This window comes from Shewanella sp. YLB-07, from assembly GCF_009377275.1.
In genome coordinates, this window is sequence record NZ_VOQB01000001.1 from 851,907 (window position 1) to 967,249 (window position 115,343).

Consider the following 115,343-nt stretch of genomic DNA (forward strand, 5'->3'; position numbering starts at 1 on the left):
CTAGTATCTAGTATCTAGTATCGATTACCATTTCTTCTTCGGCTGGAACAGTACATCGATATCTTCTTCTTCTTTCACTGGTGTAACCTCTGGAGATGCAATTTTCTGTGCGCCTATGATTTCATCTAACATGGCTTTTGCTTCATCGACTTTTTTAACGATGAATGGGTCATTGGGGGTCTGAGCCTTGATGGCATGTAAGGTCGAAAGGGCCTTAGTCACCATCTGCTTTGAGGAGCCGTATTGCTTCATAAAACAGGCTGCTCTTGCTCGGGATAACATAGAATCAACATTAATCCTCAATTGGAGGCTATCTATTCTGCCTTCCTCTTCACTAAATATTGTGGGGTCGACCTTGCCCTTGTTATGCTCTGCGCGAAGAATGGCTTTTAGCTTCTTAAGTACTTGTACCAGGGTCAATATTTGCTGATCGTTATCGGGCAAACGGAAGCTTTCTATTGAAGGAGCCTGTTTAGGACTCGCAGCTAAGGTCTTGACCTGAGCACCTATGTCGGCCTGTCTTCTTTTGTAATCGCCGGCTTGACTTGCGGCATAGTTAGCGGCTAAGCCAAGAGCATCTTCGACACGCTTATATAGCACCAGCACTATCTGCGAGGAGCAGGGAAACATACCTGTGTGAGAAAGAACCTCTTCGGTTTCATCAATAATGGCTCTCTGTCTGGCCAGTTCAGTTCTGCGCTCAGCCTCGGCACGTTCTTTCTGTTGCTGTATGACATTAATTCCGATTACGAGTAATAAGAGTGCGCCAATACTGATCAGAACCAAAGTAAATATCATAGGTCTACCGTTAATTATGCAATTCTATTAATGCTACTATAAATCAACACTCTAGCATAGTTATCTTAGTCCAGCTTTTCACTTATGTCGTGTGAATGGTGTGAACTCTATGTTATATTCCATATTGATTTAATTTTCACGTTGTACTATAACTATTTCTTATACTTAATCTCCCATTCCAGACCCATTAAAAGCATTAAACTGAGGTCGAATTGAAGGATAAAAGATGAAGCTGCAGCAACTCAGATACATTGCAGAGGTGGTGAATCATAACCTCAACGTTTCGGCTACTGCTGAAAACCTCTATACATCCCAGCCAGGGATCAGTAAACAAGTTCGCATGCTCGAAGATGAACTTGGTATACAAATCTTCGGCCGTAGCGGCAAACATTTAACTCATGTGACTCCAGCTGGTGAGCAAGTCATAAGTATAGCAAATAATATTTTAGGTAAAGTCGAGAGCATCAAGAAAGTTGCCGAAGAATACACTAAGCCTGATCAGGGTGAGTTGAATATTGCAACCACAGATACCCAGGCGAGATATGCGCTGCCTAAAATCATTCGTGGCTTTATCGACCGTTATCCTAAGGTTAATTTACACATGCACCAGGGGACGCCTTCTCAAATCAGTGAGCTGGCGGCGAGAGGCGCTGCCGATTTCGCTATTGCGACTGAAGGTATGCATCTTTATTCCGATCTGATTATGTTGCCTTGTTACCATTGGAATCGCTCGATTGTAGTGAATCGAGATCATCCTTTGGCGACTCGCAGTAATATTACGATTGAAGATCTCGGCCGTTTTCCTTTAGTGACTTATGTCTTTGGTTTCGACCGCGAATCTGAGATTGAAAAATCATTTAATCGTGCGGGATTAGAGCCCAGAGTGGTGTTTAGTGCAACCAGTGCCGACGTGTTGAAGACCTATGTGAGACTCGGTTTGGGGGTTGGAGTGATCGCGTCTATGGCTATCGATCCTACTATGGACAGAGACTTAGTGGCTATCGATGCCAGCCACCTGTTTGGACATAGCACCACTAAAATAGGGTTCAGAAAGGGGAATTTCTTAAGAACTTATATGTATGAGTTTATCGAACATTTTGCTCCGCATCTGACTAAAGAGGTGGTCGAAAAAGCTGTCGCGCTTAGGGACCCTCAATTGATAGAAAATATGTTTGCCGATATTGACTTGCCGGTAAGGTAACACTTATCTGAGTATTTCTTACTGGGTAAAAGACATAAAAAAACTCGCCTAAGCGAGTTTTTTTATGTTTGATGATAAATTATTCAGAATTGTTTAGCATTCAACGATATTAACAGCCAGACCACCCTTTGCGGTTTCCTTATACTTGCTGCGCATATCTTTACCAGTATCCATCATGGTCTTGATCACTTTATCCAGTGATACCTTATGATTACCGTCACCACGTAGCGCCATACGAGAAGCGTTAATGGCTTTTACCGCGCCCATGGCATTACGTTCGATGCAAGGAACCTGGACTAGGCCGCCCACAGGATCACACGTCAATCCTAGGTTATGCTCCATGCCTATCTCGGCCGCATTTTCCACATGTTCGACTGTGCCGCCCATGATCTCGGTTAAGGCCGCGGCCGCCATCGAGCAGGCTACCCCGACTTCACCCTGACAGCCGACTTCGGCACCTGAGATAGAGGCATTTTTCTTATAGAGAATACCTATGGCTGCTGCGGTTAACAGGTAGCGGCAACAGATATCGCTATCGACTTCTTGAACAAACTTGTCGTAGTAGCATAAAACAGCCGGAATGATCCCTGCGGCACCATTGGTTGGGGCGGTGACGACTCTATCGCCGGCCGCATTTTGTTCATTAACTGAGAGGGCAAATAGATCGACCCAATCTAATGCGGTGAGAGGATCGACACTGTTTTTTCCTTCCGCTTTTAGTCTGCGATACATGGCCGGCGCTCGGCGTCTGAGTTTTAGTCCACCAGGCAGTAAGCCCTCTTTGTGATAGCCTCGTTCGACACAATCCTTCATTGTCTGCCAGATATGCCACAACTGCTCCCTGATATCTGCATCTTCGGCGATACTCAACTCATTTTCCATCATCAAGGCAGAAATACTCAAGCCATTGCTATTACAAAATTCGAGCAGCTGAGCCGCGCTGTTAAAATCAAAAGGTGCAGACTCAATCGGCAGGGCTGGGGATGCATCCTGAGCTTTAATTTCATCCTGATCTAAGATGAAACCGCCACCCACAGAGTAGTAGGTTCTGTCATAGATACATTCACCGGCAGAATAGGCGTATAAGGTCATGGCGTTCGCGTGGGCAGGTAAGCTTTTACGTCTGTGGTAGATAACGCCGGAATCACGACTGAAAATAACGTGTTTGCCATTTGCCATCAGCAATTGCTGATTTTGACTCACGTCCTTTAATATTCCATCTATGCTGTCTGTATTGACAGTATCCGGAGCCTCGCCCATTAAACCTAAGATAACGGCTTTACCTGTGCCGTGGCCTTTGCCCGTTTGTCCCAGGGAGCCGAATAACTCTGAGCGTAATTCATCTGTACGTTCAAGCAGGCCTGCTTTATCGAGATCGTCGATAAAGATGTTACCCGCTTTCATTGGACCCACTGTATGTGAGCTTGACGGTCCAATGCCGATTTTGAACATATCAAATACACTTATCATGCTTAACACCCTGTTTGTTATTGTTGTTTTACAATACTATCTACTATTAATATTAGTCTAAAATCCATTGGACTTATCAAGTTTCAATGGATCAAAGCCCTGATATGTTATTCTTCTCTTGCTTGTTTAAATCTATTCTACTGAATTTAAATCCATGATCTGAAAGTATCCCATACTTTCTTAAATGACTTATCATGAGTTTTTTTAATAGAAAATTTCAGATTAGCTTAGCTAAGGCAATGATTTCATGTTGGTAGCTGTCGGCTGAGCATCTTGTACTGTGTTTATTTGGATTATTTCTTATGGATAAAGATAAGAAATTCTTGTTATTAGGTCTCTTGAGGAGTAAGCGTGAGCTATTTAATGTTAGATCTTTTATCGACCCAAGCTAGTGAAGCCGAGCTTGAACAACTTAAGCATCCCATGGTGGGTGGCCTGATCCTATTTACGCGCAACTTTGTCGATAGAGAGCAATTGATCGCGTTAATAAAATCGATAAGAGAGGTGAGATCCGATCTTATCATAGCCGTAGATCATGAAGGTGGGCGAGTGCAGCGGTTTCGAGATAGTTTCACTCTAATACCTGCCATGGGCGATATATTGTCTCATGCAGGTGGCGATGTATCTAAGGCCCAGACTTGGGCTGTTGAATTAGGTTTTCTCATGGCGATTGAGCTATTGGCGTGCGATATCGATCTTAGTTTCGCGCCTGTGCTGGATCTGGACAGAGTCAGTAGAGTCATAGGCAAGCGGGCATTTGGCTCTGAGCCGGAAATCGTGATCAGTTTAGCCGAGAGTTTTATCTCAGGTATGAATCAAGCTGGCATGGCTGCTGTGGGCAAACATTTTCCAGGTCATGGCAGTGTAGAAACTGATTCACACTTGGCCCAAGCGGTAGATGAGCGCTGTGAGGCCGAAATCCGTAATCTGGATATGCTCCCTTTTAAGACGCTTATCGAGCAGCAGAAGCTTCAGGGCGTGATGCCTGCCCATGTTATTTATCCTAAAGTCGATCCTAATCCTGCAGGTTTCTCACCATACTGGCTCAAGCAAGTGTTGAGAGGCGAACTGGATTTCCAAGGCGTTATCTTCTCGGATGATCTCGGCATGAAAGGTGCTGGCGTCGTGGGAGGTTATAAGCAGAGAGCGAAAGCGGCATTAGATGCCGGTTGTAACATGATCTTGGTGTGTAACGACGCTGCTGGCGCAGCAGAGGTACTCAATGAACTCGATTGGCCTAGCGAGAAGCCAGATAGAGCGGCTAACTTGTTAAAACCCGATGCCAATTTAGTCGCCCAAGCATTACAGCAAGAAGAGCGTTGGAAAAAGGCTAAGGCTTTGGCTGAAACATTCAATCAGTAAAACTTACTTTCTTTTACCTGAGTATTTGATATAGCTCAACTCATTGACGAGTTAAGTTAGCTAAAGTGAATATTCTACATTATTACAGGTAGCACAATGATCCTCTATTTACATGGCTTTGATGCGACGAGCCCAGGTAATCATGAAAAGATGCGTCAATTGCAATTTATCGATAAGGATGTGCGTCTGGTGAGTTATAGCACTCAGCATCCCAAACACGACATGCAGCAGTTGCTAAACGAAGTGAGTCGTCAACTCCAACAATCAGATGATACTGCACCCTTAATTTTAGGGGTGGGCTTAGGCGCATTTTGGGCCGAGCGTATTGGATTTTTAAATGGGCTAAGAGCAGTGTTAATTAACCCTAACCTGTCACCTGAGATTAACATGGGTGCCCAGATAGACAGGCCCGAAGAATATGCCGATATTACCAGTAAATGTGTTGACAAATTCAGGTCTAAAAATGAAGGTAAAGCCTTAGTTATTCTCTCTCGTTCAGATGATGTGAATAATAATGCTCAGGTTTATGACGAACTGAGTGAGTATTACCAAGTGATTTGGGATGAAGACCAGCCCCACAAATTCCCGGTGTTGGCGAGCCAGCTATCAACAATTGCTTCATTTAAGCTGGGCTAGTTTGTTATACCGTTAGATAATTATCTTATCAGCCGCTTTCGAGCGGCTTTTTTACGCCTGCCATCGAGTCATCTAAGACAATATTGGGTTTACATTCAAAATAGCTAACTGGTACATCAGTATAAGATACTGATTTCTTCCACATTACAGGTGATCTTGATCACATGTAATGTGAAAGTTAGATGAAAAAGCTGGTTTTTGTTTGAATGTTATCTTTGTCAGTGTAAAGTGTCGAGCACAGCAACAAGTGATACAAATTGATACGACTAAATAATTAGTCTTTTTTAGACTCACCAATTTGCGTATGTCGCCCGATGCAGCTAGCCAACTTTAGTTAGCTGTTTTTTTTGCCTATATTTTGCCTAGTCGACGGGTTTACGTTATCTTCAAAAGAGGGAATTTGAGGATTTTAGCATGAAAAGAGTCAAGATAAGCGTTCAAGGAAAGGTTCAAGGTGTTTGTTATAGGCGTTACGCTTTATCGAAAGCCAAGGCCTTAGGCTTAACTGGTTATGTCTCAAATGACGATGATGGTAATGTCACTATTTTAGCTCAGGGAGCCTTTCCCGCGGTGGATAATCTGATCGATTGGTGCCAAATCGGCTCACCTCAATCCAATGTTTCTCAAGTCTTTGTTGAAGAAGATGAAGCCGATGAGATCTATTTAGATTTCTCGATTGTTCAATCTTAATTAGAAAAGTTATCTAATATTGAAAAGACCCGAAGCCAAAGGGCTTAGGGTCTTCTTGTGTATGAATTTAGCTGGACTTTATACCAATAGGTATTATTCCAAGATCTGGGTATTAAGCCTGTCTATGGGTTGCTGCATCTTTCTTATCTGAAGAATCATTCCCATTCTGGGATGATCGAAGTAATGAATTTCATCGCTTCTGACCCGTCTGTTTTGCTTCATAGGGAAGGAATACAGGAAGGGCGTAGACAGATTGACTTCACTCGAATTGTATCGAGTGTTATCCCGCATCACGTCTAAGGTTTTAGTGCCTTCTTCTCTTAAATTTAATGCCGTTTCAACATAAAGGTAGTGATCCAGATAGATGTTGATTGTGCCATCGAGCTTCCAGACCGCTTTATGTTCAACGACGCCAAAACTTCCTCCAAGAAAGTCAAACTCAGGCACATCCGACTGAGTTGTTTGGCTGAGAGTCGATTGCCCATTTAGCTCAAAACGTGAAGAGTAATCTTTTCCCGAGAAGATTCTAACGGGTTTGGCTCTGCGTCTGGGTTGCATGGCTTGCTGCCAAGTCATGTGCAGCAGACTCTTAGTGCCTCTTTCTCTGGAGAGTTTACTTATGATGTCTTTGAACTGATTTTGACTATTGGCTAGCAGTACGGGAGCACCACCCGGTACACCATATTGCGTCGATGGGGCAGCTATACTCCATGGGATCTGAGAAGGGTGATTCATTTGGGCGGATGAACTGAGTTGTTGGTTACATTCATCGGCTTTAGTGGCCCAATCATGTGCTGAACAGGCATCTAAACCTAGGCTGGCACCGGTAATATTGGTGCTGAACAGTGGCGAGATCAGATCCACCATCCTCTTGGGGTTTTGAAAAGAAACCTGGGCCGGTGCTTGCTCTTGAGATTGTCCATTGCTTCTTTCGAACAGATAGACCTCAACTTCAAACCAGCGCTCATTCTGGGCGTAGGCCTGCTGAGAGATAGAGAGTAGGCCTGCAATGATTAAAAAAGTTTGTCTTAACACATTATTCTCCAAGACGATGTTGAGATAATTGCCCTAATAGCAATTTTACCAGTGCCAGTCTATCCTTGTGTGACTCGGCTGGGATGAGGAATTTTAACTTACTCGGGCCATCCATTCGATAGTTTTGTGGCTGACTTTGCAGTAAACCAATAATAAAGCCCGGATCGACGCAGTGATCGTCGTTAAATTCCAGGCTACCACCCTTGGCATGCATCTCAAGTTTCTTAATGCCGAGACGGGTGGCCATATGTTTGTACAGGGTTAGCTCCATCAGGTTTTTAGTGGCGTCAGGTAGCATGCCAAAGCGATCGATAAGTTCGACTTTAAGTTCATCGATGGCATTCTCAGAGTCACAGTTGGCAATGCGTTTATACAGAGACAAGCGAATATTGACGTCATGGACGAAATCATCGGGCAGCAAGGCCGGAATTCGCAGTTCTATCTCACACTGACGTCTAAGCATCTGACTGAGAGAGGGCTCTTTTCCCTCTTTAAGCGACTTAACCGCATCTTCCAGCATCTCCATATAGAGGGTGAACCCTATCTTGGATATGTGGCCAGATTGTTCATCGCCTAACAGCTCGCCGGCACCGCGGATCTCGAGATCTTGGGTGGCCAGCATAAATCCAGCACCTAAATCTTCCAAGGCTCCGATGGCTTCAAGACGTTTTCGTGCATCGGATGAGATGCTTTTGGGGGGCGGCGTCATCATGTAGGCATAAGCCTGATGATGGGAGCGACCGACTCGTCCTCTCAGTTGGTGCAGCTGGGCTAAACCAAAGTTATCGGCTCTCTCTATGACTATGGTGTTAGCCGAGGGCACATCGATGCCGGTCTCGATAATGGTGGTACAGACGAGTACGTTGAACTTTTGATGATAAAAGTCAGACATGACTCTTTCTAAGTCGCGTTCCCGCATCTGGCCATGAGCCGTCACGACTCTAGCTTCCGGCAGGAGCTCACGTATTTCGTTGGCGCGTTTCTCTATGGTTTCGACCTTGTTGTGGAGAAAATAAGCTTGTCCGCCACGGAGAATTTCACGCAGTAAGGCTTCTCGAATGGTGGTGGGGTCGTACTCCCTGATGAAGGTCTTTACCGCGAGCCGCTTGGCCGGTGGTGTGGCAATAATTGACAGATCCCGCATGCCAGACATCGCCATATTGAGTGTTCTGGGAATAGGCGTCGCCGTTAAGGTTAAGATATCTACATTAGCCCGCAGCGCCTTAATCTTTTCTTTCTGCCTAACACCGAATCTGTGCTCCTCATCGATGACCAACAAGCCTAGATTTTCAAAATCACCCTCTGAATGCAGTAATTTATGGGTGCCTATGATGATATCGACTTTACCATTACTTAGCTCATCCATGATCAGCTTCTGTTCTTTAGCCGTCTTGAAGCGAGATATCACCTCAATCTTAACCGGCCAATCGGCAAATCTGTCTTTGAAGTTCTCGAAGTGTTGTTGGGCCAGTAAGGTGGTTGGCACTAAGATGGCTACTTGCTTGCCATCGTTGACCGCGACGAAGGCGGCTCTCATTGCCACCTCTGTCTTACCAAAGCCGACATCGCCACAGACAAGTCTATCCATGGAGATGGGAGAGCACATATCTGTTAACACAGCATTGATAGAGGTCTCTTGATCGACGGTCTCTTCGAAGGGAAAACTATTGGCGAACTGTGCATACTCTTGTTCATCGACTTTACACGCCGTGCCTGGCCTCGCCTGTCTCCGTGCGTAGACATCGAGCAGTTCGACGGCGACATCGCAGATCTTCTCTACCGCTTTCTTCTTAGCCTTGGCCCATGTTTCATTGCCAAGTTTGTTTAAGTTGGCTTCTTCGTCCGGCCCGACACTGTAACGGCTAATGAGGTGAAGTGATGACACAGGTACATAAAGTTTATCACCGCCGGCATATTCTAACTTGAGGTATTCGGCGACAAGGCCGCCGGTATCTAAGGTTTCCAGTCCCTGATATTTTGCGACTCCATGATCTAAGTGGACTATGGGTTGGCCGACTTTCAGCTCGGCTAAGTTTTTGACGAGGGCGTCACTGCTTATCTGTTTCTGTCTGTCCCGGCGACGTTTTTGAGATATACGATGACCGAATAGTTCGGTTTCACAGACCAGGCTAAATTTTCCACCTCGGCTTTTCTCTATGATGCAGCCGTTAGAGAGAGGGGAGACTATGAGTCCAAGCTTAGTCTTCGAGGCGGTAAATTCCTCTAAGCTGCCGAATCGTTTTGGTTTGATATCTATCTTACCGAGTAGTTCGAGTAAGGCTTCCCGGCGACCCTCTGATTCCGCACTGAAGAGTATGCTGGTCTCTTTAGTCGCATATTCTTGAAGCTGGAGCAGTGGTTGTTTTAACTTGTGATTGGCTGTCAACTCAGGCAGTTTTTCTAGTTTAGCCTGATGACCCTTGTCCGAGACCTTATCCGAGTCTTCGCCAATCTTGAGCTGGCTCCTTGGCAAGGTCTTAAAATGAGCGAAAATCTGCTCCGTGAGTAGATAGAGCTCTTTAGGTTCCAGTAACGGGCGTAAAGGATCCACGCGTCTATCTTCATATCTCAGCTCAACTTCGGCTAAATGGGCCTTAGAGGCGGCCTCAAGGTCGCCGATATTGACCAGTTGAGCATGTTCAGGCAGATAATCGAACAGGCTGGCAGTCTCGTCGAAAAATAGTGGCAGATAGCTCTCGATCCCAGCAGGAAAAATTTTTCGACTGACCATCTGATAGACAGATTCAGGTTCTTTAACCAAGCGTTCGAAACGTCGACGGTATCTCTGTCTAAAGCCTTCAATTGCCTTATCATCGGTTGGGAACTCTTTTGCCGGCAGCAAACGTATCGAATCAATTTGCCCACTGGATCTCTGGCTCTCTGGCTCGAAGTGTCTGATGGACTCGACTTCATCATCAAATAACTCGATACGGAAGGGTTGCTCCGAGCCCATGGGGAATAGATCGATTATCGAGCCTCTGACGGCAAACTCTCCATGTTCATACACCTGCTCGACCAGATGATAACCTGTGTTCACCAGTTGCTGTTTGACATCCTGAAGACAATAATTATCGCCTTTTTTCAACATGAGCACATTGCCGGCTAAGAAGGATTTAGGCGGTAAGCGTACCATCAAGGTGCTTAAGGGAACGATAACCAGTCCCTGTTTGGCATTGGGCAGCCGAGATAAGGTCTCTAATCTTTGGGATACCAGATCTTGGTGGGGAGAGAAACTGTCATAGGGCAAGGTTTCTCTGTCCGGGAAAAGCCACACCGGAAAATCGGTACCTTTGAGCAGATAATCCAGTTCAGATTCAAGCAACAGGGCTGTGGGTGTGTCGTGAGTCACAGCAACTGTTATGCCGACATGGTGTTGAACCAGGTTCGCTAAGGTGATGGCTTGAGAGGCACCACCTAATGTATATAGTGTTTGCGCTTTTGATGCACTTTTGACTGCGGGGGGAGTCAATATTGAGAAAGATTTCATTCAGATGTGGCAAAAGAGTAGCGTCAAAGATGCCTGATATTGTAGAGGCTTACAGCCTCTTGTGCTAGAGAAAACTTATGAGTTGGTTTTCGCCTGTTTACGCAATTTAAGCTGCTTTTGTTGCACGCTTAGACTGGCTTTGACCAATTGTTCCACATCAGTCTCCAATATTTGAGTAAACTCAAGACTGCTGATGTATTGGCAGCTAGCTTGATTGTCATCTGTATCTAACGGCTCAGAGACTGTGACTGTTACGAAGCATAACAGGGCGACTAACTCATCTCGAATGTGCAGAGTGATCTTAAATTGGTCATTTTCAACAAGCTGAGTATCGCTGATTATCCGTATGCCACTGCCGCCAAAGTGGGCGCCCCGATATTGTTTTCCTTCATGCTGCTCACGCTCTAACACATACTGCAGAACCAGATCTATCTTACGGGACTGGAGTTTGAGGTAATCCACCACAGTCTTAGCATCGTCGTCTAGGTGTCTCAGTTGCAATAAACAGTCAGATTCAAGGGTTTTGACTTCGTTGATGAGCAGCAAACCCGTAGGTAACATGGCTCTTAATTCGTATTCAGTGGGCAGAGCCTGTTCTTTCGGCCAAGGAGAAAGATAGGCGGTAAAGTCATGCTTCACACTAAAATAGGGAGTTGAGTCTGTGAACAAGGGATTTCCTCTTGTTTTTATATAGCTATTACCCCTATTATCGTGCGCATCTTAATGATTTAGCAAGGCTGATTATTTATTGGGCCTGTAGGACACTATGAATCTTGCGTTATCTTCACATATAGGCTTTCGTTATTGGCGTGCGAGAAAGGCTAATGGCTTCGCCTCTTTCATCACTTTTTTTGCGGTTTCCGGTATCTTACTCGGCGTGGCAGCGTTGATCATCGTCAGCTCTGTGATGAATGGACTCGAAGGTCAGTTGAAACAGCGCATATTAGGCGCTGTTCCTCAGTTGACGGTGCATTCGACAACACCTATCGAGCAGTGGCAGAGTAAGATTACCGAACTGAGCAAACTTCCGGGTGTTATCGGTGTCACTCCCAGCATATCCAATCAGGCCATGATCCAATCTAGCAGCAACATAAGTGCAATTCAGGTCTACGGCATTTACCCCAATTTTGAACATGATCTTTTAGCCAGTATGCTGCGCAGTTTTAACGGCAGTTTCGAACAGCTTGAAGCGGGCAAGTATCGCATCGTTTTAGGCTCATTGCTTGCGAGACGCCTGGATGTATCATCCGGTGATAAGGTGAGACTATTGAGCGGCGAAGGCGTCATCTATTCTCCCTTAGGTCCGGTGCCGAGTCAGAGAAGTTTTGTGGTTGCCGGTGTGTTTGAGATGGGATCTCAAGTCGATGCGAATCTGGCTTATGTCCATTATGAAGATGCCCAGAGACTGATGCGGCAAAAGCCCGGTGAGGTAAAGCATCTGAGGTTCTACCTCGATGATCCCTTCGATGCCGCCAATCTGAGTGCTGACGTGGTAGCCGAATTTAGCAAAGATGATCTTAAGGTCACGACCTCGGATTGGCGTGAAACCTATGGTCATCTTTTCGGTGCGGTGAAGATGGAGAAGAATATGATGTCTCTTATGCTAAGCCTCATCATCGCCGTCGCTGCATTTAACATTGTATCCGCCCTGGTGATGATGGTGGTCGACAAGACTAGCGACGTCGCCGTGCTCAAGACTCAGGGATTGATGACATCCGATGTGATGGGGATATTTATGATCCAAGGCTCGCTCAATGCCATCATAGGACTCGTTTTCGGTTTGGTCGTTGGGATCGCAATCACATTGAATCTCAATACCATCTTAAATACATTTGGCATCTCGGTGCTTGGGGCGGGTCAGTCTCTGCCTGTGCAACTGGAATGGAGCCAGATGAGTCTGATAGTCTTAGGCACCTTACTTATCTCATTTTTTGCCACCGTCTATCCGGCGATGAGAGCCGCCGGGGTACAGCCAGCCAATGCGCTAAGGCATGAATAAACACATTTTATGGATGCTAAGTTTAAGACATCTTAGATGCTACGTGGTCAATGACGTGGCTTGAATGAATTGAAAAATTAATGAATTGAAGAGCTAAAAAGATGCAAGAGTTATTACTGGAAGTAAAAGGTGTGACTAAGCGCTACCAAGAGGGCAGCGTCGATACTCAAGTGCTTAACAATATGGATCTACAGGTATTTAAAGGCGAGCAGCTGGCTATCGTAGGTACATCGGGTTCGGGTAAGAGCACGTTACTGCACATTATGGGAACCTTAGACAAGCCTTCGAGTGGCAGCGTGACTATGTTAGGAGAAGACCTCTATGCATTATCGAGTCGGCGACAATCGGAGATACGCAATCAAGATCTAGGTTTCATCTATCAGTTCCATCACCTGCTTCCGGAATTTACCGCATTGGAGAATGTTGCCATGCCGGCGCTAATTCATGGCGTGAAACGAGAATTGGCGCACCAAGATGCTAAGGCGCTACTCGAGCGAGTGGGGCTAGGCCATAGGCTAGATCACACTCCGTCGGAGATGTCTGGCGGTGAACGACAACGCACAGCCATTGCCAGAGCCTTGATCAATAAGCCCAAACTCGTGTTAGCCGATGAGCCTACGGGCAATCTGGATGCCGCAAGCGGCGAGGCGGTTTATGAGCTTATCCAGGAATTGGCGACTCAGTTAGGCACGGCATTTGTCGTGGTGACCCATGATAGTAAGCTCGCGTCCAGAATGGACAGACAGTTACACATGAAAGATGGCAACTTGTGTGTTTTAGACATAGCTCACCTCGCAAGTGAGGCTTCATGAGTCGTTTATTGTTATTTTGTGTGGGATGGCGCTTCTATCATCTCGCTCGCCAATCTGATCTTGTCTTAGGTGAAGCTTCATGAGTCGTTTATTGTTATTTTGTGTGGGATGGCGCTGCTATCTCGCTGGTAAACCTGATCACGTCTTAGGTGAGGCTGCATGAGTCGTTTATTGTTATTTTGTTTGGGATGGCGCTGCTATCTCGCTGGTCAATCTGATCACGTCATAGGTGAGGCTGCATGAGTCGTTTATTGTTATTTTGTGTGGGATGGCGCTTCTATCTCGCTGGTCAACCTGATCACGCCATAGGTGAAGCTTCATGAGCCGTTTATTGTTATTTTGTGTGGGACGGTGCTGCTATCTCGCTGGTCAATCTGATCACGCCATAGGTGAGGCTTCATGAGTCGTTTATTGTCAATTTGGGTGGGGTGGCGCTTCTATCTCGCTCGTCAATCCAATAGCTTCATCAGCTTTATCTCCTTTGCATCTACCGCTGGGATAGCCTTAGGTGTTGCCGTATTAATCGTAGTGTTATCGGCGATGAATGGTTTCGAGCGAGAGTTAGAGAACCGATTACTCGGCGTGGTGGCCCATGGCGAGCTTACTGGCGTGAATGAGCCCATCGCTCATTGGCAGAAAATTGCCAATGATGCCGAGAAGATACCGGGTATATTGGCCTCGGCTCCTTTCATTCGACTCCAGGGCCTGGTGCAGAAGCCCGGTGGATTTCAAGGTCTGAGCGTCTTAGGCATAGACACAGAGAAAGAACAGAAGGTCTCTGTTATCTCGGACTTTATGTCTAAGGAAACCTGGTTGAAATTAGCCAAGGGTGATGAAAATAATATCGTGCTCGGTAAGGGGCTGGCCGACAGTCTGGGCTTGAGTGTCGGGGACTCCTTGAGTCTCTATATGCCAGATGTCTCACATCAGAGCCGAGAAAGCAAAAGGATTGCCTCGGCTAAGAGTCATCGCTTCGTGGTGGCTGGGGTGTTTGAACTCGGAGGTGAGCTGGATCTTACCACTGCCTATATTCCCATGAAGTATGCAGCTTCGATTTTAGGCATGGGGCAGGGGGTATCTGGGGTCAGAATTAAGGTTGAGCAGGTATTTGAAGCGCCTAGATTGATCAGGGAGCTTGGCTACAGCCAAGAGCAATATCTCTACCTCAGCGATTGGACTCGAACCCAAGGTAACCTTTATCAGGATATTCAGTTAGTCAGAGTCGTCATGTATTTGGTGCTTGCCCTGGTTATCGCTGTGGCCTGTTTCAACATAGTATCGACTCTGGTGATGGCGGTTCGCGACAAGCAGTCTGAGATAGCAATATTATTGACTATGGGCATGAAGCGGGCCTCTATCATGATGATATTTATCGTACAGGGTGCCCTTAACGGTGTTCTGGGTTGTGTTTTAGGCGGTGTGTTTGGAGCCATAATCGCAGATAATCTGAGCAGCATAGCCAAAGGTATCGAACACATCTTAGGAATAAAACTACTGTCCGCCGATGTCTATTTTATCGATTTTCTGCCTTCAGAGCTGCTCTTGTCAGATGTGTTTACTGTGTTGCTGCTCGCCTTCATCATGAGCCTGCTGGCAACTATTTACCCTGCCTGGAAGGCGAGTAAGACTCAGCCTGCAATAGCGCTAGCGGGACGATAAATAAATATCTTCCCAGGAAGGCGAGTGAAATTCATGCACAATGGCACTCAAGGGGCGATAACAAGCCGTGATAGTGATAATTTCATGGTGATCATCGTATTGGGGGCGCCCAATGACGATGAGGGTAATCTCTCTCATGTCTCCCTTGCCCGGTTCAATGATGACAGGTCATTGAACTTTATCTGCACTTCAATTTTCACTTCAAACTGTTTCTGCTCTTCCATTTGAGCAAGATGGAATATCTCCACAGCGTCTTGATCAGGAAATAGCCAATTAAGGCAAACACACTTCCTAATACCAGGCAGCCCAACATGAAGGGCGGACCTATGGTAAATACGGATGCTTCCACCCATCTCCATGTTGCCTCGAATGCAAATTCTTGGGGCGGGTGGCTGAGTATCTTGGCTCCCAACAGGTAGGCTGCATAAAACATGAAGGGCATGGTAACCGGATTGGTTATCCATACCAGTGCGACAGCTATAGGTAAATTACAATTGAAAACAATGGCGAGCGCCGCCGCGAGTACCATCTGAAACGGCATTGGGAGCCAAGCGACAAAGAGGCCTACGGCGAAGGCCGTTGGGGCAGAGCGACGATTGAGTGCCCATAGATTCTCTTTATGTAACAGCTTGCCGAACATCTGCAAGTGTTTGTGATTCCGCAGAGTCTCAGGTTTAGGCATAAACTTTTCGATGAATTTTTTTGGCATAGATTGCAATTACTGTCTTAACTTATTCAGTATGAATCGATTTATGTTTGGCTTCAGCATTACCATTTTATCCAGTCTCTTGTGGCCGGTGTTACCATCAACTTCAGTATATATAGCCTCAGTCGTGGTTGGTATCATTGCGCTGAAACGAACTCCTGTTATTGCTGGAGTACTACTCGCGGTCGGGTGGATTTCACTTTTTGTTCAACTCTTATTGGTTGATGAACCACCTAACTCAGTACAAAACATCATCGTGAGGGGCGAAATCATAGCACTAGTTGGTTCAAACGGCGACTGGCTTAGTATGGATATTCGCCAATCAAATTTAAAAAGTGCATTTTTGCTATCTAAAGTACTCAGGTTGAGTTGGAAACAGCCCCCTAAATTGGCAATTGGTGAGCAATGGGAGTTGGTGGTAAAGCCCAAGCCCATCACCAGTGTATTAAACCAGGGGGGCTACAACCAGCAACGAAGTTTTTTTAGTCGACACATAGTGATGAAAGGCAATGTAAAATCAGGCATTAAGCTCGGAGAGGCCTTGTCCTTTCGCAGTAAAATAATCAAGAGCTTGAAACCTGAGTTGGCACATTTTGCTCACGGGGATCTGATGTTAGCGCTCTTGCTCGGGGATAAGAGCTTGATCGATAGCGAAAGATGGCGCTCATTAAGAGTTTCAGGCTCTGGACATCTGATAGCCATCTCTGGCTTGCATCTTTCTGTAGTCACCACCTGGGTATTTTTTCTCTCTCTGTTTTTATTGACACGTTTTAAGCCTAGCCTGAGTAGGAAAAACATATTGATAGCGGGCTTGTTATCGGCCGTCGCCGCCATCTTTTATGCTTACCTTGCGGGTTTTTCCCTGCCGACACAACGTGCCCTCATCATGTTACTCCTCTTGCTTACCATGGGTCTGATGAAGCGTTTCTCATCTTCTTGGGAACGTCTGCTTTATGCCCTGTTCCTTATTTTGCTCTTCGACCCTTTGGCTTGCATGAGTGCCGGTTTTTGGTTGTCATTTTCAGCCCTTGGGATCATTTTTCTTACGCTATCTTACTGGACAAGGCGCACACCGAATCATGAAGCTGACACTGGAACCCGGCTGAATGTGAAAAATAAACTCGCTATATTCTGGTCTGTGCAGTGGCGTTTAAGTTTAGGCTTAGGCCTTATCCAGGCTTTACTTTTCGGGGGGATTTCTGTTTATGGCTTGCTGTTCAATCTTGTCTTAGTACCTTGGTTTAGCCTGGTGGTTATCCCTCTTTCATTCCTATGCTTTTTAATATGGGCAGGTGGACACGTTTTTTTCGTGGAATTTCCGCAAATTTTTACTTTAGTCGATCTGAGCTTAGTGCCCATGAGCATGGGGTTTAGCATGATTGAATCTTTGCCCGGTGCATGGATAAGTGTTTCGGGCCAGACCATAGCTTGCCTCATTTTTTTTATGTTGGGGCTACTCCTGTTTCGGGTTTCACAGCAGAGATGGCGATTGGTCTCAATAATCTTATGTATGCCCCTACTGCTCAGTGTGCTGTTTGGGTTGCTTACTCCGGCCCGGAGTGAGTGGCGACTTCATCTATTGGATGTGGGGCAGGGGCTTAGCGCTGTTATTGAAAAATCAGGTAAGGCGCTGATATATGACACAGGCGCTGCCTATGGCACTAATTTCAGTTATGCCGAGAGGGTTATTCTCCCATTTCTGAGATATCGAGGCCTGGACTCTGTCGATTATCTGGTGCTCAGTCATAGCGATAACGATCATGCGGGCGGCGCTAAGCTATTGGTGGACAACTTTCCCCACGCCCGAGTCATTACTGATATGCCTGAGTATTCGCAGCTCGATTGCAGACCTAAGTCTTTGCTATGGCAAGGGCTCAAGCTAGAGATATTGGCACCAGAGATCCCTGAAGATGGCAATAATGGGTCTTGCGTGTTAAGAGTAAGCGATGGTAAACATCAATTGATGTTATCCGGTGATATCGAGAAAGAGGGAGAAGTTTTGCTCTTAGATAGCCAGCAAACCTTGCTGAGTGAAGTTTTAGTGGTTCCTCACCACGGTAGCCGTACCTCTTCCACTACAGCTTTTATCAATCGAATTTCCCCACAATTAGTTCTGTTTCCTGCAGGGTTCAATAATCGTTATGGTTTCCCAAAGAAAGACGTGGTCGAGCGCTACTTGTCGAAGGGGGCACAGGTGTTGGTGACCGGGAGTGAGGGGCAGATTAGTGTGCTTTTTCGCCATGATGAACGGCGTGTCAGCACTTACCGCGGCGATCTGGCGCCTTTTTGGTACAACAGCTTGTTTAGGTTTGGTGAGAATAACAATACAGAGTAGAATGCCTCTTTTGAATTATGAATAGACTCGTTAATGACAAACTCTTCAAATCAAGAAGTCTGGACCGTATTTAAGCGCTTAATGGGCTATATTAAGCCATTGAAAGTCGTGTTTGGCTTCGCTGTTCTTGGCTTGTTCATGTACGCCGCAGTAGATGCCACCTTTATCGCCGTGATTAAACCCTTTATCGATGGCGGCTTCGGTGGTCAGGTAAGTCAGGTCACTTCATCATCGGGTGTTGCCAATATTGATCTGGGTACAAGTGATGGTTTTGGCGCATCGAGTGATGTGCTGATGATGGCACCCATCGTCGTCATCGTACTGTTTAGCCTACGTGGCTTGGCAAATTTCCTGTCTACTTATTGCATCTCTTTCATGAGTGCACGCCTCATCATGGATCTGCGTCAAGAGGTGTTCGAGCATTACCTCACCCTTCCTGTGAGTTACATTGATAGGGAAAACTCAGGTAATCTCATCTCCCGAGTTACCTATGATACCGAGCAGATAGCTCGTGCTACAGGTAGCGCGCTGATCACCATAGTCAGAGACAGCATCACTGTGGTCGGCATGCTTGCTATCATGTTCTTCTATTCCTGGAAGCTATCTCTTTGTATCTTTGTCATCGGCCCTATCATAGGTTTGATCATCTCCATCGTCAGTAAACGTTTTCGTAAGGTGTCTAAACGAATACAAGCCGCGATGGGCGGTGTGACCGCGGCAACTGAGCAGATGATCAAAGGTCATAAAAATGTATTGGCATTTGGCGGACAGGAAGCCGAATCTGAGCGTTTCGCTCTGGTTAATGAGCAAAACCGATACCAGAATATGAAACTGGCTCTGGCGCAATCTATCAGCCAGCCACTGGTTATGGTGATTGGCTCTTTTGCTCTGGCCTTTGTTCTGTATGCTGCAAGTTTCGAGGGGATGCAAGAGGAGCTAACGGCGGGAACATTCGCCACGATTCTCGGTGCCATGCTGGCCATGTTACAGCCGATCAAGAGTCTGACGCGCGTCAATGCCGAGTTTCAGCGAGGTATTGCCGCCTGTACCACAGTGTTTGAACTCTTAGATACTAAATCCGAAGTCGACAATGGCACCTATCAAGTCGAGCGCGTCAAAGGTGAGCTTAGATTTAATCAGGTGAGCTTTCGCTACCCCACTCAAGAGAAGCTTGCGCTGAATAAAATCGACTTTTCTGTCAAGCAGGGCCAGACCATAGCCTTAGTCGGGCGCTCCGGTTCGGGTAAGTCGACGATAGCGAGTCTGATCACCCGTTTCTATACTGGCCTCGAAGAGGGAAGTATAGAGCTTGATGGTGTTAACATCGATGACTTCGGGCTCAAGAGTCTTCGCAGTCAAGTTGCCTTGGTTTCGCAGCAGGTGACCCTGTTTAACGATACCATAGGGAATAACATCGCCTATGCCTACCCAGGGGAAGTGACACAAGAGCAGATAATTGAGGCGGCAACCTTGGCACACGCCATGGAGTTTATCGAGTTGCTGCCAGAAGGGCTCGATACTCAAGTGGGCGAGAATGGTGTCTTGCTCTCTGGTGGTCAGAGACAAAGAATTGCCATCGCTCGGGCTATCTTGCGTAACTCACCGGTACTCATACTCGATGAGGCAACGTCGGCCCTGGATACCGAGTCAGAGAAAGCCATTCAATTGGGACTGGATAACTTGCGTCATAACCGAACCTCGATAGTGATTGCTCACAGACTGTCGACTATCGAATCTGCGGATCAAATTTTAGTGATAGATCAAGGTGTGGTAGTAGAGCGGGGCGATCATCTGTCTCTGCTAGCTCAAGATGGCGTATACGCGAACTTGTATAAAATGCAGTTTAGCAGTTAAGTCATGCAAGCATTTGCCAATAAACTTTGGTATCCGGACAAGGATGCTCATCCGGTGTTTAGACTGCTTAAGTATCTTTTATTGCCATTGACCTTACTGTTTTGGGTGGTGAGCCTTATCAGGCGCTCACTGTTCAAGTCGGGCCTGAAACAGAGCCATAGCCTCCCAGTGCCAGTTATCATTGTCGGTAATATCACAGTAGGAGGCAGTGGTAAGACGCCCACAGTCCTTTATCTTATCGAGGTGCTACGGAAACATGGCCTAAAGCCAGGCGTGATCAGTCGCGGCTACGGGGTTAAGTTTGAAGGCGTAAAGAGAGTCGAGCCACAGATGCAAGCAGCGGAAGTGGGGGATGAGCCTGCCATGATAGTCGCCAGAACTGGCGTGCCTATGGTGATCGGGGCCGATAGAGTGAAGGCGGCGGAAAAGTTGCTTGCCGATACCCATGTTGATGTGATCATCAGTGATGACGGTCTGCAGCACTATCGACTCGGGCGGGACATAGAATTACTCATTCTCGATGGTGAGCGCAGATTTGGTAATGGCATGCTGTTACCTTCGGGACCTCTACGAGAGGGACGCTGGCGAGCTCAGTCTGTTGACTTTATCTTAGTCAACGGCCAAGCAGGGGATAATGAGCTTCAGATGGAGCTCCTGCCTCAAGGTATCTTTCCTGTATCGCCATCTTCCAAGCATACTTATGAGCCTACACCTGTGGTTGCCGTCGCTGGAATAGGTAACCCGCAACGCTTCTTCAATACTCTAGATGAGCAAGGGCATACCGTCATTAAGACACATGGTTTTGAAGACCATCAGAAGTTCACTCTCGATGCCCTGATTCAGGTGGCGGGTGAACAGCCCATATTGATGACAGAGAAAGATGCAGTTAAGTGTCGCGGTTTTGCAAAAGATAACTGGTGGTATCTTGCGGTTGATGCCAAGCTACCCACAAGATTTGAAGCGGATCTCATGGACAAGGTTCATGGAGCCATGAAAAAGAAACAAGGAAAATCAGATGGCGTTTGATAGAAAATTATTAGAAATTGTTGCTTGTCCGGTCTGTAAAGGAAAGCTGGATTACGATAAAGCCAAGCAACAGTTGATCTGTAAGGCTGACCGTCTGGCCTATGCCATTAACGATGGCATACCTGTACTGCTGGAAAACAAGGCTGAGCCTTGGCAAGACGAGGCATAAACTTAATAAGCCATTGTCTATGCAATATTAACGCTCCTATAATGGAGCGTTTTTTATGGTGCTTCCTTCACTCTAAGCCCGTTTAGATGTTGCTTGCTTGAGCTGTTACACCTCATTTCACTAATTCAGATTGCTTTAATTAACCCATATCTCCATAATCATCTGTCACTTTTTTGGAGCTATCGCGTGCCTGAACAAACTTTCGAAGCTGTCGTTGGAAAAATATTGAACGATAACCAAGGGACCCGAGTTCTCAAGTTTGAACATCAAGGTCAATTCTATTGGCTTAAACAAGCGGAAAAACTGACGGGTGCGATGCGATTTCTCAAGCAGAGTCCTGCTAAGGCATTGAAAATTGAAGTTGAAACATTAGCCATGCTCGCCAGTAAAGGTGCACAGGTGCCTCGGCTTATGTGTTCATCAGCAGATTATTTTGTTATTGCCGATGTCGGGCCGACGATCAGTTCCTGGCTCAGTGATAAGACCTTGACTCAGGAAGAAAAACAGCAGATCTTGAATGATAGTGCCACTGCTTTGGCTAACCTACATACGCTAGGACTCGCTCACGGTCGACCGGCCTTGAGAGACATCAGTTGGAGTGAAGGCCTGGTACATTTCATTGATTTTGAAGCCAGTCAGAACAGTAAAGATATCGCCTATCAGCAGAGACGCGATCTACTCGTGTATATTCATAGCCTGTATCGATATATGGGACCGGAACACGAGATGATAACCCCGGCTATCCAAGCCTATCGAGATGCGGGTGGCGAAGCTATCTGGCTGAATGCAAAACAATGGCTCACTCCCTGGCAGTGGATTTATCCAGGCTTGAGACTGTTTAAAGATATCGGCGGCAAAGATCTGCGGCCCATGTACTGGTTGTTATGGCACTTTAGGCAGGTAGCATAATTTCCCTGTTCCATTTCACGGCTTAAGTTTCTAGCCCAATTTCCCGACTCAGCTTCCCTGCTTAGTATTAGGGGGATGTCATGATTCCCCCAACTCACTCCACCAATCGTATCGAATTTACCGAGCTCGACATCAACAATCTTCCTTGAATTAATCATTTGTGCCCTAAGCTATTGTCCTGATGGGGGCGATATCCTAAACTTGCTTTTTCTGATAAATAAAAAATATAAAAGGACTATTGGTGAAAAAATACATTTTAGGGGCCGCGATTTGTTCGTCTTTGTTAGCGTTTCCCGCCATATCACAGCAAGATGAGTTCTCGTTTGACCCAATACAGTATCGAGAAGATGTTCGGGTGCTTGCTAGCGATAAGTTTGGCGGCAGAGCGCCCTTGTCTGAAGGAGAGGCCTTAACCTTAGATTATCTGGTTAATTCATTTAAGAAGATAGGATTGGAGCCGGGTTATAAGGGCAGTTATTTGCAAGCTGTTCCCTTGGCCGAGATCAGCGCCGATGCGGATATGACTCTCAGTATAGAGGGGATGACGTTTAGCCAAGGCGATCAGTTTACTGCCAGAACCCAGAGAATAGTCGATCAAGTTGAACTCAAGAGTAGTGAACTGGTGTTTGTTGGTTATGGCATCAATGCTCCCGAGTATGCTTGGGATGATTATCAAGGTATAGATGTGAAGGGTAAAACTGTCATCGTCTTAGTCAATGACCCAGGTTTTGCGACTCAAGATGACGACTTGTTTAAAGGCAATGCCATGACCTATTACGGCCGTTGGACCTACAAGTATGAAGAGGCTGCCAGACAAGGCGCCGCTGGCGTATTTATCGTTCATGAAACCGCTCCGGCAGCCTATGGCTGGGGGGTGGTGCAAAATTCGAATACCGGCAGTAAATTTACCTTAATTGATGATAATAATAATCAGGGTCAAGTCGGGGTCATGGGCTGGGTACAGCATGACGTTGCCAGGCAAATTTTTGCTAAGGCAGATCTCAATTATGAAACCTTGAAGCTAGCTGCCAGCAAGCCAGGTTTCAAAGCCGTCGATCTCAAGATGAAGGCAAATCTGCTGCTGAAAAATACCTTAGTGATGGCCGAGTCTTTTAATGTTATGGCCAAACTGCCCGGCAGCAATAAGAGTGATGAGACGCTTGTCATGCATGCCCATTGGGATCATCTGGGCACTAAGCTAGATGCAGAAGGAAATAAGCAGATATTTAATGGCGCTGTTGACAATGCTTCTGGCGTCGCCGGGGTACTCGCTTTAGCCAAGGCCTTTAAGGCAAAGGCTGATAAAACACCTTTTAAACGAGATATTTTATTTACCAGCTTCACGGCAGAGGAAACCGGACTCATCGGCGCTCAGCATTTTGCCCAAAATCCACCGGTACCCACTAAAGATATCGTTGCTTTTCTCAATATCGATGGCATGAATGTCAACGATGGCGTGGATTATATCTTAGGTTATGGCCAAGGTGTATCTGAACTAGAAAACTACTTAAAAGATGCCAGCATGGCGCTGAAACGCCATGTTAAAGCCGATCCTCGTCCGCAAAATGGCTTGATGTACCGTTCTGATCATTTTGCATTGGCTCAGCAAGGCGTTCCTGGCCTGCTGTTTATGAGTTTAGGCGATACTGATCCCGATTATATCGTTCACAAATACCATAAAGGCGAAGATGATTATGATAATACTTGGTCTCTTGGGGGCGTAAGACAAGATTTACAGCTAATCGGTGATATTTTGGCGCGTCTCGCTAATGATCAAGATTGGCCTGGTTGGCTCGAAGACTCTGATTTTAAAGCCAGGCGCGCAGAAGATGGTCGATAAGCTGCCTAGCTCAAGTTTATAATCCATCAAGAAACACAGAAGCTTGTGTTTCTTGATTACTGTTTCAGCCCTTCGTATAGAGTGTTGATCCATTTATCCTCGGTGATGAAAGACCAGCTCCAGTCAATTTTACCTTTTGGGATGCCTTCAAGCTGTATCTGTTCCAGACTCATCCCCGATGAAAGCTTGCTCTCCATCCAATTAATCGACTTGTCTAGCATATGCTTGAAGCGAACCAGATCGTTTTTAGTGGCCAGTTCGCCGTGACCCGGGATGACCTTAGTGTCCTTGTTTATCTTGCGGATCATGCTGGCTACATTGTCACGATAGCCTTTCACCGAGCCTCCGGCTGTCAGATCTATGTAAGGAAACCTGTTTTTGAAGAAAAGATCCCCCATATGGATCACGCTCTTATCTTCCCATAAGACTACGCTGTCTCCATCTGTGTGACCGGGCCCCATATGGATCAAATGCAGTGTGTCACCATTAAAATGTATGCTGGTTCCCTCATGATAGGTGACCGAAGGTAATCCTGCCGTCTTATAGCTGGTGTCTCCTGTGAGGCGTTTCAACACGTTGTGATGGGCGAAGATAACGCTATTCATGCCGAACAGGTTATTGCCGCCAGTGTGATCGCCGTGATAGTGGGTATTCACCACATACTTAGGCAGGCCAGGTTGAATGCCTGATAGGGCGGCAATAATTTTACCGGACAGGGGGGCAAATTGATTATCTATGATCAAGAGTCCGTCTCTGCCTGCAGAGACTCCTATGTTGCCCCCCGAACCCGTCAACATATAGCTGGTTTCAGAGAGCTTTATTTTGTTGATTTCCACATCACTGAACCTATCAGCGAAGGAGAATTGAGATAGTAAGAGGCCCAATATCAGAGCGTTGGCCTTGAGTAGGTTTGTTGATAGTGCCATCTGTTACCTCTGTTATTATTTTTATAAGTTAACTGTTTGTTGTTATTGTTAATAAGATACCTGTAAAAGTAAGGGGCTGCAATTGCAGCCCCTTATTCAATTTACTCGCAAATCTCATTTTATAAATGGTTTGCTCAATATGCCCAAGGCATGAGCCTTCTCGAAAGGCTATTTGCACGACCTAAGCGTACGGCTGCGTTGTAGCGCATTCTATATAGGGCTTGATAACACAGGGGCACCAGATAAAGACTGGTCACGGTAGAAAATGTTAAGCCGCTTATGATAGCAATGGCCATGGGTGAATATGATGGACCCCCTCCACCTAGCTGAGTATCACCCAGTGCCAGCGGCAGTAAACCCAGTACTGTGGTGCCGACAGTCATAAGCACAGGGCGAAGACGTGAAATACACACCTGACTGATTTCTCCCGATAGCTTGTCGAGTGCCGGCTCTTTCTGATTAATCTGATCCACCAGTACTATGCCGTTGTTCACCACGATACCCATTAAGATCAATATGCCTATCATGACCATGACGCCCATAGGTGTGCCGGTAAATAGCAAGCCCCAAAACACGCCTGTGATGGAAAACAGGATCGAGGTGATGATGGCTGTCGGTAGCAGTAAAGATTCGAACAGAGCCGCCATCACTATGTAGATCATGGCTAAGGCCAGCAGCATGTTGGTCGCCATTACCGCCTGATCTTCATCTTGTTTCTCGAAGCCTCCCCTGAGTGAATAGCCATATCCCGCAGGGAAATTCACCGTCTCCATCACTTGAGTTATCTTTTCCTGTGCCTCTTCTGTGGTGAGGTCATCTAAGTTTGCGCCGATAGACAAGGCCGTCTGTCTGTCATAGTGGCGAATGGTATCGAATCTTGGCGAGATGGTGATACTCGCTAAGCTATCTAAGGTATAGACCCGGTTATCGATTCTGATCACAGGAAGCTGTTTTAATCTCTCCAGCGACAGGCGCCATTCTTGCTCGAAGGACATCTCGATGCGTAACTCGCCATTGGGATCATGACGAAAAGATCTAAGTTGGCTGCCTCTTAAGGCCATAGAGATACTGGAAGCGATTTCGTTGAGCTTGAGATCGAGTCTGGCAGCCATCTGCCTGTCAATCTGGATCACCACCTCCTGCTGAGCCCCGCTGAGTTCTGACCTCACATCCGTTAAGCCTTCAATCTCAGACAGAAGCGGGATCACTCTTTGACTTATCTCGATAAGATCACTGGTGGAGCGTCCGGTCAGGGTCACTCTTAAGCCATTGTTACCGCCGCCCCAACCAAATTGGGGCTTGGCGATGGAGAACTTAGGGAAGCCTTCACGTATGACTTGCTTTAGATCCTTCATGTCGACTTGGGTATCTTGTTTCAGGATTAGGGTCGATTGGCCGCGGTCGGGTGCGTAGTAGCTATAGACAGAGTCGATATGGAATTTATCTTTATTGGCATAGAGATAGGTCTCCATTTTAGTGATCATCGCCTCGGTGACGTCGAGATTGTGTCGTCCCTCAACCTGATAGTTGATGTAGAGTTTATTGTTGCCCTCACCATCGGATTGATCTTGATTGACCATGCTTAAGGGCAGGGCAGTGGATGCCAAAATGATGAGAGATATTACACCTGAGGTACGTGGCCTGGTTAAGATCCAATCCAGACTCTTGTGATAGTAGGTCTGCAGTTTGCTCTCTTTATCTTTGGTTTCGACCTCTATGTTCATCTTACTGAGCATCAGTGGCAGTAAGGTTTTCGCGACCAAAAGTGACGCTGCCAGAGAGATACAGATAGCGATGGCCACATGCTCCAGGAAGATGGTCAATTCGACTTTTACGCCGAAGATGTTGGGCAGAAATACGATGCCAGTGGTGAGTGTACCGGCGAGGACCGCCAGTGACACCTTGTTCACCCCGGTCAGTACCGCAGAATCAGACTCTTTGCTGGAGCTTGAGCCCTTGGCTTGTTTCTCCTGTAATACGCTCTCGGTGACGACCACGGCATTATCTATAAGCATGCCGACGGCGAGTAACAAGCCCATCATGGAGAGAATGTTGAGGCTATACCCTAACAGGTACATGGCGGCCAATGTCATACAGATAGAGATGGGGACAGAGGTCACCACCACTAAAGTCATCTTCAGGTTTCTGAGAAACAGATACAGGACAGCAAAAGAGAGCAGGCCACCTATTAGGCCGGCGGTCAGGAGATCGTTCAATGACGATGTGACCCCATAAGCCTGATCTTCCATGACGAATAACTTGATGCCGTCAAACTGCTCGTCTTGCTTGGCAGCCTCGATGACCTTCATCACTCTTGCAGACACATCGACCAGGTTAGCGCCCGACTCCTTGAAAACGTCCAAGCCTACCGCGTAGTTCTTGTCTAAGTGCCTGCCATCTAAACGCTCGGGAAGCGAGAAGCTGATAGTGGCGATATCGCCAAGCGTGATACCAGGTTTAAGCACAACGGCGTTAATATCATCTAAGTTTCTAAATTCTCCCTTAGGAGAGACTTGATAGACTCGCGAGTTGGCTCTCAAGATCCCCGCGCTGACGATAAAATTTTCCTGTTGCAGGCGCTGCTGAAGATAGGGGATAGAGATCCCACTGGCCGACAACTTATCGGCATTTATCCTGATCTCAATCTGCTTCTGTTCGACGCCGTATAGCGTCACCTGAGAAACACCTTCGACTCGCTCCAGCGGACGTTTAAGCTGCTTATCGAGCAGGTCAAATGCTCCGGATAGCTCGCGGTCGCTGGATATTCTTAAATTTAGCACCGGCATATCTGCGGTTGAGAACTGCCTGATAAAGACACGCTCAACATCTTTTGGCAGCAGGTGTCTCACTGCATCGATTTTTTCTCTGGCCTCTAAGCTTTTAGTGGCGACGTTCTCTCCCCACTTCATTCTGAGCTCAATTTCGGCGCCATTTTGTGAAGAGCTGGATCTCAGCTCTTCTATTCCGCCCATGGTGGCTAACGATTCCTCCAAAATACTGGTGATATCACGCTCGACTTCGGCCGGAGTGGAGCCCTTGTAAGGCACCTCTATGTTCACCTGAGGCATATCTATGCCAGGAAACATCTCTAAAGGCAGCAAGCGACTCGAAGCCAAACCAAATAAGAGAATGGCGACGAAAAACATGCTGGTGGTTACTGGCCTTGAAATGGCTAATCGGGTGAGGTTCATGCCTGACCTCCTTCACTCGCGAGCTGTGCGTCTTGCGCCTCTTTGCTCTCTGCTGGGGCATATTGCTTACGATCGAACAGGGCGTACAGCACAGGTATCACCACTAAGGTGAGTAGAGTCGATAAGATCAGACCGAATATTACTGTGATCGCCATAGGTGCGCGGACCTCAGATCCATCGCCCAATCCGAAGGCCATGGGGGACAGGCCTAAGGCTGTCGTCATGGTGGTCATGATAATGGGACGTAAACGAGACTTGGCCGCTTCAGATATGGCCGCCATCTTCTCTTTGCCCTCCTGGCGTAGCTGGTTAATGCGATCCACCAGTACGATGGCATTGTTGACCACTATGCCGGCCAGCATGATGAGTCCGATGAACACCACCACACTCAAATGGGTACCAGTTACATACAGGCCCAATATGCTGCCACCGACCGCCATAGGCACGGCAAACAGAATAAGCAGAGGGTGCAGCAGTGATTCAAACTGACTGGCCATGACCAGATAGACTAAGAATATGGCTAACACTAAGGCTATCTGCAGCGACTGGAATGAGTGTTCCATCTCCTCATTCTGGCCACCAAATCTGGCCTGAATCGAGGTTGGCAGTGTCTGCTTGGCTAAGATGTTTCTGGCTTCCAATACGGCTTCATTGAGATCCCCATAGGCTAAATTCGCTGAGACAATGGCGACCCTTTGCTGGCTGATTCGATTGATGGCCGAAGGACCTAGCTTGAGTGTCACATCGGCAACGGCACTGAGTGCTATTGGGTAGCTGCTATCTGGGTTGATGATCATGGCGCCGATATCGCTTATCTGATCGCGCTCATCTATCTCGCTTCTTACCAGGATATCGACTTTACGATCTCTCACCGTGTATTGGCTGGCAACGGTACCACCAATTCTCTGAGCGATACGATTTGCCACGGTTGGTGCATTCATGCCCAGTGCCGCCAAGCGCTGATGGTCGAAGCGAATACTGATCTCAGGTTGGCCATCTCTTAAGCTGGACTTAAGATCTGCAAAGCGGTCTGAGTCTGATAATGCGTCGACTAAGTCATTAGCCGTTTGCTTTAATTGAGTCAGATCATAACCAATCAGCTCAATTTCCAGTGGCGTCTTGAAACTAAAGAGCTCAGGGTGTTGTATCTGAGCCTCCAGCTCAGGAATACGCATCGCTGTGGTACGTAGTACAGATGCGACGGCATCGAAGGCATCAGGATCTGCTAGCACGACTTGCAAGCGTCCCCAGTTTTCACCACCACGAGAGGTATCCGATGTCATCAAGCCGCCACTTCCCGCCTGACTATAAGCATGCTTAACATCTTCCCTGCCTTTTATCGAAAGGGCGAGTCGACGCAGTATCTTGTCAGTCTCTGATACTTCGGTTCCTGGTGGCAGAAGGATCTCGACATAGAATTCACCTTGGTTCATTGGGGGAATAAGCTCCATTCCCAATTTAGGCACTAATGAGGCCGCCCCTAAGGTGACTAGGATAGCGATTGACAGAGTCATGACTTTGAATCTAAGCGCCAAGGCGAGTAGGAGATGATAGAGGATTTCCAGTTTATGATAACACCAGTTAAATCCTTGGCTCAGGGGGCGCATAAACAGCCCGGTGAACCACGACAGTAGGCGACCAAACATAAGCGCTAAGGTTAACAGGGCACTGGGTAAGTAACTGAATAAGACGATAAAGGGAAAAGAGAAAACCGTGGCACTGTAGTGTGTTAACTTGCCCATTTTAGTCTCAGGTGTTGGCTTCTTCTCTTTAGCGAGTAGAGGAGGCAGAGACTTTATGCCTTCTCGAGATGCCAACATAGGAATGGTGGTAAGCGCGACCAGAAGCGAGGCTAACAGCGCGAAGGTGACTGTCAAAGCCTGATCCGAGAACAGGGCGCCAGCAACACCATCGACGAAGACCAGAGGGACAAAGACGGCGAGTGTGGTCAGTGTCGAAGCAAATATCGCCCCGGAGACCTCTTTAGTTCCAGTTACAGCCGCTTCGAGCTTACTCATGCCAAGCGAGCGACAGCGATCTATGTTTTCGAGTACCACAATAGCGTTGTCGACAAGTAACCCCACAGCCAGTGCGATTCCGCCCAGTGACATGATGTTTAAGCTGATATCGGCAAAATACATCATGTTAAATGTGGCGATGACCGAGAATGGAATCGAGATAGAGATGATCAAGGTAGGAATAATATCTTTCAGAAATAGATAGATGATCAACATAGAGAGCAAGCTACCTATCAGTGCGGACGATGTCACTTCACTCACTGCACTCTCAATAAATTCCGATTGATCGTAGATAACGGTTAATTCTGATTTTACCTGGTTAGCATTTAACTCTTTGAGCGCCGCGTTGACTTTTCTGGCCACGGCTACGGTATTCGCATCTCCTTCCTTGTAAATTGCTAGCTCGATAGATTCTTGATCACCAATGCGGGTGATATCGTTACGCTCCTTATGGGCATCGACAATGTCGGCAACCTCAAATAGCCTGACCAATGTCTGAGCGTCGCGATACACGATGATCTCACCCAGCTCTTCCAGAGAGTTGAACTGGTTAAGGGTGCGCACCAAATATTCTTTATCTCCCTGGACCACTTTACCCGCAGACAGATTAATATTTTCTTCGGCGATACGATTACGTATTTTATCGGCGTTTAGATTGAGCTGAGTCAGTTTTTCTTGATTGAGCAGAATGTGCACTTCTTGCTGTAGACCGCCCGAGAGTCTGACGGCGGCAACACCGGTTAAGGACTCGAGTTGGCGTTTTAATTCCTCTTCGGCGTAAGTGCGCATCTGCTTGAGCTCGTTATCGCTGGCGTCGGGAACCGATAAGGCGAGGCGAACGATAGGATCAAGGTTTGGATTAAATCTAAGCAGTAGCGGTTTCTTTACATCGAGAGGCAAGATAATCGTGTCCAGTTTTTCCCGAACATCCAGGCTGGCCATGTCCATGTCAGTGCCCCATTCGAACTCAAGCACCACATCAGACATACCTGAACGTGATATTGAACTGATTTTTCTTAAGCCCTTTACGATACCCGCCGCTTCTTCGATGGGTTTAGAGACTAGCTGCTCGATTTCGACTGGGGCCGCGCCCACATACAGAGTTCGTATGGTTATCGTGGGGTAACTCAAGTCAGGCAGGAGTTTGACTGCCAGACGTGAGAAACCCACCATGCCGAACAGGATCACTGCCAACATGAACATCCATACTGTGACCGGGCGTCTTACCGATGTTGTTATTATAGACATAGTTCGGTTTCCTTACTTCTCGACTGAGGCTAGATCTAATGAACTGATCACTTCTACAAGTGACTGATCTTTTAGATTTTGCTGACCGCGGATCACTATCTGCTCACCGGGTTCAATGCCGGCAATAATCTCAACGGTATCGGCTTCACGATACCCTAGGGAGACTTCACGGCGATTCACATTAGTACCGTCGATGACATAGAGGGCAAACTGATTATCTTGGTTGACCACAGCGTTATAAGGCACAGTGATCACATTATTGTGGGTGTCATACCTGAGTTCGACTCGGGTAAACATGCCGGCTTTTAGCTTGGCATTGTCGTTGGGTACAGATAGGGTGACCTTGAAGGTACCACTCTGGGCATCGACGATGGGGCTGATACGCAATACTTTTGCATGAACCGTATCTTGGGAATGCTTATTGGCGAACACTTGTGCGTCCTGACCCAGACGTAAGCTCTGAAGTTGTTGTTCGGGAAGATGGACGATACCGTGCAGTTCGTCTTGATTAACGATATAAAACAGCTCGTCGAACTCTTTTGCCATATTGCCTTTTTTAACGAAGCGAGTGGCGACAACGCCCTCGATGGGGGAGCGAACCATGCTCTCTTCGACCTGCAGGCTTGCCAAATCGCGTTTAGCGATAGCGGCCTGCATGTTGTATTCGAGTTTGGCCATGGAGTCTGCGCTGATGAACTCCCTATTGCCCATCTTCTTTAATCGGTTGAGTTCCTGTTCGATTATTTCCACTTCGGCCTGTGAGCGGGCGAGATCGTATCTCTGTCTCTTAGCATCGATAACCGCCAGTAATTGACCCTTGGTGACTCTGTCACCCTCTTCGACCTCGATGGCTTCAATCAAGCCTGCGATGCGAGTGACCACCTTGGCTTCTTCCGGGGCTTCGAGTGTGGCAGTTGTGCTGTAGAAAGAAGAGACATCTCCCTGAATGACAGTGGTCGTTTCGACTGGAACGGCATACTTCTCCTCTTCTTTAGGAGGCTCTTCACCGCTACAAGCTGAGAGCACAGATACCAGAAGGAGGGGGAGTGCAAACTTGAAACCATTGAGTGGGCGAGTCTGAATGCCGGATTTTTGTGAGTGAGTTACTTGAGTGTTAGCGAGTGTATTTAAAGAGTCCATGTAAAAATACCTAAGTTATTTGTTCCAATTATCACTAACTAAGCACAAGCCATGCCAACAAATAAAACATGTTAAATACAATGGCTTAATGTTTACAGTGTCCACCAAGTTAAACTTGTTAAACACAATGTAGCGAAAAGGTTTAAAAATTGATGCTTTTGACTAATAGGGATTTAACGATTAATTTTGTAACAATTCAAACACCTTTTGATACAAGATGTATCAAAGGTGGCAGTTCATTTGTTTTGTTAATAACCTTAATGCATCAAGTGGCGTTCATTTACTGGGATTGGAAGGAGATAATGAGTAGATAACTCTTATGGAAGACACTCTTATGAAATTCACTCTGATGAAAAATGTAGTCGTTATGGCCTTGATGTCAGTGTTCTTATTCTCACCAAATCTGCATGCACAGAACTTATTGAAAGATGCAGTTCGCATGAATCGTGACATTAAAGACAACAAATATAAGTACAAGCACGAATACAATAAGACTAAGAATAAGGTCAATAGAGCCACAGGCAATGCTCGGGATCTGGCCGATGGCAGCTATGTCGACAAGAAACTGGATAAAATGGAGCACAATGCCTCCAGGAAGATAAACAGGGCAAAAGATAGATTGGACTCCCGCGATGAGATTGCCGAAGAGATGCGCCGTGATATTAAGCAAGGTAAGCGTGAAGCAGTCGATAAATGGTTAGCGGACTAATACCAATCCTTCTAATCTGAGTCAGTCCGGTTATTATATCGCGCTCATCTGGCATAAAGCTGGATTTAAGTCATAACCGTAAAGGACTGGCATGATACAGATACGAAAGTTTAATCAAGCTGAACAATCAGATGATCCAATCGTCCTGTGGCAGATTAAATACGATACCATTCACAGAGTCAATATCAGAGACTATAGCCTGCTCTAGGTATCAGCCTGGGCACCGACACGATCTTTACCTGATACTTGGCCTAAGCGTATCCAAGCCATGGACCCTTTCATTGCCGAATCTGAAGGCAAGCAGCTAGGTTTTGCTGATCTTCAAAGTGATGGCTATATCGACCATTTTTCTGTCATGTGGATCACCAAGGGCAGGGGGGAGGTAAAGCTTTGATGAATACTCTGTTCAATGAGGCAGCATTTAAAGGTATATGTCGTTGCTATTCCCATGTCAGCATAACTGCAAGACCATTTTTCGAGCATTTTGGTTTTACTCTGGTTAACTCGCAGGAAGTAGAAGTTCGGGGACAAGTGCTAACAAACTTTGTGATGGAGAAGTGGGTCTAATACCAATTGGTATAAGTTCATAGTGTCTAGGCATTAGTTTTAGGAACTATTTCATCGTAACACTTGCAATAAAAAAGGCACTCGATGAGTGCCTTCCTGTGGTTCCTGCTTCCTAGATTTTAAGTTCTAGGTCCTAGAATCATTAAGATTCACGTTTGTCTTGTGAGACAAAACTACGCTCAGGTGCGCCGGTATATAATTGACGTGGACGGCTGATCTTATGACCAGGTTGATCCAACATCTCTTTCCAATGAGCAATCCAACCCACTGAACGCGCTAAGGCGAACCATAACAGGGTGAACATGCGGTGGCGGGCAATAAAAAAGGCACTCGATGAGTGCCTTCCTGTGGTTCCTGCTTCCTAAATTTTAAGTTCTAGGTCCTAGAATCATTAAGATTCACGTTTGTCTTGTGAGACAAAACTACGCTCAGGTGCGCCGGTATATAATTGACGTGGACGGCTGATCTTATGACCAGGTTGATCCAACATCTCTTTCCAATGAGCAATCCAACCCACTGTACGCGCAAGGGCGAACAGTACGGTGAACATGCTAGTCGGAATACCGATAGCCTTCATGATGATACCTGAGTAGAAATCGACGTTTGGATATAGCTTCTTGGAGACGAAATAATCATCTTCAAGGGCGATACGTTCGAGTTCCATGGCAACATCGAGCAGTGGGTCGTTAACATTAAGCTCTTTAAGGACTTCATGACAGGTTTCACGCATAACTTTAGCGCGAGGGTCGAAGTTCTTATAGACGCGATGTCCGAAGCCCATCAAACGGAAAGGATCTTCCTTGTCTTTAGCGCGAGCGATGAACTCAGGGATACGATCCACTGTGCCAATCTCTTCGAGCATGTTCAGACACGCTTCGTTAGCGCCGCCGTGAGCAGGTCCCCAAAGTGATGCAATACCCGCTGCAATACATGCAAATGGGTTAGCACCTGAAGAACCAGCCAGGCGTACTGTCGATGTCGACGCGTTTTGCTCATGATCCGCATGCAGAATAAAGATGCGATCCATGGCACGTTCAACAATCGGGTTAACCTCGTATTCTTCACATGGCACAGCAAACATCATGCTGAGGAAGTTACCCGCGTAGCTCAAGTCATTACGTGGATACACGAATGGCTGACCGATTGAGTACTTGTAGCACATGGCGGCAATTGTCGGCATCTTAGAGACTAGACGGAAAGCGGCGATTTCGCGGTGACGCTCATCGTTAACATCTAGTGAATCTTGGTAAAATGCAGAAAGTGCACCCGTAACACCACATAGCATTGCCATGGGGTGAGCATCACGTCTGAAGCCTTTAAAGAAGGCGACTAGCTGCTCGTTAACCATGGTGTGATTTTTAACTGTATGAACAAATTGTTCGTACTGAGTTGTGGTTGGAAGCTCTCCGTACAGCAATAAATAACACAGATCTAAATAATCTGAATTTACGGCTAATTCACCAATAGGGTATCCGCGATGAAGCAGTATCCCTTGTGCGCCGTCGATATAGGTAATCGCAGATTCGCAGGAGGCTGTCGCGAGAAATCCTGGATCGAAGGTAAAGTGACCTTTACTACCTAATTTGCTGATGTCGATGACATCGAAGCCTGCCGTGCCTTTTTTTATTGGCAGATCGATTGAGTCATTCCCTGGCAGTTCCAACTTGGCTATATTATCAGCCATACCCGTTCTCCTTACTTCATTCTTATGTGAGTGCGGCTTATCAAACGCCAATACTTTACAGTGAATCCAGATCACATTTCAATTTAAATAAGCGTTTAAATTTCTTAGACCATGGTCTTATTTTGCCCAAACCCCATAACAGAACAGGAACTTGGCAGATTTTTTTACCAAAAAAACAAAATTTGCATAATGTGATGTTTGTATTTGACATTTGCCGCGCGTATACTTGCTTCGGCTCAGAAGAGCCACAGACATTGCCATTTAGAGTGCACTTCATTAGTCACCTGATAAGTTGCTTCTAAAGCGTTAAATGTCTGTTTAAACTTTTCTTTTGTAACGATATCGAAGTGTGAACTCATTCTCGGTTCGATGTTTGAACAAAAGTGGTTCGTATAACAAAAATATAGCTCAATTGAGCAGAGTGAGCAGAACGTGAAAAAGCAAAGACCTGTCCATCTAGATCTGCAGACCATACGCTTTCCTGCAACAGCGATCGCGTCTATTCTCCACCGTGTCTCCGGTGTCATCATGCTATTTGCTGTTGGCATTCTCATCTGGTTACTGAATGAATCTTTAGTATCCCCAGAGAGTTTCGCAGGCGTACAATCTCTTTTTGATAACTTGCTGGTTAAGTTTGTCATCTGGGGAATTCTTACCGCACTGGGTTATCACCTTATCGTTGGCATACGTCATCTGATAATGGATGCCGGTTGCTGGGAAGAATTGCCAGCTGGTATCGCTTCGGCAAAAGCCGCATTTGCATTGTCAATTGCGTTTTCTATCATTGTAGGGGTTTGGGTATGGTAACTAATGCAGCGAGTCTTGGACGCAGTGGTGTTCATGACTTTATTCTAATACGCGCAAGCGCAATCATCTTAGCCCTATACACTATTTTTGTGGTTGGATTTATTGCCCTTAGCTCTCCACTAACCTACGACGCATGGCATGGCTTGTTCAGCGCTCTGCCGATGAAAGTATTCACCTTGCTAGCCCTGGTCGCGATTCTGGTTCACGCTTGGATCGGTATTTGGCAGGTGCTAACTGATTACGTTAAGCCATTAATGCTTCGTGGTTTACTTCAGTTCGTTGTAGTCGTAGCAGCCTTTTCATATTTGGCAGCAGGCATTTTGATTGTGTGGGGTGTTTAAGTGAGTATTCCAGTACGCGAATTTGATGTGGTCGTTATCGGTGCCGGTGGCGCAGGTATGCGAGCAGCATTACAGATTTCAAAAGAAGGTAAGAGCTGTGCGCTTTTATCTAAAGTGTTCCCGACTCGTTCTCATACGGTTTCGGCTCAAGGCGGCATCACAGTAGCCTTAGGCAATGCCCATGAAGATCACTGGGAACAGCATATGTACGATACGGTTAAAGGTTCCGATTTTATCGGTGACCAAGAAGCGATCGAATTCATGTGTAAAACCGGTCCCGAGGCGGTTATCGAGCTTGAGCACATGGGTCTGCCGTTTTCTCGTTTCGAGAATGGCAAGATATACCAGCGTCCGTTCGGTGGTCAGTCTAGAAACTTTGGTGGCGAGCAAGCGGCTCGTACCGCAGCAGCTGCCGATCGTACCGGTCATGCATTGCTACATTGTCTTTATCAGCAAAATGTTAAGCATAAGACACAAGTCTTCTCCGAGTGGTATGCACTTGATTTGGTGAAGAACGAAGACGGCGTGATTGTCGGTTGTACCGCTATCGATATCGAGAGCGGCGAAATCGTCTATTTCAAGGCCAAGGCTACCGTGCTCGCTACTGGCGGCGCGGGTCGTATCTATGCTTCTACTACCAATGCACATATTAATACTGGCGATGGTGTCGGCATGGCAATGCGCGCTGGCATACAGATGCAAGATATGGAGATGTGGCAGTTCCATCCTACGGGAATCGCGGGAGCCGGTGTTCTGGTGACCGAAGGTTGTCGCGGGGAAGGCGGATATCTGCTGAACAAAGACGGCGAACGTTTCATGGAACGTTATGCGCCTAACGCGAAAGATTTGGCCTCTCGAGACGTGGTTGCACGTTCTATGATGACCGAAATTCGTGAAGGTCGTGGTCTAGATGGTCCTTTAGGTCCGCACTTGCTACTCAAGCTGGATCATTTAGGCAAAGAGACACTGGAAGCGCGTCTTCCAGGTGTGTGTGAACTGTCTCGTACATTCGCCCATATCGATCCGGCCGATGGCCCAATCCCTGTATTACCCACGTGTCATTACATGATGGGTGGTCTGCCTGCTAAAGTGAGCGGCCAGGTCATTCGTAAGAGTGAAGATGGCTCCGAGACTGACGTAATAGGCCTGTTTGCCGTCGGTGAGATTGCCTGTGTATCGGTACACGGCGCTAATCGTTTAGGTGGTAACTCACTACTGGATTTAGTGGTATTTGGTCGTGCTGCGGGTCAGCATCTGGGTAAAGCCCTGGATGAGACTCCTAATCCGAAAGATGCTACTGATGCCGACATCGATGCGTCTCTAGCACGTCTGAACCGTTGGGAAAGCAACAAAGACGGTGAAGATCCGGTGCAGATCCGTAAAGATTTACAGCTTTGTATGCAGCTGAACTTCTCAGTATTTCGCCGTGGCGACTCTATGGCTGAAGGTTTGGCTGAGCTCAAGCAGATCCGTGAACGTCTGGCCAATGCTAAGCTTTCTGATAACTCGAAAGAGTTCAATACCCAGCGTATCGAATGTTTAGAGCTGGATAACTTGATGGCGACTGCGATTGCAACGGCTTATGCCGCCAATTTCCGTACCGAGAGCCGTGGTGCTCATTCACGTGAAGATTTCCTCGAGCGTGATGATGAGAACTGGTTGTGTCACAGCCTGTTCGACCCGGTTACTGAAACAATGGATCGTCGTGCGGTTAACATGGAGCCAAAGCTTCGTGCAGCCTTCCCACCGATCAAGCGTACTTACTAAGGAGATACAGAGATGAATTTGAATATCGCAGTTTATCGCTATAATCCCGATGTAGACGCTAAGCCGTATATGAAGGATTACACATTAGAAGTCGCAGAAGGCACCGATATGATGGTTCTGGATGCACTGATACTGCTGAAAGAGCAAGATCCTACCTTGGCATTTCGTCGTTCATGTCGTGAAGGTGTTTGTGGCTCAGATGGCCTAAACATGAATGGCAAGAACGGTCTGGCTTGTATCACGCCAGTGTCTACCTTCAAGAGTAAGAAAATTGAGATTAGACCTCTGCCGGGTATGCCAGTCGTGCGTGACATTATTGTAGACCTATCTCAGTTCTACACTCAGTATGAGAAGATCAAGCCTTATCTGATTAACGATGAGAAAACGCCTGCGCGTGAACATCTGCAATCACCTGAGGAGCGTGAACATTTAGATGGTTTATATGAATGTATCATGTGTGCTTGTTGTTCTACCGCTTGTCCATCTTTCTGGTGGAACCCTGATAAGTTCATCGGTCCAAGTGGCTTGTTACATGCCTATCGCTTCCTAATCGATAGCCGTGACACAGCAACCGAAGAGCGTTTATCGGAACTTGATGATGCATACAGCGTATTCCGCTGCCATGGCATCATGAACTGTGTGGATGTATGTCCTAAGGGACTCAATCCGACTAAGGCAATTGGACATATTAAGTCCATGTTGTTGAAGAGAGCAGTGTAAATGCAAGACAAAGAGCTGATAGTAATAATTAGATAGCTCGAATTGAGTCACTTCTCTGTGGAGAAGTGGCTCTTTTGTGTAATGGAACTACAATAAGCCGTGAATTCTGGAACATCAGAAATCTAGGGGCGGCAAAAACTGTGTACCTCTCGTCAGTCTATTTTTATCTACGACGAAGGGTGCATTTACAAAACTTCGGCTAAACACGTGTATAAAGTTTGAAAGGAATAGAAATGCACCAAGGCATCATGAAAGCCTGGCTCGAATCATCACACCTAAACGGTGCTAATTCGACCTATGTAGAAGAGATGTATGAAGCCTATCAAGAAGACCCTCAGTCTGTTTCCGAAGACTGGCAAGTGGTGTTTGATAACCTCCCTCATGCCAACGGCGCATCGGCTGATGTACCCGAAGCAGCCCACTCTAAAGTACGTGATTATTTTCGTAGTTTAGCGCTCGAAGGACGTCATAAGGGCTCAGCCCGTGTGACAGATCCTGAAGTCGACGCTAAGCAAGTTAAAGTCCTGCAGATGATCAACGCTCATCGATTCCGTGGCCACCAGAACGCTAATCTCGACCCTCTGGAATTGTGGAAACGTGATAAGGTTTCTGAACTGGACCCGGCCTTCCATGGCTTAACAAGCGAAGATATGCAGCGTGAATTCAATACAGGCTCATTTGCTCATGGTGGCGAAACCATGAAGCTAGTGGATCTTGTACACGCATTGAAGGCCACATATTGTGGCGCTATCGGTGCCGAATACATGCACATGATAGATACTGACGAGAAGCGCTGGATCCAGCAAAGGTTAGAACCTTCTTTAGGTAGAGCTAATTACGACAAAACCGCTAAAACCCGTATCCTACAAGGCTTGAACGCCGCTGAAGGTATGGAGAAATACTTAGGCGCGAAATTCCCAGGAGCAAAACGTTTCTCACTCGAAGGTGGCGATGCGCTGGTTCCTATGATGCGCGAGATCATCTATCGTGCGGGCGAAGCCGGCACCAAAGAGGTCGTCGTGGGCATGGCTCACCGTGGTCGTCTGAACTTACTGGTTAATATCTTAGGCAAGAAACCTGCTGAGTTGTTTGACGAATTCGCCGGTAAGCATAGCGACGCACTCAATGGTTCGGGTGATGTTAAGTATCATCAAGGTTTCTCCTCCGACTTTAAGACGCCCGGTGGCAATGTTCACTTAGCCCTCGCGTTTAATCCATCACACCTGGAGATCGTTAATCCGGTCGTCATGGGCTCGGTGCGTGCTCGTCTGGATCGTCGCGGTTGTAATGATGGCCTCGAAGTCTTGCCTATCACCATTCATGGTGACTCGGCTATCACAGGTCAGGGCATAGTCCAGGAGACATTCAACATGTCTCAGACTCGCGGCTTCAAGGTCGGTGGCAGCATACGTATCGTGATTAATAATCAGGTAGGTTTCACCACCTCGAATCAGGACGATGTTCGCTCAACAGAGTATTGTACTGATATCGCTAAGATGGTGCAGGCACCGATTTTCCACGTTAATGCCGATGACCCGGAGGCTGTTGCCTTCATCTCTCAGCTGGCCGTCGATTATCGTAACGAATTTAAGCGAGATGTGGTTATCGATCTGGTTTGTTATCGCCGTCATGGCCATAACGAAGCCGATGAGCCGAGCGCGACTCAACCGCTGATGTATGCCAAGATCAAGAAGCATCCTACGCCGCGTAAGATCTATGCCGATAAGTTGATTGCCGAGAATACCTTGGCCGCCGATGAAGTCACTGCGATGATCAACGCTTATCGTGATGCCTTAGATCACGGAGATTGTGTGGTCGATGAATGGCGCCCTATGACACTGCATTCGGTCGACTGGTCACCTTACATCAACAGAGAGTGGGATGAAGAGTATCCGGCTCAGATGTCGATGGATCGTATTCGCAATCTTGCGGATAAGATCAGTTACGTGCCTGAATCTCACAAGTTGCAATCTCGCGTGGCTAAGATCTACAAAGATCGCGCCCTGATGGCAAAAGGTGAGAAGCTGCTCGATTGGGGTTTCGCCGAGACTCTGGCTTACGCGTCTATTCTCGAAGACAAGAAACGTATCCGTATCACGGGTCAGGACTCGGGTCGTGGTACCTTCTTCCACCGCCATGCGGTTCTGCATAATCAAAATGATGCATCGGCTTATATGCCGCTACGCAACATTGCCGACGAGCAAGGCCCGATTGACCTGACTGATTCTGTCTTATCTGAAGCTTCTGTACTGGCTTTCGAATACGGCTACGCTACGGCTGAGCCGGGGGGATTGACCTTATGGGAAGCTCAGTTTGGTGATTTCGCCAACTGTGCCCAAGTTGTCATCGATCAGTTTCTCTCGTCTGGTGAGCAGAAGTGGGGCCGCTTGTGTGGTCTGACTATGTTGCTACCCCATGGCTATGAAGGTCAGGGCCCAGAGCATTCGAGTGCTCGTCTGGAGCGTTTCCTGCAATTATGTGCGAATCACAATATGCAGGTCTGCGTACCATCGACACCGGCTCAGGTTTATCACATGCTCAGACGTCAGGTTGTACGTCCTATGCGTCGTCCTCTGATCGTGATGTCTCCTAAATCTTTGCTGCGCCATCCATTAGCTGTTTCCAGCATGGAAGAGCTTGCAGAGGGAACATTCCAGAATGTTATCCCTGAGATGGACAGCCTGAATAGCAGCAAGGTGGATCGCGTGGTCTTCTGTAGCGGTAAGGTCTATTTCGAACTGCTAGAGAGACGTCGTAAAGAGAATATCACTAATGTCGCCCTTATCCGTGTGGAGCAGCTTTATCCGTTCCCGCGTGAAGAGATGCTAGAGACATTAGCCCAATACCAGCATGTCAAAGATTTTGTCTGGTGTCAGGAAGAGCCGCAAAACCAGGGCGCTTGGTATTGTAGTCAGCATCATTTCTGGGGTTCAATCCCAGCCGGTGCAGAGTTAACCTATGCCGGTCGTGAAGCATCAGCTGCCCCTGCGTGTGGTTATCCTGCGTTGCATGCTCAGCAGCAAGACTCTTTGATCAAAACAGCATTAAAACTGTAGTAACAGACAATTTATAAAAAGGATAGCTCATAATGAGTATCGAAATTAAGGTACCCGTACTGCCAGAATCTGTTGCCGATGCGACCATTGCCACTTGGCATGTGAAAGCTGGCGAACAAGTCACTCGCGATCAGAACCTCGTCGATATCGAGACTGATAAAGTTATACTCGAAGTGGTTGCTCCCGAAGATGGTTCAATCTCCGAGTTCTTGGCCGAAGAGGGTGACACAGTGCTTGGTGAAGTCGTTATCGCCAAGTTTATTGCGGGGGTGGTAGCGGGCCAGGAAGTGACTAAAGCCGAAGCCGAAGCCGCAACTCCTGAAGCGAGTGATGAGTCAAATGACGCCCTTAGCCCATCGGTTCGCCGTTTGATTGCAGAGCATAATATCGATGCCAGTAAGCTTAAAGGCACTGGTGTTGGCGGACGTATCACTAAGGAAGATGTCGAAGCCTTCGTTAAGAATGCCAAGGCTGCACCGGCTCCTGCTGCAAGTGCACCAGCTGCTATAGCGCCTCTGGCTGAGCGTAGCGAGAAGCGTGTGCCTATGTCACGCCTACGTAAGACGATTGCTAAACGTCTTCTGGAAGCTAAAAACTCTACAGCCATGCTGACGACGTTCAACGAAGTCAACATGCAGCCTATCAAGGATATCCGTAAGCAGTATCAGGAGATCTTCGAGAAGCGTCATGGTGTCCGTTTGGGCTTCATGTCTTTCTACATCAAGGCAGTGACAGAAGCGCTGAAGCGTTTCCCTGAAGTGAATGCCTCTATCGATGGCGATGACATCGTTTATCACAACTATTTCGATATCAGCATCGCGGTTTCTACACCACGTGGTCTGGTTACGCCTATACTGCGTGATACCGACACCATGAGCCTTGCCGATATCGAGCGTAATGTGCGTGAATTGGCAGTCAAGGGTCGTGATGGCAAGCTAACCGTTGCAGACATGACTGGCGGTAACTTCACCATCACTAACGGTGGTGTGTTCGGCTCATTAATGTCGACACCTATTTTGAACCTGCCACAGAGCGCGATCTTGGGTATGCATGCCATCAAGGATCGTCCTATGGCAGTCAATGGTCAGGTTGAAATCCTGCCCATGATGTACCTGGCACTTTCTTACGATCATCGTATTGTTGATGGTCGTGAGTCAGTTGGCTTCCTGGTTGCCATTAAGGACTTCCTCGAAGATCCAACTCGTCTACTGTTAGATTTATAAAAAAGTACAGTGACACCATACCAGTCACGTCTCAGGATGTGATTGGTATTACCCTCGTTACTGGCCCAGAAAGAGCCAGTTAAATTTGATAAGAAGTATATGGATAGATCATCATGAATTTGCATGAGTATCAGGCAAAAGCTCTATTTGCCGAATATGGTTTGCCAGTGTCAGAAGGTTTTGCTTGTGATACACCACAAGAAGCCGTTGAAGCTGCTGGAAGGATTGGCGGTGACACTTGGGTTGTTAAGTGTCAAGTACATGCAGGTGGCCGTGGTAAAGCTGGTGGCGTTAAAGTTACTAGCTCTAAAGACGAGATCCGCGCGTTTGCCGAACATTGGTTAGGTAAAAATCTGGTAACGTACCAGACAGATGAGAAGGGTCAGCCGGTTGCTAAGATTTTAGTAGAAACCTGCACCGACATCGCCAACGAATTGTACCTAGGTGCCGTTGTCGATCGCGCTTCACGTCGTGTGGTATTCATGGCTTCTACCGAAGGCGGTGTTGATATTGAGACTGTGGCTGAAAATACGCCAGAGTTGATCCACAAGGCTATCATAGATCCATTGACAGGTCCTCAGTCATTCCAGGCTCGTGATCTTGGCTTCAAGTTGGGCCTAAACCCGACTCAGATGAAGCAGTTCACTAAAGTCTTCATGGGCTTAGCTAAGATGTTTGAAGACCATGATTTCGCACTTCTAGAGATTAACCCGCTGGTTATCACCGACGAAGGCAACATTCACTGTCTTGATGGTAAGATTGGTATCGACGGTAATGCTTTGTACCGTCAGCCTAAAATCCGTGACATGCACGATCCATCACAAGATGATGCACGTGAAGCACATGCTGCTAAGTTCGAGCTTAACTATGTCGCACTAGACGGAAACGTCGGTTGTATGGTTAACGGCGCAGGTCTTGCCATGGGTACCATGGACATAGTTAACCTACACGGCGGCAACCCTGCTAACTTCCTCGATGTTGGCGGCGGAGCGACTAAAGAGCGTGTAGCTGAAGCGTTCAAGATCATTCTGTCTGACGATAACGTTAAAGCAGTATTGGTTAACATCTTCGGTGGTATCGTGCGTTGTGACATGATAGCTGAAGGTATTATCGGTGCAGTTAAAGAGGTCGGTGTAACCGTACCTGTTGTTGTCCGTCTTGAAGGTACTAACGCAGAACTTGGCCGTGAAGTATTGGCTGGTTCAGATCTCGATATCATCGCTGCCACGAGTCTTACTGACGCGGCTCAGCAAGTTGTTAAAGCTGCGGAGGGCAAATAATGTCTGTCTTAATCAATAAAGATACTAAAGTTATCTGTCAGGGCTTTACCGGCGGTCAAGGTACATTCCACTCTGAGCAAGCTATCGATTACGGTACTCAGATGGTTGGTGGTGTATCACCTGGAAAAGGCGGTAAAGTTCATCTTGGTCTGCCAGTATTTAACACAGTTAAAGAAGCTGTCGCTGAAACCGGTGCTACTGCATCTGTTATCTATGTACCTGCTCCTTTCTGTAAAGATGCCATTCTTGAGGCTATTGACGGTGGCATCGAGCTTATCGTTTGTATCACAGAAGGCATCCCGACTCTGGATATGCTTCAGGTTAAAGTTAAGCTTGAAGAGACTGGCGTGCGTATGATCGGTCCTAACTGTCCAGGTGTTATCACTCCTGGTGAGTGTAAGATTGGTATCATGCCTGGTCACATCCACAAGCCGGGTAAAGTCGGTATCGTTTCTCGCTCAGGTACGCTGACCTATGAAGCGGTTAAGCAGACTACCGATGAAGGTTTCGGTCAGTCTACTTGTGTTGGTATCGGTGGCGATCCAATTCCTGGTACTAACTTCATCGACGTTCTTGAGTTATTCCAGAACGATCCACAGACCGAAGCGATTGTCATGATCGGTGAGATCGGTGGTACTGCTGAAGAAGAAGCGGCCGAGTACATCAAGGCTCACGTGACTAAACCTGTTGTTTCATACATTGCCGGTGTAACAGCACCTGAAGGTAAGCGTATGGGTCATGCCGGTGCAATCATCGCCGGTGGTAAAGGTACAGCTGAAGATAAGTTTGCCGCGCTTGAAGCTGCAGGCGTAACGACAGTTCGTTCACTTGCCGATATCGGTAAAGCACTACGTACAAGAACTGGTTGGTAATTAGTCCTTCCGATTTTAAAAGGCGCCTCGGGCGCCTTTTTTGTTGCCATTTTTTACTGATGCTTTGAGTTAATTATGTTTATCGTATCCGTTATTTTTCCGTTGATTTTCATGGTGGGTTTGGGCTACCTGCTGACTCATATCAAATACTTCAGCCGTGAGCATCTAGCTGGTATAGGTAAATTTGCCTTTAATATCAGTATTCCGGCCTTTTTGTTCCTGAATATGTATAAAGCACCCCTAGAGCAGAGTCTGAACATCACCGAGCTGGTGGCATTTTATCTGCCTGTTCTTGCCGTGTATGGCATAGGTTTTGTGGCCAGTAAATTCTTTAGCCGGAGTAGTAAAAATCAGGCCCAAAGTGCCGTCTACGCTTTAGGCTGCAGTTATTCCAACACGATTCTAGTGGGTCTGCCCATCATCATCGCGGCGTTGGGTGAGTCTATGATGGGTAATGTGTTTGTCATCATCACCTTTCATAGTGCGCTCTTGTTTGCTATGACCTTCTTACTTTCCTCTAGAGCGTCAGGACAAGCTTTTTCATGGTCCAGCTTCACCCGCTCAATTTTATTTAATCCTGTTGTGATGAGTATCTCTCTGGGAATGATCATTAATGCTTTGGGGCTCAAGCTGCCCGATGAGCTGATGTCCGGACTCAGTCTGCTGGCTGAGCCAGCATTGGCCTGCGCCTTGTTCGTCTTGGGGGCGAACCTGAGTTTTTATAGCATCAGTCAGGAGTGGGTATTTTCGGCCTTGGCATGCGCAATTAAATTGCTAGTGTTGCCGGCTCTGGTATACGGTTTCGGACATTATGGCTTGGGCATGGTAGGGGATAGTTTGGCGCTAGTAGTGCTGCTCAGTGCCTCACCGCTGGGTGTGAATGCCTATCTGATTGCCACTCAGCTTAAGGTGCAGCAATCAGTATTGGCCAGCACAGTCGTCTTATCGACTGTGCTCTGTGTGTTTAGTTTCGGATTTTGGTTGTGGATCTTGTTATAGGCCTAGACGCTTAAATATTAGTTTTTAGATGCTTTAGGCCTGATGCCTGAATTCAGGAGGCTGGAGGAAGAACACATCTTCGGCGTAGAACTGTTCTGCTCGGCTGGTCTTCCACCAGATCTGCCAGGCATCATCCAGTTCACCGTTTTCAATCAGCGCATTCGGCGCTACGGGTTTGATTAGGCTACCCATAGACATCAGTAGGCCATAGGGGGAGCGGCGTTTTATCATCTGGGGGAGCAGCTTAGCGGGATCATCTAAGCCCATGCTGCCGACGAGTTCGTAGAAGCTCTTTAGGGTATTGTGATGGAAGTTTTTAATCCTTAAACTCTTCTCCTGCACATTGATTGCTTTGGCCCTGGCGGGATCTTGGGTGGCGACGCCAGTGGGGCACAGATTGGTGTTGCAGTGACGGGACTGAATACATCCCAGAGCCAACATCATGGTGCGCGCGGCGTTAACCGTATCGGCGCCTAGGGCAATTTTCGTGAGCAGATCGAAACTCGAGGCGGTTTTCCCCGAGGCTATGATGCGGATTTTGTCTCTTAATCCCACGCCGATTAAGGCGTTGTGAACAAAATACACGGCTTCGAGACACACCATGCCGAGTCGGTTCGTGAATTCAACTGGTGCGGCTCCGGTGCCACCCTCAGCGCCGTCGACTGTGATGAAGTCCGGGGTGATCCCTGTCTTCAGCATAGCCTTACAGATCCCGAGAAATTCGGCGGGGTTGCCGATGCAAAGTTTAAAACCGACGGGTTTACCGCCACTGAGTTCTCTTAATCGCGCAACAAAATTAAGCAGATCTATGGGAGTGGTACATTCTGGGTTTACTGCCGGAGATACGCAGTCTCTGTCCATGGGGATATGACGAATTTCGGCGATTTCCCGGGTGATTTTAGCCTTAGGTAGCACGCCTCCGTGGCCAGGTTTTGCACCTTGGCTGAGCTTTATTTCAATCATCTTTATTTGTGGTCGCTTAGCCATGGTTTCGAAGGAGTCTGGGTCAAAATTGCCTTCATCATCACGGCAACCAAATAGTCCTGAGCCTATCTGCCACACTATGTCGCCACCGTGTTTTAGGTGGTAGGGGCTTGCGCCGCCTTCTCCCGTATTATGAAAGCAGCCGGCCTGTTTGGCACCAAGGTTCAAGGCTTCGATGGCATTTGCGCTTAATGAGCCAAAACTCATGGCTGATATATTTAAATAAGATGCTTCATAGGGTTGAGTGCAGTCGGGTCCGCCGAATTTGATGCGTTTCACCTCATCGCTTATTTTTTTTGGGGACAGTGAATGCCAGAGGCTAAGATAGTTCTCTTCCAGCAGATCTCTCTGGGTACCGAAGGCGATGGTGTCACGGATATTCTTGGCTCTCTGATAAACCAAGGATCTCTGCTCTCGATTAAAGGGGCGCTCTTCTGTGTCATTTGCGATGAAATATTGTTGGATCTCGACCCGATAGGACTCGAGGAAATAGCGAAGGTAGGCGACTACAGGGTAGAGTCTGTTTAAGTTGTGGGAGCTAAATTTGAGATCATAAAAGCCGATTACTGTGTAGCAGGCTGTGAATACTAATAGCAATACGGATAGGGGGCTTGTACTTAAAAAAAAGAGGGCTAACAGGTTACCTACACTGGCAATTAGCCAGTAAATCAATTGCATTATTGTCATATTGCTTCCTTGTTAATCGTGCGGAACCGAGCAAAATATACGCTTTATTATGGGATTATATTGATAAAAAACTAACAGGTATATAAATTGGTTACTAATTTAGATTCGCTGCACTAAATTGTGTTTAGATGTACTGGGTTCAAACATTAGCCTCAAATTAAGGGATTATATGATCATTGCTGAAACGGATAGGTTGATTTTACGACAATTTGAAGCTAAGGATATTCACACCCTATTCTTGCTTAACAGCATACCAGAGATCTTGACTTACATTCCCGGCGAGCCGATGACCTCGGTCGATCAAGCTGAGCAGATTCTTTCAGATATCATCATTGCCAACTACGAAGAGTTTGGTTACGGCCGTTGGGCCGTAGAGCATAAAGCGGATAAGAAAGTCATTGGATTTTGTGGACCTAAGTATATTACTGAATTTAGGGAAGTCGAGCTGGGTTACCGTTATCTGCCAGAATATTGGGGCCAAGGTTATGGCTTTGAAGCGGGGAAGTCGGCATTAGAGTCGTTTCCAGACTTTGGAGTCCATGAAGCGATTGCTCTCATTTTATTGGGTAATAAAGGGTCTGAAAATCTGGCCAAAAAGCTTGGGATGGAGCATAGAAATAGAGACCGTTTTATGGGGCACAAGGTGAATGTGTTTCACAAGCATCTTTAATAGGCACAAAAAAACCAGCTCGAGGGCTGGTTCTTTTAGGATGAAACTTAGTGTGTCTTAAGCGTCGTTGTGTTCACACTCATCATTAGTACACACACCGTATAGGTATAGGCTGTGGTTGGTGAGTTTTATGTTGTGTTTCATGGCAATCTCATCTTGTCGAGTCTCGATCAGATCATCTGAAAACTCGATGACCTTGTTGCATGATAAGCAAACGAGGTGATCGTGGTGATGTTTAGTCGCCAATTCGAAAACTGCCTTGCCGCTCTCGAAGTGATGGCGGGTAACGATACCTGCATCATCGAATTGGTTGAGTACACGGTACACGGTGGCAAGACCGATCTCTTCACCTAACGCGAGTAATCTTTTATACAGATCCTCAGCACTGATGTGTTGATTTTCGGGTCCTTGCATCAGTTCTAGAATCTTGACTCGTGGTAAGGTAACTTTCAAACCCGCTTTTTTTAGCGCCTGATTTCCATCTGTCATTACTAATCTCTTGATTGCAGAACCATCAGTTTAACTATCGGTTCAATAGTGGATATTAAGATCTATTATAGAGGTAAAATTAAAAACTTAAACCTTTGAAGGTCTTTATCTCACCTTTATCAAAGCAAATACAATAAATCGCTATAAATCAGAGATAAAGCATGCGATTTAAGCTTACATTTTGTATTGTTATTATTGTATTTATACTAATGCATAATATCGTGTGTCAGATATTTGAGTCAGGCTTGTCGGGTTATATTTAATAAGAATAAAAAGAGTATGGAAGGAATGAAAATGTATCGGCAGATAGTGATTTTAACCGGCGCTGGAATTTCAGCAGAATCAGGCTTAAGAACGTTCAGAGATCAAGATGGTCTATGGGAAGAACATAAAATTGAAGATGTTGCGACGCCGGAAGGTTATGCGCGAGATCCCGAGCTTGTGGATCGATTCTACAATGCCCGTTGGAGTCAGCTGCATAGTGGAGATGTGGAACCGAATGCAGGGCATAATGCCTTAGCGCGCCTCGAGAGAGAATTTGATGGTGAGCTATTGATAGTCACTCAAAATATCGATGACCTACACGAACGAGCGGGATCACACCGTTTATTGCATATGCATGGGGAGTTGTCGAAAGGACGTTGTCCGCGTTCCCGTCAAACCTTTTTACTCAAAGACCCATTTGGCCCCGAGCATACGTGTACTTGCTGTATTCCGGCCCAGAGGCTAAGGCCCCATGTGGTTTGGTTCGGTGAAATGCCCATTGGCCTGGACCGCATTCAACATACTTTAGATAATTGTGATCTGTTTATCGCCATAGGGACTTCAGGCACCGTTTATCCAGCCGCAGGCTTTGTTGATACTGCTAATCACCATGGCGCTCAAACCGTTGAAGTCAACTTGGTCGAAGCAGACCGTCACAGTCAATTTCAATATCATCTGCAGGGTAAGGCCAGTGAAATAGTGCCAGACTTGGTCGATAATATCTTGTCGGGGACTGTGATCAGTAATCGCTAAGAAATTGGGTTGAAAATAGAATGTCGTAATAGCCGAGGTAGTTAAAGATGGAAGAAGCCCTGAGTCGAACTCTGCCAAAAGAGGAAGATAAACAAGGTCAGAATTTGAAAAAGTTAGTGATAATCATGCGCGGTCTTCCCGGCAGCGGTAAGTCTCGTTGGGTCGATGAGTTTATTGGCAGTCAAACACTCGAAGTCGCCATGAACATTCGGAGCAAGGGCTATTTCTCGACGGATAGTTTGTTCTATGTAGGGGATGAGTACAGGTTCGATGCTAAATGTTTGGCCGAGTTTCATCAGCGCAACTTAAGTGGATTTATTCATGCGCTATCGGTTTCTCAGCCTCTAGTTATTTGTGATAATACTAATATGGCTTACTGGGAGTTTATGGCCTACGAAGCCGCGGCGAAGGCCTTGGGCTATCAGGTTCGCATCGTGTTAATAGGTGAACCTCATGACCCTGCTCATCAAGCTGAATGCGCCAAGCGAAATAACCATGGCGTACCGTTAGCCCAGATACAGAGAATGGCCAGACAGTTCGAAGTCTTCTAATTCTAGTAAATATCAGTCGGATGTTGCGACCGTAAATGGGTTAGAATTTCCTGCTCCAAATAGAGCATTAATTGGCGGGAATTTTCATCTGCTAAGTTTAGTCCTACCCAGCCATCTGTGCCCATAAATTCGATAGCAGATATCTCCAGTGTCTGAGCCCAGTGGCCGCTCAGCCTGAAAATACCTCTTGATGTATGTATTCTGGTGATATGAAATGCTGTCATGACTTAACGCTAACAAATAGCGTCCTAGGTTACAATTGATGATTCGAGGTAAGGTTTTTAAGTTGTCAGTATCTTTGAATGACTAACTTAAAATGGGTTAATCGCTAGACAGTGAGTTAGCATCTCAGGCCGATATGATCAGGGTGACCTTGCCTATGACTCTGCCACTTCTTATGGGGCCCATCTCTTGGCTGGATATACTGGTATCGTTTTCTCCTTTGAACCAGAGGTTACCCGCACAGTCTATTTTGACAAGGGTCTTGATCAGCTCACCTAGTCTGGGGTGATCGAAAAGGTATACTGCACCTAGTGTTAAACGAGTTCGAGAAAAGGCGCTCATGCAGAGAACGAAACTGCCGGCAGGAATACGCGGCTGCATACTGACTCCGGCAATACGGTATAGATTGATCCCAAACATGAGTGCTCCTTAAGCTTAATCGCTATGTTAATTGTGGGTAAATCAAGGTCTCTGCGGGCGGATAAGGGCAGGTGGCCTGATAAGTCTTAACCCCTTTGGTCTCCCAGAATATCTCGGCGAAGCGATTGACCTTTTCCAGCAGTAGCAGAGTCGCATCACGATCGATATGCTGTTTGGCTTTAGATGCCGCCAACATGATGCTGTGACTCAGCTCATGGAGCTGCGGGAATTGATCCAGCTGAGGCTGCTTGATGTAGTCGCCCCAGATAATAGTGATCTCATCTTTTACCTTGTGGCCATGGACTTCTTTTTCGGCGACTAAACGGCCGAATTGAGCCTGTTCATTGGGCGTCAGAGATGACTTAGCATTGAGTTCTTCGAGTAAGTCGACCATGCGGATCATAGTCAATACCGCCAGCTGAGCCGTGATAGGATCGTAAATCTTGCACGGAATATCACAGTGGGCCGAGGCACGCTTAAAAGACGCTTTACTGTCGAGTTTATTCAATAAATTATAAAACATGTTAGCCCCCTTATTTGCTGTCTGATCGAGTCGCGGCTTTCTTTCGACGGTACATAGTGATGGCGAGTCCCAGGGCCGCCACGGCGGGCAAAATCCACAGCAGATGGACCATAGACGATGACCAATGAGCATGATCATGTCCCGGATGTGCCAAGGCCGTTGGGGCGATAAGCAGGGTGGATATGAATGTGAATACTGCTGAGAATCTTTGCTTCATGGGTACTTGACCTTAACTATTAAGTGGGTTTCAGATGTCTGGTTTGAGATAGGCTTGTTACTAGTGAATGACCGGAGCCAAAGCGTTCATATCGATACATTTAGATCCCTGTAATTGGCTCTTTTGGAATAGGTATAACTCTTTGCAGCTAAGCTTCAATCCATGCAGGATCGCGGCATAGATGGGCTTATTATCTGCTTGAGTGATGAGTCGATTTCTTAATTGGTGATAAGGGATCATGATATTGCTAAGTTGAGCGTCGGCTTTTCCCTGTCTGCCATAGAGCTCAGACAGGTTATGGTAACTGGCTAACCAGGCCATCATGACCTGTTCATTGTTGGTGTATTCGGCATAGAGGTGATTAATTCTCGACACGGCGACCAAATATTGATGTTCGGCATCCTGCCAATCACCAGCCTGAAAAGCTTGGTTGGCCTCAAAAATCAGCTGTTTCCATGTATCCATACCCTCACTCCTTCAATATCTATAAGTGATAAATGCAAATAAGAATCAATATCATTATGCTCGTGAGAAGGGATTTGTAAAGGGCGGTACAATAGATAAATCTAACATTTACATTTGTTGCACAGTAATATGAGGGCGAATGGGCAGAGGGGTTAGAGACTGAGGATATCTGGATGTTGAGCCTGAGGAAGCTTAGTCTCTGTTCAGATGCTTAACAGAGATGTTTAATTGCTTTCGTTTTCTTTAGTATGGCGCGAACCACGGCTCTCAAGGACATATTTTCCTACTATCAGAAATAAGATCCCGCCTAAGATCATCGCAGAGGCGAGTATCAAGCGCATCGATATTGATTCACCCGCAAATATGATACCGCCAATAGCCGCGATAACAGGCACCACTAGCTGTACCACTGCCGCTTGTATCGAGCTCAAACCTGTCAGTGCAATATACCAGATGGTGTAGCCGATCCCCGAGGCGAGCCCGCCGGACACTATGGCTAATGCCAGGCCGGTATTTGATAGTTGAGCATCTTGAAATGTGACCAGGATTAAGAGGATAACGAAAGGTAAGGTACGCAGAAAATTATAGCTGGTATCTCCTAGTGCGCTTGCGGAGCCTCGCCCCATCAGAGTGTAACCTGCCCATGCAATGCCAGATATTGTCATCAGGATAAAACCTGACAGTGAAGGTGTCGCGAGTGTCGGCATCACCAGGTAAATGAACCCGCAAAAAGCCATTATCAGTCCGATCCACTCAGTATAGTGGAGTTTTTTACCGCTGAGCAGACTGGCTATAACCATAGTGAGTTGCACCGAGGCAAACAAGATGAGGGCGCCCATGCCTGTGGCCAATGATATATAGGCGAAGGAAAAGGTTATCGCGTAGATAAATAACAATATAGCGGCTCGCCAACTGCCTTTTGCTTTCGACTTCGACAGACTCAAAGCGTCGGCCGCAGATGTCCCTTGCAGGTTATCTTGTTCATCTTGGCTCGGGCTCTTACTCTCAGTGCGGCTAAAGCTAGATCCTAAGCTTGAGCGAGTGAAAGCTAAGATAATGATTAACACTAACATTCCGGATAGTAGCCGAACCCAAGTAAAGCTCGCCGCATCTATGGTGTTATCGCCTAATGCCAGGCGGCACAGGACTGAGTTAGCCGCGAACGCTATTAGGGCCAAAATCGTGTAGAGGCTGATGTTAAGTCTACTCAAGAGTTAATCAGATCCTTGTTGATTCGAATGAGTGTTTACCTTGGTTATAAGGCTTATGTTCTAAGTGGTTTAGCTAGAATATACCATTCGATAGTAGATAATCGAGAATAAATGAGCCAATCATCAGACCAGGACTGTTAGAGATAAATTGCTGTTTGCCCGGAGAAAGGCTCTAAGGAGTAAGTGAAGGGTAAAATGCCAGCTTAGCTAGCTGGCATTTATGTATGGGGAATTGGTCACTAATGCGTGTAGTGAAATGTGTAACCAATATTGGGTGCTAATTATTCACTCATTAGCTTTGAGGTGCTGAATTGGCTCTCAACCGCCCAGACTCGATATCTTAGTTCGCTGCCTTCGGGCAGATAAAATACCTTATTCAGACGACTGTCATACCTGATTTTCAGCTCTGTACTGATTGGCACAAAAGCCTCTTTTTTGGCTTGCTTGAAACACGCCATCATAGTCGTTGGCCCCTGAGTGATCGAATCAACTTGGTAATAGTTATATCCCCACCCTTGAACCGAATGTTGTTGCAAGTCACCCGACAGGCTCCCGCCATTACAGTCCACCATCTGAGTTTGGCCTATCTGTATCTCGACCATGTAGTTCGACTCATCATCTAGTTTAGGCAGAGTGAGTATGTGTTGCACCATGCCTATTTCTGGTGCAGGAAACATCTTAGTCGCGTCCTGGACTTGGTAATTGGATGAAGAGAAGGCCTGAGATGTGATGATATTTTGGTTGTGACCACTAGAGTTAAGATCCGTTGGATGAGCTGGGCTGGTGGCCGCTGCATTAAAAGATAATAGCGACACGGCTAAGATACTTCCTGCTGAAAATGTGATGGTCAATGCTTTCTTAGCGGCGTTGAGTGTCGATGAATTCATAAAATCTCCAAGAAAAAAATGGCTGTTTCTGTTTTAGATACCCTTATAAACGACCGGAAAATGAAAAGGGGTTAACTATTTTAATTTATTTTAAAACCAGAAGTGCACCACTTTAAAGCGAAAGCACCGAAAATGTACATCAATCGAAACTGAATTATATCTATTTAATTGATTTTATTGGTTTAATATTTTGGCATGAGGGCTGCATTGTTATGATCATTGCTGAGATAAAGCAAAAATAAAATAGAATCTATTCAATGTGGGGCGAATTTTATGCTGTTTGGTCGTAAAAAAAGAAAGCCTATCGTGATACCCAGCAAGAAAGTTGCACAGTGGAAGTACACCACCTGTAATTATTGCTCTACGGGGTGCTCTATCGAGATAGGCTTAAACGAGCAGAACAAGATTGTCACCACCCGAGGCCATGCTGGCGCCGATGTGAATCGGGGTAAACTCTGTATCAAGGGGATCTTAGAGCACGAGTTGTTCGAGAGTCCGGGCAGGGGAACAGAGCCTCTTATAAGAGACAAGCATTTCGAAGACTTTGAGCCTACTTCCTGGGATCACGCTCTGGATACCACGGCCGATAAGATCAAAGATATTCAAGCCAAGTATGGCCGCGATTCTTTTGCCATCGTCTCTTCCGGCCAGTTGTTGACCGAAGAGTTCTATACGTTAGGCAAGCTTGCCCGCGGTGTGATCGGTACTAATAACTACGACGGCAATACCACCTTATGTATGGCGTCCGCGGTCAGCGGCTATAAGCGCTCCTTCGGCGCCGACGGTCCGCCGGGGTGTTACGATGATTTCGAGCATACCCACTGTCTGATGGCTTTTGGCTCCAACCTTCCCGAGCAACATCCTATCATCTATTGGCGCCTGAAAGAGGCGCTGGAGAAGCGACATTTTCCTTTGATCGTGGTGGATCCCAGAGTGACCATGTTGGCGCAATTTGCCGATATTCACCTGCCGATCACTCCAGGTACAGATTGTGTGCTGATCAACGCCATGTTGCATGTGATCATCAATGAAGGCTTGCAAGATCAGGCCTATATCGACGCCCATACCCAAGGCTTCGAGGCGGTTAAGGCACTGGTGCAGGACTATAATCCTAAGCAAGCGCAACACATTTGCGGCATAGACGAAGATACCATACGTAATGTGGCGAGAATTTATGCTAAGGCACCGACGGCCATGAGCATCTGGACCATGGGGATAAATCAATCTACCCATGGCTCAGATGGTGTGGCCAACATCAATAACCTGAATATGATAACCGGTAATATAGGTAAGCCAGGTGGCACCAGCTTATCGATAACCGGTCAGTGTAATGCAATGGGCACCCGAGAGTGGTCATCTTGCTCGGGCTTACCCGGATATCGTTATCTGGAAAATGAAGCCGACAGAAACGAGATAGCCGATTTTTGGGGCATAGATCCTGAGTTCTTTCCCAAGAAACGCGGCCTGGCCGAGACCGATATCTTTCCAGCCATCGAGACTGGAGAGATAAAAGGCCTGTGGATCGTGGCCACTAATCCCATGACCTCAATGCCCAACACGGCGCGTATCCGTAAGGCGCTTGAGAAGCTAGACTTTCTGGTTATCCAAGACGTCTATAGCGATGTTGAGACTAACCAGTATTCTCATGTGTATCTGCCTGCATCAGTCTGGGCCGAAAAAGAGGGCACCCACACTAACACTGAGCGCAGGGTTAACCTGATCTGTAATGTCTTGCCTCCCTTTAAGAATTCTAAGCCAGATTTTTGGATCTTTAATCAGCTGGCCAAGCGCTTCGATAACGGTCAGATGATCCATTTTCCCGCGACACCGGAAGGGGCGTTCGAAGAGATGAAATACCTGTCTAAGGGCAAGTTGTCCCATGGCGGTCCGCGTCACTTAGATATTTCTGGCATGACCTATGAGAAAATCGAGGCAGCCAGAGGCATTCAGTGGCCATTTAGAGAGCAAGATGAAGGTCTCAAAGGCACAGCCAGGCTCTACAGCGATGGCCTGTTTCCGACTCAGTCAGGTAAGGCAAATCTGCTGCCCATTAATTTTTATAACAACAACGAGCAGCCCTGTGACGAGTATCCCTTCTGGCTTAATAGCGGCAGGGTGGTGGAGCATTTTCATACCCGTACCCGTACGGGCAAGATAGGCAACTGCAACAAGTTCAGCCCAACGGCGTACATGGAGATGAACCCAGACGCGGCTAAAGAGCTTGGGGTCGAACACCAGAGCTATGTGCGCCTCACGAGTCGTCGCGGCGATGCCGTAGTGATGGTGCAGTTGACCCACAGGGTGCCGCGTAACATGGTGTTTATCCCGTTTCATTACCACGATTGTGTCAACCGTCTCACCTTAGGTTTACTCGATCCCTATTCACGTCAGCCAGCATTTAAGCAGTGCAGCACGCGAATAGAGCCGATCGATCAAGATGAAGCGGCGCGGATCAACGTCGAGCGTCGTGCATTTTAGGGTGACGGAATAATTTTGCGAATTTGAAGCCTGAGATTTAAGGCTGGGGACGAGATAATGACATCACAGATAACTGAAGGCAGCAAATTGCACAGTGGCAATGACAAGGCGGGGGTAGGGCTATTTACCCCGGAGACCGGCTCAAGCATAAAGGTGGCCAAAGCGAACGCTTTGCCTAAGAGAGGCGAAGAGCAGCTGGGTCGCTCAAATCATTGGGAAGTTCGCACCGAGGAACAAGCTTATGCCTATCTGCCTAAGACCGACAGCGAGATAGAGAACCGCTACGGCAAACGTATCGATTTGGTGGAGTTGACCGACAATCCGGTGGGCCGTTCCATGTTTATCAACGATAATCCGGCAGTCGGCACAAATCCGGATCGTAACAAGCAGCATGGTTTCTTCTTTACCGCAGACAACTGTATCGGTTGTCATGCCTGTGAGTCGGCCTGCGCCGAGAAGAATGACACGCCAGCTCATCTGGCATTTCGCTCGGTTGGCTATGTGGAGGGGGGCTCATATCCAGATTATAAGCGGATGAACATCTCCATGGCCTGTAACCACTGTGACGATCCCGTCTGTCTCAAGGGCTGTCCGACCCGGGCTTATACCAAGCATGCCGAGTATGGCGCCGTGTTGCAGGACCCTGAAACCTGTTTCGGCTGTGGCTACTGCACCTGGGTGTGTCCCTACAATGCGCCTCAGTTGGATCCGGTTAAGGGAAGAGTGTCTAAGTGCAACATGTGTGTCGATAGGTTGGAAGTGGGCCTCAAGCCTGCGTGCGTCTCAGCCTGTGTGGGTAATGCACTGGATTTCGGTGTGATTGAGAATACGCCGGAGAGTCGTGAGCAATGTAAGACCAGCATTCCTGGCTTCCCGTCACCGGAAATCACGCGGCCCAACATACGTTTCCAGCAGACCAAGTCTATGCCGGAAGAGATGACGCGTACCGACTCCATGCCAATAAAATATCATAAGGAAAGTGATGGCCAATATAAGCCTATTCTTGATAAGAAGGGGGATCAAAAAGTGGGCAGGCAGCAACACTGGAATCTGGCCAAACTCAACAGTCGGGAGAATCCTCTGGTGCTGTTTACCCTGTTTGCTCAGGCTGCCCTGGGTACCTTTATGGTCCCCTTCTTGGCGGCCTTGGCCGGGGTCGAGCCGTTTGAGCTGTTTATGGCCTCAGACATGATGTTAGTACTGGTGGTTACATCGCTCTTTATGACCTTTTTTGGCCTGTTTATGAGCGTGACTCATCTAGGTAAACCTTTTCGTTTCTATCGTGGGTTTAACAACCTGCGTTACTCACCCATGAGCCGTGAAGGATTAGGCCTGGCTTTGTTCAGCGCCGGACTCGGCTTGATGGCCGTGTGCCTGCTAGCCACGAATACCTGGTTTAATGAGCTGCTGGTATCGGGCTTCGACATCGAACTCCCCGGGCTTACTGGCGCCTTGCCCTTGGTTAACCTGGCCCTGGGGGCGGGAATTTTTGCCGCTATCGCCGGCGCCACGGGCCTGTATTACATGAATCAGTGTTATCAGATCAAGGCGCGTCCGTTCTGGAATCATTGGCAGACGGTGACTAGCTTTGTGGGTAACAGCGTGTCCTTGGGGGCCATGGTGAGCGGCGTGATGATATTGAGCACACTCGCCGCATTGTCTCTGCCACTCTTGCCCGCCTTACAGCTACTGGGAGGTGTGTGGTTATTTGGCGTAGTGCTCGAAGCCATAGGTCTGATAGGTCACAACCGTGATCTCAATGCCAGTGAGAATGAGGGCGGCGCGGCGCACTATATTCAGTGCACTACCTTCGGCAAGACTTACAAGCTACGTAACCTGATGTTGACCTTGATTATCTTTGCCGGGCTGACATTACTGGCCCTGGGTGAACTTGGCTTGTTCAATACCCAAGGGCTAGCCTCAGAGCCGGTAGGCGTTAACCTGTGGGCATTCCTTGCCTGGTCAGTTATCGCCCTGATTAACTGTATCAGTGCCGTCATAGGTCGCGCGCTGTTTTATAACCTAGTGATACCTACCACCATGCCCGGCGCCTTCTTCTGGAAGAACAAGGGATTCGAGCAACATGCCAGAGACATAGGTTTAGCGGATAATTCGGCTTGTGGTGTGGCGCCGCTGGCCCATTAACTTAGCTCATTAGCAAATGCTTCTTGCCCTAGAGCTAGGGCAAGATAATAACAGCTGATTTCAGAGTTAAAAGAAGAGCCAGAACAATAAATATAGCCATGATAAGAATAACGAGTAGACACGAGGTGAGTATGCTGACATTGGACATGACCATAGAGAAGACCTGCTTGATTGGACTGACCTACTTTACTGCCGAAGGGGAGATGCTCAAGCAATCTCTGTTGGCGGGAAAGGTAAGCTCTTGTGATGCAGAAAAAGGCATCGGCATAGCCCTGTTCGAAAAGGAGAGTTCGGGTCAGGGAAGTAAGCAGTTCCTAGTCCCCACAGATTTGTCATGTTGGTTTACAGCTCCCAAAGGACAATTCCACACCAGTGTCGAGGGCGTCACTGTGACCGACCCAAACTACCTGATCACCTGGGATATTTATCAGACCCGCTCCTATAAGCAAGAGTCTGATGAGAGAGAGGCTTCTAAACTGGTATCGGATAAGCAGCCAGGCAAACAAGGTGACGAGCAGATGCAGTGGTGGGAATGGAAACCTAGGACGGAGCAACCTAAGGTAGGTTAAGCGCAGGCTTGTCAGTGTTTAACGAACAAGACGACACAGATGAACTTTGGCTTTCAGTGTCATCTTGTTAGCCCTGTATCTAGATCAAATGCAGATGTTCCATCATCTGCTTATTATCGGCTCTTCCCCAAAGCGTAGCGGAAGCTGAAGACATGCAGCCCCTGTTAAAGCTAAATCCGTCAGCTCTGTCATTGGCCAGTAATAAAGGGCCATCGAGATCCACGAAGGATGAGTAAGCGCCGATAAGGTAGGCGGGAGCCATGGCGAGAGACGTACCCACCATGCAGCCTGTCATTATGATAAATCCTCGCTGCTTAGCTTGTTGCATCAAGTTAACGGCCTCTGTAAGTCCACCTGTCTTATCTAACTTGATATTGACCGCCTGAAACTTATTCTGCAGATGTTCGAGATCGGCTGCCACATGACAAGATTCATCGGCGCAAAGAGGGATTGCCGGCTTAAATCCTGTGAGTAATTCATCTTGCTCGCTGGGTAGGGGCTGCTCGATGAGGGCGACGTTGAGTGGCACTAATTTGGGCAGAATGTCGGTTAAAATATCGATATTCCAGGCTTCATTCGCATCTATGATAAATTGGCTATTTGGAGCCGAGTGATGGATTTGCTGCATTTTTCCCAGGATATCATCCGCGTCTAACTTGATTTTTATCAGAGGATTCGTTTTCAGTTCACCGGCGGCTTTGGCCATTTTATCCGGGGCATCGAGACTCAAGGTTTGCGCCGTATTGAGCTCAGTTTTCAATGCCAGTGAAAGCAGTGTGTGCACATTGGTTTGAGCCTGCTTAGCCTTTAAATCCCATAGGGCACAGTCGATGACATTCCTCGCCGCCCCAGCTGGCATTATGGTCAGTAATTCGCCACCAGTCAGCTCGCTATGGACTGAGGGCATGATGTGTTCAATTTGAGCCACAACAGAGGCAAGAGTCTCACCGTATCGGGCGTAGGGTACGGATTCAGCCCAGGCTGTGTGTTTTCCATCTGTTAGCATCAGCACGACCACATCGGCTTGTGTCTTTGCGCCTCGGGAGATCCTGAATTCTTTCGCCAGTGGCCAGGCTTGTGTATGGATCTTGTAATTGAGGCTCATAGTAAACACTCTATGATGTTATCGACGCTGTGACGTAAAGGGTCGACGCAAGGCTGGTGGAATTCTTTGGCTATTTTCTCGCAGACTCTTATGGCCTCATCTTCACTCACGCTTGAGGTATTAACTGCGATACCTATCACTTTCGCTGCCGGGTTGGTTAACTTTGCAGCGTTTAAGTTGAGCGTTAATGTGTCAGAAATTGATGGTGGTAAACACTTGCTCAATCCTCTCATGGACTCGCGGCCTAAAGCGTGGCAAATCACTAAAGTATCTGGCTGTGAGCCGTGTAATAACCCTAAGCTAACGCCGGCAAAAGCCGGATGAGACAATGAGCCCTGACCTTCAATGATATCCCAATGGTCATCATGGTTATCAGGAGAGAGAGATTCACTCGCTCCGGCGATAAAATCGGCCACAACACAATCGATAGCAACGCCATGACCTGCGATCAAAATTCCGCATTGGCCTGTCGCTCTGAAATCGACATCGAGACCTCGTTGTAACATCGCTTTTTCTAAACAGAGTGAGGTGTACATTTTACCCACAGAGCAGTCGGTGCCCACAGTCAGCAGACGCTTACCTGTGCGCTTGACACCGTTACCTGTGGTGAACTTTTGTTGGGGATGCCTGATATCGATAAGCTGCAGGTTTTTCTCATCCGCGACTCGTTTGATATCGGCAATGTTAGTCAATTTATCGTGCAAGCCACTGACGATATGGAGACCGGCGTTCAGTGCCTTAATTATATAGGGGACCCAACTGGTGTCTATCGTGCCGCCGCAGTTGGCAAAGCCGAGTACAAAGGTATTGGCCCCCTTATCTCTGGCTTCCTCTATGCCCATATCCTGCAGACCAGCGGAGACTTCACAGCCTACTAACCTTAGTTGGCCGACACACAGATCCGGACGCCAATCGGCAACGCCCTGAGCCATTTTGATGGAGAGTTTATCTGTGGCATCACCAAGGAAGAGTAAGTATGGTGCTGTTATTTTCATATTAGCCTTAAGGTTATTTAGCACATGACTTAACGCTAAGCGATCAACTCCGAGGTGGAAAATACTATCTATTAGTAACGATATAACTCAAGGTTATGGGTGCTGCTTTAATGACCACTTATTAGTCATTGTTTTCACCTCTTGCAGGAATTCGCTGGCAATTTTTGACAGGCTCTTATTCTCCAGATGCAGGGCCGATAACGTAAAGTTAAGCGGTGGAGAAAATGTCGCCATAGATACATTGTCATTATGGTTACCTGCCGCCGTATATTCATCGACGACACACAAACCTATCTTCTGAGCGACCAGACGAGCCGCAATAAAGTAGGTCTGCACCTGTATATTACTCTCGACCGATATTCCCTCTTGGTTGATGCGGTTCCACAGCATATCTCCTAATGGCCCGCTGTCCCAGATACCGATAAGTTCTTTATTTTCCAGAATATTGATGGCAACAGATTCTGGCTGATTGGCTAACATATCATTGGGGTACATGAGTATTAACTCAGACTCACATATGACTTGCTGCTCTACACCGGATAATGGCGGCGGAGAGAACATCAAGGCGAGATCAATTTTGTGTTCGAGTAAGGCCTGTAATACATTTTCGTTGTGAATGGTCTCTAAGTTTATATGGATTTCCGGATGGGAGCGCCTATAGGCCGCCACTGAGGCGGGTAATAGATCGAAACCTAAAGCTGGAGTCAGGCCAATACTGATGCTGCCACTGCGGCTTTTTCTTATGTTGTCGGCCGTATTGCGCACCGCATGGATCTGCTTATAGACCTTATCCACTTCACTGAACAGCATCTGGGCTTCGCTGGTTGGGCTTAAGCGGCCTTTTTGACGCTGAAACAGGGGAAAACCCAGCTGCATTTCGGCATGGGCCAGCACCTTACTGACCGAAGGTTGTGAAACATGCAGAAACTGAGCTGCATTGGTTATCGATCCCGTAGTATAGATGGCATGAAAAACCTCAATATGACGTAATCTCATCGGACCCTCGTTTTTATATTTATCGTATCAATGGGTTTGGTATTAACATTCTTATCCTGACTAAGCTCTATTTAACAGTAAAGTGCTTGCTGATAAAACTAGCTGTGAGTCATATGAGCTATCTATTCGGTAGTTTAGATTGTATGAAAAATCTCAAAGACCAAACAAAATTCAATGATGCGCTTATTTTAATTGATGATATTGCCCTGATCGAGTGACAGTCAGCAAGTATTGTTTGCTCTAAGAAGTATTCGCTTTAACTTGTGTGTACACACCTGTTTGTTTTTTTGATGTGTTTAGTATATTATCTCAGGTTATTATCAGAGGTGTAGTGAGTTTGTATGTATTTTTTACAAGTGTTGAGATGGATATAAATATGAAAGTACTACCCGAAGGCGTGAGTTATTCAGAAGGACTCTATGCCGTTGAAATCTCAAGTTGCAGTGGCCTGGAGACTAAGTATTATAAAGATCCGCTGATAGCATTTACTACCAAAAGAAGGGCCGATCGTAAGGAAGCCATTAGACAAGATAAACGCTTGGCTATGCAGATGGTTAATGACTAGTGCTATTCATAGTAATACAAAATCATTTTTATAAACCAGTTTAACTATTACCACAGCCTATTAAAATAATCATAATTGTGAATGGTGACTATAAATATTAAGTCATATGTAAGATTGGATAATATCTTAATTGTTAAAAGTTCGTTTGTGTTTGTTTTATTTATTCTGGTTCGCGTCTGTTTTTCATGGTTAATATAATGATAGCTCAACTTCTTGTTTTGGTTTTTTAACTATATGCTTTTGCAAAGTGTTGAAAGTTATTATTAATTTGTCTGTATTTTTTAACTTTTCTGATGGTTAATTGTTTTCATTGATTACTTCTGCGAGCATTAACAAATATAGATCTTATTGGTATCACCTGATTCAATTTGTATCTTTATGATGTTATTTATTTGACTCTTGAGTTGTTTTTGAACACTTTGAATAAGTGAAAGCTAAACAATATTTATTCAAGCTCTCAATATATTCCTAGTTAATTCTTAATTTATTGAATTTAGAAAAGGAGTTCGACATGAAAATATCAAGTTCAGTTAGTGCCTTATTTCTGTTTATGGCATGTTTACCATTCCTGGTTTCTGCTAATACACCAGAACCTATCTACCCAGATCAATTGAAATTATTTAACCTTGGATCAGAGAACTGTGGAGAATCTTATCGCACCGTCACCCGTGATGAGGCCCAATCGTCTAAGTCTTCTATCGTTGCCAAAATGGGAAAATGGCAAATATCCGGTCTCGCCGATAACTGGGTGATCATGGGGCCCGGATATTACGGTGAGATAAAGCCAGGCACAGCAAATAATACATGGTGCTACCCTAAAAACAGTGATATTGATGAGATCCCTGTTTTATCTACGCGTGCTATTCCCTCTGGTGATGAAGTGGATGTGCAATGGCGACTCGTTCATGATCAAAATTATTTTGTTCAGCCTGCTAGTTATTTAGCTCACTTTCTAGGTTATGCCTGGGTCGGTGGTAACCATAGCAACTATGTTGGTGAAGATATGGATATTGTCCGCGAGGGAGATAGTTGGCGTATTCAAGGTAATAACCAAGGTTCTTGTAGCGGCTACAGGTGTGGAGAAAAGACATCCATTAGGGTCAGTAACTTTGCGTACACCCTGGACCATACTGGTTTTTCTCATGGAGAAATTACTGAATCAGGTAAGCAACTGATTAAAACGATTACTGCCAATGCAGTGAATCATGAAGATACGCCTCAACAGGTGGTAGTGACATTAAGGTACGACACGGCCAGCAATTGGTCGAAAACAGATACTTATGGTTTAAGTGAGAAAGTCACTACAAAAAATAAGTTTAAGTGGCCCTTGGTGGGAGAAACTGAAATCTCAATCGAGATAGCTGCAAATCAGTCTTGGTCTTCTCAAACTGGCGGGTCTGAGAATAACGGTGTATCGGTTGAAGCTAGACCTATGGTACCGGCCAACTCGACAACTCCAATCAGGATAGCCATTTATAAATCAAGTATTTCATATCCTTATCAGTTCGATGCCGATATCAGTTATGATTTGACCTTAAATGGTTTCTTACGTTGGGGAGGCAATGCTTGGTATACCCATCCGGAAAATCGTCCGACCAAGTCTCATACTTTCACCATTGGGCGGTGGAAAGATAATGCCAGCAGCATCACTTACCAATGGGATAAACGTTATATCCCAGGTGAGATCAAGTGGTGGGATTGGTCATGGACAATCGATGAATATGGTTTATCTACCATGAGAAATACGTTGGGGCGAGTCCTAAGGCCAATAAAATCTTCAGTTACGGGTGATTTTTATGCTGAAAACCAATTCGCTGGTGATATCGAGATTGGTTACCCTAAAACTCGTCAGCTTGATAGCTCGAGAAATGGCGGACAAGGGGTAGAGCTTAAAGATATCAACTTCAGTGCAGATGAAATGGATTTACTCGGTTTCGAAAATGTTGAATTGACTGTGACACCTCTAGTGCAACCGTAACAGAGCTAAATCATTTAAGCTGGTAATTAAACAGTAATTACCCCATTCCTTATGGTTTGGGGTAAATTAAATAATTGGTCTATCTGAGTTATCCTCTCTTAAAATATGATTTATGTAAAAGTCTATAATAAATTAATTGATGAAGTTTTATTAGTTTTATAGCTTAAATAAATGGGTCATATTAACTAAGCTACTTAAATTTTTAACCATCCTCACTTATAGCGTCAATTTCTCTATCACTTGTCAATTTTTTGCGCCATAAATTTACTCAAAGATAGTTCTTTCTTCCGATTGTGCACGTATTTTTAGCTCTATAGCATGATGGTTAACGATTTGTTGGTTTTATGTGGTTTATGGTTTTTGATTATATAAAAAATTATGTTTTGCATAGGTTTTATATGAGTTTGTTAATCAAAACACTTACCGACATGAATATCATCGAGTTGAAAATGACTTGGGTATCTGTATTTTCAGAGATTCTATCTTTTTAATAAATCAATGGGTCAAAATAATGCTAAACAATAAAATGTCTTTGGTTTTTCTCGCTGTATCGGCGTCTATGGCGAGTTCAGCATATGCAGCCAATAAAGTTGACGTGTTTAACTTGATAAATACAACGGCCAGTAATAATATTCAGAATATTATCTCTGCCGAGAAAGGCAGTGAATTTAGAGTATCTAAGGAGATATCTCTGGGGAAATTAGGTACTAAACAACGTTTACAGCAATATTTTTATGGTATACCTGTATTTGGTTATTCTGTCAGTGCCTCAAAATCTAATATGGGTTTTTATTCTCAGATACAAGGTTCGATTCTTGCAAATATAGCTAAACCTGAAAGTTTTGTTAAAGCGAAAATAACGTCAGAGCAGGCACTTGATATTTCGATGAAGAAGACGTCGAAAAAAAACCTGAAGTCTGATGTAAACAATCCTAAATCTGACATGTGGATCTATCATGATAAATCGGGTGAGCCTAGACTGGTATATATCACCTCCTATGTGGTTTATGGCACGAGTCCCAGCCGTCCTTTTACTATTGTGGATGCCAAAACTGGTGCAGTCATCGAGCGTTGGGAGGGTCTTAATCATGCACAGGTAGGCACCGGACCTGGCGGTAACGATAAAGTTGGCCAATACGAATATGGTACTGATTTTGGCTTCTTAGATGTGATTGAATCTGGTGATAACTGCACCATGGACTCGGCTAATGTAGCAACTGTTAACCTCAATCATGGCAGCAGCGGCAACACGGCATTTAGTTACCTTTGTCCTCGCAATACAGTGAAGGAAATTAACGGTGCTTTCTCTCCGCTCAACGATGCACATTTTTTTGGCAACGTCATCTATAACATGTTTAGCGACTGGTATAACACTGCGCCATTGAGCTTTAAATTAACCATGCGTGTGCATTATGGCACCGAATACGAGAATGCGTTCTGGGATGGCTCAGCGATGACATTTGGCGATGGTAAAGACTTCTTTTATCCTTTAGTGAGCCTGGATGTGTCAGCCCATGAAGTCAGCCATGGATTCACCGAGCAGAACTCAAGCCTAGTGTATGCCAATCGTTCGGGAGGGATGAATGAAGCCTTCTCTGATATGGCCGGTGAAGCCGCAGAATTTTATATGCTAGGAAGTAATGATTGGTTAGTGGGCGCTGGGATTTTCAAAGGGGAAGGGGCGTTAAGATATATGGCCGATCCGACCCAAGATGGTAATTCAATCGGTAATGCGGCGGATTATTATGATGGCATCGATGTGCACCATAGCTCTGGAGTATTTAATAAAGCCTTCTATACCTTAGCCAACACATCAGGTTGGGACACTCGAAAGGCATTTGATGTGATGGTGAGGGCCAACCAAGTCTACTGGACCGCTAACAGTAAATTCTGGGATGGGGCATGTGGTGTGAAGAGTGCTGCTGCCGATCTTGGTTACAGTGAAGCCGATGTACTGGCTGCGTTTACAGCTGTGGGTGTGGAGGCGTGTGTCGAGCCGGATCCTGAGCCAGAACCTACTCCGGAAATATTGACTAACGGTACTTCGGTACAAGTCTTAGGAAATACAGGAAATAAAGCTTATTACACCTTAGAAGTTGGTGCACAGGTTACAGATTTGAGCTTTGTTATCACAGGTGGAACAGGTGATGCTGATCTCTATGTGAAATTTGGTGAAGTGCCATCATCTGATAACTATGATTGTCGCCCTTATGAGTCAGGAAATGAAGAGACATGTTCAATCGATTCAGCCCAAGAGGGGACATATTGGGTAATGTTACATGCTTGGGAAGCATTTGATGGCGTAAGCCTGACAGGCAGTTACCAAGGCGTTGATTTGCCAAATGAGGCGCCTGTGGCCGCATTCGAAGCAAGTTTTGATAGGGGCAATGGCACATTTACCAGTACCAGTACCGACAGTGATGGTGATATTTCGGATTGGAGTTGGAGCTTCGGCGATGGTGCATCGGCCAATGGAGAATATGCGACTCACAGTTATGCAGCGTCGGGGAGCTATGATGTTAGCCTAACCGTCATAGACGATGATGGAGCCTCTACAACTGTGACTCAGACCTATGAGGTTGAAGTGTCTGATGCCGCCATCGATTTGACCGTGACACGAGCCAAGATATCTAACCGAGGCACAATTCGTGTGACGCTGGATTGGAGTGGTGACTTTGCTCAGAGTTACACCGTCTATCGTGATGGAACAGCAGTAGGCACATCGACAAATACTCACTATACCGACAGGTTCCACGGTGAAGTGGGTAGTAGCTTTACCTATAAGGTCTGCTTATCTGATACAGAATGTTCAAATGATAGAGTCGTGAGTTTTTAAATTAACCATTAACGTCATTGATACCGATAGGTATTAACAAAAAAACCACTCTTATCCAGGGTGGTTTTTTAATGCTTAACGCTTACTGAATTATCATCGAGAAGAAGATAACCTTAACCATTACTGATAAAACCTTCATGCTTGTAGGGTAAAATTGTGCTGGCGACTTGTTTCATCGCCGAGGTTAGCTTGGTCAGCTGCTTTGGTGTGATCACATAGGGCGGCATAATATAAATCAGATTAGAAAACGGTCTAATCCAGACGCCTAAATCGACAAACTTTTGCTGAAGCTCTGCGGTATTGACGGTCGCGTTCATCTCTATAACCCCTATGCCGCCCAGCACTCGCACATCTTGTACTTCCGGGAAATCGATGGCTTCTGCCAGCTCAGTTTTTAATTGAGCTTCTATGCTGGCGATTTGTCCTTGCCATTCACCATTTGCAAGCAGGTCTAAGCTGGCACAAGCGGCGGAGCAGGCTAACGGGTTACCCATAAAGGTGGGGCCATGCATAAACACGCCGGCAGGGGAGTCGCTGATCCCTTGTGCGACTTCATCACTGCATAGGGTGACAGCGAGAGATATATAGCCGCCGGTGAGCGCTTTGCCTAAACAGAGGATATCGGCCTCGACGGTGTGTCCATTAATTGTGGCGTGCTCATAGGCAAACATCTTACCGGTGCGGCCAAAGCCCGTGGCTATCTCATCAAGTATCAGTAGCACCTTAAATTCATCACAAAGCTGACGCAAGCCGACCAGGTAATCCGGGTGGTAGAAACGCATGCCCCCAGCGCCTTGCAGAATTGGCTCGATTATCACTGCGGCAATGTCATCGTGCATCGCCTCAAGCTTGGCCCGCATCTCGCACAGTTCGCTGGGATTAAAACTGGCGCCAAAACTGGCCTGTGGCGCGCTAACAAATTCGTGCTGAGTGACTGAGTCGCCGAACATAGTGTGCATGCCACCTTCAGGATCACATATGCTCATGGCGGCGAAAGTATCGCCGTGGTAGCCGCACTTTACCGTGAGAATGCGCTGTTTGTTAGGCTGATTTCTGCCTTGCCAATATTGTAGGGCCATTTTAAGCGCCACTTCGACGGCAATAGAGCCCGAGTCCGCTAAAAATACCTTAGTTAGGTTATCACTGGTCATGGCGATCAGTTTTTTCGAGAGTTCGATGGCTGGTTGATGTGTTATGCCGCCAAACATCACATGGCTGAGTTTGCTTAGCTGTGTCTGCATTGCATCGACGATGACGGGATGACTGTAACCGTGAACACAGGCCCACCAGGAGCTGGTGCCATCGATAAGCTGGCGGCCATCATCTAAGGTGAGTTCGCACTCTTTTGCCGATACCACACCGAACGCGGGCAAGGCATTACTCATTGAGGTATAAGGGTGCCAGATGTGCTGCTTATCAAACTCAAGATCTATGCTGGATGTCGAAGATTTTGATGTAGAAAGAGTCGCTGCTGAGATACTAGGACTGATATCGGAATTGTTTTTGTTCATATATTGACCGTTAGTAAACCTATTTGACTGGTTGGCGTTGACAGATTACGACCTGCAGGTATCCTAGGCAAGATAAAAACAAATTATATTGAGCAAAAAGGGTAAGTTAAATGTCGGATATACAGCTGCGCTATAATTGGCAACGTGATGAAATAAAAGAACTTTTTGATTTACCTATGAATGACCTCCTGTTTAAGGCCCATTCATTACATCGTCAGGTATTCGATCCAAACGAAGTGCAGATCAGCCGATTATTGTCGATTAAAACTGGTGCTTGTCCCGAAGATTGCAAATATTGCCCCCAGAGTGCCCGCTACGACACGGGTCTGGAGAAAGAGCGACTCATCGAGATTGACAAGGTATTGACCGAGGCTCGTAGTGCCAAGGCTGCCGGTGCTTCACGTTTCTGTATGGGCGCCGCCTGGCGTAATCCCCACCCAAGAGACATGCCTTATTTAAAAGATATGGTCAGCGAAGTCAAAGGCATGGGAATGGAGACCTGCATGACCTTAGGCATGCTTTCTCCTGAGCAAGCCGGCGAGCTGGCTGAGGCGGGACTGGACTACTATAACCATAACTTAGACACCTCTCCCGAGTACTACGGCGACATCATCACCACGCGAACGTATCAGGACAGACTCGATACCCTGTCTAACGTGCGCGCCGCCGGCATGAAAGTCTGTTCCGGCGGCATCGTCGGCATGGGCGAACAGGCAAGTGATCGTGCCGGTTTATTGCAGCAGCTGGCGAACATGGAGCAGCATCCTGATTCTGTCCCCATTAATATGCTGGTTAAAGTCGCTGGCACGCCGTTCGAGAATATCGACGATCTCGACCCCTTAGTCTTTGTGCGTACGATTGCCGTGGCGCGGATCTTAATGCCTTATTCAAGAGTTCGCTTGTCGGCAGGGCGTGAGAAGATGTCTGATGAGATGCAGGCCATGTGTTTCTTCGCCGGGGCTAACTCTATCTTCTACGGTTGTAAGCTATTAACCACCAACAACCCGGAAGAGAATGAAGATATGACACTGTTTAAGCGTCTGGGTTTACATCCGGAGCAGGGCAAGTATGCCACGGTCGAAGATGATAAGGCCGTATTTGTTAAGGCGACGGCTAAGGCGAATGCCATCAGAGATAAAAAGAGTGCTGCCTTCTACGATGCGGCAGCCCTATAAATTAGATGAGAGTTCTGAATTGGCTCTCGAGTGAGTAAGGGCGATGAGTACTGCTATGCTTGATAAGATTGAAAAGGCTCAGGCCCAGCTTGCCAGTCGAGGCTTGCTGCGCCGCAGACATGCTATTTCAGCAAGCTTGCCTTGCGAGCCAAATCTTGAATTGTCCGGCGCGTTATCCTTCACGCTAGAGGGCAAGCATTACCTGAATTTTAGCAGTAACGACTATCTTGGCTTATCTCGCTCATCTAAGTTAATCGATGCCATGTGCAGCGCCGCCAAACGTTATGGTGTCGGCAGCGGTTCTTCACCTTTGGTGACAGGTTACAGTGAGGCGCATTTAGCATTGGAGCAGAGGCTGTGCAAAATCACCGGCCACCAGGCGGCCTTGTTATTTTGCTCGGGTTTCAGTGCTAATACGGCATTGATGAAGACCCTGTTCGACTCAAGTGACACTGTGATGGCAGATAAGCTAATGCATGCCTCTGTCATCGATGGCTTAAAAGATAGTCAGGCTCAGTTGAAGCGGTTTTTACATAATGATATCGCCAGCGCCGAGCGCATAGTGAACCAGCAAGTTCCCACCGCCTTAGTCACCGAAAGTATTTTTAGCATGGACGGTGATATAGCACCGCTTTCATCGCTGTCTCAACTCTGTAAGCAGAATAATGTCAGCCTGATTGTCGATGATGCCCATGGTTTTGGCGTGCAAATGCCGCCGTTAGTCGATGCCAAAATTGCCGATATCCAGGTGGTGACCTTTGGTAAGGCCTTAGGTTGCCAAGGCGCGGCTATCTTAGCCAGTCAGCAGGTGATCGATTTTCTGGTCTCTAATGCCAGAGAGTATATCTACTCGACCGCCATTTCACCTGTGAATGCTTGCGTTGCTCTAGCCGCGGTGGATTTGATTGATACAGACAGGTCTCTGGCTCAAAGACTCGGTGATAATATTCGCTACTTTAGACTGCAATGTGAACAGGCCAACATCAAATTGGCCGATTCAGGCACTGCAATTCAGCCCTTGGTATTGGGTGATGTTGATACCACCTTGCTCGTTGCCGACAAGCTTAAGCAGTTAGGACTCTGGGTCGGAGCTATCCGTCCTCCAACAGTGCCTAAAGGCTCTGCGCGACTGCGAATGACCATCACAGCTATGCATACTCGCGATGATATCGACAGGTTAGTGGACGGACTGAGCACTAGCTTAGCCTAATTTCGAATAGTGATTTTTAATGGTATTAAAGGCTCTGCACGACGACGAATGACTATCGTGCACGGCCATGCATACTCGCGATGATATCGACAGATTAGTGGATGGATTGAGCACTAGCTTAGCCTAATTTCAAATAGTGATAGGAAGGAGCCCGAAGTAGTGAATCAAAGGGTAGCACAAAGCGTTAATGGTCAAACAGTTGCTCAGCGATTTTCCGCTGCAGCAAAGCATTACCATGAACATGACAGAGTGCAGAAGCTCTCCAGCATGCAGCTTTTTTACACCATGACCCCAAGCGGGGTCATGCTGGACATAGGTGCGGGGCCGGGGACTGATTTCAGTCAGTTTTCATCGGTTAACCAAGTGATAGCATTAGATATCGCTCAAGGCATGCTTGAGCAGGTTAAGCTGGACTTTCCCGATTATCAGACGGTTTGCGCCAATGCCGAATCCATCCCACTGCCTGATAACTCAATTGACAGTGCCTATTCTAATCTCGCCCTGCAGTGGTGCGGCGACCTTTCCAGCAGTTTCAATGAGACGGCTCGGGTGTTAACAGCCGGGGGCGAGTATCATCTGGCGATTGTTGCCCAAGACAGCTTACCTGAGCTTGCAGAATTAGGCTTTAGGGTGAATGCATTTCGGTCGATGGAGGAGATCTTGAGTCATTTTGATAGGGACCAGTGGCAGATTATCTCGTTTGAAACGACGGCGATTAGTGTCTACTTTGCCGATCTGAAATCGTTACTCTATTCCATTAAAGGCGTCGGCGCCTCTATTCATGGGAATGGCGATGACAATGAAAGAACTAAGGACAAGCTAAGCCATGGGATCCGTGGCAGAGGCGATTGGCACAAATTATTGGCGGCCGCTGAGCTTAGTCGAACTGCGCAAGGCCTCCCGCTGACTTATCAGATTGCTAGTATTTCTGCAAAAATAATAGGTTAATCCATGAAATTTTTCGTCACCGGAACAGACACTGATAGCGGCAAGACCTTGGTCACTTCGGCGCTCTTGTATAAAATGAAATTAAGCCAGGCTTATGGCCGTACCTTAGGCCTTAAACCTGTCGCCTCTGGTTGTGAGACGACTGAGAAGGGCTTGAGAAACAGTGATGCACTGGCCCTCATCGAGCAATCCAGCATAGAGTTGGATTATGAGCTGGTAAATCCTATCTCTTTCTTGCCTGCGATTGCGCCGCATATTGCAGCGTCACAGACAGGAGTCGACATCAGTCCCGGCGCAATACTGGCGAAGATACAGCAAAGTATTGTTGCAGCAGAGCTGAATGATAATGATGTTTGCCTCATCGAAGGGGCGGGGGGCTGGCGTCTGCCTTTAGGGGAAGGTCAATTTCTCTCTGAGGTTGTGCAGAGCTTAGATATACCTGTAATTTTAGTCGTGGGTGTGAAACTAGGCTGTTTAAATCACGCAGTACTGACACATGAAGCGATCATAGCCGATGGGTTAACCCTTGTTGGTTGGGTCGCTAATATCGTGGAACCACAGACCCGCTGCCTGGATGATAATCTCGCCAGCTTACACCAACTCATGCCTTCTTCGTGTCTAGGAGTTGTGCCCTATCTCAGTGAGGCTACAGCGGAAGCCGCCGCTGAGCATCTGAATCTGGCTGCTTTGGTTTCATAAACAGCTAAGGTTTCTTGGACTGTTTAGCTCGTTTAGCTCGTTTAGCTCGTTTAGCTCGTTTAGCTCGTTTAGCTCGTTTAGCTCGTTTAGCTCGTTTAGCTCGTTTAGCTCGTTTAGGTTGCTTAGCCCTGAATGTTATCAGGGCTAAGCTTTAGCCATTCTTTCTGGGTTAGTCTTTCAACCCCCTGCGCTTGAGTAGGGCGTCTGTGGTCGGTTTATTCCCCCTGAAATGCATATAATCTCCCATCAAATCTTGGCTATTTCCCTTGGATAGGATGGCTTGGCGGTATTTGTTCCCATTTTTCAGGGTCAGACCGCCGGTCTTATCCATGTAAGAGAAGGCGTCGGCTGCCAGCACTTCAGTCCAGAGGTAAGCGTAATAACCCGCCGAGTATCCGCCGCCAAAACTGTGGCTGAAATAGCTGGTCTTATATCTGGGAGGCACTGGTGCGTAGTCTATACCGTGTTTGGCTAATACCTTATGTTCAAATTCCTCAACATTATCGATACGCGTACCGGGTGCTATTGAGTGCCATTCCATATCTAAGATGGCGGCGGCGAGGTATTCTGTGGTGTCATGGCCCTGATTAAACTTGTGGGACTTAAGGATCTTGTTTAACAGCTTGGCCGGGATAGGCTCCCCCGTCTGATAGTGCTTGGCATAGTGGGCGATCACCTCAGGGTTTATGTCCCAATCTTCGTTAAACTGAGAGGGAAATTCGACGAAGTCTCGAGCGGTAGCCGTGCCTGCGATACTGGGATACTTCACCTCGGAGAATAGGCCATGGACTGCATGGCCAAACTCATGAAACATGGTGGTGACCTCATCGAAGGTCATCAAGGTTGGCTTTCCTGCTGCGGGCTTAGGGATATTCAGTGCGTTGTACACCACAGGATGGGTGCCTAATAAACCGGATTGAGTGACAAATTCATCCATCCAGGCGCCGCCATTCTTACCTGGACGTGCATAAGGGTCGAGATAGAAGATGCCAATAGAGCTGCCGTCTTGGTTGAAAACTTCGAATGCCATCACATCTTCCTGCCACACGGGCAGATCGGTGCGAGGCTTGATCTCTATGCCGTAGAGTCGATTCATGGCGTAGAATAGTCCATCTTTCAATACTCGGTTAAATTCGAAGTAAGGCTTAATCTGGTTTTCATCAAGACTGTATTTTTGCTGACGGACCTTTTCGGCATAAAAAGCCCAATCCCATGGTTGAAGCTCAAAATTGGCTCCCTCCCTCGTCATCTCTTCACGTATGTCCTCAGCTTCTGCTCTCGTCTTGGCGATAGCTTTGGGAACAAGATCGTCGAGAATGGCGAACACGGCGTCTGGGGTCTTAGCCATTTGATCGGCAAGGGTATAAGCTGCCCAATTAGGGTATCCAAGTAGGGCAGCCTTATCTGCGCGCAGTTGTGCCAGCTTAATGGCTAAGGGACCATTGGTGTCCATGACGCGATTGGTAGATGCTTGCCATATTTTTTGGCGCAGTTCTCGATTATTCAACTTTGCCAGTATGGGCTGCCTGGTGGTATTGACTAGGGTTATCATGTACCCCTCTGTGCCTGTGGATTTCGCGGCAGCGGCGAGTGTGGCTATCTCATCGGCTGACAAGCCGAGCAGTTGGCTCTTATCGGTGACAAGAATCACCTCATTTTTAAACGACTTTAAAACATTTTGCGAGAAGTCGGCGCCAGCTTTGGCCAGAGAAGTATTGAGGTCTCGTATCTTAGCTTGATCTTTCTGCGAGAGCTTGGCTCCGGCACGCAGGAAATTGTTGTAGTAGAGCTCGGTGAGGCGTTTTTGCTCACCTTTTAGTGCGTCTTTATGTTGGTAAATGGTCTCGATGCGGGCAAACAGGTCTCGATTGAGATAGATATTATCCTCATGGGCTGTGAGCTCTGGCAAGATAGTATCTTGGATCTTAAGCATCTCATCATCGGATATCAGGCCGGAGAGGTTGAAAAACATGCGCGACACCCGGCTCAAAAGAGCGCCGGAGGTCTCCATCGCCGAGATAGTATTGTCGAAGCTAGCAGAGGCCGGATTATTGATGATCTTACTGATATCTGTCTCGTGTTGTGTCATCCCCAAACGAAATGCCGGTAGATAATCATCGGAGACTATTTTATCGAATTGAGGGGCCTGATCCTGTAATGGACTGGGATGAAGCAGCACCTTGTCGGCATTTTGTTGAGTGATCATGTTTGCCTTTGCTTGAGTTTGCGGCGTATCGTCAGATTGAGTTGAACATCCACCCAAGACAAATACCATACTCATTGCGATTGTTATTAGATTTTTGCGCATGTGAAATCTCTTCTTCTATTGTTGGTTGACCAGTTTGTTTTATTTAGTTGGTAAGTTCAGGTCTTAACTTTTGTTGCCGTGACACCCTAGCAAGCTTGAAGTCTGCTGCATAATGTTAAACTTTAGTCAGACTTAAGCTGGTGTCATTTATGTTTGATAAATCTTGAGCATTTGATTTTACACTGTGTAAATCATTTGTTTTTATTGTGTTTTGTGCGGGTTGCTTTTGTGAGGGGGTTGGTGTTCGAGATCACTCCAACGACTGAAAACATCAGATCTGTCCTATTTTCTCTTAACTTAGATCATTGTCTCAATTGTGAATAATATGATCGCCCGTTAAGGCCCTTATGGTCAGGAGCTGCTGAGGTTAATTTTTATTCATCTTTGGTGAGCTTGGTAGTCAGTTAACTTGGTCTGTGCTCTTTACTCTACTCAATTCCTAGACTAGTCAGCGCCTGATTCATCATCTTTTCTTGCTCATGTAGAAATAGGCGCATCTCATCACCTTGTAGGAAGAGTTCTTGCCAGACTTGGGCATCACGGGTTTCCGCCCAGAACTTAGTCTGATTGAGTTTATGGAGTAAATATTTACTCATAGCGTATTGGGCGTGCTAAATCTACGAATCGCGATATGCCATTGTGAACATATTTTCATCGAATGATACCGAAACTGTAAGCAGGTGATGGGTTAATCGTTGACAACTTTGGCCGCCTATATGGTGTGACACAAAGGCCTATAAGAAAGTGTAGCGGGAAATTAAGTATTAGGGTGACATCAGTCGCAACAAGATTTGAGAGGTATCTGTGGAGGAGATGTCTCTAATTAACCAAGTTTAATGCTTATTGTCAGCTGTAGTTAAGCTAGCCGCCGAGTTTTAAGCTTTGCTTAATGTAAGCCTCCTAGACTGCATCTTCTTTACTATGGAAGGTCAATAGATCTTAGTATTTTGCGAGTTTAAAGTGATCCCGAATTGAGTTTAATTTGTCCAGATGTACATTTTTTTACTATTCTCCCCTTGAATTCTCGCCATTCGGACATATTATGTCTTTAGGACGCAACATCAGGTACTCAAGTACCCAACAGGAGCTTATTTAATGCGTATTTTTTTATTGATTGCGACCAACATGGCAATCTTACTTGTGGCCTCAATTGTGATGTCACTATTAGGTGTTAATACATCTACCATGGGCGGTTTACTCGTCTTTGCTGCTATTTTCGGTTTTGGCGGTGCTTTTCTCAGTTTAGCTATCTCTAAATGGATGGCTAAAAAGACCATGGGCTGCGAAGTCATCACTACACCTCGTGATAATACCGAGCGTTGGTTAGTCGAGACTGTCGCTCGTCAGGCTGAGCAGGCAGGTATCAAGATGCCGGAAGTGGCTATCTATCAGTCTGAAGAGCTTAATGCTTTTGCGACGGGTCCAAGTAAAGATAAAGCCCTTGTTGCTGTGAGTAGTGGTCTGCTTTATGGCATGAGTCAAGATGAAATTGAAGGTGTGCTTGCCCACGAAGTGAGTCATGTGGCAAATGGCGACATGGTTACCCTGACCCTTATTCAAGGTGTGGTTAACACTTTCGTTATCTTCGCTGCCCGTGTCGTTGCTGGCATTATCAATAACTTCGTTGCTAGTAATGATGAAGAGGGTGAAGGCTTGGGCATGTTCGCCTACATGGGCGTGGTATTTGTCCTCGACATGTTATTCGGTATTCTTGCCTCTATGATCGTGGCCTACTTCTCGCGTATTCGTGAGTTCAAGGCAGACGAAGGTGCAGCTAAACTTGCGGGTAAAGATAAGATGATTGCGGCTCTCGAGCGTCTACGTCAGGGACCTGCAACAGGTGCTATGCCAGCTCAGATGTCTGCACTAGGCATCAATGGTAAAAAGTCTATGTCAGAACTGATGATGAGCCATCCGCCGCTAGAGAAGCGTATCGCAGCACTGCGTGCCAGCTAGTCACTAGTCAGTAATCATTACAAACACAACGGGAGCCTAGGCTCCCGTTTCTATGTCTGGACTTCTTATAGTAAAGAGTTATGCAAGCACTTAGGTAACTAGGTAGTCATATGTGCTTTCGCTCTTAGCTAGATGTTTACTACACTTATGTCATCGGGATATACAGTTCACGCACTAAGAAGCTTATTCGAGAATATAGGCAGGTGAGAATGAATATCATTACTGTGATTTTATGAAGTTTTCTTGCATAGTTATTAAGTCTTTTTACTGAATTTGATCTTGAATTAAATGAGAGGGATTATGCAGTATCACATAAGGATTATGTGATAGGGCTCACTATATGACTGAATTCAGTACATAAGTAACAGCATAATTTGATTAAGCGCACAGTTTCAAACTTGCTTTGACGATATCATAAATCTAAGAAAAGTTGCGTATTTGCAGTTCCTTAGCTATTTTATGCAATGTCGTGCTAAGACTGTTGAGAGCAAGATGGGGTTAACTAATAAAACTTCACTATGCTGTCATTATAAGAGGATATGATTGTGAGCAAAAAAATACTAAGTGCATTATTCGGTGCTGCTTTGGCAGCATTAGCTTTATCACCAGTTGCTATGGCTGAGCCACAAGAACTTGCAGAAATGCATGTAGAGATGGATGGCTGTGAAGCCTGTCATGCAGATGGCGAGCCATCTGCAGATGGTGCTTATGAGTTTGAGCAGTGCCAGAGCTGTCACGGTACACTGGATGAGATGGATGCTGTACACCAACCACATGAAGGTAATCTAATGTGCGCCGATTGTCATGCTCCCCATGACATGAATGTCGGTGACAAACCAACATGTGATAGCTGTCATGATGATGGCCGTACACCTGAGTCCATCTTGAAGTAGAGCTGTAATAAGCGTTTAAATAAAGTATCTGATTATCAGGTGCTTGAAAAATGGGAGCTTAGGCTCCCATTTTTACGTTTGGATAATTGTTCGCCTCTTAAGATTTAGTAATACCAACGGTGTCGTGCTGGATAACGATAATCAGCTGTTGTCGACAGAGTTAATATAGAATCCACTCTATAATTTGTGGTAAGATTTTTTACCTGCACCTTCTTAATTTCTTCCTAAAATGATAAAAACTGATGAATGATATAACGATAGTAACCCACGACGGTAATTTTCATGCCGATGATGTTTTCAGTATCGCCGCACTTAAGTGTGTTTTTCCGACTTTTAATCTCGTAAGGACACGTAATGCTGACATTATTGCTAAAGCAGATGTCGTGCTTGATGTCGGTGGAGAGTATGATCCGGATGCAGGCCGCTTTGATCATCATCAACGTGGCGGAGCAGGTGAGCGTGAAGATGGTATCCCGTATTCATCTTTTGGCTTAATTTGGAAAAAATATGGCTTAGAAATTTGTCAGGGTGATCAAGAGTTAGCTACATCAGTTGATGCTGGTTTAGTATCGACCATCGATGCTATTGATTGTGGCCATGTTACTGGTGTTGCTACAGGTATTAGTCTTAGTCACACTATTTCCATGTTTAACCCAACTTGGCAAGAAGAGGGTGACTTTGATGCTAGCTTTAACGAAGCGGTAGACTTTGCATCACGGATTTTAACACGCTTTATTGCTTCGGCTAACGGTGGTATTAGCGCAAAAGCGATTGTGGCTAAAGCGATTGATGATGCTGAAGATCCAAGAGTGATTGTATTAGAAAAATATACACCTTGGAAAAGAACTGTTCATGCCTTATCTGAAGCGGCTTTATATGTTGTTTATCCATCTCAGTCAGGGCAGTGGAGAATTCAAACCGTACCCGCAGAACTTGGTTCATTCGAAGATAGAAAGTCGCTACCAAAAGCGTGGGCAGGATTAAACGGTACAGCGCTTCAAGAAGTGACAGGCATAGATGATGCAATGTTTTGCCATAACGGTTTGTTTATCGCTGGTGCAGAATCGTTTGCAAGTACCATGAAGATGGCAAGCATCGCACTCGCTGAGCAGTAAATAAGTCTGTCTGCAGCAGCTAGAGTAAGAAACATTTGAGGTTAGCCTTTATAACATTAAGGGCTAACCTTTAAGATAAGTAAATAAGTTACTAAATAAAGTTTTTTATAAAGTGTTTTAGCCTCTGAACACTCCCCCAGCGTGTGATCTGTGAGCCCCATATTGGTGCAACTTCTTACAGCTTTTACCTACTGATTGCACTCTCTTTGCTCATTTTATCAAAAAACAATACCGGATAATTTTTTTATTGTTAATTATCAATTAATTGAATGTTGGCGCGTTGGTTGCAATCTTATATTTATCGCGAACATAAGTGGGTGATATGAGATGGAAAGTGCCGATATTATTGAATTTAAACATAGCAAGAATGTAAATCTCGGGGATATCTCATCCTCGCACAGAGTGGCTATTATTGGTGCTGGTTGTGGTGATGTTGAGCTACTGACGCTTAAAGCCGCTCGTCTAATTTCTTCTGCGGACGCTTTGATCTATGACAGTCTGGTCAGTGAAGATATTCTTGATTTGGCATCGAATGAGTGTGAGATGCACTTTGCTGGTAAGAGGTGTGGTAAACCTAGTGCCAAGCAAGATGATATCAATCAACTACTGGTGGCTTGTGCGAAGCGGGGACTCAAGGTCGTGCGATTAAAAGGTGGCGATCCCAATGTATTTGGCCGGGGTTGTGAAGAGGCCATGTTTCTGGCTAAACATGGTATTAAGAGTCAATTTGTCCCCGGTATTACAGCTGCTTTGGGCTGCGCCGCCAGCGCTGGGATCCCTCTGACTCATAGAGGGGTAGCAAGGTCTGTGACCTTAGTGACTGGCACTGTCATCGATGATGCTTCCCGGACTGGCATAGGCTGGCAGGCTCTGCTAACTGCGCAGTCGACGTTAGTGTTTTATATGGGTAAGGAGCAGGCAGCGCATATCGCACATGGTCTGTTAACGGCGGGGGCAAGCATCAAGCTGCCTATGGTATTTATCAGTAGCGGGGCTAGAGTCGAGCAGAAATTAAGTTTTGCCACGTTAGGAGCCATGGCCGAAGTGGCCAGTCAGCTCCAAGTGTCGGGTCCTACTTTGATGATAGTTGGCGAAGTGGTTTCTGTGGGACAAGAGCTTGCGGAGCTAATCAATCAAGTCGAGAACAGCAAAAATAATGTCATTTCCAGTGATAAAGAGATGAGTGAGTCTGCTTAGATTCTTCTGCCGATATAAACATGAGTTTGATTGTGGTGAGAAAGGTTATCCTTCATTAATTTATGTCTTTGTTTTAAATTGAAATAATAAGAGGCTGTAGACTCCATGAAGAAAGCCTATCAGGGGTTAATAAGAACATTAGGGCGAGGTGAGAAAGGCTCCCGATCATTGACGCTCAGTGAGGCGCACTTTCTTATCAAAGGTTTCTCTGACGGCATTGGCACTAAGGTGCAGCTCGCTGCGGCGTTGATGTTGATGCGGGTCAGGGGAGAAACCTGTGAGGAAGTTGCTGGCGCGGCTTTGGGGATTAAATCAACCATGAGCACCCAATGGTCAAATCTCGATGTGAGCATCGACTGGCCCTGTTATGCAGGAAAACGTGAATTATTGCCTTGGCTATTACTCGCCGCAAAAGTACTGGCAAATCAAGGTGAACGGCTACTACTGCATGGAGACCCTAGATCGCTCAGTCATAGAAAGCATATTGCGGCTTATGTTGAGCGACTTAATATTCCTAAGGCGAGCAATCCAGAAGAGGCTCAATCTGCATTAGATTCAGTGGGAATTTGTTATGTCGATGCCGATAGTTTCTCGCCCTTGGTTGCGCAATTTCGCGAGTTACATCAAGAGCTAGGTTTAAGAAGTCTGTTTCAGATAGCCATTCGCTGCACTAATCCTGCTAATGCTCCTGTTAGCCTGCGCAGCTATTTTCACCCTGGTCTGGATAAGATGCATACCAAGGTCGCTAAGCTGATGTCCCATGCGTGTTTAGATGTGCGTCTGCTGGATGACTCTTTTAATGACAGTGTTGAAAGCACTGCTGTAAATGCTGCCGAGCAAGCTTTTGCACTCAAAGGTAGAGTCGGTATTTTTAAAGGGGTTCAGGGAGAGACTGAAATTAATCCAAGGATTTCTACCGAGCTGACCATCGCATCGCGGGGTGACAGCCAAGTTATTCATCTTCCCACCCGGCTTGAAGGTTTTGTTGGCATGAACACCTTGTCATCAGAGCTTGCACTTGTACCGGAACAAGCTTCCCTGATATTGAGTCAGATTTGGGATCAAGGTGAGAGTGATCATCGCCGTGGAATCGACTCAGCATTATTCATTAAGCTAGGAGAAGTTGCCGAGGCGAGTGTGATAGGTACACTGTCGGCAGTTTATCTACTGCAAGGTAAGTGTCAATCAGTGTCAGAAGCTGAATCTTTAGCCGATCAGGCATGGAGAATGAGATGACTATTTATACCTGTTTTACAGATCAACCTGATGAGCTTCATATCCATGATACTCACTGGCAAGTTACTAGCTTAACTAAGTTACAGGATATAGAGAGAGTACCTCTTTGCAATGAACAAGATCTTCTCGTTTATGTTTGCTCAGAGATGATTGGCGTCGATCTTCAACTGTTGTTACGCCTGATGCAATTCTCTCCCATTCCGCTGGTGGTGAATGCTAAGTGCTGGCAGAAAGAGGACCTGACGAGATTACTCGAATGTGGCAGGGTGACATTTGTCCCCGGTGAATTTGAGCCCGCTAGACTAAAGCAAGTCATAGAACTGGCCAAGCTGAGGTTCAGCTTGGCCAATGAGCAGCAACAGAAGATCATTCAATTAGAATCATCATTAGCAGCACAGAAGTTGCTGGCCAAGGTGAAGGCGAGACTCCAGCAAAACGGATTGAGTGAATCTCAAGCCCATAAACTCTTGCAAAAACAGGCGATGGACAGCGGGATATCTATTGAACAGCTGGTTCATCAATTGCCGCTAAGCTAAGCTTTCATTTATCTATCGTCACTCCTCAGCTCTCATCATTTCAAAGCCTCACTATTTCAAACCTATCCATTTCAAACTTAAGCATTTCAATTCCGCCCAAAATGGTGCAGAAGCGCCTTGGTTGTGCGATCACTCATTTCATTTCGTACCAGAAAAAATAATAAGCGTAGTTAAATCAAAGGCTTGGTCTTATTGTTTTCTTGGCATAATCACTGCAATAAGTAATAAGCTTTAAGACAACAAGTAAAATAAAAATTCGGATCTAATCGGCAATGGCGCCATGTTCTCACTTGAGAGCATGGCGTCTTTTTTTTTCTAGCAGATCTGCAGTTTCAAAAAGAGATGGGGAGTGTGTTATGGGTTGTGCAAAAACAGATTTGGAGCGTAAGCCTAGGTTACTCGTCGTGGGTAACGGCATGGTTGGCCATCATTTTATAGAGCAGCTTTGCGATCAAGGGCTCAATGAAGACTTTCACATTGAGGTATTTGGCAGTGAACAACTTGCTGCCTATGACAGGGTGCAGCTGTCTAAATATTTCGAGACCGGCAGTGCCGATAGCTTAATGCTGGCAAATGTCGATACCTATGCCAAACAGGGAGTGACCTTACACCTTGGCAAGGAAGTGACCGGGCTCGATACCGAGAATAAGTGCCTGCATACCCAAGATGGCGATTTTTGGTTTTATGACAAACTCATGTTGGCCACAGGGTCTTACCCCTTCGTGCCACCTATCGCGGGCAAAGACAGGCCCCAGTGTATGGTGTATCGCACCATCGAAGATCTGGAGCAGATACAGCAAGCCGCCGAGAAATCCACATCCGGGGTGGTGATAGGTGGTGGCTTATTGGGATTAGAGGCCGCCAATGCCTTACTGACCTTAGGCTTAGATACCCATGTTGTTGAGTTTGCATCTCAGCTGATGCCTGTACAGCTCAACGATAAGGCGGGTGACCTTCTGCGTGACAAAATTGAGCAGTTAGGGGTATCTGTACATACCAGCAAGGCGACCACGGCTATTGTCGCCGGTGAGTCGGCGCTGCACCGGATGAATTTTAATGACGATACCTATCTTGAAACAGACATGATTGTCTTCTCCGCCGGTATTCGTCCACAGGACAGCCTAGCCAGACAAAGTGGCATAGAAGTGGGTGAGCGTGGCGGTATTGTCATAAATGATCACTGTTTAACATCAGCCGATGATGTTTATGCCATAGGCGAATGTGCCATCTGGCAGCAGAGAATATTCGGACTCGTCGCGCCGGGTTATCAGATGGCGAGGGCGGCGGTATCCCATATTAATTCTGGTGCTAACAAGGCTGGCACATCTTCGAGCTTAGTGAAGTTCGAAGGCGCGGATATGAGCACTAAGCTTAAGTTGCTTGGGGTGGACGTAGCTTCAATCGGTGAGAGTCGTGGGTTTGATAATGCACAATTTGTTGAGCTTACCGATAATCAAGCCGGTACCTATAAGAAGCTCTGGTTAGATGAATCTGGCCGTTATCTCAAAGGCGCTGTCCTTGTAGGTGATGCCAGCGATTACAGCCTGCTGTTGAATCAATACTTGTCTGGTGATGAGCTTGTTGGCCCCGCTGTTGACTTGCTGCAGCGCGAAGAGGGCGTCAGTGTTGTGATGAAAGATGACGCGATTATCTGTTCCTGTCACCAGGTGACTAAGGCCGACATCGTTGCGAGCGTTCAGGCCGGCTCCCATAGTCTGACTGAAGTGAAAGCCTGCACTAAAGCGGCGTCAGGTTGTGGCGGTTGCAGTGCCTTGGTTCAGAGTGTGCTCACTCAGAGCATGGAAGAGCAAGGCCTAGAGACTGAGAAGGGGCTCTGCTGTCATTTTGAATACGACAGACAGGAGCTGTTTCATCTTTGTCAGGTAGAGGAGATAGGAGATTTTACCACCCTAATTAAGACTCATGGCAAGGGGGAAGCTGCCGTTGTGGGCCTAGGTTGTGATATCTGTAAACCTGTTGCCGCCTCAATATTTGCCACTTTAGAGAACGAATACGTACTCAACATTCAACATGCCAACCTGCAAGACACCAACGATGCGTATCTGGGCAACCTTCAAAAAGATGGTTCTTACTCTGTGGTGCCTCGAATTGCCGGTGGTGAAATTACTCCAGATAAGTTAATCGCCCTGGGTGAGATTGCTAAGCGTCACGATCTCTACACCAAAATCACCGGTGGTCAACGCATCGATCTCTTTGGGGCTCAGCTCTCTGACTTGCCGATGATCTGGCAAGAATTGATTGAACAGGGATTCGAGACGGGACATGCCTACGGTAAGTCTTTAAGGACAGTTAAGTCCTGTGTCGGCAGCACTTGGTGCCGCTATGGCGTCCAGGATTCAATCAGTTTAGCCATAGATCTGGAAAATCGTTACAAGGGACTACGCGCCCCACACAAGATCAAATTCGCAGTATCGGGTTGTACCCGCGAATGTGCCGAGGCCCAGAGTAAAGATATTGGAGTCATTGCCAGTGACAAGGGCTGGAACCTATTTGTGGGTGGCAACGGTGGCATGCGACCTCGTCACGGGGATCTGTTTGCAACCGACCTATCTACAGCAGATTTAGTGACCTATATCGACCGTATCTTGATCTTCTACGCTAAGACTGCCGCCCGCTTGCAACGCACTTCCGTGTGGCTTGAGTCTTTAGAGGGAGGCCTAGATTACCTTAAGTCAGTGGTCATCGATGATTGTCTTGGAGTGGCCGAAGATCTGGAAGCTCAGATGGAAAAAGTCATCTCGACGTATCAGTGTGAGTGGCGAACTAGTCTGGAAAGTCCTGAGTTCCTATCTCGATTCAGCGAGTTCGTTAACCCTGAAAAAATGCCTCAAGTGAATGTAGAGCAATATCGCTATAGCCGTGGACAGCGTTTCCCTGTGGGCTCAGTAGGCACGATTGCCGTGACTAATTTGCCCAGTGATACATCCAAAAATGTTGAGCTAGTTGAATTATCTAAGTAAGGCCATTGGCTTAAAGGAGTGACAAGTATGAATTGGGTCAATATTTGTGAGAAAAAAGAATTGCCAGACTTTGGCGGAGTCGCCGCTTGGTTTGAGGACAGGGCTATTGCCATTTTTAACTTAGGTGAGCGTGGATTATTTGCTCTGGATAATACCGATCCCGCCACGGGCGTGAGTCTATTGTCCCGCGGGCTTATCTGTGATCTCGAAGGGGATATTTTTGTCGCATCGCCTTTGCATAAACAACATTACAGTTTGCGCGATGGCTCCTGTATCGAAGATGAGTCCTTAAGTGTCGAGGTGTACCAGATCAAGTGCGAAGACGGCAAGGTGCTTGTGAAAAGCGCCTATGACAGTTCTGGTAATTATTCATTAGTATAAGGCGGTAATGATGAGTTCTGACAAATTTAATCTTTTCTCCTTCTCGGGAAAAATGAAAATAATGCACCTCAGTTGGATGGCCTTCTTCGTCAGTTTCATGGTCTGGTTTAATGCCGCGCCTCTGATGGGGGTGATTGCCCTGAGCCTGGGGTTGACCAATGAGCAGATTAAAACATTGCTTATTCTGAATGTGGCGTTAACGATTCCCGCGAGGATTATCATAGGCATGGTGACCGATAAATTTGGTCCTAGGCTGACCTATTCGGCGCTGCTGATATTGTGTAGTTTTCCCTGTTTCATGTTCGCACTAGGAGAAACATTCGAACAGTTAGCGCTGGCACGCTTCCTACTCGGCTTTATCGGTGCAGGGTTCGTTATCGGTATTCGTATGGTCAGCGAGTGGTTTCCGGCGAAAGAGCTCGGCACGGCCGAAGGGATCTATGGCGGTTGGGGCAATTTTGGCTCGGCTGCCGCCGCGTTTACCTTACCCGCTATAGCCATTGCCTTCGGTGGAGATAATGGCTGGAGATATGCCATTGGGTTAACAGGCGTGATGAGCTTTGTGTTCGCCTTTATTTATTACTTCAATGTTTCCGATACGCCCAAGGGTTCAACCTACTTTAAACCTAAGAAGGCGGGCGCCCTGGAAGTGACAAGCAAGGGGGATTTAGCCCTGCTTATCCTGATGAAATTGCCCATGTATGCCACCTTGGCATTACTCGGCTGGAAGTTATCACCAGCGGGTGTCGGCATGTTCACTCAGATGGAGGTCTATGGTATCTATGGCATCTTGGTTGGCGTGCTTATGGTCGACCTGTATCAAACCTATCAGGTGAACAAGCATATCTTCGATGGCCCGGTACCCGAGTTTGAATGCTATCCCTTCAAGCAAGTTGCGGTATTAAATGTACTGTATTTTTCGACGTTTGGTTCAGAGCTCGCCGTGGTCTCTATGTTGCCGCTGTATTTTGCCGAAACCTTCGAGCTTGGGCTGACTCAGGCAGGCATGTTGGCCTCCACTTATGCCTTTATGAATCTGGTCTCAAGACCGGGCGGTGGCTGGATAAGTGATAGGTTCGGTCGCAAGCCAACCCTGATGATTTTGACTGCTGGCTTAGCACTGGGTTACCTTGGTATGGCACAAATAACCTCGGATTGGGCGTTACCATTGGCTGTGATTATGGTGATGACTTGCTCTTTCTTTGTTCAAGGCGGTGAAGGGGCTGTCTTTGCCGCTGTTCCCTTGATTAAGCGACGATTAACTGGTCAGATTGCCGGCATGACGGGAGCCTATGGTAATGTTGGGGCTGTATTTTTCCTAACTGTCTACTCTATGGTGTCTACGCAAATTTTCTTCTATGTTATCGCTGCCAGTGCGGTGCTGGGCCTTGTGAGTCTGCTGTTTCTCATTGAGCCTAAGGGGCATATCGCCGAAGTGAATGAGGATGGTGAAGTGACCTTGATCAGTGTCAATTAACCAGTTATCAAAGAGGGAAATGGTATGTCAGCATCGGGCGTAGCGTCATTGAGTAAGAGTCTGGTGGAAGATGATTTAACATCTAAAGCTGAGCCGAGTGTACCAGAAGAACCGTCTCTCAATGGAGAGCTGCCTTTGAGTGGGGAGCTTGAAATCGGGGCGGGTCAGTTCTCTGCTCAAGGGGCCAAATCCACCAATGAAGATGCCATCGGCATACGTATACCCGATGGCTTGATGCTGACAACTAAGGGCGCTGTGTCGGTCATTTGTGATGGGGTGAGCGCCGCAGAAGCGGCAGAGAAAGCCAGCGGCATAAGCATCAGTAATTTTATCTCCGATTACTATTCGACGCCGGATACCTGGAGCGTCGAGAAATCCAGCTCTCAGGTACTCACCGCACTGAATCGTTGGCTCTATGGTTTGGGTCAGGACTATCGAGAGGCGCAGCGGGGTTATGTATGTACCTTTACCGCCCTTATTTTTAAATCTTGCAGTGCTTATCTGCTCCATGTTGGCGACTCCAGAGCCTATCGGTTCAGAGCTGGCAAGCTTGAGCGTTTGAGCCGAGACCATGTGACTGTGCTTGGAAAAAATAAGCGCTACCTAGCGAGGGCATTAGGGTTAGATGTGAAACTGGACGTGGATTACCGCAAGCTCGAGTTAGCGCAGGGCGATCTCTACCTGCTGACCACAGACGGCATTCATGACGTTATCAGTGATCAAGACTTGGCAGTTAAATTGTCTGAGTTTATGTCTAAACTAAAATCTAAACCTGAGTCTAAAGTAAGCCTTAAACAAGAGTCAGACGCCGCAATCGATCACGATGAGTTTTGCAGGTTATTGTGCTCTCAGGCAATCGATGCGGGTAGTCTGGACAATGTCAGCTGTCAGCTGTTATCCATAGGTACATTACCTAAGTTAAATATCGACGATCTCTATCAGAGGCTATCTAAGTTACCTTTTCCGCCTCCATTGTCTGAGGGGATGAAGCTAGACGGTTACCTGATAGAAGAAATTTTACACCAGAGTCAGCGCAGTCAGGTATATCTGGCATCCGATGCAGATGGCAACAAGCGTTGCATCAAGACGCCCTCGGTTAATTATCTCGATGACGCGGCTTATATCGAACGTTTCATGCTCGAGAGTTGGATAGGCCACAGGATAAACAGCCCGAACGTGGTGAAGTTATTAGACAGAGATCGGGTGAAAAGTGCGCTTTACTATGTCACTGAGCATCTCAACGGCATGTCATTGAGTACCTGGATCACTCGTAATCCTAAGGCTTCGGTGCAGGAGGTTTTGCTGCTGTTGAAACAGATAGAATCCGGGGTGAGGGCGTTTCATCGTAAGGAAACCATACACCAAGATCTTAAACCCGATAATATTTTACTGACCTATGAAGGCCAGATTAAGCTTATCGATTTTGGCTCCTGCCATATCAAGGGAATAGCCGAAATTGCCACCCCTCTTCAACGAGATAGTATCTTAGGCACCGCAGACTATTCCGCCCCCGAGAGTGTATTAGGGTACCGGGTTACCAACAAAGCCGACCTGTTTTCCATGGCAGTGATCACCTTCGAGATGCTCACCGGCCAGTTGCCTTTTAAAGGAAAATTGGCACAATGTCGCACCAAACAAGATTATCTTAAGCTGGTTTACATCCCGAGTTATGAACTCAATCCACTCATTCCCTTATGGATGGACCCACCACTGAAGAAAGCCTTAAGCTTCGACCCCGTGAGTCGCCAGGTTGATACCAGTGAGCTGTTATATGAACTCAATCAACCATTGGTGAATTGGGATAAACCGGAAGTGGGACGCTCATTTTTAGAGAGGGATCCCGTGAGGTTCTGGCAAGGTGTCTCGGTATTGCTTGGCTTGAGTACATTACTCTTACTGCTAAGTTAAAAAACACCCCCTATTATCACAAGGCATATTTTGATCTCGCTAGGGCACAATATGCCCTGGGAAGACGTAATTCAGCAAGATACTCGATTAAATTGGCCTTGGAATATGCCGAAATGCCTAAAATCCAGAGGTTGTACCGAGCTAAACTTAGTTGGTTGAATAAGATGTAATTTAAATAAAACAGTCGCTTAAAGTGCGTTGGCTGTTTTTAAACTCGCTCCCCAACAATATCAAAATCGACAGCTGATCCATTACGACTTTACATCTAAAGTTGTATCTGGCGTAGTTATAAAGTCTATATCCCCCTCTAATTTCGATCCCTTTGGTTAAGAATCGTTAATACTCGTGATGGATGTTGTGATTCAAATTACTCCGCATAATACTCACCAGTTAAACTCGATAACAATTTAATGCAGTCCGTTTTACTGCCTAATGGAATTAGGCTTCCTATTTCATTATCGAGCTAATGATTGATTTCAGTAGGACATGTTTAGAGGCATTTAGGCTCTAAATTCACAATTCGGTATGACCTTGTGAGTTCGCTAATTGGTGATAACGCTTTGTCAGCCTTTAACTAAGCTATAGAAAAGGGAAAACAGGGAAATGAAACATTCTAAAATTGCGCTATTAGTTTCGGCTGCACTATTTGCATCATTTGGTGCCAATGCTGCGAGTACTCAAAACAGAGCTACAGTGGACCAAGACGGTAGCAGTAATACTGCTACCGTGACTCAAACCGATGAGAGCGTAAATAACCAAGTTACTATCGGTCAAACTGGTAACGGTAACACTGCCCATGCGACTCAAGCGCGAACTGCGCAAACAACTGCGACTATTAACCAGACAGGTAATGATAACCTGGCTACTGTAGATCAGATGGATGCGACTGAAACAGCTGTTGCGACTGTTGATACTGTTGGTAATGACAACAAAGCGTACATCACACAGAAGCTGAACAATGCTGTATCTGCTAACGCGGCAATCGCACAAAATGGTAATGAGAACACTGCAACAATCACTCAAAACGATGGTGATGGAGCTGTTTCGACAATTACTCAAAATGGTAATGGTGATACTGCTGAGATTAATAATTACTGGTCAGACTATGCAACAGCGACGGTAACCCAAAATACAGGTACAGGAAATAATGCATATGTAGATCAGTCTGTATCTGATCACAGTACAGCCGACTTAACTCAAACGGGTTCAGGAAATGATGGTGATATTCTTCAGAACACTGGCAATCGCTGGCAGAATGGCACAGACGATACCAATGCTTCATTGACTCAATCTGGGGCGACAAATACTGGTTTTATTTCTCAAACAGCCATGCATAACAGTGCTGTTGTTTTACAAGAAGGCGATTTAAACACTGCTAGTGTCACTCAGAGCGCTGAATCAAATGCTGCTGACGTAGTTCAAGATGGTGACTCTAATACTGCGACTGTAGCTCAAACCGCTATGGGTAATACTGCAGATGTTGATCAAGTAGGTAACGGCAACACTGCAAATGTCGATCAGAGTGGACCAAGCAATGGTGCGACTATCGCGCAAACAAGTTCTGGTAGTTTGGCTCAGGTTACTCAAACTGGAGAAAGTAACGGCGCAACTGTGACTCAAACGGGTGCGGATCAGTCGGCCATAATCACACAGAATGATTTTTCAAATACAGCTGCAGTAACTCAGTCTGGTCTAGGTAATGGTCTAACACTTACTCAAGGTGGAAGTGATTTTGGTACTGGTAATACGACTACTGTTAATCAAGATGGTGATAACGATACAGCTACATTGAGCCAAACTGGTAATTCAAACCAAGTGGTGATCGCTCAAAGTGCTAACAGCTATGATAATAATATTTCAGTGACTCAATCTGGTGCTTCGAACTACGCTGGTGCCGCTACTGAATTAGGTGGTGGCAGTTCCATCACTATCACTCAGACTGGTACTAACAACAGTGTTAGGAATAATGACAATGCTAATAATTATTATGGTTCAGATATAGGCGCGGGTACTTACGGTGCTAATAACATGCTAGTAATTAGCCAATCAGGTAATGATAACACTGCTTATGCTGATGCTTCTCATGATAATTCATCTGTTGATATAGCTCAATCAGGCGAGTTTAACGATGCGACGGTTGAGTCATGGTTCGGTAGCGAAAATGACCTGTCTGTCAGCCAAACTGGCGATTATCATCTTGCTGATGTCTATGTTGTAGGTGGTTCAATGAACTCTGTTAGTGTGACTCAAACAGATTCCTACAATACAGCCAACGTGACAAGTTCCGGTTCTAATAACGTTGTTATGGTCACTCAGGGTACTATGTAATTATTAAGTTTGTAGTGACTTTTCAAGGGGCTTAGGCCCCTTTTTTTAGTTATTTAAGATTGCTGGGTGAATCACAGAATTTGAATACTTGTCTGTTGGCTAGGTTCAATAAGTCTTGCTGTTTTACGACTGGTGTTTTGGACTTTGAAGGATCAGATGAAGGCTCCGTTATTATGCTGCTTTATGGAGATTATATTTGCAGTTCAGAACTAACGGCATATTTAATCCTTTTATGCAGGTAAAAGGATCTACATAGGCTTTGTGTGGACTAAGGACACACTGTCCAGGTTGTAGTAGAAAGGTATTGCTTACCTGCTGCATATACAACTTTATGACCTGATCGTTAATACTTTAGATGGATGTCGCTAGTATTTTATGCCTACATAATCAACGTCAATAATCTGACACTGGTTTATCGACATGGATTCGCAAGGACAGCGTAATAAACGGCTTATTCTTAAAACTAAAGTGTTTACACTCTTTAGTTACCTGTTAGTGTCCTGCACTTTTTCTTCTTATGTCTTCGCCAACTCAGATCTGAGCTCCTTAGATGAGCTATCCAGCCAAGATAACTCCGTGTATAGCATCCAGACGGGCTATGAGCATTCAATTTTAATTCAGCAACACGGCACAGGGCACAGGATAAGTGTTGCTCAATGGGGAAGTTCGCAAACCGCGGTGGTGACTCAGGGTCAAGCATCGGACTAAAGGAAGAGGAAACAGGGAAATGAAACAATCTAAAATTGCACTATTAGTATCGGCAGCTTTAATTGTGTCGACAGGCGCTTTAGCTGAAGATAGTACGAATAATCTAGCAACAGTTAACCAAGATGGGGCTGGAAATTCAGCAACAGTGACACAAGCAATAGATAGTTCATTTAATGATGTGACTATTGATCAGCTTGGCTCAGGTAACCTTGCTACAGCAACACAGTCTAATACTCAAGATACTAGCGCAGACATCGACCAGGATGGCTCAGGTAACCAAGCTTATATCACTCAGAAAGACACCGCAGATACTTCATTGTCGACGATTAATACCATTGGTGACGGAAACTTAGCCACAATCCTTCAAGAAAATGGTACAGAAGAGAGTGCTCATGCCTTGATCACTCAAAATGGTAACGGTAATACGGCGCAAGTTACACAAAACAGTGCCGATGCATCGCTTTCTAGCATAGATCAAAATGGAAGCGGCGATACTGCAATAATCAATAACCAACAAACAGATAGAGCGGTGGCTACCATCACCCAGAACATCGGTGGCGGTAACTATGGTTATATTGGTCAAACTGACTCAGATTATGCCTCTGCAGACGTAACTCAAACCGGCAGTGGTAACTCTGGAATCATTTATCAGACGACCACAGCTGATGACTGGTCTGAAACCGATGATACAACAGCGACCATTACTCAAACGGGTAATGGTAACTTAGGTGATATTGAGCAGAACGCTAAGCACAATGGCGCAACTGTGACTCAAAGCGGCAATGGCAATTCAGCTACGATTGCACAGAATGCTGAAAATAACGATGCTACGGTCACTCAAACAGGTGATAGAAACACGACTTATGTCACTCAGTCTGATACTGGCAATACAGCAGTAGTGAATCAATTTAGTAAGGATAGTGATGTATTAGTGATGCAATCTTCCGCTGATAACCTAGCAAGCGTTGATCAGTTGGGCACATCTCAAACTGCTAACGTTTACCAGTATGGCGGGGGCAATAACGCTGATATTGATCAAAGCAATAACGGTAACACTGCCACTGTGACTCAAACGGCTACCGACCCAGCATTTGGTAACTATTCTAGAGTTGAGCAATACGGTGATAGCGACACATCGTCAGTCACTCAAAACGGCACAAGTAACAATACAACTATTTACCAAGGCTTAGGTAGCCATGACAGTGAAATCACGGTTAATCAAACTGGTGATGCTCATTATGCTGGTGTTGTTACCGCTTTTGGTGGAGATAATACGGTAAATGTGACTCAAACTGGTGAAGGTCAATCTCTGACAGGTTCTATAGGGTATTCAGGAACCATAGGAGACAGTAACACGCTAACAGTCAACCAACATGGTACAGATAATACCGTTGAGTCTATTTCAGGTTATAGCGGTTCTAATGTCGATCTGCTTCAGGATGGCCAAGATAACTTTATCAGCGCTGTTGCCTTCGGCGACCAAAATATCATAGACATTGACCAGTATGGCTCGAACCATGAAGCCAATGTATTTGTTGGTTATGGACTGGGTAACAGTGTGACAGTTCATCAATATGATACGAGTAACACCGCAAATGTTTCCAGTACAGGTGCTGGTAACACAGTCGTTGTCACTCAAGGTTCAATTTAAATAGTTAACTATTTTTGATTGATTAGATTGAGGGGGCGGAAACGCCCCTTTTTTATTTGTGCAAGATGATCACAAGTTACCCCCGTTCTGTTTCTAATTCTAGAGTTTTTATTGTCCTAGCTGAAGTTTTCAAAATATGCCAAATGGAATTACTCTTAGTTCACAAGTGCGCGCACCTGTTTACAACTCGTGTAAATCTGCGGGTAAGCGTGTAACAGTTTGTTTTGCAAGTCATTACATTTTAGGTGGCCCGGTAGCTTGCAGAAATCCTTTGTTTGATAGTACTTAAGTTGTAGTAATAAGGGACTAGTTAGCTTGTGAAAATACGATGTTTGAGCTATCTGGCTTCATACTTTTGGATGATGATGTTCCCCCCTGTTAGCGACATACTAACGTCAATATTTTGACTGGTTAATGCAGGATGCAAGATGTTGCTTACAAACATGGATAAAATGGAAAATAGTTTGTTGAATCACTGGGGGAAACTCCTGGTGATCACCGGTTTGTTTTTATCTCCTATGGCCCACGCAGATGAAGATATCAGTAGTTTCGATGAACTCTCTGGTGCAGGGAATCAAGCTTTAGTCAACCAGATAGGCGATAGCCATTCTGCGAATATAAGCCAGCAGGGTATGAGCAATGAGCTATATCTGGCACAGACTGGTTACAACACTTCACTTATCGCCAGCCAACAAGGAGTCAGTAATGAAATTCTACTCTTGCAATCTGGCTCAGATATCGAAGCGAGCATACAACAAACGGGTTATGGCAATTTGGTTATAGCCAATCAGCTCGGTACGGCTCTTGAGATAGATGTGACTCAAAATGGCTATGGTAATCAGGCTTATATACATCAAACAGGATACGAAAACTCAGTCTGGATCCAGCAAAATGGTTCCGGGCATGTAGTCAGTGTGGCTCAGTGGGGCAGTTCACAAACAGCCGTCATCACTCAAGGCCATGCGTCTAACTAGGGAAAGGGAAAAACACAAATGAAGCAGACCAAAATCGCACTTGTAGTATCAGCAGCACTCTTAGCATCAACAAGCGTTTATGCCGCGGATAGCACTCATAATGTAGCGGAAGTCTCTCAAGTCGGCGGTGTACAGAACACGGCGACAGTGACTCAAACTGATGCTAGCTCATACAACAAAGTATTAGTTAACCAGGAAGGTTCGAATAATACTGCGACAGCAACTCAAGCGAGAACAGTTGAGACTGAAGCCCGCATTAATCAGCAAGGTAACGGTAATACAGCAACAATAGATCAAAAAGATGCAACGTCATCTGCGTTAGCCACTGTCGATTCAATCGGTAATGAAAACACTGCATCAATCGTTCAGAAGTTAAATAATGAGCAGTCAGCACTTGCATCGGTTGCTCAAAATGGCAACGAAAATACAGCAACGATTACTCAAAATAACGCAGATGCGGCAGTGTCTTCAGTTATTCAAAATGGAAATGGTGATACCGCTGAAATTGACAATCATTGGTCTGATAATGCTACTGCAACGATTGAGCAAAATACGGGTGCAGGAAATAATGCGTATGTTTCACAAGACCGCTCTGATGCAGCATTCGCTGAACTAACTCAAACGGGTTCTGGCAATGATGGTGATATCCTGCAGAAAACGGGTAACTTCGCTCATGATGGTAGTACAGATACTACACGAGCAGAACTGATTCAATCAGGCAATGACAATATAGGTTTAGTTGAACAGTTTGCTAAAAAGAACACTGCAGCGTTAACTCAAACTGGCGATCGAAATGATGGCCATATTCGTCAAACTAAGGCAAAAAATACCGCCTCACTTGACCAGCTTGGTAATGATAACACTGGCTTCATTCGTCAAACAGCAAAGAAAAATATAGCCTTCGTTAACCAAGATGGCAGCAATAACAATGCCAGGGTAAAGCAGAGTGCTCGCTTCAATACTGCCGATGTTCAGCAAAGTGGTCTGGGTAATATTGCCGATGTACTTCAATCGGCTAGAAGCAACGAAGCTGTCATTAACTCTGACGGTGAAGCTAACCAAGCTTATGTCGTTCAGTCAGCTGCAGGTAACAGTGCAGTGCTTAACCAAGTTGGTGATTTGAATATTGCCAATATAGATCAAACTGCAGCGGGTAACATTGCGCTAGTCGATCAGCTAGACGAAGGGAATACTGCCGATATCGATCAGACTGGGGAAGAAAACTTAGTGTCTGTTGATCAGAACAGCTTCGGAAGTTCAGCAAGTGTGCTGCAAACGGGTTCACTTAACGATGCAAGTATCACTCAAACTGGTGATGAACAGACGGCTAACGTAACTCAAAATGATTTCTCAAACATTGCTAATATCGACCAAAGCGGCGCGAGTAACTCGTTAACCTTAACTCAAGGTGGAAGTCTTGAAGGTTCGGGTAACACGGCCACTATCAATCAAGCCGGTACTAATGATACAGCGCTTGTATCTCAAACTGGTAATTCAAACACAGTGCTTATCGACCAAACTGATTTTAGTTTCGGTAATACCATCAGTGTGACTCAAATGGGCAGTGACAACTATGCAGGTGCTGCAACTCAAGGTGGTAACGCGAGTGAAATTGTCATCGTGCAGTCAGGTACAGGTAACCGTGTAACCAACAGCGCGACTGCGAGCAATTGGTATGGTGATGACTTAGGTGCGGGTACTTATGGTAATGACAACATTATTCATATCACTCAAACGGGTACTGAAAACTTAGCTTATGCAGACGCTGCCGATAGCGGTTCGCAAATTGATATCGCTCAGACTGGCGAGTTTAACAGCGCGACTGTTGAGTCTTTCACTGGCGCAGGTAATGATATCGATGTGGTTCAATATGGTCAGCATCACATTACTGATATCTATGTGGAAGGCGGAGCTGGAAACGTTGTGAGCGTGAGTCAGTATGACGCATACAACACAGCGAATGTGACGAGTTTCGGCTCTAATAACCAGGTGACTATCATGCAAGCTAGTGTGCCTGAGTAAGAGTGTATAAGGCAAAAGGGTGTTTAGCACCCTTTTGAGTTATACATAAATAAAATGGATGGATACATTTGCTGCACTAGTGTAGCTTAATTGTTACATTAAAGGCCTCTAGCACAGTAAATATTACGACATGGAGTCAGCTGTATGTTTAAAGTCATAAATTGGATTGTCGTTTCTCGTTCTCAATTACTTGCCGATCTGCTGGATACACGTTGGCCTCAAGAGTTTTTGGTTAAGTTAGTCAAAGTGACGCCAGAGAAAGTTGAGCCCGAGATCAAGAAGGGAGGTGTGTCACTTATCGTTATTGATTTAGCCACGGTTGACGTACAAAACGCTTATCAAATTCAGCGACACGTCGAGAAAGAATACGCCTCGAGAGTCGTATTCTTACATTATCCCAGACAGATCGATGCTCGTTTTCTTATCCATCCAACAGTCACAGCCGGTATTTTCTATTGTGATGCTTCATTAGAAGACGTTGGACAAGGCTTAGCCAATATTTTGCGCGGTAAGTCTGTTATCCCGGCTCAGTTAATCCATAACAGTAGCGATGACCAATCGAACCTGGAAGGAAGTGATAATCTTACCATTCGAGAAAGAGAAGTCCTCCAGGCATTGCTCAGTGGTAGCACTAATGTTGATATCGCTAGCCAGTTGTTTGTGAGTGAGAGCACCATTAAAACTCACCTCTATCGCGCGTTTAGAAAAATAGGTGTTTCTAGTCGCGGTCAAGCGATAGCGTGGGCACAGACTCACCTTCATGAGGTTCATCTGTGAAGCAAGTCGTTTGCTTTTTATTTTTGTTTAGTATGGTCTTTTTTATTTCGGCGGAGGAATTACATAAAGCAGAAGTCAAATCGAAGCAAGCTCTTGAATCTCAAAATATCAGTGATGCAAAGCCAAAGCGAGAGACTGATCTTGTTGATGGCTTGATCCTAAATAGGGCTATGACTCGGGTTGGCCACCGTTTTTACCGCGAGTTTGTCTCGGCATACAGAGACATAGGTGGGATTTCATCGCATTCAGGCTTGAGTATTGTCGAGCGAGCAACGGCTCGCAGCGGCAGTAAGGTCACCATTTTACACAATAGAAAACCAATATATATCACTGTGGTATCACCTGTGAGTCGTAATATCGATGATCAGGCTGCTGCAGCGGCTTCCAGGGTTAATCAAACTTTGAGGCAAAATAAGAAACAAGCAAGTTGGGCTCAATTCTTAGACCCAGATCTTGCTCCAGATGAATTTTAGACAGGGACCGCACATGAATAAGTTCAGATTACTGGGAAGTGGCATAGGATTTTGCCTGATGGGGTTTTCCGTCAGCGCAACTCAATTGATCTATACGCCTGTAAACCCAAACTTCGGTGGCAGTTATCTAAATGGTTCATACCTTTTAGCCAATGCCTCGTCTCAGAATGATCACAAGACCAGTTCTGGCTATACACCACCAACGGCACTCGAAAGAATGGCCAGCTCGTTAGAGTCTCGTTTGATGAGCCAGCTGTTCAACGATGCGGCTAATGGTGGAGAAGGTTATCTGAAAACAACGGATTTTGAGATTAATGTTGTCAATGAAGACGGCACATTACTGGTACATATCACAGATATAGTTACAGGTGAAACAACAGTGATTGAAGTCGGTGGATTAGTCGATACGGGCACGGGGGGCTAAGTATGAAGACGTTAATTCTCAGTGCTGTCTTGTTGCTTTTGACTGCTTGCTCGAGCACGACCGAATTCGAAGGTATAGAAGCATCGTCGAGCCTGATGCCAAAAAGCGATACCTATTATGATCTGATAGGTTTACCTCATCCACAGGGAAGTATGGTTGCCGCAGTTTATGATTTTCGCGATCAAACGGGGCAGTATAAGGCCATACCATCGAGTAACTTCTCGACGGCGGTCCCCCAGAGCGGCACAGCATTCCTTGCCCAGGCGCTGAATGATTCAAGCTGGTTTGTCCCCGTAGAGCGTGAAGGCTTACAGAACCTGCTAACAGAGAGAAAAATTGTCAGAGCAGGTCTTAAAGGCGAAGTGAATAAACTGCCTCAATTAAGTTCAGCACAAATTTTGATGGAAGGCGGTATTGTCGCCTATGACACCAATATTAAAACAGGTGGTGCCGGAGCAAGGTATCTGGGTATAGGAGTGAATACTAAGTTTAGGGTCGATACGGTAACGGTTAACTTAAGAGCCGTTGATATCCGAACCGGGCGCTTACTCAGCAGTGTCACGACGACTAAGTCAATACTGTCTAAAGAGGTTTCTGCTGGAGTATTCAAGTTTATCGATGCTCAAGACCTACTCGAATCTGAACTTGGTTACACCTCAAATGAGCCAGTGAGCCTCTGTGTGGCACAAGCAATTGAGAGTGCCGTGGTGCATATGATCGCCGATGGGATCTGGAAACGCGCCTGGAATTTAGCGGATATAGCGTCAGGGTTGAAGAATCCTGTGTTGCAAAAGTATTGGCTAGAAGCTCATTCAGAAGCAAGAGTGAGTGATCGCATAAAGCAGGGCTAAATGAACTAGATATTTAGACTAGGGAGTGATAAGCGATTATCACTCCCTTTTTATTTGGGAAACGAGGGAAGTGAGTGTGTTTACATGTTGAGTAGTCATGTGTATACCCTGTTGTGTTTGCTGTTCAGATGTGCCGAAAAATCTGAACCGCATATCCAAATATGAGGTCATTATGTTCAAGATTAATATATCAGTTGCAGTTATCGCATTCGCTTTTCTTGGACTTGCCTCCACAACCGCGCAAGCTGCAACTCTAGGTTGTGAGCGAGCTGGTGGTATTAAGTGTCAGAAACTAGGTCATAAACGTGTTGCAAGAGCGCCTATTGTGGTCGTTCCAAGGCATCACCATCATTACAATGCTTTTCGCTCTCCCATGCTGACAGCATTGGGTATTGCCATTGTATTGGACACTGCAGGTAGGGCTGTAACTGATAAAGGCCAACAGGTTGTGGTGTTAGGTGAAGGGAATGAAGTTAAGAATGTCTATGAAAAAGATGGTGTTGTCTACCTGATTAAAGCCTAATAAAGCTAAAGTAAATGCCTGATACTCGATACCAGGCGCATTTTTGACCGATTATTTAGCTTTCAATCTTTCAGCATGCAAGAAAGCGAATCCTTGTTTCAGGAATGAAAACTCTTCAACATCGGGTAAGCTCTCTACACTGGCTAACATTTGAGAGAAGGCCGAATCTATCATCAGGCGATCTGACAGTTTCAAATAGTCGTAAACTACGGGTCTAATGACGACAGTGAAATCACCGGATAGCTCTTTATATCTTTGCGCTTCGATGGCGGTGGTGTTTTCAACTAACTCCCGCATACACAATGCCGCTAACAATGAGTTTTTATCACTAAAAGATTGGTACTGAGCGGCTCTCGAGTAGCCAGCTTTCTTATGTACATCGGACATGTTCAAGGCAATCATGCCTTTTTCTCTTATCAGCTCACCAGCGGCGTCGAGCAGAGCGGTCTCTTTATTTGTCAGCATTGAATATATTTCCTTAAAATTTCCATTATTAAAAAGGGTTTAGTTCCTTATGTCAACTCCCTTGTGTACGCAAGTGTATATTTTGTTGTGGGTTTGTGTTTTTGGATGATTTTGTAGTCGGTTGTTTTTACTCTTTACTCCCATATCCTCACAAGTTATAAATTTATGCGTATACTGTGGCAACCCTAAAGAAAAGAGGACAGTCAGATGGCTGAAGAAACCATTTTTAGCAAAATCATTCGACGTGAAATTCCCGCAGATATCCTATATCAAGACGATTTAGTCACGGCATTCAGAGACATCAATGCCAGAGCGCCGACCCACATATTGATCATCCCAAATCATTTGATCCCGACGACAAACGATGTAAAAGCATCGGATGAGAAGGCGTTAGGTCGTATGGTCACAGTCGCAGCGAAATTGGCTGAAGAGGCGGGGATTGCCGAAGATGGCTATCGCATCATAATGAATTGTAATAAGCACGGCGGTCAAGAGGTGTTTCACATACATATGCACTTACTGGGTGGTTGCTCTTTAGGTCCAATGTTAAGCATTAACAGCTAGTAGAGAGCGAATAGTCATGCAGGTCAATTCAGATTTTTTCCCATTGACGCAAATCGCAACTCGCTTTGTGGATCAACTGGCCCAATGTCGCCGTTTAAAATTAAAGGTGCACGAAGCCAGCGAGCATCACGTACTCATTGAGCTGCCATATAATAAGCAGCTGATTGGTTATCCGGATACCGGTGTTATTCACGGTGGAGTGATCACCACCTTGATGGATACCGCCTGTGGTAGTGCTGTGGTTTGCGCTATCTATGATAAATATCAATCACTGGAACTCTCGCCAACACTCGATCTTCGAGTGGATTACATGAAGCCTGCGGATCCCAATAAGCCAGTGTATGGCTTCGCCGAGTGCTATAAAATTTCATCCAGCGTCTCTTTCACTCGAGCCATAGCTTATCAAGACTCTATCGATGACCCGATAGCACATGCCGTTGGCTCTTTTATGCGGATAAGCCCGGAAATGATTGGCGATGAGTTTCGTCAGGCTCTCTTAGGTCAACAAGGTCAGACTTCAGAGTCCCTTGAAGTTAAAAACGGTGTGCTTGAGACAATAGCATCTAATCTTTTGGCTCCTGATATAAAAGAGTTAGACGTTAAAGAACTCGATGTTAAAAAAATAGTCAAGCAGGCGACAGCACTCAACGACTTCGGTCATCTTCTCGCTCACGTTCCCTATACTGATTTTATCGGTATGAATGTGGAGCGCTTCGGTGATGAGTTAGTGTTTAGATTGCCAGCAAAAGATGAGAATATCGGTAATCCTACACTGCCAGCTATCCATGGTGGCGTCATTGCCGGCTTTATGGAGATGTCTGCGATTGTGCAACTCATGGTGTTTATGCATACCTCAAGAGTGCCTAAGGTGGTGGATTTTTCCATTGACTACTTGAGAGCGGGATACCATAAAGATACCTTTGCAGAATGTAAGATCACCAGACAGGGGCGCCGGGTTGCGAATGTGAGTATTAACTGTTGGCAAACCAACAGAAAGAAACTTATCGCTACCGCCAGGGCTCACTTTTTGATCGACTAATTTTGACTGGTACTGACAAATATATTGTCAGTAGTGATAATTGGGGGTGGTTAACCTTAGCGCGAGTTTAGGTTAAGCTCCTCTTATAAACACTCACTTATAATAAGTAGATAATGATTAGCCCTTATCCATAGGGCTAAATTAATTTGGAGCGAATGAAATGAAAAAAATCGTTTTGGTCTTAGCATCGGCCCTTATTTTCACGGCTTGCGCTCAGCACACTGCGGGTGTGATGGGCAGCTCTACCGGTGAAGTCAGAGTAGATAACAGTAGTTTCGCTCGTGAAGTGGGAGTCGAGCAATTAAAGGCCCGTCAACAGGGCGATCTACTGCAAGGCTCTGGGGTGATCATGAGTAAGGTCTCCACAGATTTAAGACTGCAATACAAGTTTACCTGGTATGACATAAACGGTTTTACCTTGGAAGATGAAGCCAGCCCATGGAAATCATTGAAGTTGCATGGCATGCAGCGTATGCAAGTTATGGCGGTTGCGCCCAATGCAAATGCCGTTCGCTATGAGCTATATGTGAGAAAAGCTTTCTCTAATTAATCTTTTGTTGATTAAATGCGTATTGCAATGAAATTGAAAAACGTCAGCTAGGCTGACGTTTTTTGTGATCCAAGTGTGTGTAAATTCATCACTTGATGACATATCTTTGTCAAAACCTTGTTTTATTCATGTATAATCCCGCCTGCCAAGGGGTGAGACTGTTATTTCTTATATACCAGTTTCTGAGATGTCAGATGACAAACCCTTTGAACCTGATCCGGCTAATACCGGCGTAGGAATGGGCCAATAGGTTTGATGCTTTCGAGGTGTCTGTTAAGAACATCTGTAGTCGACCACAACATCCTTTCTCGCTTTTCCAGTTGCCGGATCTCAAAAATTATAATTTGGGGTCCTATGTTTACACTTAAATCTTTATGTTTCGATTCTACCGTCTTGAAGAGATTCTCTCCGGTAGCGCTCGCGGTATCGACCGCACTAATCAGCCCAAACGCTTTCGCTTCTGAACCAACTGAGACACCTTCCGATGAGATGGAAGTCATCGTGGTGACCTCTGATTTTCGCGGCTCGACACTGGATAAAATGCCGTCGAGTATTACGATTATCGATCAGCAGCAGATAGAAGACGAAGGCGCGCAGCATTTTGAAGATGTGCTTAACTCCATCGCGAACTTTAACTGGTCCGGCGGCAGCTCTCGTCCTAAATACTTCCAAATTCGTGGTGTCGGCGAGCAGGAGGAATACCAAGGTGCGCCGAATTCATCTGTTGGTTACATTATCGATGATATCGACATGTCAGGTCTGGGCATGATTTCCAGTATGTACGATCTGCAGCAGGTAGAAGTGCTGCGTGGTCCACAAGGAACGCGCTACGGCGCTAATGCCTTAGCGGGTTTGATATACCTTAAGAGTAATGACCCAACCGATGTGTTTGAGCATGGGGCTGAAGTGTCGGTGGGGGATGATAACCTGACGACTTTTAGCGGCTTTAGCTCTGGGCCTTTGACGGATTCCGGCAAATTACTTTACCGTGTCTCTTTGCAGCAACATCAACAGAACGGCTATCAAAACAACCTCTATCTGAACCGCGATGATACCAATGCCCGGGATGAGTTTACCGGCCGGGCGAAATTGCGTTGGTATGCCAGCGACGATTTGGAGATTAATTTTACCTTACTTCACGCCGATTATGATAATGGCTATGATGTGTGGACCTTAGATAACAATGGCGAAAATACCCTAACAGACGCGCCAGGCGTCGATAAGCAGCGCACCACAGGTAGCTCGCTTAAGTTTACCTATTCAGGTGCCGAGCAGTTCGAAATCGTTTCTTTAACATCATATGCTAACTCTCAGACTCACCATAATTATGATGGTGACTGGGCAAACCCTGATTACTGGGGCGGACTCGATTGTGGCGGCGAGCCTTGCCAATTCGATTATACCTGGGATAAAGAAGGGGAGCGAAATACCATTAGCCAAGAGTTTAGATTCAGCTCAACTGAAGCTGGACGTATCTTTTCTGGTAGCACAGATTGGTTACTGGGTGTTTATGGTATGCGCTTAACTGAAGACAACGACACAGTTGAAGACTATAACGGCTGGTTAGACACGCTTGCTGCCGAATATGAAGCGAATAATACTGCCGTATTTGGCCAGTTAGACTCAGATCTCGGTGCGGGTTACGCCTTGTCTTTTGGCCTTAGAGTCGAACGTCGAGACAGTGATTACAGCGACAGTGCTGGTGATGAGTTTAGCCCAGGTGAAACCATGTGGGGCGGACATATTGCCCTGAGTAAGGCGTTAAACAGCAGTCATGAAACCTATGCGCGCATAGCTCGTGGTTATAAGGCGGGTGGTTTCAACATGTCATTGCCAGCGGAGCTGTCAGACAAGAAAGAGTATGATACCGAAACCTTATATAATTATGAGATAGGGCTTAAATCACGCTGGCTCGATGGTGATGCCAGCACTAATTTCTCTCTATTCTACATGGATAGGCGCGACCAGCAGGTTTCAGCGTCTCAACAAAATCCAGAAGAGCCGCAAAAATTTATCCTGTATACCGAGAACGCAGGTAGCTCACACAACTATGGCGCCGAGCTAGAAGGGAATTGGTATGCGACAGATAATCTCAAGCTGTATGCGAGTCTTGGTTGGCTTGAGACAGCTTATGGTGATTATGCTTATCAGGACAAGTACGGTGGGACAGTGGATCTAACCGGTCGTGAGCTGGCCCATTCACCTAACTTCACTTACAGTGCAGGAGCGACCTATCGTACCGATTCAGGTTGGTTCGCGAACTTGACCACCAGTGGTAAGAGTGAGTTTTACTACTCAGACAGTAATGAGTCAAAATCACAGGCCTACACTATCTTCAATGCCCGTGTCGGATATGAGACTGATGTCTGGTCGGCTTATCTTTGGGGCAAGAACCTGTTTGATGAGCAATACGGCACTCGAGGCTTTTACTTTGGTAATGAGCCAGATCAAGACTGGGCAGACAAGCAATATATACGCTATGGTGATCCACGCCAGTTAGGATTGACTGTTAACGTCAAGTTCATGTAATTCACTCCCTACGGGATTAAATTGCGGCCGCTAGCGGCTGAAAGCATAGCTAGTGCAAGCAGACATGTGTTTTTTATTTAATTGTGGTGGCTCCTTCTGAAAAGAGTGCCACCTGAGGTCGAGAAATGAAATTAACCGCCGAGATAAGTTGTTACCCGCTGCAAGATAACTACCTGGATCCTATCCTATGGTTTATCGACCGTCTGGATAGCTATGAAAATATTGAACGTAAGACCAATGCCATGGCCACTCAGGTGTGTGGTGAGTATGGCGATGTGATGGCTATGCTGGCGACTGAGATGCAGGCTGCCCATGAAAAGTGGGGTAAGGCCGTGTTTGTATGTAAGTTTATTGGTGGTGAGTTGGATTTGTCACACACTCAATAAGTGTCTTGCGTCATATATATGATGTTTAGCCTATGCTCGCTTGACTTGTAAGAGTCTGGCGAGCATCTGTTTTACGTTAGCAAAGTATTATTTCGGAAAAAGTGATGATAGATTTTTGGTCCGCGCTCATGAGCACAATAGATGGTGCATTAATCCAGGCAACAGCATTAACGGCCTGGGAGGCCGTAGCCGTTGTGCTAGCCGCGGCCTACCTGATACTGGCCATGAAGGGCAATATCTGGTGTTGGTTTGCCGCGTTCGCCAGCACGGCAATCTACACGGCGCTCTTCTGGAAAGTGTCGCTATTGATGGAGTCTGTGCTCAATGTGTACTACATGGCGATGGCGTTCTATGGTTTTCGTCAGTGGTCAAAGGGAAAAGGAGATGATTCTGGCATTGAAGTCATTTCCTGGAGTCTGAGACGCCATATTCTGCTTATACTCACAACCGCTAGCATTTCAGTGGTCGTGGGCTATTTAATGGCTACCTATACCCAAGCTTCCTATGCCTACCTCGATGCCGCGACCACGTGTTTTGCTGTGATGACGACGTATTTAGTTGCAAAGAAGGTGCTAGAAAATTGGCTTTATTGGGTGGTGATCGATTTCGTCTCCATCTATCTTTATCTGCAAAAAGGGCTCATGCTAACGTCACTGTTATTTATCTTGTATGTGGGTATGGCCATAGGTGGTTATTTCTTATGGCGCACGGCGATGCGTGAACAGAAAATTGCATTGGCTCAATAGATCGAGAATATGACATATATAACATGAGATATAGCATGAGATATTGGATGTGATGAAGCAATCCTTACTATTAACGAGTTTGCCGCAGGATGTTAAGACTGGACTGCAAAGTGCAGGCTTAGTGCTGTCCTCTTCTGTTTCAGTTTCTGTGTTGGCTGAGGGGCTGAGTAATCAAAATTACTTGATTCGAGATCGACATATCAGTTGGGTATTGCGAGTGAACTCATCGGCGAGTAGTCAGATTTGTGATCGCGACGCCGAGGTGAGAAACTGGAAGATAGTGGCAGAAAGGGGGCTAGCACCAGATTTGTTTTTTGTCAGTGATGATAATAAATATTATCTCAGTGAATATATCGAGCAAGAGGAGGGGCACAGTTGGGGCAAGTTGATCACCGCAAAATCGGCGCACCCTCTTATCGATGAGTCGATACCATGGCCCGGCGCCGAGTCAGCGCTATTGCTACTATTGACTGAGTTAGCCGGGCTAGAATGTCCTGAAAACAGTCTCAGTGTATCCAGGCAGTGGTCCATTTATCAGGCTTCTATGTATGATATATGGAGCAAAATTTGTAATGAGCAAGCTCAGGGCAATGAGTGCCGCCAGCACACCGAGTGGCGGGAGAAACATCTTCAACTCCTGTCGCTTAGAGACGACATCAGCCAATGGTTAGATGAACTCGATGCCTGCGCATTGGGGGAACAATACAGCCATAGAGATCTTAACCCCCATAACTTATTGTTTAAAAATGGCCGACTTCAATGCATAGATTTTGAATATGCCTGCAGTTCACATCCGTTATTCGATCTGGCAGGCGTGCTATCTAGTCATGCCCTGTCAACGGCCCAACGGCATTTTTTAATCGACGCCTATCTGGATAATCATCCGAATTTGACCCTTGACGCCAAAGCAGCATTGCCAGCGGCAATCAATATCTATTGGGTGTTTTCCGCTTGTTGGTCCCTGCTGATGGCTGTAGACGCTGAAACTGAAATAGAGGTAGCTGAAGTCTTAGATTTACCCAGAGATTCAAGCTCTGAACATGGGACAAAATACCTAGATTGTTTCAGTCAGTTTTATTCGTTAATTTTACCCTAAGCGAGAAGGCACTGCCGTAGTAACCAGAGCATTAGCACTTTTTACTCTGAGATTGGTATAAAGATGAAAGATATTCCCTCTCAATATGGTCTATTCTGACAATAGTATTTGTAAGGAGTAAACATGTTAGTGGTTAATGCGTATCAGAAGTTTTTAAATGTGGTGAAACAGGTATCGGGTATTGCCCCCTTAGCCTTACGTTTGTACTTGGCACCTGTGTTGATGCAAGCGGGATATAATAAGTTATCTCATTTCAGTGACACTGTGGCCTGGTTTGGCAACCCTGATTGGGGGTTAGGTCTGCCTATGCCTGAAGTGATGGTGACTATGGCGGCGGGGACCGAGTTTGTTGGAGGTTTCCTGCTGATTATTGGTCTAGGAACTCGGTTAATCTCCATACCTCTACTCGCTACCATGTTAGTGGCGGCTTTCTCCGTGCATTGGAATAATGGCTGGTTAGCCATAGCCGATGGGGGTTCCTGGTTGGCAAATGATCAGGTACTGGCTGCGGGTGAGAAGCTCAGTGCCGCTAAGACTATTTTACAGGAGCATGGCAATTATGAATGGCTGACTAGCTCAGGTAATTTTGTCATCTTAAATAATGGTATCGAGTTCGCGATAACGTATTCAATCATGTTGCTCGCCTTGATTATGATAGGTGGAGGACGTTATACCAGTGTGGATTACTTCATCCGTAAGGGAGTGTCTAAACGCTATCCTGATAGTAGTTTATAGCTTGAATACAGCTCCATAAAGTGACATTTTCAGTTTGTTGATACTGTAAATCCCACCACATTGGTGGGATTTTTATTTGCGTCTTTGTTATTCTTCCCGGTAAACCAAAGTTACATAACTTGAATTATTCAAGCCCATTCACAGAAGGAAATACTCTTGGACGCGACTGAATTATTACTGACTCGCCAATCTTGCCCACGCCTTATAGCACCCGCTCCCGATGAATCTCAACTGAAAGTCATCTTAGATGCTGGTGTGCGAGTGCCCGATCATGGGGGATTATCACCTTGGGAATTCATTATCGCTCAGGGTGAAGGCCTGAATCGTCTGGGAGATATTTTCTTACAAGCGGCAATTGAGAATGGGGCGGATGAGGCGAAGCAGGCGAAGACTCAGTCTATGCCATTGAGGGCTCCCATGATCATAGTGGTGGTGGCTAAGCCTCAACCTCACGGGAAAGTCCCTGAGCTTGAGCAGTTGATCGCGGCCGGATGTTCGACTATGGCGATGCAGCAGGCTGCATTTTCCCTCGGGCTTGGTGGAATTTGGCGAACGGGTGATTTGGCGTTCGATAAACGAGTGCATCTAAGCTTAGGCTTATCTGATGGCGATCAAATTGTCGGATTTCTGTATCTGGGGACTCAAGCGGTAAAAGCGCCCTTGAAGCCGGGTAAGAGTGGCAGTGAGTTTGCCCGCTACCTCTAGTGATGCCAGTCTAAGCCATACTATTTTACGTTAGTAATAATACAGCCCATAACCTTAAGGTCATGGGCTGTATTATTTGAGTGCAAATAGCTTATCAAGCTTTAATCATTAATCATTAATCATTAATCAGGTATTCGAAATGGCCTGACCGACATCGAGTTGCTCAAACCAATCAAGAAATTGCCCCACCTGTTCTCCTTTGAAAATCCTGCCATGTTGAGGGCAGAGGAAATCGATATCGAGTTTACGTACCCGATTAATCCAATCATTCTTCGCGCTGTTTGATGGCATCCATCTCTGATGGAAAAATTTCATCTTTTTGACATGAGCGTCGAAGTCATCGACAAAAATATCGACATCATGATCTTCTAAGGCCGCGCCTATATCTCCTGACATCAGGACTCGAGCGGCGGGGTCATATACATGAAAGTTTCCCGAGGCATGCAAGTAGTGGGCTGGGATAAATTGCACTTCGACTTGATCGAGCAACAGTCTGCTGCCTTCATCTGGGATAGCCTCATAACTGATATTGTGCATGCCAAAATGACGAATAAACCCCTCCCAAAGCCATGGAGAGTAAAGTTTTGCCCCCGGTAGGGTCTGATCCCAGAGCCCGAGAGACGAGATAATATCCGGATCTTGATGGGAGGCAAACAGATGAGTCAGTTGCTCGAGGGGGATGTGTTTGACAATATTGGCTAGCATGGGAGCAAATAATTCAATTCCGCCGGGATCCATCAAGAGGGCTTTTTTTTCAGTCACTAGCATATATTGATTGGTATCTATGATTTTATCCGGCTTCTCTGGATCCCTTCCAAAGTAGATCCACTGATGAGTGGGGGTTTCAACGATAAGCTGACTCTTCATTTGTAAAAGCTCCCTGTCTTTAAAGCGACTGTTTGTTAATGGATATGTAAATTGGTCTTTAAAACCTCAGCATTAAACCTTAGTGTTAAATTAATAAGGGTTAACTGCTTACACATGTGAAAGTGAATGGTTTAAGCGGCTTTTTTAGAAGCTGAAGTATCAAACAGGGCGATGGCATTATCGACCCGTTGACGTATCAGGTTCGCGACACTATCGACCCTGTTGGCCACATCATTAAAGGTTGCCTGATTAGCCACATCCACCCTGCAGGCTTCGATTCTACAAATAGAGGCAAGAATATTGGCGGTTCTCAGGTTTCTTTTCAGCTCATGGAGTTGCTGCTCCATCTGGTTAATCAAGGCTTGGAATGATTTCTGTAGTTTGTTGTAGTTACTCACTGTCTGAGCCACGGCGGAATCCATACTGGCTGAGTATTTAGCATCGATGGCTTTGAGTTTTGCTTTTTCGAAGTGTTTGAGCGCTGCAGCAGCTCTGGCAGTATCCGTTGCCATCTTACTCGCGCTATGGGCGAGAATGTTGATGTCGGTCGCCGCCTTCATGGTGTAACAGGCCAAGTCATCGATAAAGCCGGTTAATGCTTTAAATCCTAAGGCAGCATTACCGACTCGAGATGACGCTGCCTGAGCATTGCTCGCGGTAAGGTTAATCTGTTTACAGTGGGCTAAGGTGTGGTTTAGCTCAGCGGCGACAACGGCTGCAATCACATAATATTGACTGACTTGAGTGCGCTTCCTTGACATAGTGACGGGCTTCCTCTGCATGACTGAAACAAGTATAGTCGATATAAACTTTGTCAAAGGAGCTGGGATAAAATTGATTATTTTGGAAACAACTAGACTCATTCTCAGGCATGCCGTATTGACCGATGTTGAGTTTATCTTGGATTTGTTAAACACCCCTGGCTTTATCGCCAACATAGGCGATCGTGGTGTCAGAGATCTTTGTCATGCACAGACCTATCTTCTCGATGGGCCGATTTCCAGCTACCAACAACATGGCTTCGGCCTCTATGTGGTGGAATTAAAATCGAGCGGAGAGTCGATAGGGCTCAGCGGCTTAGTCAAACGTTCTGTGCTCGACTCTCCGGACCTAGGTTATGCGTTTCTGCCTGCGTTCTGGGGTAGAGGCTATGCGGTCGAATCGGCTCTGGCGGTAGTTCGCCACAGTAGAGATCTCTCTATTTCACGCCTCTTGGGTGTCGTGAGTCCGGGTAACACAGCCTCGATCTCAGTGTTAGAGAAGGTGGGTATGGCATTCGATTCGATTATGATGTGGGAAGAGGACAATTCAGAGGTCTTGCTTTATCAATTAACCTAGCCTAATGAATAGCTCTAATAAAGAGTCCTGATGAATAGCCCTGAGTATGGTCCAAGTTATATAGTTCAATAATAATTTCATATTAAACGAGTCATTACGGTAATGATGAAGGAGAGTAGATTGGATAGTACAGAGCGAAGCGAGTGCTTATCGGGCGAATATATGGTGCTTGAACCTTTAACTCTCGAGCATGTTCCTGCTTTATCTCTGGCGGTGGCAGATGGGGAGCTCTGGCAACTCTGGTATACCTCGGTGCCACACCCAGATGAGATGAAATCTTATATTGAAACGGCTATCGCAGCCGAACAGCGAGGTGAAGCCCTGGCTTTTGCGGTGAGAGATAAGCGCTCGGGAGAGTTGATAGGCTCGACTCGGATCTGCTCATGGGATCAGGTGAATCGGCGACTCGAGATTGGCCATACCTGGTATGCTAAGCGAGCCCAGAAGACAGGGATCAACACCGAGGCTAAGCTATTGCTGCTCACTTATGCATTTGAAACCTTAGATGTCATGGCGGTGGAGTTTAGAACCCACTGGCATAATCAGGCTTCCAGAGAAGCGATTACTCGCCTCGGTGCTAAGCAAGATGGTGTGCTGAGAAATCATCAAATTTTGAAGGACGGCACAGTCAGAGATACTGTCATTTACTCGATTATTGACAGTGAGTGGTCGACGGTGAAACAACATTTGAAGCATAGATTGCAGCAAAATAAGATGCAGAATCCTTGATTAACTTATGTTGGAATTGATTAACTCTTGACTCGCTATGAACAAGAATAATGGCGTTAACTTATATAGCGCTTGATTAACTAAGGCTGTCTGAATATAGTCGAGGTCACGAGTTACGCCTTAGAGCCGTTTCATTTCAGGTGAAGCCGTATCACAAGAAAAGGGATCCCCAATGCCGAGTTCAGTTACTCGCTTAGTATCGATTAAGAATCGACGTATTAGTCAAATTAAACATAGTCTTATTTTCCCTATTTTATGTCTGGCACCGCTTTCTGTTTCTGCTGCTCCTAGCGAAGCTGAAATTATATTCAGCAATGAAGTGATCGAGTGTGCATCCTATTACCAGATAAGTTCCGATGCCATAGCAGCTATGAATGCGCCTCAGATGCAGGTAGTAGGTGAGCGATTGAAGAGTTCATCGGCCAAGGCCATCTCGATTGCAGAAGAGTATCAGGCTAAAGAAGATGTCGCCGATGTGTTATCGAACGTTCAGCAGAAGCAGTTGGCGTCACTGCCGGATAACAAGAGCTTACGAGGTTTGATGGGCAAGTATAAGGACAGCTGTAAAACTTTACTTGCAGAACCGCAGAAGCGCTTGGACTATTGGATCATGGCGACCATGTAATTTGGCTGTGCTAGAAATAGTCGTCATTTAAAAAAAGAGCCACAGGGCTCTTTTTTTGCAATAAAAATGTGCTCAGATCTGTCTATCTGAATAGTGTCACTCATTATTGACACAGATTAAACGTGAGGACGTCTATGAATTACTACTTTATCGCTGCTGCAATTCTTGGTTTCTTGACCTGTATCGGTCACTTTACCTATGGTGTGAGGCAGTACCTTAACCCTATGCTAGCAGCGTCTTTCGATCCCGTGGCTAAAGCTGTCATGCACTGTGTATTTCATTATGTGTCGGCATTTTTGGTGTTATCGACTCTGGTATTAGCCGTCTGCGGTTTAGATCTTGTGTCATATATGCAAGGCATTAGTCTAGTACTTTTCGTCGCACTTAACTTCGCACTTTTTTCGGTCTGGCAGATCTATTTCGCCTTCTTTAGTGAGATTAACTCTCCCTTCAAGCATCTTTTCCAATGGACTCTGTTTTCAAGTATCTCGGCCTTGAGCCTAATGGGGATCTATCTTACCTAAGCGCTCACCATCATTTTTTCTCTGCAACACTTGGATTAACACTCGAACTCTCGTCATTCCTGTTGCTTCATATTAACTTTGCAAAGTTAATTAAATTCAATTGCCTGCACACTCGTTTGTCGGGCACTGTATAATCGAAATTAAAATAATCATTGAACTTGATGAGTTCGATGGACTCTGTAATCTAGTACCAATTGGTATAAGAGAAACTAGTCGCGCACTGGCCCTAGTACAAAATAAAAACGATGACTGAATTCTAGGGACGGAATATGAGTGTAAGTGAGAGAGTATTATGATAAAAGTCAATGGATTAACGAAAGAGTATCAGATGGGCGAATCGTCAGTTTTTGCCCTCAGAGGGGTCGACTTTACCATTAAACAAAATGAGTTTGTGGCGATCATGGGGCCATCGGGTTCGGGTAAATCCACCTTGATGAACATCATCGGCTGTTTGGACAAGCCTAGCTCGGGGAGCTATCAACTCAATGAACAAGAGGTTGCCAGCCTGGATGATGATGCGCTATCCGCGGTGCGAAATAAGGACATAGGTTTCGTGTTTCAGAGTTTTCACTTGTTGCCTAGAATGAGTGCGCTGCAAAACGTGCTGTTACCTTTACGGTTTGCAACGCCCCCCAATAACGATACCAGCTATGCCAATGAGCTCTTGATGCGAGTGGGCTTAGGTTCACGTCAAGATCATAGACCCAATCAGCTATCTGGTGGTCAAAGGCAAAGAGTCGCCATCGCGCGGGCTCTGGTGAACAAACCAGCTATTTTATTGGCCGATGAACCTACGGGAGCACTGGACAGTAAGACCTCGGTGGAGATCATGGAGCTATTCACCGAGTTGCATAAGGCGGGTCAAACCATCATCTTAGTAACCCACGAAGAGGAAGTGGCAGCCTATGCCCAGCGGGTGATCCGCATGCGGGATGGTCATATCGTAGAAATAGAGGAGCGTGGTGTCTATGCGGCCTAATTCTCATCTATCTTCATTGCTATCAAAATTTGTTTTGATAGCTGCATTTTTTTTGCCGGTTAATTTGATTGCGGCAGAGGAAGCCAGTCTCAGCACTGCAACTCCTGGTGTATCAGGCTCAGGCGTTGCCAACCTAGGCGAACAGACCTTGTTATTGACCGGGCAGATCTCCTCGGTGCAGTCTCAATCCTTTATGGTGCCGAAGGCCGGTGATGCCTGGCGTTATCAAATTCAGTGGATGTTGCCCGAGGGCTCAGTTGCCGAACCGGGTCAGACTGTGGTGATCTTCGACAAGAGCCAAATTGCCAATCAGATCGAGCAACTTGAGGCGAGTCTGCTGCGGGTCACAGCCGAAGAGCAGAGCCTGAGTATCGATCTTACCGCCAGTGTGTTGCAGGCCAAATTTGATGTTAAACAGAAAAAATCTGAACTCGAGAAGAATCAGCTCGATGCCGATGTGCCAGCGGATTATATCGCTGCTAAAAAATACGCTGAACATCAATTTAACTTGATGCTGGCAGGCAGCGAGTTATCTAAAGTCGAGCAGGCGTTAAAAGAAGTATTGGATAAACAAGCCGCCAGTAAGGCGCAATTAGCCATAGACCGACGCCGTGCACAATTAGAGCTAGCGCAAGCATTAAACGGATTAGAGCAACTC

The 115,343-nt window shown here is 46.1% G+C and carries 102 protein-coding genes and 1 riboswitch (1 of these 103 only partly in view); of the genes, 73 read left to right on the forward strand and 29 right to left on the reverse strand.

Going from position 1 to position 115,343, the window contains the following annotated elements; translation table 11 throughout:
* Positions 1–24 precede the first annotated feature (24 nt).
* On the reverse strand, positions 25–798 hold the full coding sequence (locus tag FS373_RS03425; protein WP_144047103.1) for a hypothetical protein: 774 nt from the start codon (positions 796–798) through the stop codon (positions 25–27).
* Positions 799–1,024: 226 nt separating this feature from the next.
* Here FS373_RS03425 and cysB point away from each other — a divergent pair, with 226 nt between their 5' ends.
* A complete protein-coding gene (cysB, locus tag FS373_RS03430; RefSeq protein WP_144047102.1) occupies positions 1,025–1,999 on the forward strand; it encodes an HTH-type transcriptional regulator CysB in 975 nt (324 codons plus the stop codon).
* A gap of 93 nt (positions 2,000–2,092) precedes the next feature.
* On the opposite strand, the gene FS373_RS03435 is transcribed toward cysB, so the two are convergent.
* The gene (locus FS373_RS03435; RefSeq protein WP_144047101.1) at positions 2,093–3,469 is read right to left on the reverse strand and encodes an L-serine ammonia-lyase; all 1,377 of its coding nucleotides are present in this window, start codon (positions 3,467–3,469) and stop codon (positions 2,093–2,095) included.
* 351 nt (positions 3,470–3,820) lie between these two features.
* Between FS373_RS03435 and nagZ the strand changes: the two genes are divergently transcribed.
* The 3 genes from nagZ (at position 3,821) to FS373_RS03450 (ending at position 6,157) form a co-directional block, all read left to right on the forward strand.
* Positions 3,821–4,831 carry a beta-N-acetylhexosaminidase gene (gene nagZ / locus FS373_RS03440; RefSeq protein WP_322619455.1) on the forward strand — a complete coding sequence of 337 codons (1,011 nt, stop codon included), beginning with the start codon at positions 3,821–3,823 and terminating at the stop codon, positions 4,829–4,831.
* A 96-nt stretch (positions 4,832–4,927) separates the two neighbouring features.
* Entirely contained in the window at positions 4,928–5,467 is a 540-nt protein-coding gene (gene ycfP, locus FS373_RS03445; RefSeq protein WP_152829039.1) for an alpha/beta hydrolase YcfP, read from the forward strand.
* Positions 5,468–5,881: 414 nt separating this feature from the next.
* Positions 5,882–6,157, forward strand: coding sequence for an acylphosphatase (locus FS373_RS03450; RefSeq protein ID WP_152829040.1), 276 nt, complete (start codon positions 5,882–5,884; stop codon positions 6,155–6,157).
* Between the two features lie 93 nt (positions 6,158–6,250).
* On the opposite strand, the gene FS373_RS03455 is transcribed toward FS373_RS03450, so the two are convergent.
* The 3 genes from FS373_RS03455 to FS373_RS03465 all read right to left on the reverse strand — a co-directional run bounded on the left by FS373_RS03455 (position 6,251) and on the right by FS373_RS03465 (position 11,348).
* Positions 6,251–7,192, reverse strand: coding sequence for a peptidoglycan binding protein CsiV (locus tag FS373_RS03455; protein WP_322619456.1), 942 nt, complete (start codon positions 7,190–7,192; stop codon positions 6,251–6,253).
* A 1-nt stretch (position 7,193) separates the two neighbouring features.
* Positions 7,194–10,679 carry a transcription-repair coupling factor gene (gene mfd / locus FS373_RS03460; protein WP_144047096.1) on the reverse strand — a complete coding sequence of 1,162 codons (3,486 nt, stop codon included), beginning with the start codon at positions 10,677–10,679 and terminating at the stop codon, positions 7,194–7,196.
* Between the two features lie 75 nt (positions 10,680–10,754).
* Complete coding sequence (locus FS373_RS03465) at positions 10,755–11,348, reverse strand: hypothetical protein (RefSeq protein WP_144047095.1); 594 nt, start codon at positions 11,346–11,348, stop codon at positions 10,755–10,757.
* Between the two features lie 97 nt (positions 11,349–11,445).
* Between FS373_RS03465 and FS373_RS03470 the strand changes: the two genes are divergently transcribed.
* From FS373_RS03470 to lolE, 3 genes are all read left to right on the forward strand, one after another.
* A complete protein-coding gene (locus FS373_RS03470; protein WP_152829042.1) occupies positions 11,446–12,678 on the forward strand; it encodes a lipoprotein-releasing ABC transporter permease subunit in 1,233 nt (410 codons plus the stop codon).
* A gap of 101 nt (positions 12,679–12,779) precedes the next feature.
* Positions 12,780–13,490, forward strand: a complete 711-nt coding sequence (gene lolD, locus FS373_RS03475; protein WP_144047093.1) for a lipoprotein-releasing ABC transporter ATP-binding protein LolD — start codon at positions 12,780–12,782, stop codon at positions 13,488–13,490.
* A 399-nt stretch (positions 13,491–13,889) separates the two neighbouring features.
* Positions 13,890–15,149 (forward strand): lipoprotein-releasing ABC transporter permease subunit LolE, encoded by a 1,260-nt coding sequence (gene lolE / locus FS373_RS03480; RefSeq protein WP_144047092.1) that lies wholly within the window; start codon positions 13,890–13,892, stop codon positions 15,147–15,149.
* 196 nt (positions 15,150–15,345) lie between these two features.
* Here lolE and FS373_RS03485 read toward each other — a convergent pair whose 3' ends face one another.
* Positions 15,346–15,858 carry a DUF2062 domain-containing protein gene (locus tag FS373_RS03485; protein ID WP_144047091.1) on the reverse strand — a complete coding sequence of 171 codons (513 nt, stop codon included), beginning with the start codon at positions 15,856–15,858 and terminating at the stop codon, positions 15,346–15,348.
* A gap of 31 nt (positions 15,859–15,889) precedes the next feature.
* Between FS373_RS03485 and FS373_RS03490 the strand changes: the two genes are divergently transcribed.
* The 6 genes from FS373_RS03490 (at position 15,890) to FS373_RS03515 (ending at position 23,988) form a co-directional block, all read left to right on the forward strand.
* Positions 15,890–18,190, forward strand: coding sequence for a DNA internalization-related competence protein ComEC/Rec2 (locus FS373_RS03490; protein WP_152829043.1), 2,301 nt, complete (start codon positions 15,890–15,892; stop codon positions 18,188–18,190).
* Between the two features lie 33 nt (positions 18,191–18,223).
* Complete coding sequence (msbA, locus tag FS373_RS03495; RefSeq protein ID WP_144047090.1) at positions 18,224–20,044, forward strand: lipid A export permease/ATP-binding protein MsbA; 1,821 nt, start codon at positions 18,224–18,226, stop codon at positions 20,042–20,044.
* A gap of 3 nt (positions 20,045–20,047) precedes the next feature.
* Positions 20,048–21,070 (forward strand): tetraacyldisaccharide 4'-kinase, encoded by a 1,023-nt coding sequence (gene lpxK / locus FS373_RS03500; protein WP_144047089.1) that lies wholly within the window; start codon positions 20,048–20,050, stop codon positions 21,068–21,070.
* Complete coding sequence (locus FS373_RS03505) at positions 21,060–21,239, forward strand: Trm112 family protein (RefSeq protein WP_144047088.1); 180 nt, start codon at positions 21,060–21,062, stop codon at positions 21,237–21,239. Before lpxK ends, FS373_RS03505 begins: the two co-directional genes overlap by 11 nt.
* 186 nt (positions 21,240–21,425) lie before the next feature.
* Positions 21,426–22,148, forward strand: coding sequence for a serine/threonine protein phosphatase (locus FS373_RS03510; protein ID WP_144047087.1), 723 nt, complete (start codon positions 21,426–21,428; stop codon positions 22,146–22,148).
* A gap of 241 nt (positions 22,149–22,389) precedes the next feature.
* Entirely contained in the window at positions 22,390–23,988 is a 1,599-nt protein-coding gene (locus FS373_RS03515; RefSeq protein WP_322619457.1) for a M28 family metallopeptidase, read from the forward strand.
* Positions 23,989–24,044: 56 nt separating this feature from the next.
* Here FS373_RS03515 and FS373_RS03520 read toward each other — a convergent pair whose 3' ends face one another.
* From FS373_RS03520 to FS373_RS03535, 4 genes are all read right to left on the reverse strand, one after another.
* Entirely contained in the window at positions 24,045–24,914 is an 870-nt protein-coding gene (locus tag FS373_RS03520; RefSeq protein ID WP_152829044.1) for an MBL fold metallo-hydrolase, read from the reverse strand.
* Positions 24,915–25,048: 134 nt separating this feature from the next.
* Positions 25,049–28,105: an efflux RND transporter permease subunit gene (locus FS373_RS03525; RefSeq protein ID WP_144047086.1), complete on the reverse strand. Its 3,057-nt coding sequence runs from the start codon at positions 28,103–28,105 to the stop codon at positions 25,049–25,051.
* Positions 28,102–31,371 carry an efflux RND transporter permease subunit gene (locus FS373_RS03530; RefSeq protein WP_144047085.1) on the reverse strand — a complete coding sequence of 1,090 codons (3,270 nt, stop codon included), beginning with the start codon at positions 31,369–31,371 and terminating at the stop codon, positions 28,102–28,104. Before FS373_RS03530 ends, FS373_RS03525 begins: the two co-directional genes overlap by 4 nt.
* A gap of 12 nt (positions 31,372–31,383) precedes the next feature.
* Positions 31,384–32,511: an efflux RND transporter periplasmic adaptor subunit gene (locus tag FS373_RS03535; protein ID WP_227992521.1), complete on the reverse strand. Its 1,128-nt coding sequence runs from the start codon at positions 32,509–32,511 to the stop codon at positions 31,384–31,386.
* A 334-nt stretch (positions 32,512–32,845) separates the two neighbouring features.
* On the opposite strand from FS373_RS03535, the gene FS373_RS03540 reads away from it, so the two are divergent.
* The 3 genes from FS373_RS03540 (at position 32,846) to FS373_RS32535 (ending at position 33,787) form a co-directional block, all read left to right on the forward strand.
* The gene (locus FS373_RS03540) at positions 32,846–33,220 is read left to right on the forward strand and encodes a hypothetical protein (RefSeq protein ID WP_227992523.1); all 375 of its coding nucleotides are present in this window, start codon (positions 32,846–32,848) and stop codon (positions 33,218–33,220) included.
* A 268-nt stretch (positions 33,221–33,488) separates the two neighbouring features.
* Positions 33,489–33,614 carry a hypothetical protein gene (locus FS373_RS32530; RefSeq protein WP_322619458.1) on the forward strand — a complete coding sequence of 42 codons (126 nt, stop codon included), beginning with the start codon at positions 33,489–33,491 and terminating at the stop codon, positions 33,612–33,614.
* Complete coding sequence (locus tag FS373_RS32535; RefSeq protein WP_322619459.1) at positions 33,614–33,787, forward strand: hypothetical protein; 174 nt, start codon at positions 33,614–33,616, stop codon at positions 33,785–33,787. The genes FS373_RS32530 and FS373_RS32535 overlap by 1 nt, the downstream gene beginning before the upstream one ends.
* Positions 33,788–33,929: 142 nt before the next feature.
* On the opposite strand, the gene FS373_RS03550 is transcribed toward FS373_RS32535, so the two are convergent.
* Both FS373_RS03550 and FS373_RS03555 read right to left on the reverse strand, forming a co-directional pair.
* Positions 33,930–34,091 carry a type II citrate synthase gene (locus FS373_RS03550; RefSeq protein ID WP_416221748.1) on the reverse strand — a complete coding sequence of 54 codons (162 nt, stop codon included), beginning with the start codon at positions 34,089–34,091 and terminating at the stop codon, positions 33,930–33,932.
* An 87-nt stretch (positions 34,092–34,178) separates the two neighbouring features.
* The gene (locus tag FS373_RS03555) at positions 34,179–35,471 is read right to left on the reverse strand and encodes a citrate synthase (protein ID WP_144047084.1); all 1,293 of its coding nucleotides are present in this window, start codon (positions 35,469–35,471) and stop codon (positions 34,179–34,181) included.
* A 411-nt stretch (positions 35,472–35,882) separates the two neighbouring features.
* On the opposite strand from FS373_RS03555, the gene sdhC reads away from it, so the two are divergent.
* The 9 genes from sdhC (at position 35,883) to FS373_RS03600 (ending at position 46,536) form a co-directional block, all read left to right on the forward strand.
* Positions 35,883–36,278: a succinate dehydrogenase, cytochrome b556 subunit gene (gene sdhC, locus FS373_RS03560; RefSeq protein WP_144047083.1), complete on the forward strand. Its 396-nt coding sequence runs from the start codon at positions 35,883–35,885 to the stop codon at positions 36,276–36,278.
* Positions 36,272–36,619: a succinate dehydrogenase, hydrophobic membrane anchor protein gene (gene sdhD / locus FS373_RS03565; RefSeq protein ID WP_144047082.1), complete on the forward strand. Its 348-nt coding sequence runs from the start codon at positions 36,272–36,274 to the stop codon at positions 36,617–36,619. Before sdhC ends, sdhD begins: the two co-directional genes overlap by 7 nt.
* Positions 36,620–38,386, forward strand: coding sequence for a succinate dehydrogenase flavoprotein subunit (sdhA, locus tag FS373_RS03570; RefSeq protein WP_144047081.1), 1,767 nt, complete (start codon positions 36,620–36,622; stop codon positions 38,384–38,386).
* A gap of 12 nt (positions 38,387–38,398) precedes the next feature.
* Complete coding sequence (locus FS373_RS03575; RefSeq protein WP_144047080.1) at positions 38,399–39,106, forward strand: succinate dehydrogenase iron-sulfur subunit; 708 nt, start codon at positions 38,399–38,401, stop codon at positions 39,104–39,106.
* 233 nt (positions 39,107–39,339) lie between these two features.
* Positions 39,340–42,162, forward strand: coding sequence for a 2-oxoglutarate dehydrogenase E1 component (gene sucA, locus FS373_RS03580; RefSeq protein WP_144047079.1), 2,823 nt, complete (start codon positions 39,340–39,342; stop codon positions 42,160–42,162).
* Positions 42,163–42,194: 32 nt separating this feature from the next.
* On the forward strand, positions 42,195–43,385 hold the full coding sequence (odhB, locus tag FS373_RS03585) for a 2-oxoglutarate dehydrogenase complex dihydrolipoyllysine-residue succinyltransferase (RefSeq protein ID WP_144047078.1): 1,191 nt from the start codon (positions 42,195–42,197) through the stop codon (positions 43,383–43,385).
* Positions 43,386–43,498: 113 nt separating this feature from the next.
* Positions 43,499–44,665, forward strand: coding sequence for an ADP-forming succinate--CoA ligase subunit beta (gene sucC, locus FS373_RS03590; RefSeq protein WP_144047077.1), 1,167 nt, complete (start codon positions 43,499–43,501; stop codon positions 44,663–44,665).
* On the forward strand, positions 44,665–45,537 hold the full coding sequence (sucD, locus tag FS373_RS03595) for a succinate--CoA ligase subunit alpha (RefSeq protein ID WP_144047076.1): 873 nt from the start codon (positions 44,665–44,667) through the stop codon (positions 45,535–45,537). The genes sucC and sucD overlap by 1 nt, the downstream gene beginning before the upstream one ends.
* Positions 45,538–45,612: 75 nt before the next feature.
* Complete coding sequence (locus tag FS373_RS03600) at positions 45,613–46,536, forward strand: AEC family transporter (RefSeq protein WP_152829045.1); 924 nt, start codon at positions 45,613–45,615, stop codon at positions 46,534–46,536.
* A 33-nt stretch (positions 46,537–46,569) separates the two neighbouring features.
* Here the strand turns inward: FS373_RS03600 and FS373_RS03605 are convergent, their stop codons facing one another.
* Positions 46,570–48,207, reverse strand: a complete 1,638-nt coding sequence (locus FS373_RS03605) for an FMN-binding glutamate synthase family protein (protein ID WP_144047075.1) — start codon at positions 48,205–48,207, stop codon at positions 46,570–46,572.
* Between the two features lie 169 nt (positions 48,208–48,376).
* On the opposite strand from FS373_RS03605, the gene FS373_RS03610 reads away from it, so the two are divergent.
* Complete coding sequence (locus tag FS373_RS03610; RefSeq protein ID WP_152829046.1) at positions 48,377–48,877, forward strand: GNAT family N-acetyltransferase; 501 nt, start codon at positions 48,377–48,379, stop codon at positions 48,875–48,877.
* A gap of 57 nt (positions 48,878–48,934) precedes the next feature.
* Here FS373_RS03610 and fur read toward each other — a convergent pair whose 3' ends face one another.
* Complete coding sequence (gene fur / locus FS373_RS03615; RefSeq protein WP_144047073.1) at positions 48,935–49,366, reverse strand: ferric iron uptake transcriptional regulator; 432 nt, start codon at positions 49,364–49,366, stop codon at positions 48,935–48,937.
* 294 nt (positions 49,367–49,660) lie between these two features.
* Here fur and cobB point away from each other — a divergent pair, with 294 nt between their 5' ends.
* Both cobB and FS373_RS03625 read left to right on the forward strand, forming a co-directional pair.
* Positions 49,661–50,383 (forward strand): Sir2 family NAD+-dependent deacetylase, encoded by a 723-nt coding sequence (gene cobB, locus FS373_RS03620; protein WP_229380937.1) that lies wholly within the window; start codon positions 49,661–49,663, stop codon positions 50,381–50,383.
* Positions 50,384–50,508: 125 nt separating this feature from the next.
* On the forward strand, positions 50,509–50,934 hold the full coding sequence (locus tag FS373_RS03625) for an AAA family ATPase (protein ID WP_227992557.1): 426 nt from the start codon (positions 50,509–50,511) through the stop codon (positions 50,932–50,934).
* 348 nt (positions 50,935–51,282) lie between these two features.
* Here FS373_RS03625 and FS373_RS03630 read toward each other — a convergent pair whose 3' ends face one another.
* From FS373_RS03630 to eco, 6 genes are all read right to left on the reverse strand, one after another.
* Entirely contained in the window at positions 51,283–51,576 is a 294-nt protein-coding gene (locus FS373_RS03630; protein ID WP_144047070.1) for a S24 family peptidase, read from the reverse strand.
* A gap of 22 nt (positions 51,577–51,598) precedes the next feature.
* A complete protein-coding gene (sodN, locus tag FS373_RS03635) occupies positions 51,599–52,099 on the reverse strand; it encodes a superoxide dismutase, Ni (RefSeq protein ID WP_144047069.1) in 501 nt (166 codons plus the stop codon).
* A 10-nt stretch (positions 52,100–52,109) separates the two neighbouring features.
* Positions 52,110–52,316 carry a hypothetical protein gene (locus FS373_RS03640; protein ID WP_144047068.1) on the reverse strand — a complete coding sequence of 69 codons (207 nt, stop codon included), beginning with the start codon at positions 52,314–52,316 and terminating at the stop codon, positions 52,110–52,112.
* A 60-nt stretch (positions 52,317–52,376) separates the two neighbouring features.
* Positions 52,377–52,781, reverse strand: a complete 405-nt coding sequence (locus FS373_RS03645) for a hypothetical protein (protein WP_144047067.1) — start codon at positions 52,779–52,781, stop codon at positions 52,377–52,379.
* Positions 52,782–53,005: 224 nt separating this feature from the next.
* A complete protein-coding gene (locus FS373_RS03650; protein ID WP_227992526.1) occupies positions 53,006–53,992 on the reverse strand; it encodes a DMT family transporter in 987 nt (328 codons plus the stop codon).
* A gap of 281 nt (positions 53,993–54,273) precedes the next feature.
* Positions 54,274–54,879 carry a serine protease inhibitor ecotin gene (gene eco, locus FS373_RS03655; RefSeq protein ID WP_152829047.1) on the reverse strand — a complete coding sequence of 202 codons (606 nt, stop codon included), beginning with the start codon at positions 54,877–54,879 and terminating at the stop codon, positions 54,274–54,276.
* A gap of 273 nt (positions 54,880–55,152) precedes the next feature.
* Between eco and FS373_RS03660 the strand changes: the two genes are divergently transcribed.
* The 3 genes from FS373_RS03660 (at position 55,153) to FS373_RS03670 (ending at position 60,071) form a co-directional block, all read left to right on the forward strand.
* On the forward strand, positions 55,153–57,357 hold the full coding sequence (locus FS373_RS03660) for a molybdopterin oxidoreductase family protein (protein WP_144047065.1): 2,205 nt from the start codon (positions 55,153–55,155) through the stop codon (positions 57,355–57,357).
* 57 nt (positions 57,358–57,414) lie between these two features.
* The gene (locus FS373_RS03665; RefSeq protein ID WP_152829048.1) at positions 57,415–59,502 is read left to right on the forward strand and encodes a DmsC/YnfH family molybdoenzyme membrane anchor subunit; all 2,088 of its coding nucleotides are present in this window, start codon (positions 57,415–57,417) and stop codon (positions 59,500–59,502) included.
* Positions 59,503–59,633: 131 nt separating this feature from the next.
* Positions 59,634–60,071, forward strand: coding sequence for a hypothetical protein (locus FS373_RS03670; RefSeq protein WP_152829049.1), 438 nt, complete (start codon positions 59,634–59,636; stop codon positions 60,069–60,071).
* Positions 60,072–60,150: 79 nt separating this feature from the next.
* Here the strand turns inward: FS373_RS03670 and dgcA are convergent, their stop codons facing one another.
* The 3 genes from dgcA to FS373_RS03685 form a co-directional block, all read right to left on the reverse strand.
* Positions 60,151–61,176 (reverse strand): N-acetyl-D-Glu racemase DgcA, encoded by a 1,026-nt coding sequence (gene dgcA, locus FS373_RS03675; RefSeq protein ID WP_152829050.1) that lies wholly within the window; start codon positions 61,174–61,176, stop codon positions 60,151–60,153.
* Entirely contained in the window at positions 61,173–62,171 is a 999-nt protein-coding gene (gene dgcN / locus FS373_RS03680; protein ID WP_152829051.1) for an N-acetyltransferase DgcN, read from the reverse strand. Before dgcN ends, dgcA begins: the two co-directional genes overlap by 4 nt.
* A gap of 93 nt (positions 62,172–62,264) precedes the next feature.
* On the reverse strand, positions 62,265–63,167 hold the full coding sequence (locus FS373_RS03685) for a LysR family transcriptional regulator (protein ID WP_144047060.1): 903 nt from the start codon (positions 63,165–63,167) through the stop codon (positions 62,265–62,267).
* A 376-nt stretch (positions 63,168–63,543) separates the two neighbouring features.
* Between FS373_RS03685 and FS373_RS03690 the strand changes: the two genes are divergently transcribed.
* From FS373_RS03690 to FS373_RS03700, 3 genes are all read left to right on the forward strand, one after another.
* Positions 63,544–63,732, forward strand: a complete 189-nt coding sequence (locus tag FS373_RS03690) for a hypothetical protein (RefSeq protein WP_144047059.1) — start codon at positions 63,544–63,546, stop codon at positions 63,730–63,732.
* A 511-nt stretch (positions 63,733–64,243) separates the two neighbouring features.
* Positions 64,244–65,710 carry an aerolysin family beta-barrel pore-forming toxin gene (locus tag FS373_RS03695; protein ID WP_152829052.1) on the forward strand — a complete coding sequence of 489 codons (1,467 nt, stop codon included), beginning with the start codon at positions 64,244–64,246 and terminating at the stop codon, positions 65,708–65,710.
* Positions 65,711–66,221: 511 nt separating this feature from the next.
* Positions 66,222–68,546 carry a M4 family metallopeptidase gene (locus tag FS373_RS03700; protein WP_152829053.1) on the forward strand — a complete coding sequence of 775 codons (2,325 nt, stop codon included), beginning with the start codon at positions 66,222–66,224 and terminating at the stop codon, positions 68,544–68,546.
* 113 nt (positions 68,547–68,659) lie between these two features.
* Here the strand turns inward: FS373_RS03700 and bioA are convergent, their stop codons facing one another.
* The gene (gene bioA / locus FS373_RS03705; RefSeq protein WP_152829054.1) at positions 68,660–70,057 is read right to left on the reverse strand and encodes an adenosylmethionine--8-amino-7-oxononanoate transaminase; all 1,398 of its coding nucleotides are present in this window, start codon (positions 70,055–70,057) and stop codon (positions 68,660–68,662) included.
* Positions 70,058–70,167: 110 nt separating this feature from the next.
* Between bioA and bioB the strand changes: the two genes are divergently transcribed.
* From bioB to bioD, 4 genes are all read left to right on the forward strand, one after another.
* Positions 70,168–71,232, forward strand: coding sequence for a biotin synthase BioB (gene bioB, locus FS373_RS03710; RefSeq protein WP_144047058.1), 1,065 nt, complete (start codon positions 70,168–70,170; stop codon positions 71,230–71,232).
* A gap of 43 nt (positions 71,233–71,275) precedes the next feature.
* Complete coding sequence (locus tag FS373_RS03715; protein WP_152829055.1) at positions 71,276–72,442, forward strand: 8-amino-7-oxononanoate synthase; 1,167 nt, start codon at positions 71,276–71,278, stop codon at positions 72,440–72,442.
* A gap of 159 nt (positions 72,443–72,601) precedes the next feature.
* Positions 72,602–73,390 (forward strand): methyltransferase domain-containing protein, encoded by a 789-nt coding sequence (locus FS373_RS03720; protein WP_322619460.1) that lies wholly within the window; start codon positions 72,602–72,604, stop codon positions 73,388–73,390.
* Between the two features lie 3 nt (positions 73,391–73,393).
* Positions 73,394–74,089, forward strand: coding sequence for a dethiobiotin synthase (gene bioD, locus FS373_RS03725; RefSeq protein ID WP_144047055.1), 696 nt, complete (start codon positions 73,394–73,396; stop codon positions 74,087–74,089).
* Positions 74,090–74,258: 169 nt separating this feature from the next.
* Here bioD and FS373_RS03730 read toward each other — a convergent pair whose 3' ends face one another.
* Positions 74,259–76,397 carry a M3 family metallopeptidase gene (locus FS373_RS03730; protein ID WP_144047054.1) on the reverse strand — a complete coding sequence of 713 codons (2,139 nt, stop codon included), beginning with the start codon at positions 76,395–76,397 and terminating at the stop codon, positions 74,259–74,261.
* 428 nt (positions 76,398–76,825) lie between these two features.
* Positions 76,826–76,993 carry a hypothetical protein gene (locus FS373_RS31400; protein ID WP_185976848.1) on the reverse strand — a complete coding sequence of 56 codons (168 nt, stop codon included), beginning with the start codon at positions 76,991–76,993 and terminating at the stop codon, positions 76,826–76,828.
* A 499-nt stretch (positions 76,994–77,492) separates the two neighbouring features.
* On the opposite strand from FS373_RS31400, the gene htpX reads away from it, so the two are divergent.
* The 20 genes from htpX to FS373_RS03830 all read left to right on the forward strand — a co-directional run bounded on the left by htpX (position 77,493) and on the right by FS373_RS03830 (position 100,808).
* On the forward strand, positions 77,493–78,353 hold the full coding sequence (gene htpX, locus FS373_RS03735) for a protease HtpX (RefSeq protein ID WP_144047053.1): 861 nt from the start codon (positions 77,493–77,495) through the stop codon (positions 78,351–78,353).
* 545 nt (positions 78,354–78,898) lie between these two features.
* Positions 78,899–79,246, forward strand: a complete 348-nt coding sequence (gene cctA / locus FS373_RS03740; protein WP_144047052.1) for a tetraheme c-type cytochrome CctA — start codon at positions 78,899–78,901, stop codon at positions 79,244–79,246.
* A 242-nt stretch (positions 79,247–79,488) separates the two neighbouring features.
* Positions 79,489–80,361 (forward strand): MYG1 family protein, encoded by an 873-nt coding sequence (locus tag FS373_RS03745; protein ID WP_144047051.1) that lies wholly within the window; start codon positions 79,489–79,491, stop codon positions 80,359–80,361.
* Between the two features lie 327 nt (positions 80,362–80,688).
* The gene (gene cobA / locus FS373_RS03750; RefSeq protein ID WP_144047050.1) at positions 80,689–81,558 is read left to right on the forward strand and encodes a uroporphyrinogen-III C-methyltransferase; all 870 of its coding nucleotides are present in this window, start codon (positions 80,689–80,691) and stop codon (positions 81,556–81,558) included.
* Positions 81,559–81,663: 105 nt separating this feature from the next.
* The gene (locus tag FS373_RS03755; RefSeq protein ID WP_144047049.1) at positions 81,664–82,794 is read left to right on the forward strand and encodes a glycosyl transferase; all 1,131 of its coding nucleotides are present in this window, start codon (positions 81,664–81,666) and stop codon (positions 82,792–82,794) included.
* Positions 82,791–83,330, forward strand: coding sequence for an ANTAR domain-containing response regulator (locus tag FS373_RS03760; RefSeq protein ID WP_144047048.1), 540 nt, complete (start codon positions 82,791–82,793; stop codon positions 83,328–83,330). The genes FS373_RS03755 and FS373_RS03760 overlap by 4 nt, the downstream gene beginning before the upstream one ends.
* A gap of 356 nt (positions 83,331–83,686) precedes the next feature.
* Complete coding sequence (gene nirB / locus FS373_RS03765; RefSeq protein WP_144047047.1) at positions 83,687–86,311, forward strand: nitrite reductase large subunit NirB; 2,625 nt, start codon at positions 83,687–83,689, stop codon at positions 86,309–86,311.
* A gap of 27 nt (positions 86,312–86,338) precedes the next feature.
* Positions 86,339–86,692, forward strand: a complete 354-nt coding sequence (gene nirD, locus FS373_RS03770; RefSeq protein WP_144047046.1) for a nitrite reductase small subunit NirD — start codon at positions 86,339–86,341, stop codon at positions 86,690–86,692.
* 10 nt (positions 86,693–86,702) lie between these two features.
* Positions 86,703–88,169: a NarK family nitrate/nitrite MFS transporter gene (locus FS373_RS03775; protein WP_152829119.1), complete on the forward strand. Its 1,467-nt coding sequence runs from the start codon at positions 86,703–86,705 to the stop codon at positions 88,167–88,169.
* 24 nt (positions 88,170–88,193) lie between these two features.
* Positions 88,194–90,077, forward strand: coding sequence for a bifunctional protein-serine/threonine kinase/phosphatase (locus tag FS373_RS03780; protein WP_227992531.1), 1,884 nt, complete (start codon positions 88,194–88,196; stop codon positions 90,075–90,077).
* Between the two features lie 603 nt (positions 90,078–90,680).
* Complete coding sequence (locus tag FS373_RS03785) at positions 90,681–92,405, forward strand: beta strand repeat-containing protein (RefSeq protein WP_152829057.1); 1,725 nt, start codon at positions 90,681–90,683, stop codon at positions 92,403–92,405.
* Positions 92,406–92,825: 420 nt separating this feature from the next.
* Positions 92,826–93,113, forward strand: a complete 288-nt coding sequence (locus tag FS373_RS03790; RefSeq protein ID WP_144047044.1) for a hypothetical protein — start codon at positions 92,826–92,828, stop codon at positions 93,111–93,113.
* A gap of 19 nt (positions 93,114–93,132) precedes the next feature.
* Positions 93,133–94,764, forward strand: coding sequence for a beta strand repeat-containing protein (locus FS373_RS03795; protein ID WP_144047043.1), 1,632 nt, complete (start codon positions 93,133–93,135; stop codon positions 94,762–94,764).
* Positions 94,765–95,192: 428 nt separating this feature from the next.
* Positions 95,193–95,738 carry a curlin gene (locus tag FS373_RS03800; protein WP_227992533.1) on the forward strand — a complete coding sequence of 182 codons (546 nt, stop codon included), beginning with the start codon at positions 95,193–95,195 and terminating at the stop codon, positions 95,736–95,738.
* An 18-nt stretch (positions 95,739–95,756) separates the two neighbouring features.
* Positions 95,757–97,760 carry a curlin gene (locus FS373_RS03805; RefSeq protein WP_144047042.1) on the forward strand — a complete coding sequence of 668 codons (2,004 nt, stop codon included), beginning with the start codon at positions 95,757–95,759 and terminating at the stop codon, positions 97,758–97,760.
* 144 nt (positions 97,761–97,904) lie between these two features.
* Positions 97,905–98,537: a LuxR C-terminal-related transcriptional regulator gene (locus FS373_RS03810; RefSeq protein ID WP_152829058.1), complete on the forward strand. Its 633-nt coding sequence runs from the start codon at positions 97,905–97,907 to the stop codon at positions 98,535–98,537.
* The gene (locus FS373_RS03815; protein WP_229380934.1) at positions 98,534–99,010 is read left to right on the forward strand and encodes a curli production assembly/transport protein CsgE; all 477 of its coding nucleotides are present in this window, start codon (positions 98,534–98,536) and stop codon (positions 99,008–99,010) included. The genes FS373_RS03810 and FS373_RS03815 overlap by 4 nt, the downstream gene beginning before the upstream one ends.
* A 13-nt stretch (positions 99,011–99,023) precedes the next feature.
* On the forward strand, positions 99,024–99,434 hold the full coding sequence (locus tag FS373_RS03820) for a curli assembly protein CsgF (protein WP_144047040.1): 411 nt from the start codon (positions 99,024–99,026) through the stop codon (positions 99,432–99,434).
* Between the two features lie 2 nt (positions 99,435–99,436).
* Positions 99,437–100,285, forward strand: a complete 849-nt coding sequence (locus FS373_RS03825) for a CsgG/HfaB family protein (protein WP_144047039.1) — start codon at positions 99,437–99,439, stop codon at positions 100,283–100,285.
* 172 nt (positions 100,286–100,457) lie between these two features.
* Positions 100,458–100,808, forward strand: coding sequence for a hypothetical protein (locus FS373_RS03830; protein ID WP_152829059.1), 351 nt, complete (start codon positions 100,458–100,460; stop codon positions 100,806–100,808).
* A gap of 51 nt (positions 100,809–100,859) precedes the next feature.
* On the opposite strand, the gene FS373_RS03835 is transcribed toward FS373_RS03830, so the two are convergent.
* Positions 100,860–101,273, reverse strand: a complete 414-nt coding sequence (locus FS373_RS03835) for a helix-turn-helix domain-containing protein (RefSeq protein ID WP_144047037.1) — start codon at positions 101,271–101,273, stop codon at positions 100,860–100,862.
* A 207-nt stretch (positions 101,274–101,480) separates the two neighbouring features.
* Between FS373_RS03835 and hinT the strand changes: the two genes are divergently transcribed.
* From hinT to FS373_RS03880, 9 genes are all read left to right on the forward strand, one after another.
* A complete protein-coding gene (hinT, locus tag FS373_RS03840; RefSeq protein ID WP_144047036.1) occupies positions 101,481–101,837 on the forward strand; it encodes a purine nucleoside phosphoramidase in 357 nt (118 codons plus the stop codon).
* Between the two features lie 16 nt (positions 101,838–101,853).
* The gene (locus FS373_RS03845; RefSeq protein WP_144047035.1) at positions 101,854–102,876 is read left to right on the forward strand and encodes a PaaI family thioesterase; all 1,023 of its coding nucleotides are present in this window, start codon (positions 101,854–101,856) and stop codon (positions 102,874–102,876) included.
* Positions 102,877–103,036: 160 nt separating this feature from the next.
* On the forward strand, positions 103,037–103,426 hold the full coding sequence (locus FS373_RS03850) for a YcfL family protein (protein ID WP_144047034.1): 390 nt from the start codon (positions 103,037–103,039) through the stop codon (positions 103,424–103,426).
* Between the two features lie 138 nt (positions 103,427–103,564).
* Positions 103,565–103,682, forward strand: a riboswitch (TPP riboswitch).
* Between the two features lie 98 nt (positions 103,683–103,780).
* Positions 103,781–105,955 (forward strand): TonB-dependent receptor, encoded by a 2,175-nt coding sequence (locus FS373_RS03855; protein ID WP_152829060.1) that lies wholly within the window; start codon positions 103,781–103,783, stop codon positions 105,953–105,955.
* A gap of 125 nt (positions 105,956–106,080) precedes the next feature.
* Positions 106,081–106,341 (forward strand): hypothetical protein, encoded by a 261-nt coding sequence (locus FS373_RS03860; RefSeq protein WP_144047032.1) that lies wholly within the window; start codon positions 106,081–106,083, stop codon positions 106,339–106,341.
* A gap of 104 nt (positions 106,342–106,445) precedes the next feature.
* Complete coding sequence (gene pnuC, locus FS373_RS03865) at positions 106,446–107,087, forward strand: nicotinamide riboside transporter PnuC (protein ID WP_144047031.1); 642 nt, start codon at positions 106,446–106,448, stop codon at positions 107,085–107,087.
* Positions 107,088–107,139: 52 nt separating this feature from the next.
* Positions 107,140–108,183 (forward strand): phosphotransferase, encoded by a 1,044-nt coding sequence (locus FS373_RS03870; RefSeq protein WP_152829061.1) that lies wholly within the window; start codon positions 107,140–107,142, stop codon positions 108,181–108,183.
* Between the two features lie 123 nt (positions 108,184–108,306).
* Positions 108,307–108,918, forward strand: coding sequence for a DoxX family protein (locus FS373_RS03875; protein ID WP_144047030.1), 612 nt, complete (start codon positions 108,307–108,309; stop codon positions 108,916–108,918).
* Between the two features lie 156 nt (positions 108,919–109,074).
* Complete coding sequence (locus FS373_RS03880) at positions 109,075–109,623, forward strand: NAD(P)H nitroreductase (RefSeq protein WP_144047029.1); 549 nt, start codon at positions 109,075–109,077, stop codon at positions 109,621–109,623.
* Positions 109,624–109,749: 126 nt separating this feature from the next.
* Here the strand turns inward: FS373_RS03880 and FS373_RS03885 are convergent, their stop codons facing one another.
* Complete coding sequence (locus FS373_RS03885; RefSeq protein ID WP_144047028.1) at positions 109,750–110,490, reverse strand: MBL fold metallo-hydrolase; 741 nt, start codon at positions 110,488–110,490, stop codon at positions 109,750–109,752.
* Between the two features lie 131 nt (positions 110,491–110,621).
* Complete coding sequence (locus FS373_RS03890) at positions 110,622–111,251, reverse strand: chemotaxis protein (RefSeq protein ID WP_144047027.1); 630 nt, start codon at positions 111,249–111,251, stop codon at positions 110,622–110,624.
* Between the two features lie 19 nt (positions 111,252–111,270).
* Between FS373_RS03890 and FS373_RS03895 the strand changes: the two genes are divergently transcribed.
* The 6 genes from FS373_RS03895 to FS373_RS03920 form a co-directional block, all read left to right on the forward strand.
* Complete coding sequence (locus FS373_RS03895; protein WP_227992535.1) at positions 111,271–111,828, forward strand: GNAT family N-acetyltransferase; 558 nt, start codon at positions 111,271–111,273, stop codon at positions 111,826–111,828.
* 105 nt (positions 111,829–111,933) lie between these two features.
* On the forward strand, positions 111,934–112,557 hold the full coding sequence (locus tag FS373_RS03900; RefSeq protein WP_152829122.1) for a GNAT family N-acetyltransferase: 624 nt from the start codon (positions 111,934–111,936) through the stop codon (positions 112,555–112,557).
* Positions 112,558–112,729: 172 nt separating this feature from the next.
* Complete coding sequence (locus FS373_RS03905) at positions 112,730–113,182, forward strand: hypothetical protein (RefSeq protein WP_144047026.1); 453 nt, start codon at positions 112,730–112,732, stop codon at positions 113,180–113,182.
* A gap of 134 nt (positions 113,183–113,316) precedes the next feature.
* On the forward strand, positions 113,317–113,706 hold the full coding sequence (locus tag FS373_RS03910) for a hypothetical protein (protein WP_144047025.1): 390 nt from the start codon (positions 113,317–113,319) through the stop codon (positions 113,704–113,706).
* A gap of 292 nt (positions 113,707–113,998) precedes the next feature.
* Positions 113,999–114,685, forward strand: coding sequence for an ABC transporter ATP-binding protein (locus FS373_RS03915; RefSeq protein ID WP_152829062.1), 687 nt, complete (start codon positions 113,999–114,001; stop codon positions 114,683–114,685).
* Positions 114,675–115,343, forward strand: partial view of an HlyD family secretion protein gene (locus FS373_RS03920; RefSeq protein WP_144047019.1) — the 5' portion only. 381 nt of this gene lie beyond the right edge of the window; the window shows 669 of its 1,050 coding nt (coding positions 1–669); the start codon lies at positions 114,675–114,677; its stop codon lies beyond the right edge, outside the window. The genes FS373_RS03915 and FS373_RS03920 overlap by 11 nt, the downstream gene beginning before the upstream one ends.

Coding starts and splice junctions, on each gene's coding strand:
- FS373_RS03425 (WP_144047103.1), bottom strand. CDS start 798: ATGATATTTACTTTGGTTCTGATCAGTATTGGCGCACTCTTATTACTC.
- cysB (WP_144047102.1), top strand. CDS start 1,025: ATGAAGCTGCAGCAACTCAGATACATTGCAGAGGTGGTGAATCATAAC.
- FS373_RS03435 (WP_144047101.1), bottom strand. CDS start 3,469: ATGATAAGTGTATTTGATATGTTCAAAATCGGCATTGGACCGTCAAGC.
- ycfP (WP_152829039.1), top strand. CDS start 4,928: ATGATCCTCTATTTACATGGCTTTGATGCGACGAGCCCAGGTAATCAT.
- FS373_RS03450 (WP_152829040.1), top strand. CDS start 5,882: ATGAAAAGAGTCAAGATAAGCGTTCAAGGAAAGGTTCAAGGTGTTTGT.
- mfd (WP_144047096.1), bottom strand. CDS start 10,679: ATGAAATCTTTCTCAATATTGACTCCCCCCGCAGTCAAAAGTGCATCA.
- FS373_RS03470 (WP_152829042.1), top strand. CDS start 11,446: ATGAATCTTGCGTTATCTTCACATATAGGCTTTCGTTATTGGCGTGCG.
- lolD (WP_144047093.1), top strand. CDS start 12,780: ATGCAAGAGTTATTACTGGAAGTAAAAGGTGTGACTAAGCGCTACCAA.
- lolE (WP_144047092.1), top strand. CDS start 13,890: ATGAGTCGTTTATTGTCAATTTGGGTGGGGTGGCGCTTCTATCTCGCT.
- FS373_RS03485 (WP_144047091.1), bottom strand. CDS start 15,858: ATGCCAAAAAAATTCATCGAAAAGTTTATGCCTAAACCTGAGACTCTG.
- FS373_RS03490 (WP_152829043.1), top strand. CDS start 15,890: ATGAATCGATTTATGTTTGGCTTCAGCATTACCATTTTATCCAGTCTC.
- msbA (WP_144047090.1), top strand. CDS start 18,224: ATGACAAACTCTTCAAATCAAGAAGTCTGGACCGTATTTAAGCGCTTA.
- lpxK (WP_144047089.1), top strand. CDS start 20,048: ATGCAAGCATTTGCCAATAAACTTTGGTATCCGGACAAGGATGCTCAT.
- FS373_RS03505 (WP_144047088.1), top strand. CDS start 21,060: ATGGCGTTTGATAGAAAATTATTAGAAATTGTTGCTTGTCCGGTCTGT.
- FS373_RS03520 (WP_152829044.1), bottom strand. CDS start 24,914: ATGGCACTATCAACAAACCTACTCAAGGCCAACGCTCTGATATTGGGC.
- FS373_RS03525 (WP_144047086.1), bottom strand. CDS start 28,105: ATGAACCTCACCCGATTAGCCATTTCAAGGCCAGTAACCACCAGCATG.
- FS373_RS03530 (WP_144047085.1), bottom strand. CDS start 31,371: ATGTCTATAATAACAACATCGGTAAGACGCCCGGTCACAGTATGGATG.
- FS373_RS03535 (WP_227992521.1), bottom strand. CDS start 32,511: ATGGACTCTTTAAATACACTCGCTAACACTCAAGTAACTCACTCACAA.
- FS373_RS03540 (WP_227992523.1), top strand. CDS start 32,846: ATGAAATTCACTCTGATGAAAAATGTAGTCGTTATGGCCTTGATGTCA.
- FS373_RS32530 (WP_322619458.1), top strand. CDS start 33,489: ATGGACCCTTTCATTGCCGAATCTGAAGGCAAGCAGCTAGGTTTTGCT.
- FS373_RS32535 (WP_322619459.1), top strand. CDS start 33,614: ATGAATACTCTGTTCAATGAGGCAGCATTTAAAGGTATATGTCGTTGC.
- FS373_RS03550 (WP_416221748.1), bottom strand. CDS start 34,091: ATGTTCACCCTGTTATGGTTCGCCTTAGCGCGTTCAGTGGGTTGGATT.
- FS373_RS03555 (WP_144047084.1), bottom strand. CDS start 35,471: ATGGCTGATAATATAGCCAAGTTGGAACTGCCAGGGAATGACTCAATC.
- sdhD (WP_144047082.1), top strand. CDS start 36,272: ATGGTAACTAATGCAGCGAGTCTTGGACGCAGTGGTGTTCATGACTTT.
- FS373_RS03575 (WP_144047080.1), top strand. CDS start 38,399: ATGAATTTGAATATCGCAGTTTATCGCTATAATCCCGATGTAGACGCT.
- sucA (WP_144047079.1), top strand. CDS start 39,340: ATGCACCAAGGCATCATGAAAGCCTGGCTCGAATCATCACACCTAAAC.
- odhB (WP_144047078.1), top strand. CDS start 42,195: ATGAGTATCGAAATTAAGGTACCCGTACTGCCAGAATCTGTTGCCGAT.
- sucC (WP_144047077.1), top strand. CDS start 43,499: ATGAATTTGCATGAGTATCAGGCAAAAGCTCTATTTGCCGAATATGGT.
- sucD (WP_144047076.1), top strand. CDS start 44,665: ATGTCTGTCTTAATCAATAAAGATACTAAAGTTATCTGTCAGGGCTTT.
- FS373_RS03600 (WP_152829045.1), top strand. CDS start 45,613: ATGTTTATCGTATCCGTTATTTTTCCGTTGATTTTCATGGTGGGTTTG.
- FS373_RS03605 (WP_144047075.1), bottom strand. CDS start 48,207: ATGACAATAATGCAATTGATTTACTGGCTAATTGCCAGTGTAGGTAAC.
- FS373_RS03610 (WP_152829046.1), top strand. CDS start 48,377: ATGATCATTGCTGAAACGGATAGGTTGATTTTACGACAATTTGAAGCT.
- fur (WP_144047073.1), bottom strand. CDS start 49,366: ATGACAGATGGAAATCAGGCGCTAAAAAAAGCGGGTTTGAAAGTTACC.
- cobB (WP_229380937.1), top strand. CDS start 49,661: ATGTATCGGCAGATAGTGATTTTAACCGGCGCTGGAATTTCAGCAGAA.
- FS373_RS03625 (WP_227992557.1), top strand. CDS start 50,509: ATGCGCGGTCTTCCCGGCAGCGGTAAGTCTCGTTGGGTCGATGAGTTT.
- FS373_RS03630 (WP_144047070.1), bottom strand. CDS start 51,576: ATGTTTGGGATCAATCTATACCGTATTGCCGGAGTCAGTATGCAGCCG.
- sodN (WP_144047069.1), bottom strand. CDS start 52,099: ATGTTTTATAATTTATTGAATAAACTCGACAGTAAAGCGTCTTTTAAG.
- FS373_RS03640 (WP_144047068.1), bottom strand. CDS start 52,316: ATGAAGCAAAGATTCTCAGCAGTATTCACATTCATATCCACCCTGCTT.
- FS373_RS03645 (WP_144047067.1), bottom strand. CDS start 52,781: ATGGATACATGGAAACAGCTGATTTTTGAGGCCAACCAAGCTTTTCAG.
- eco (WP_152829047.1), bottom strand. CDS start 54,879: ATGAATTCATCGACACTCAACGCCGCTAAGAAAGCATTGACCATCACA.
- FS373_RS03660 (WP_144047065.1), top strand. CDS start 55,153: ATGCTGTTTGGTCGTAAAAAAAGAAAGCCTATCGTGATACCCAGCAAG.
- FS373_RS03665 (WP_152829048.1), top strand. CDS start 57,415: ATGACATCACAGATAACTGAAGGCAGCAAATTGCACAGTGGCAATGAC.
- FS373_RS03670 (WP_152829049.1), top strand. CDS start 59,634: ATGCTGACATTGGACATGACCATAGAGAAGACCTGCTTGATTGGACTG.
- dgcA (WP_152829050.1), bottom strand. CDS start 61,176: ATGAGCCTCAATTACAAGATCCATACACAAGCCTGGCCACTGGCGAAA.
- dgcN (WP_152829051.1), bottom strand. CDS start 62,171: ATGAAAATAACAGCACCATACTTACTCTTCCTTGGTGATGCCACAGAT.
- FS373_RS03685 (WP_144047060.1), bottom strand. CDS start 63,167: ATGAGATTACGTCATATTGAGGTTTTTCATGCCATCTATACTACGGGA.
- FS373_RS03690 (WP_144047059.1), top strand. CDS start 63,544: ATGAAAGTACTACCCGAAGGCGTGAGTTATTCAGAAGGACTCTATGCC.
- FS373_RS03695 (WP_152829052.1), top strand. CDS start 64,244: ATGAAAATATCAAGTTCAGTTAGTGCCTTATTTCTGTTTATGGCATGT.
- FS373_RS03700 (WP_152829053.1), top strand. CDS start 66,222: ATGCTAAACAATAAAATGTCTTTGGTTTTTCTCGCTGTATCGGCGTCT.
- bioA (WP_152829054.1), bottom strand. CDS start 70,057: ATGAACAAAAACAATTCCGATATCAGTCCTAGTATCTCAGCAGCGACT.
- bioB (WP_144047058.1), top strand. CDS start 70,168: ATGTCGGATATACAGCTGCGCTATAATTGGCAACGTGATGAAATAAAA.
- FS373_RS03715 (WP_152829055.1), top strand. CDS start 71,276: ATGAGTACTGCTATGCTTGATAAGATTGAAAAGGCTCAGGCCCAGCTT.
- bioD (WP_144047055.1), top strand. CDS start 73,394: ATGAAATTTTTCGTCACCGGAACAGACACTGATAGCGGCAAGACCTTG.
- FS373_RS03730 (WP_144047054.1), bottom strand. CDS start 76,397: ATGCGCAAAAATCTAATAACAATCGCAATGAGTATGGTATTTGTCTTG.
- FS373_RS31400 (WP_185976848.1), bottom strand. CDS start 76,993: ATGAGTAAATATTTACTCCATAAACTCAATCAGACTAAGTTCTGGGCG.
- htpX (WP_144047053.1), top strand. CDS start 77,493: ATGCGTATTTTTTTATTGATTGCGACCAACATGGCAATCTTACTTGTG.
- FS373_RS03745 (WP_144047051.1), top strand. CDS start 79,489: ATGAATGATATAACGATAGTAACCCACGACGGTAATTTTCATGCCGAT.
- cobA (WP_144047050.1), top strand. CDS start 80,689: ATGGAAAGTGCCGATATTATTGAATTTAAACATAGCAAGAATGTAAAT.
- FS373_RS03755 (WP_144047049.1), top strand. CDS start 81,664: ATGAAGAAAGCCTATCAGGGGTTAATAAGAACATTAGGGCGAGGTGAG.
- FS373_RS03760 (WP_144047048.1), top strand. CDS start 82,791: ATGACTATTTATACCTGTTTTACAGATCAACCTGATGAGCTTCATATC.
- nirB (WP_144047047.1), top strand. CDS start 83,687: ATGGGTTGTGCAAAAACAGATTTGGAGCGTAAGCCTAGGTTACTCGTC.
- nirD (WP_144047046.1), top strand. CDS start 86,339: ATGAATTGGGTCAATATTTGTGAGAAAAAAGAATTGCCAGACTTTGGC.
- FS373_RS03775 (WP_152829119.1), top strand. CDS start 86,703: ATGAGTTCTGACAAATTTAATCTTTTCTCCTTCTCGGGAAAAATGAAA.
- FS373_RS03780 (WP_227992531.1), top strand. CDS start 88,194: ATGTCAGCATCGGGCGTAGCGTCATTGAGTAAGAGTCTGGTGGAAGAT.
- FS373_RS03785 (WP_152829057.1), top strand. CDS start 90,681: ATGAAACATTCTAAAATTGCGCTATTAGTTTCGGCTGCACTATTTGCA.
- FS373_RS03790 (WP_144047044.1), top strand. CDS start 92,826: ATGGATTCGCAAGGACAGCGTAATAAACGGCTTATTCTTAAAACTAAA.
- FS373_RS03795 (WP_144047043.1), top strand. CDS start 93,133: ATGAAACAATCTAAAATTGCACTATTAGTATCGGCAGCTTTAATTGTG.
- FS373_RS03800 (WP_227992533.1), top strand. CDS start 95,193: ATGTTGCTTACAAACATGGATAAAATGGAAAATAGTTTGTTGAATCAC.
- FS373_RS03805 (WP_144047042.1), top strand. CDS start 95,757: ATGAAGCAGACCAAAATCGCACTTGTAGTATCAGCAGCACTCTTAGCA.
- FS373_RS03810 (WP_152829058.1), top strand. CDS start 97,905: ATGTTTAAAGTCATAAATTGGATTGTCGTTTCTCGTTCTCAATTACTT.
- FS373_RS03820 (WP_144047040.1), top strand. CDS start 99,024: ATGAATAAGTTCAGATTACTGGGAAGTGGCATAGGATTTTGCCTGATG.
- FS373_RS03825 (WP_144047039.1), top strand. CDS start 99,437: ATGAAGACGTTAATTCTCAGTGCTGTCTTGTTGCTTTTGACTGCTTGC.
- FS373_RS03830 (WP_152829059.1), top strand. CDS start 100,458: ATGTTCAAGATTAATATATCAGTTGCAGTTATCGCATTCGCTTTTCTT.
- FS373_RS03835 (WP_144047037.1), bottom strand. CDS start 101,273: ATGCTGACAAATAAAGAGACCGCTCTGCTCGACGCCGCTGGTGAGCTG.
- hinT (WP_144047036.1), top strand. CDS start 101,481: ATGGCTGAAGAAACCATTTTTAGCAAAATCATTCGACGTGAAATTCCC.
- FS373_RS03845 (WP_144047035.1), top strand. CDS start 101,854: ATGCAGGTCAATTCAGATTTTTTCCCATTGACGCAAATCGCAACTCGC.
- FS373_RS03850 (WP_144047034.1), top strand. CDS start 103,037: ATGAAAAAAATCGTTTTGGTCTTAGCATCGGCCCTTATTTTCACGGCT.
- FS373_RS03855 (WP_152829060.1), top strand. CDS start 103,781: ATGTTTACACTTAAATCTTTATGTTTCGATTCTACCGTCTTGAAGAGA.
- FS373_RS03860 (WP_144047032.1), top strand. CDS start 106,081: ATGAAATTAACCGCCGAGATAAGTTGTTACCCGCTGCAAGATAACTAC.
- pnuC (WP_144047031.1), top strand. CDS start 106,446: ATGATAGATTTTTGGTCCGCGCTCATGAGCACAATAGATGGTGCATTA.
- FS373_RS03870 (WP_152829061.1), top strand. CDS start 107,140: ATGAAGCAATCCTTACTATTAACGAGTTTGCCGCAGGATGTTAAGACT.
- FS373_RS03875 (WP_144047030.1), top strand. CDS start 108,307: ATGTTAGTGGTTAATGCGTATCAGAAGTTTTTAAATGTGGTGAAACAG.
- FS373_RS03885 (WP_144047028.1), bottom strand. CDS start 110,490: ATGAAGAGTCAGCTTATCGTTGAAACCCCCACTCATCAGTGGATCTAC.
- FS373_RS03890 (WP_144047027.1), bottom strand. CDS start 111,251: ATGTCAAGGAAGCGCACTCAAGTCAGTCAATATTATGTGATTGCAGCC.
- FS373_RS03895 (WP_227992535.1), top strand. CDS start 111,271: ATGACTGAAACAAGTATAGTCGATATAAACTTTGTCAAAGGAGCTGGG.
- FS373_RS03900 (WP_152829122.1), top strand. CDS start 111,934: ATGAAGGAGAGTAGATTGGATAGTACAGAGCGAAGCGAGTGCTTATCG.
- FS373_RS03905 (WP_144047026.1), top strand. CDS start 112,730: ATGCCGAGTTCAGTTACTCGCTTAGTATCGATTAAGAATCGACGTATT.
- FS373_RS03910 (WP_144047025.1), top strand. CDS start 113,317: ATGAATTACTACTTTATCGCTGCTGCAATTCTTGGTTTCTTGACCTGT.
- FS373_RS03915 (WP_152829062.1), top strand. CDS start 113,999: ATGATAAAAGTCAATGGATTAACGAAAGAGTATCAGATGGGCGAATCG.